Genomic DNA, 115,343 nt, shown 5'->3' with positions numbered 1-115,343 from the left:
GTTTGGTCCTCGGAGAAGAAGGTTTATCAACTGGCTGATGGTCAGGACCAATTGGTCGTAGACCTGAAGTTCAGCAAGGACGGCGTCAACTACATCAAGCGTTTCACTCTGAAACGTGGCAAGTACGATGTAGAGGTTTCCTACCTGATCGATAACGAAAGCGCCAAGCCCTGGTCGGGTGCGATGTTCGCCCAACTGAAGCGTGATGCCAGCTCCGATCCTTCTTCCAGCACTGCCACTGGCACCGCGACTTACTTGGGCGCAGCCCTGTGGACAAGTAACGAGCCGTACAAGAAAGTGTCGATGAAGGACATGGACAAGGCTCAGCTGAAAGAATCCGTCAACGGTGGTTGGGTTGCCTGGTTGCAACACTACTTCGTGACTGCGTGGATTCCGGCGAAGGGCGAAAACAATGTCGTCCAGACCCGTAAAGACAGCAAAGGCAACTACATCATCGGCTACACCGCCCCGGCAATTACTGTTGCGCCAGGTGCGAAAGGCGAAGTCAGCGCTGTTCTGTACGCCGGCCCGAAAAGCCAGGCAGTACTGAAAGAGTTGTCCCCAGGTCTGGAACTGACCGTCGACTACGGCATTCTGTGGTTCATTGCCCAGCCAATCTTCTGGCTGTTGCAGCACATCCACGCGCTGGTCGGTAACTGGGGCTGGTCGATCATCTTCCTGACCATGCTGATCAAAGGGATTTTCTTCCCTCTGTCGGCCGCCAGCTACAAATCCATGGCGCGCATGCGTGCAGTGGCACCGAAACTGGCCGCGCTGAAAGAGCAACATGGCGATGACCGGCAGAAAATGTCGCAAGCCATGATGGAGCTATACAAGAAAGAGAAGATCAATCCACTGGGGGGCTGCTTGCCAATCCTCGTGCAGATGCCTGTTTTCCTTTCGCTGTACTGGGTTCTGCTGGAAAGTGTTGAAATGCGCCAAGCGCCGTTCATGCTGTGGATTACTGACCTGTCGATCAAGGATCCGTTCTTCATTCTGCCGATCATCATGGGTGCAACCATGTTCATCCAGCAGCAGTTGAACCCGACACCTCCGGACCCGATGCAGGCCAAGGTGATGAAGCTGATGCCAATCATCTTCACCTTCTTCTTCCTGTGGTTCCCGGCTGGTCTGGTGCTGTACTGGGTTGTGAACAACTGCCTGTCCATCACTCAACAGTGGTACATCACTCGTAAAATCGAACGGGCTACCAAAGCAGCCGCTTGATTTACACTGTGGATAACCACTCAAAACGCCCCCTAGTGGGGCGTTTTGCTATCTGTCTCTTTTGTCTGGATACCGGTTTATGAGCGCTCCTCGTGAAACCATTGCAGCCGTGGCTACCGCTCAAGGTCGTGGCGGTGTGGGCATCGTCCGTATTTCCGGACCGTTGGCGAGCCTTGCGGCCAAGGCCATCAGCGGTCGGGACCTTAAACCCCGGTTTGCCCATTACGGACCGTTTCTCAGTGAAAACGAAGAGGTGCTGGACGAAGGCATCGCGTTATTTTTCCCGGAACCGAACTCCTTCACCGGCGAAGACGTACTTGAACTGCAGGGCCATGGCGGACCGATCGTTCTGGATATGTTGCTCAAGCGTTGCCTGGAACTGGGCTGTCGTCTCGCCCGTCCGGGTGAGTTCAGTGAGCGCGCCTTCCTCAATGACAAACTCGACCTGGCTCAGGCTGAAGCCATCGCCGATTTGATCGAGGCGAGTTCTGCACAAGCGGCACGAAACGCACTGCGCTCCTTGCAAGGCGCCTTTTCTCAGCGTGTGCATAACCTCACCGAGCAACTGATAGGCCTGCGTATCTATGTCGAGGCGGCCATCGACTTTCCAGAGGAAGAAATCGACTTCCTTGCCGATGGTCATGTATTGGCCATGCTCGACAAAGTACGCAATGAACTGTCCACAGTGCTGCGCGAAGCCGGGCAAGGTGCCTTGCTTCGGGACGGAATGACGGTGGTGATTGCCGGTCGGCCGAATGCCGGTAAATCCAGCTTGTTGAATGCCTTGGCAGGTCGGGAAGCTGCGATCGTGACCGAAATTGCCGGCACAACCCGGGACATTCTTCGCGAACATATCCACATTGATGGCATGCCGCTGCACGTGGTTGATACCGCTGGTCTGCGAGATACCGACGATCATGTGGAAAAAATCGGTGTCGAACGGGCATTAAAGGCCATCGGCGAAGCGGATCGCGTGTTGCTGGTCGTCGATGCGACGGCGCCTGAAGCGTTGGACCCCTTCGCATTGTGGCCGGAATTCCTCGAAATCCGCCCCGATCCTGCGAAAGTCACGCTGATTCGTAACAAGGCTGATCTGACGGGCGAAGCCATTGCCCTGGAAATCAGTGAGGATGGCCACGTCACCATCAGCTTGAGTGCCAAATCTGCTGGCGAAGGCCTGGAGTTACTGCGCGATCATCTCAAGGCCTGCATGGGTTACGATCAGACGTCGGAAAGCAGCTTCAGCGCACGCAGGCGTCACCTTGAGGCCCTGCGTCATGCTAGTGCATCCCTTGAGCATGGCCGCGCGCAATTGACCCTGGCAGGTGCCGGCGAGCTGTTGGCCGAGGATTTGCGTCAGGCGCAGCACTCGCTAGGTGAAATCACCGGTGCATTCAGCTCCGATGACCTGTTGGGACGAATCTTTTCCAGCTTCTGCATCGGTAAATAACTCTCCAGTTGTCCACAGACAGGCCATTCGCGCCTGTCTGTCCCCCTCTTTTTGAAAAATCTTCCCTCAGTGCCGAGCAGATAATTTCTGCTTGAGCGGTTTTCCCTCGCCCGGAATTAACCCGACGAGCGCTTTTCTGTGGATTAAGCCCTGTGAATAACTGCCACTGAGGGCGGTTGATAACAGGGCCTGAAATCTGAAGATAACCTCATCTGTGGATAACCATCGCTTTCATCCACAGGCTTAAACCGGTTATCCAAGGCCCTCGTTGGTACATGACCACAGGGTTTTGAATCTCTGTACACATTGAATATAAAGGCCTGTAGCAATCTATCCACAGAAAGGTGCCTCAGTAGAAATAAACATAAAAACAAAGATTTAATAAATTTCTCTCTTTTTAATTTCTATAACCCCGACTTCTCCACAGCTGGTTAAATTTTGTGCAAAGGGTTCTTTAGGAAGGACTAAGTCCCTATACTTGCCGACCAGGTCCAGAAACCTGAGCTCAAACTATTCCTGATTACCTAACTGAAGCAGGCACGAGGTGCGTGGTGGATTTCCCTTCCCGTTTTGAAGTGATCGTCATCGGCGGCGGTCATGCCGGTACCGAGGCAGCACTGGCCTCAGCACGTATGGGTGCAAAAACCCTGTTGCTGACGCATAACGTGGAAACCCTCGGAGCAATGAGTTGCAACCCCGCCATTGGTGGGATCGGTAAAAGTCATCTGGTAAAAGAAATCGACGCCCTTGGTGGCGCGATGGCCATGGCTACCGACAAAGGTGGTATTCAATTTCGCGTGTTGAACAGCCGCAAAGGCCCGGCCGTGCGTGCAACTCGCGCTCAGGCAGACCGTGTCCTCTACAAAGCCGCTGTCCGCGAAGCATTGGAAAACCAGCCGAACCTGTGGATATTTCAGCAGGCCGCTGACGACTTGATCGTCGAGCAGGAACAAGTGCGTGGTGTTGTCACCCAAATGGGCCTGCGTTTCTTCGCGGAATCCGTGGTGTTGACCACTGGCACCTTCCTCGGCGGACTTATCCACATCGGAATGCAAAATTACTCCGGCGGTCGTGCCGGTGATCCGCCTTCGATTGCCCTGGCTCACCGTCTGCGTGAATTGCCATTGCGTGTAGGTCGCCTGAAAACCGGTACGCCACCGCGGATCGACGGTCGTTCTGTGGATTTCTCGGTCATGACCGAGCAAGCAGGCGATACACCGATCCCGGTAATGTCGTTCATGGGGTCCAAAGAGCAGCATCCAAAACAGGTAAGCTGCTGGATTACCCACACGAACGCCCGGACTCACGAAATCATTGCCTCCAACCTTGATCGTTCGCCGATGTATTCCGGTGTGATCGAAGGTATTGGCCCGCGTTATTGCCCTTCGATCGAAGACAAGATCCACCGCTTTGCCGACAAGGAAAGCCACCAGGTCTTTATCGAGCCGGAAGGTTTGACCACTCACGAGCTGTACCCGAACGGGATATCCACCTCCTTGCCGTTCGACGTGCAATTGCAGATCGTGCAATCGATCCGTGGCATGGAAAACGCGCACATCGTTCGTCCTGGTTACGCCATCGAGTACGACTACTTCGATCCGCGTGACCTGAAGTACAGCCTGGAAACCAAAGTCATCGGCGGTCTGTTTTTCGCCGGACAAATCAATGGCACCACCGGTTACGAAGAAGCTGGCGCCCAAGGTTTGCTGGCCGGTGCCAACGCTGCACTGCGCGCGCAGGGCAAAGATGCCTGGTGCCCGCGTCGCGACGAGGCGTACATTGGCGTGTTGGTCGACGACCTGATTACGCTCGGTACTCAAGAGCCGTACCGGATGTTTACCTCCCGTGCCGAGTACCGCCTGATCCTGCGCGAAGACAACGCGGACCTGCGCTTGACCGAAAAAGGTCGCGAGCTGGGTCTGGTCGATGACGCGCGTTGGGCGGCGTTCTGCAAGAAACGCGAAAGCATCGACCTGGAAGAACAGCGTCTGAAAAGTACCTGGGTTCGCCCGGGCACCGAGCAGGGCGATGCGATTTCCGAGAAGTTTGGTACGCCGCTGACCCACGAATACAATTTGCTCAACCTGCTGAGCCGTCCGGAAATCGACTACGCCGGTCTGATCTCCGTGACTGGCGGGGGCGCGGAAGATCCACAGGTCGCGGAACAGGTCGAAATCAAGACCAAGTACGCTGGCTACATCGACCGTCAACAGGATGAAATCGCACGCCTGAGGGCCAGCGAAGATACAAAACTGCCTGTGGATATCGATTACACAAATATTTCCGGTCTCTCCAAAGAGATCCAGAGCAAGCTCGGCGCGACCCGTCCAGAAACTTTGGGCCAGGCGTCACGTATCCCGGGCGTAACCCCGGCAGCCATTTCGCTGTTGATGATTCATTTGAAAAAACGCGGCGCGGGCCGTCAGTTGGAGCAAAGCGCTTGAGTTCGTTGGTCACCTCGCAACACGCCGAAGAGTTATCCACAGGTGCTCGCCAGCTCGGTGTCACACTGACAGAAACCCAGCACACGCAGTTGCTGGGTTATCTGGCCCTGTTGATCAAATGGAACAAGGCCTACAACCTGACCGCCGTGCGCGATCCGGACGAAATGGTCTCTCGGCACCTGCTCGATAGTTTGAGCGTGATGTCGTTCATCGAAAACGGTCGCTGGCTGGATGTTGGCAGCGGCGGCGGCATGCCGGGCATTCCTTTGGCCATCCTGTTCCCAGAGTCCCAAGTGACCTGCCTGGACAGCAACGGCAAGAAAACCCGCTTCCTGACCCAGGTCAAACTCGAACTCAAACTGGATAACCTGCAAGTTATCCACAGTCGCGTCGAAGCTTTCCAGCCTGCACAGCCATTCAACGGGATCATTTCCCGGGCGTTCAGCAGCATGGAGAACTTCAGCAACTGGACTCGCCATCTCGGCGACGCCGATACACGCTGGCTGGCAATGAAGGGCGTTCATCCGGCCGATGAGCTGGTAGCATTGCCGGCAGACTTCCACCTCGATAGCGAACACGCCCTGGCCGTACCTGGTTGCCAAGGCCAACGCCATCTGCTGATACTGCGCCGCACGGCATGATTGGGAACACAAGCAAGAATGGCTAAGGTATTCGCGATTGCGAACCAAAAGGGTGGTGTGGGTAAAACCACCACCTGCATCAACCTCGCAGCTTCCCTCGTCGCTACCAAGCGTAGGGTGTTGCTGATCGATCTCGATCCACAGGGCAACGCCACCATGGGTAGCGGTGTGGATAAACACGGTCTGGAAAACTCGGTCTACGACTTGCTGATCGGTGAATGCGACCTGGCCCAGGCCATGCATTTCTCCGAACACGGTGGTTACCAGTTGTTGCCGGCAAACCGTGACCTGACAGCGGCTGAAGTGGTTCTGCTGGAAATGCAGATGAAGGAAAGTCGCCTGCGCAGTGCGTTGGCGCCGATCCGTGAAAACTACGATTACATTTTGATCGACTGCCCGCCGTCGTTGTCGATGCTCACGCTGAACGCACTGGTTGCTGCTGATGGGGTGATTATCCCCATGCAGTGCGAGTACTTCGCGTTGGAAGGTCTGAGCGACCTTGTGGATAACATCAAGCGCATCGCCGAACTGCTGAACCCGAATCTGAAAGTCGAAGGCTTGTTGCGGACTATGTACGACCCGCGCTTGAGCCTGATGAACGATGTATCGGCACAGCTCAAGGAACACTTCGGCGAGCAGCTCTACGACACCGTGATCCCGCGCAACATCCGCCTGGCCGAAGCGCCTAGTTACGGGATGCCGGCATTGGCGTACGACAAGTCATCACGGGGTGCCATTGCCTATCTGGCTTTGGCGGGCGAGATGGTTCGCCGTCAACGCAAAAACTCACGCACCGCCGCTGCTCAGGCAACTTAAGGAATCCCCATGGCCGTCAAGAAACGAGGTCTCGGACGTGGACTGGATGCACTGCTGAGTGGTCCGACTGTCAGCTCGCTGGAAGAACAAGCGGTGCAAGCTGACCAGCGTGAGCTGCAGCACCTGCCCCTGGACCTGATCCAGCGGGGCAAGTACCAACCCCGTCGGGATATGGATCCTCAAGCGCTGGAAGAATTGGCGCAGTCGATCAAGGCCCAAGGTGTGATGCAACCGATCGTGGTCCGCCCGATAGGAAGTGGTCGCTTCGAAATCATCGCCGGTGAACGCCGCTGGCGCGCGAGCCAACAGGCCGGTCAGGAAACCATCCCGGCGATGGTCCGCGATGTGCCGGATGAAACGGCCATCGCTATGGCGCTGATCGAGAACATCCAGCGTGAAGACCTCAATCCGATCGAAGAAGCGGTGGCATTGCAGCGTTTGCAGCAGGAATTCCAGCTGACTCAGCAACAGGTTGCTGAAGCGGTGGGCAAATCCCGCGTGACCGTGGCCAACCTGCTACGCTTGATCGCGTTGCCGGAAGTTATCAAAACCATGCTGTCGCACGGGGACCTGGAAATGGGTCATGCGCGTGCTTTGCTCGGTTTGCCGGAGAATCAACAGGTAGAAGGGGCGCGACACGTTGTCGCACGGGGGCTGACTGTTCGCCAGACTGAAGCACTGGTTCGCCAGTGGTTGAGTGGCAAACAGGAGCCTGCTGAACCGGTAAAGCCGGACCCGGATATAACCCGACTTGAGCAGCGTCTGGCCGAACGCCTAGGCTCTGCGGTGCAGATTCGCCACGGTAAGAAGGGGAAAGGGCAGTTGGTTATTGGTTACAACTCCCTCGACGAGTTGCAGGGTGTGCTTGCACACATTCGTTGAAACATTTCCTCATGTAGCGTGCAGTCGGAAATCACTACCTGACAGTTGAATAGGGGCGGAACCGCCCCTATACTCTGCGCGCATTTTGTCGGCACAAATTATGCCAAGTTATTGAATTCTGGCAGCCGATCATTGGGGAGCGAAAACGATGGAGAGCCGCATGCCAAACCGCTTGCCGTTCCATCGCCTGGCAGTTTTTCCGGTATTACTGGCTCAATTTGTCGTCTTGGTACTGGCCGCCTTGGCGCTCTGGTACTGGCATGGAGTCGTAGCCGGGTACTCAGGACTCTGCGGAGGCCTGATAGCCTTGCTTCCCAATGTTTATTTCGCTCACAGGGCATTTCGGTTTTCCGGCGCCCGAGCAGCTCAAGCCATCGTCCGGTCATTTTATGCCGGCGAGGCGGGCAAACTGATTTTGACGGCCGTGCTCTTTGCACTGACGTTTGCAGGTGTGAAGCCATTGGCGCCGCTAGCTGTATTCGGCGTCTTCGTGTTGACCCAACTGGTCAGCTGGTTCGCGCCCCTGCTGATGAGAACAAGACTTTCGAGACCTTAGGGCGTTTGAGGCAACCATGGCAGAAACAACCGCTTCGGGCTATATCCAGCACCACTTGCAGAACCTGACTTTCGGTCAGCATCCAACTGGCGGATGGGGTTTTGCCCACACCGCAGCAGAAGCCAAAGAAATGGGCTTCTGGGCTTTCCACGTCGATACCCTCGGCTGGTCGGTCGCGTTGGGTCTGATCTTCGTTCTTCTTTTCCGCATGGCGGCAAAGAAAGCGACTTCCGGTCAGCCTGGTGCTTTGCAGAACTTCGTTGAAGTAATGGTCGAATTCGTCGATGGCAGCGTGAAAGACAGCTTCCATGGCCGTAGCCCAGTGATTGCACCGCTGGCACTGACCATCTTCGTCTGGGTGTTCCTGATGAACGCCGTCGACCTGATTCCGGTCGACTGGATTCCTCAGCTGGCCATCCTGATTACCGGCGACCATCACATTCCGTTCCGTGCCGTATCGACCACTGACCCGAACGCTACCCTGGGCATGGCCCTGTCGGTGTTCGCGTTGATCATTTTCTACAGCATCAAGGTCAAGGGCATCGGCGGCTTCCTCGGCGAACTGACCCTGCACCCTTTCAGCAGCAAGAACATTGCCGTTCAAGCCCTGCTGATTCCGGTGAACTTCCTGCTGGAGTTCGTGACGCTGGTGGCCAAACCTATCTCCCTGGCACTGCGTCTGTTCGGCAACATGTATGCCGGCGAGCTGGTCTTCATTCTGATTGCTGTGATGTTCGGCAGCGGTCTGCTCTGGCTTAGCGGCCTGGGTATTGTTCTGCAGTGGGCGTGGGCTGTGTTCCACATCCTGATCATCACCCTGCAGGCGTTTATCTTCATGATGCTGACCATCGTTTACCTGTCGATGGCGCACGAAGAGAACCATTAAGACCAGTTTCGACTAGTCTGATGTCCCACTCGGTCAAACGGGTGGGTGCCCGAACAGGGCTATGAAACGATTTGTTTTACCGCTTTAAAATCTAAAAAACCTAAACCATACGACGTAAAAGTCGGGAGGAAAGATGGAAACTGTAGTTGGTCTAACCGCTATCGCTGTTGCACTGTTGATCGGCCTGGGCGCACTGGGTACCGCAATTGGTTTCGGCCTGTTGGGCGGCAAGTTCCTGGAAGGCGCAGCGCGTCAGCCAGAAATGGTTCCAATGCTCCAGGTTAAAATGTTCATCGTTGCCGGTCTGCTCGACGCCGTAACCATGATCGGTGTTGGTATCGCTCTGTTCTTCACCTTCGCGAACCCATTCGTTGGTCAACTCGCTGGCTAATTACTCGAACCTTCGAGTAGTTGGTGTGATGTGTAACGAACGAGCGAGGTGTTGGCGTGAACATTAATGCAACCCTGATTGGCCAGTCCGTTGCGTTCTTCATTTTTGTACTGTTTTGCATGAAGTTCGTGTGGCCTCCGGTCATCGCGGCTTTGCACGAACGTCAGAAGAAGATTGCGGATGGACTGGACGCTGCCGCCCGAGCAGCTCGCGACCTGGAATTGGCCCAAGATAAAGCGGGTCAACAACTGCGCGAAGCTAAAGCTCAGGCAGCCGAAATCATTGAGCAAGCCAAGAAACGCGGTAACCAGATTGTTGAAGAGGCTGTTGAAAAAGCCCGTATCGACGCTGACCGTGTGAAGGTTCAGGCTCAGGCCGAGATCGAACAGGAACTGAACAGTGTCAAAGACGCGCTGCGTGCCCAACTGGGTAGCCTGGCAGTCTCCGGCGCCGAGAAGATCCTGGGTTCCACAATCGATCAAAACGCGCACGCGGAGCTGGTAAACAAACTGGCTGCTGAAATTTAAGCGAGGGCGATCATGGCAGAATTGACCACGTTGGCCCGACCTTACGCTAAGGCAGCCTTCGAGCACGCCCAGGCCCACCAGCAACTGGCCTCTTGGTCAGCCATGCTCGGCCTGGCTGCAGCAGTGTCGCAAGACGACACCATGCAGCGCGTGCTCAAGGCCCCGCGACTGACGAGCGCAGACAAGGCCGCCACGTTTATTGACGTGTGCGGCGACAAGTTTGATGCCAAGGCACAGAACTTCATCAACGTCGTTGCCGAAAACGACCGTCTCCCGCTGTTGCCGGAGATATCCGCTCTGTTCGACCTGTACAAGGCCGAACAAGAGAAATCGGTAGACGTTGAAGTGACCAGTGCTTTTGCATTGAACCAAGAACAGCAAGACAAACTCGCCAAGGTTCTCAGTGCACGACTCAACCGGGAAGTGCGCCTGCAAGTCGAGGAAGACAAATCCCTTATTGGGGGCATTGTCATCCGCGCCGGCGACCTGGTTATCGATGGCTCGGTTCGCGGCAAACTCGCGAGCCTTGCCGAAGCATTGAAATCTTGAGTTTGAAGGGGCAGCAGAGCAATGCAGCAACTCAATCCTTCCGAAATAAGTGAAATTATCAAGGGCCGCATCGACAAGCTCGATGTGACCTCCCAAGCCCGTAACGAAGGCACTGTCGTCAGCGTATCTGACGGTATCGTGCGGATTCACGGTCTGGCCGACGTAATGTACGGCGAGATGATCGAGTTTCCGGGCGGCGTCTTCGGTATGGCTCTCAACCTGGAGCAAGACTCTGTAGGTGCCGTTGTATTGGGCGCATACCAGTCTCTGGCTGAAGGCATGAGCGCCAAGTGCACTGGCCGCATCCTCGAAGTTCCGGTTGGTAAGGAACTGCTGGGTCGCGTAGTCGACGCACTGGGTAACCCGATTGATGGCAAAGGCCCGCTGAACAACACCTTGACCGACGCGGTCGAGAAAGTTGCTCCAGGCGTGATCTGGCGTAAGTCGGTAGACCAGCCTGTACAGACTGGCTACAAGGCTGTCGATGCCATGATCCCTGTCGGCCGTGGCCAGCGTGAGCTGATCATCGGTGACCGTCAGATCGGTAAAACCGCTCTGGCGATCGACGCGATCATCAACCAGAAAAACAGCGGAATCTTCTGCGTCTATGTAGCCATCGGTCAGAAACAATCGACCATCGCTAACATTGTTCGCAAGCTGGAAGAAAACGGCGCACTGGCTAACACGATCATTGTGGCAGCGAGCGCTTCGGAATCTGCAGCACTGCAATACCTGGCACCTTACGCCGGTTGCACCATGGGTGAATTCTTCCGCGACCGCGGTGAAGACGCGCTGATCGTTTATGACGATCTGTCCAAGCAGGCTGTGGCTTATCGCCAGATTTCTCTGCTGCTGCGCCGTCCACCAGGCCGTGAAGCTTACCCAGGCGACGTGTTCTATCTCCACTCCCGTCTGCTGGAGCGCGCATCCCGCGTTTCGGAAGAGTACGTAGAGAAGTTCACCAACGGCGCAGTGACCGGCAAAACCGGTTCCCTGACCGCGCTGCCGATCATCGAAACCCAGGCTGGCGACGTTTCCGCGTTCGTTCCGACCAACGTGATTTCCATCACTGACGGTCAGATCTTCCTGGAATCGGCCATTTTCAACTCCGGGATCCGTCCTGCAGTGAACGCCGGTGTTTCGGTATCCCGTGTGGGTGGTGCTGCTCAGACCAAGATCATCAAGAAGCTCTCCGGTGGTATCCGTACCGCTCTGGCTCAGTACCGTGAACTGGCGGCATTCGCCCAGTTTGCATCTGACCTGGACGAAGCGACCCGTAAGCAACTTGACCATGGTCAGCGCGTTACCGAGCTGATGAAGCAGAAGCAATACGCACCAATGTCGATTGCTGACATGGCGCTGTCGCTGTATGCCGCTGAGCGTGGGTTCCTGACTGACGTCGCAATCGCCAAGATCGGTAGCTTTGAACAAGCGCTGATTTCCTTCTTCAACCGCGATCACGCCGATTTGATGGCGAAGATCAACGTGAAGGGCGACTTCAACGACGAAATCGATGCGGGCATGAAAGCCGGTATCGAGAAGTTCAAGGCGACCCAAACCTGGTAAGCCGCAGCGGGAGCCGCAAGGCTCCCGCTTGCTAACCTGATAGGTGTTACATGGCAGGCGCAAAAGAGATTCGCAGTAAGATTGCGAGCATCAAAAGCACGCAAAAGATTACCAGCGCCATGGAAAAAGTGGCGGTCAGTAAAATGCGCAGGGCACAAATGCGCATGGCTGCTAGCCGTCCTTACGCGGAGCGCATCCGCCAGGTTATTGGTCATTTGGCCAACGCCAACCCGGAATATCGCCACCCGTTCATGATCGAGCGTGAAGTAAAGCGCGTCGGTTACGTTGTGGTGAGCTCTGACCGTGGTTTGTGTGGTGGTTTGAACACCAACCTGTTCAAGGCCCTGGTCAAGGACATGGCGGTAAACCGCGAAAACGGCGTCGAGATTGATCTGTGTGTAGTGGGTAGCAAGGGTGCGGCTTTCTTCCGCAACTTCGGCGGCAACGTCGTAGCAGCTATCAGCCACCTGGGTGAAGAGCCGTCGATCAATGATCTGATCGGCAGCGTCAAGGTGATGCTGGATGCCTACCTGGACGGCCGTATTGACCGCCTGTCCGTGGTGTCCAACAAGTTCATCAACACCATGACGCAATCGCCTACCGTGGAGCAGTTGATTCCACTGGTGGCAACCCCGGATCAAGGACTCAAGCACCACTGGGACTATCTCTACGAACCGGACGCCAAAGAGCTGCTTGACGGCTTGATGGTTCGTTACGTGGAGTCGCAGGTCTACCAGTCGGTGGTCGAGAACAACGCGGCTGAACAAGCTGCGCGGATGATCGCGATGAAGAACGCTACCGACAACGCCGGTGATTTGATCAGCGATTTGCAGCTGATCTACAACAAGGCGCGTCAGGCTGCGATCACCCAAGAGATCTCGGAAATCGTCGGCGGCGCTGCCGCGGTTTAACGGTTCAAATATTCAGAGGATCCAGCTATGAGTAGCGGACGTATCGTTCAAATCATCGGCGCCGTTATCGACGTGGAATTCCCACGCGACAGCGTACCGAGCATCTACAACGCGCTGACTGTACAAAGCGCGGCCGCAACCACTCTGGAAGTTCAGCAACAGCTGGGCGACGGCGTGGTTCGTACCATTGCGATGGGCTCCACCGAGGGCTTGAAGCGTGGTCTGGACGTCATCGACTCCGGTTCCGCCATCTCCGTACCGGTCGGTAAAGCGACGCTGGGCCGGATCATGGACGTACTGGGCAACCCGATCGACGAAGCTGGCCCGATCGACACCGAAGAGCGCTGGGGCATTCACCGTCCTGCGCCAACCTTCGCTGAACAAGCGGGCGGCAACGACCTGCTGGAAACCGGTATCAAGGCTATTGACCTGGTTTGCCCGTTCACCAAGGGTGGTAAAGTTGGTCTGTTCGGTGGTGCCGGTGTAGGCAAAACCGTAAACATGATGGAACTGATCCGTAACATCGCCATCGAGCACAGCGGTTATTCCGTGTTCGCCGGTGTGGGTGAGCGTACTCGTGAGGGTAACGACTTCTACCACGAGATGAAGGACTCCAACGTTCTGGACAAAGTGGCACTGGTTTACGGTCAGATGAACGAGCCGCCGGGTAACCGTCTGCGCGTAGCACTGACCGGCCTGACCATGGCCGAGAAGTTCCGAGACGAAGGTAACGACGTTCTGCTGTTCGTCGACAACATCTATCGTTACACCCTGGCCGGTACTGAAGTATCCGCACTGCTGGGCCGTATGCCTTCCGCAGTAGGTTACCAGCCGACCCTGGCCGAAGAGATGGGTACTCTGCAAGAGCGTATCACTTCGACCAAGAATGGCTCGATCACCTCGATCCAGGCGGTATACGTACCTGCGGATGACTTGACCGACCCGTCGCCAGCGACCACTTTCGCCCACTTGGACGCCACCGTCGTTCTGTCCCGTGACATCGCTTCCCTGGGTATCTACCCAGCAATCGATCCACTCGACTCGACTTCGCGCCAGCTGGACCCGAACGTAATCGGCCAGGACCACTACGATACCGCTCGCGGTGTACAGTATGTTCTGCAGCGTTACAAAGAACTGAAGGACATCATTGCGATCCTGGGTATGGACGAGCTGTCTGAAGAAGACAAGCAGTTGGTAAACCGTGCTCGTAAGATCCAGCGTTTCTTGTCGCAGCCGTTCTTCGTGGCAGAAGTCTTCACCGGTTCTTCGGGTAAATATGTTTCCCTGAAAGACACCATTGCTGGCTTCAAAGGCATCCTCAACGGTGACTACGACCACCTGCCAGAACAAGCGTTCTACATGGTCGGCGGCATCGAAGAAGCGATCGAGAAAGCCAAGAAACTGTAATCCCGGCGCCCGGAAACGGGCGCTAATTTAGGTTGAGGCAATCAGATGGCTATGACAGTCCATTGCGATATCGTCAGCGCGGAAGGAGAAATCTTTTCCGGCCTGGTCGAGATGGTGATTGCGCACGGTGCACTGGGTGATCTTGGTATCGCCCTGGGTCACGCGCCGCTGATCACTAATCTCAAGCCGGGTCCGATCCGCCTGATCAAGCAGGGCGGGGAAGCTGAGGTGTTTTACATCTCGGGTGGTTTCCTCGAGGTTCAGCCGAACATGGTCAAGGTTCTTGCCGACACCGTGCAACGTGCTGCCGACCTGGATGAAGCCTCCGCTCAAGCAGCCGTTAAGGCTGCCGAGAAGGCCTTGCATGAACGCGGCGCAGAATTCGATTACGGTTCTGCTTCCGCACGTCTGGCCGAGGCTGCAGCTCAGCTGCGCACCGTCCAGCAGATCCGCAAAAAGTTCGGCGGTTAATCCGTCCTCGACTTGTTGTGCGATTGATTAAAAAGGGTAGCCTCGGCTACCCTTTTTTCTTTTCCGAATTTCATAATCTGGTCAGCCGTTGACCACCCAGGATTGGTAGCCAGTCATGTCTCTTGAAATCGTTATCCTCGCTGCTGGCCAAGGCACCCGCATGCGTTCGGCATTGCCGAAAGTTCTGCACCCGATTGCCGGCAACTCAATGCTTGGCCATGTTATCCACAGCGCCCGCCAACTTGATCCACAGCGCATCCATGTGGTGATCGGCCATGGCGCCGAAGCCGTACGTGAGCGCTTGGCGGCGGATGATCTGAATTTCGTCCTGCAGGACAAACAACTGGGTACCGGTCATGCAGTGGCTCAGGCCGTACCGTTCATTGAGTCCGATACCGTACTGATTCTCTACGGTGACGTGCCGCTTATTGAAGTCGAAACCCTGCAACGCCTGCTCAAGAAAGTGGCGGCGCAGCAGCTGGGCTTGCTGACTGTTGAACTGGACGACCCGACCGGTTACGGCCGCATCGTTCGCGATGCCGCTGGCAAGGTCACGGCCATCGTTGAGCAAAAAGATGCCAACGAAGACGAGCGTGCGATCACTGAAGGCAACACCGGCATTCTCGCCCTGCCTTTCGCACAACTGGGTGGCTGGATGAGTCGTCTCTCCAACAACAATGCCCAGGGCGAGTACTACCTGACCGACGTGATCGCCATGGCGGTCAGCGATGGACTGGTGGTGGCCACCGAGCAACCTCATGACGCCATGGAAGTCCAGGGCGCCAATGACCGCAAGCAACTTTCCGAACTTGAGCGTCACTATCAATTGCGCGCTGGCCGCCGGTTGATGGCTCAAGGCGTGACCCTGCGTGACCCGGCTCGTTTCGATGTGCGTGGTCAAGTCACTGTCGGCCGCGATGTGCTGATCGACATCAACGTGATCCTAGAAGGCAAAGTAGTCATCGAAGACGACGTGGTGATCGGCCCGAACTGTGTGATCAAGGACAGCACCCTGCGCAAAGGTGTAGTGATCAAGGCCAACAGCCATATCGAAGGCGCAATTCTGGGCGAGGGCAGCGATGCCGGTCCGTTCGCGCGTCTGCGTCCGGGTACCGTACTTGAGGCTCGCGCGCATGTGGGTAACTTTGTTGAGTTGAAGAACGCCCACCTGGGCGAAGGCGCGAAAGCCGGTCATCTGTCTTACCTTGGGGACGCCGAGATCGGTGCGCGCACCAACATTGGCGCGGGCACCATCACCTGCAACTATGACGGCGTCAACAAGTGGAAAACCATGGTGGGTGAAGATGTGTTCATCGGTTCCAACAACTCGTTGGTGGCGCCTGTGGATATCTCTGCCGGTGCAACCACGGCGGCCGGTTCGACCATTACGCAGAATGTGGATAACTTACAGTTGGCAGTGGGCCGGGCACGGCAGAAGAACATTGATGGCTGGAAGCGGCCGGAGAAAGTTAAGAAGAGTTGAGTTATCCACAGTGATATTCCAAGGCTAAGTTATTCACAGCCTGATCCGTCGTAATCGCGGGCAAGCCCGCTCCCACAGGAATTTCGGATGATGTGTGGGAGCGGGCTTGCCCGCGATGCTTTTATCCACAGACATTTTATCGCACCCTGCTTGACGAAGTTTCGCCGATAGGTTTTGATTGGTTCCGTTATCTTTCGAATCGAAACTTAAAAGCCCATGTCGAAGCGCAATACACCCCAACGCCGGCACAATATCCTTACCTTGCTCAATGAGCAGGGCGAAGTCAGTGTGGACGAGCTGGCAAAGCGCTTCGAAACGTCGGAAGTTACGATTCGCAAGGATCTGGCGGCGCTGGAGAGTAATGGCCTGCTGCTGCGTCGTTATGGCGGAGCGATCACCATGCCTCAGGAACTGGTCGCGGACATCGGCCAACCCGTCTCAAAGTACAAACAAGCCATTGCCCGCGCCGCTGTCACGCGGATTCGTGAGCATGCGCGGATCATCATCGACAGCGGCAGCACCACGGCCGCGATGATTCCGGAACTCGGTCAACAGCCGGGGCTGGTGGTGATGACTAACTCGTTGCACGTTGCCAATGCGTTGAGCGAGCTCGAGCACGAGCCGGTGCTGTTGATGACCGGTGGCACCTGGGACCCGCATTCCGAGTCCTTTCAGGGGCAGGTCGCCGAGCAGGTCCTGCGCTCTTACGATTTTGACCAACTTTTTATCGGTGCCGATGGCATCGATCTGGTCCGCGGTACCACCACTTTCAACGAATTGCTGGGGCTGAGCCGGGTCATGGCAGAAGTCGCCCGCGAAGTCGTCGTGATGGTGGAGGCCGACAAGATCGGCCGAAAAATCCCCAACCTGGAGCTGCCGTGGAGCAGCGTCCATACCCTTATTACCGATGATCGCCTTTCGCTTGCCGCACGCGATCAGATTCAGGCCCGCGGAATCAATTTGATTTGCGCGGCTGTCAGTCAGGAGAAATAGCATGTGTGGAATTGTCGGCGCAGTCGCAGAACGTAACATCACCGCCATCCTGCTCGAAGGCCTCAAACGCCTGGAATACCGTGGCTATGACAGCGCCGGCGTGGCGGTCTTCACCAACGATGAAAAACTCGAGCGCATGCGTCGTCCGGGCAAGGTCAGCGAGCTGGAACTGGCACTCAAGGCAGAGCCACTGGTCGGTCGCCTCGGCATCGCCCATACCCGCTGGGCCACGCACGGCGCGCCATGCGAGCGCAACGCCCACCCGCATTTCTCCGGCGACCTGGCCGTGGTGCATAACGGCATCATTGAAAACCACGAATCCCTGCGTGAGCAGCTGAAAGCCTTGGGTTATGTGTTCACCTCGGACACCGACACCGAAGTCATCGCTCACCTGCTGAACCACAAACTCAAGGATTTGCCCGACCTGACTGCGGCCCTCAAGGCGACTGTCAAAGAGCTGCACGGCGCCTATGGCCTGGCGGTCATCAGTGCCCGGCAACCGGATCGTCTGGTCGCCGCTCGCAGCGGCAGCCCGTTGGTGATTGGTCTGGGCTTGGGTGAAAACTTCCTCGCTTCCGACCAACTGGCCTTGCGTCAGGTCACTGACCGTTTCATGTACCTGGAAGAAGGCGATATCGCCGAAATTCGCCGCGACAGCGTGCATATCTGGGACGTTGATGGCAAAGCCGTCGAGCGCGAAACCGTGCAATACCGTGACGGTGCCGAAGCGGCGGACAAGGGCGAATTCCGCCACTTCATGCTCAAGGAAATCCACGAGCAACCCTCTGTAGTTCAGCGCACCCTCGAAGGTCGCCTGAGCCCCAACGGCGTGCTGGTACAAGCCTTCGGTCCACAGGCTGCCGAGCTGTTCGCCAAAGTGCGCAACGTACAGATCGTTGCCTGCGGCACCAGCTATCACGCCGGTATGGTTGCCCGTTACTGGCTTGAAGAGCTGGCCGGCATACCGTGCCAGGTCGAAGTGGCCAGCGAATTCCGCTACCGCAAAGTCGTGGTGCAGCCTGACACCCTGTTCGTGACCATTTCCCAGTCTGGTGAAACCGCCGACACCCTCGCCGCACTGCGCAACGCCAAGGAACTGGGTTTCCTCGCCAGCCTGGCAATCTGCAACGTCGGCATCAGTTCGCTGGTGCGTGAATCTGACTTGACCCTGCTGACCCAGGCCGGTCGCGAAATTGGCGTGGCGTCGACCAAAGCCTTCACCACTCAACTGGTCGGCCTGCTGCTACTGACCTTGTCGTTGGGTCAGGTTCGCGGCACATTGGCCAAAGGCGTCGAAGCCACTCTGGTTGAAGAATTGCGTCGTCTGCCAACTCGCTTGGGCGAAGCTTTGGCCATGGACAGCACCGTCGAGAAAATCGCCGAACTGTTCGCCGAGAAGAACCACACGCTGTTCCTCGGCCGTGGCGCGCAGTTCCCGGTAGCGATGGAAGGGGCCCTGAAACTCAAGGAAATCTCTTACATCCACGCTGAAGCCTACCCGGCTGGCGAGCTGAAACACGGCCCGTTGGCGCTTGTGGATAACGACATGCCCGTGGTGACCGTGGCGCCGAACAACGAGCTGCTGGAGAAGCTCAAATCCAACCTCCAGGAAGTCCGCGCCCGTGGTGGTCAATTGATCGTCTTCGCAGACGAGCAGGCCGGCATGACCAATGGTGAAGGCACGCACGTGGTGCACATGCCGCACATCCACGACATCCTGTCGCCGATCCTCTACACCATCCCGCTACAGTTGTTGTCGTACTACGTTGCTGTGTTGAAAGGCACGGACGTTGACCAGCCACGTAACTTGGCGAAGTCGGTGACGGTGGAATAAGTTATCCACAGGTTATCGAAACTGGATTTAGATGAAAAAGCTGTCGCTGAAGAATAAAACTGTTGCGGGTGGCTGGTTACCCCGGCCACGACCTGCTTCAGCTCAGCGGCAGCGTTACTCCTCTTCTCGTCTGCCAGGATGATCGTCGGCGGTGTCGTGTTGATGATTGTCGGGGCGACCATTCTTTCTGAATATCTTTCTGCGGTGTAGGCCGCCGAGCTTCGCTGCCTCATCGACGCTCAATGACGCGTTTCGGCCGGCCCCCAATGCAGTGACCCCCAAGCAAAAAGCTGCTCGACAGCTGGGTCGATTCGCCATCAGCGTCAATCTGCAAGCGCCAGGAAAATGGATCGGAAAGTCATTGGATACCTAAAAAGCATTTACTTATAAATGTAAATGATTACTATTAGCGCATTCCGACCTAAAGGACTGCGTTTGTGATAGGAACATCACCGGTATTTTCCCGGATACAAGAAGGGAAAAACGTCTACGGCCTGCTCAACTCCCTACCGTCACCGCTGCTCTGCGAAATGCTTGCGTTTGCGGGCTACGACTTTGTGATTCTCGACCTGGAACACTTACTGCGTTCCGAAGAAGACATCATGCATTGCGTTCGCGCTTGTGAAGCCGCTGGCATTTCGGCTTGGCTGCGCATACCGCAAGTGGACGAAAAACTGATCGGTCGAGCACTGGACGCCGGTATCGAGGCCATTGTCCTGTCACGCGCCGAAAGTGCGGCGCAAGTTCAGCGCGCCATCGATGCAGCCCGGTTTCCACCCTTGGGAAAACGCGGGATAACCGGTGGACGCATCACCGGATTTGGTCGCCTTCCTTTACCCGAATACATCGAACTGGCCAATCGTCAGACCCCCATTATTCCCATGATCGAAAGCAGGGCAGGGGTCGCCGCTCTCGGCGAAATCCTGCGACTGCCGGGGGTCGGCATGATCATGGAGGGCGCACTGGATCTGTCGCTCGATCTTGGTCTGGGACCCGACCCGCTCAACCCTCAAGTCTGGCAACTGCTGCAATACATGGCCGATGCCTGCCTCGAAGCCTCAATACCTTTCTGCGCTAACCCCCGCACTGCCGAACAGAACACGCTATGGCGAGCTCGTGGGATCAGAAGCTATCTGGCCGGTGAAGACCGGGGCTTGCTGCATAACGCATTAAAAGCCCACCTGCATTCTCTCCAACAGAAAAAATGAGCCAACGTAGTCCAGATGAAAACAACAAAACACCTGCTCTTTTCACTCAGCCTTATCACACTGGGCATCTGCCACGGTGCCATCGCTGCCGATCAACCCACCACATCGTCTACCGAACCTGCCGATAGCCTGGATCTGGCACCTACGGTCATTCAAGGTGACGTTCTCGGAACGGCTAGCGATCAGGAAGTGCGCACCTATGCTGGCAGCCGAAGCGTTGTCGACTCCAGCGAACTGAGTAAAGCCAGCGTCCGCGGTGTGGACGACGCGCTGCAACGGGTACCGGGCATCAAGATCTTCGACGAAACCGGCACCGGTGTCTTGCCACAGATCTCGGTACGCGGGCTGTACGAGAGTCGCAGCGGCCGGATTCAAGCATTGTCGGATGGCATTCCCCTGGCACTGGCACCGTACGGCCAAACGGGGCTGTCACTGTTCCCGGTGACCATGGCCACTGTCGATCGAATTGACGTCGTGCGTGGGGGCGCAGCGGTGCAATACGGTCCGAACAACGTGGGCGGAGTGATTAACTTCATCAGCAAGCCGATTCCGCGTGAATGGGAAACCACTCTGCAGGAGAAGTTGACATTCAACCCTGGCGGCCGCCAGTTGTGGGACAACTATGTAGGCACCGGCGGCTACCTGACGGACAACTTCGGCCTGCAACTGGACCTCAATACGCTGGGTGGCGAATACGGTCGTGAGCACTCCGATACGGATGTGCAGAACTACCGTCTGCGCGGCCAGTGGAACATCGGCGACGATCGCGATCTGTCCTTCGGTATTCAGCGCTACAAGGCCGACATGGAACTGGCCGGCGCGCTCAGCGTGAAGGATTACAAGGATGATCCGCGGCAATCGACGCGTCCGCTGGACCGTTTCGAGGGCGATACCAATCGCGTCTGGGGCACCTATACCCAGCGCCTGGGTGCCATGGGGCCGTTCGATTCAGTAGAGTTCAGCTGGACCAACTTCGCCCACGACAGCTACCGTAACTTCGTGGTCGGTCTGCCGTTCACCCCCGACGGTACGCCGGTGACCAAACAGGACGGCCCACGCGATTTTAAAGTCTGGGGCACGGAGCCGCGCATCAGCGGCACCATTGATGGCGATACGGTCGGCCAGACCTGGTTGATGGGCGCCCGTTATGTCAGCGAAGACATCGATTACAAGGTCAACCGCCAGAGCCTCGCTACCGGCGTGACGGCGCCGTTCCGCGACTGGAAGTTCGACGATGACGCCCGCGCGTTCTACATCAACAACGCCATCAGCCTGCTCGATCATCGCCTGACCATCACCCCCGGCGTGCGCTACGAAAACGCCCGCATGGATTACAGTGACGGCATCACCGGGTTCCAGCACGAGAACAAGTCCGAAGAATGGTTGCCGGGCCTGACTGCAGGTTATCAAGTCTCCGACGCCTGGTTCGTCTACGCCGATGCCCAGAAGTCCCTTCGTCCGCCGCAAGTCACACAGATCGTCAAGGAAGGCGATGTAGGTGCTGAACTGGCATGGAACTACGAAACCGGTGTGCGCTATACCCCGTGGGACGGCCTGCGCGCCGACTTCGATGTGTTCCGCATCGATTTCGACGACCAGATTGCCTACAACGCCACGACCGACCGTTTTGAAAACCTCGGCAGCACGCGTCATCAGGGGATCGAGACCGAGATTTTCTGGACGCCTGAAGCCATGCGTAATCTGGACCTGCATGCCAGCTACACCTACCTCGATGCCAAACAACGCAACGGCCAGTTCAAGGACAACGAGGTTCCTTTCGCTTCACGCAATCTGTTCACGGTTGACGGTCGTTATCGTTTCGCCGAGCACTGGACCTACAACCTCGACGGTTTGTACGTCAGCAGCGCCTACACCGATGCCGCCAACTCGGGTGATGAAGACGCTACGGCCAGCGTGGGCAAACTGCCTGCTTACTGGCTCTGGAACACGGCCATCGAGCGTGAGTTCAAGCTTGAGGACAAGAGCGTCCTGACGACGTCCGCGGGCATCAGCAACCTGTTCAACCGCGAGTACTACTTCCGCGGTATCGACACCAGTCCTTGGGGTCGTCAACCCGCTCCAGAGCGCTCGCTCACCGTCGGCGTCAATTACCGCTTCTAAACCGCGCAGTAGCGCCTTTGTAAACCAGTTGCCCAATCCTCAGGGACGGGCAACTGCTGCCTTCAGGAAACTGCTATGCAACGTCCATTCGTTATCCTTGCTCATGTCGCCCACCCTGCCATTCTCGAGGGCTTCCTGCCTGCCGCGCACAAACGCGGGTTCCCGATCGTGATCATCACCGACCATGCGCAGGAACACCGGCGTCTGCTCGCTGCTTCGCCCATTTCGCCGGATCATCTGCATGTCATCGAATGTGATGTGTTCAATCCCCTGGCGGTCATCGAGGCGCTCAACGGTCAGGGTTTGCGCCCCGTCGCCGTGTTCTCCAACAGTGATCACCTGCAGACCACGACGGCGATGGTGGCCGAGGCCTTCGAATGCCCCGGCAAGGATTGGCGGCTGTGTTATGCAGCAAAAAACAAGGCCGCCATGCGCGAGCGTATGCAACGTCTCGGTCTGCCTGGGCCATGGTTCCAGGTGCTCACATCGAACTCCAAGCTGCCAATCGATGCGCCGTGGCCAATAGTCGCCAAGCCCCGTGAAGGGGTCGCCAGCCTGGACGTCAGACTCTGTCACAACGCCGCCGAGCTGAGCACTTACTGCGAGGTATTCTGGCAGCAGCAACCGGACCGGGCATTGCTGCTGGAGGCGTACATGGAAGGTCCGTTGTTCACCCTCGAAACCTTGGGTGACGGGCGTCATCTGCAAGCCATCGGTGGCTTCGACGTCACCCTTTCATCACCGCCGCATTTCGTGGAGCTCGCCGCGCGCTGGAATGGAAAACTCAGCAGTACCCAGCGTGCCGCCGCGCTGGCTCAAGTAGCAGCATTCGGGGTCAACTTCGGTGTTTGCCACAGCGAATTCATTCTGACCTCTCAAGGTCCGGTGCTGGTGGAGATCAACTATCGCAGCATCGGTGATGGTCGCGAATTCCTGCTGGATCGGTTGCTGCCACAGGGGTGGTTCGACCGCATCATCGCCTTGCACCTGGGAGACACGCTGATCGACGCACAACCGGCGCAGGCCGAGGCGGCCGTTCACTACCTGGTTGCCGATCGGTCGGGGCGTCTGGATCAGGCCAGCACCAGTTTTAACATCGAAAGCGAAGGCCATTGGTGCGATTACCGTGCACTTCACAACAACGGCGACACCCTGACCATCAGCCACTCCAACAAGGACTACGTCGGCGTACTCAGACTGATCGCACCCGATGACGCAAGCCTGCGGACGCAACTGAATTCGACCCTGAACGACTTGAAATGGGTGGTGGCATGAGCCTGCATCCAGAGGACGCGGACCAGGCGTTCATTACCAGACGTATCATCGATTGCTGCCTGCGTGAGGACATCCGGGGAATTGTCAGCAAAGGGCAGATTGCTCCGTTGCCGCCAGCACTTGGCCAACACTTGCAACATTGGCCCGAGGCCAGCTGGCTGCGCATAACCCATTTGGGCGCCGACGAGCTATGGCTGCCGGTGGTCAAGGCCTATCCGTTGCAGGACTGGATCGGTACGGGCAACGCCTGGATCAAGGTGTCGCCACAAAGCCACGGCGAGGTTGAACGCGATTACCGGTTATGGCTGGGTCATCTGAGCCAAGGTCTGGACGAAGAAAGTCTGACGCTGTTTGCGGCGTATCTAAAGGAAGCGGATTGTGCGGCAGAACACCGGACCCTGTGCCACCAGGCGTATCGCCAACATGCGCCTGCGCTGAGCGACGTGACGGAGCTGAAGGACTGGTCACAGAGGTTGCTGAAAATCGACCAACTGGCGAGCTACCTGGATCATCCGTTCTATCCCACGGCACGGGCCAAAAGCGGCTTCGATGCAGCCGCACTCAAAGGCTATGCGCCGGAGTTTGCGCCGCGCTTCGAACTCAACTGGTTGGCGATTCCCAATGACGCCCTGACCCTGACCAGCCCGCAACCGCCGCACTGGCCGGATTTCGAGGAAGTCGGCCTGCCACCGACCTTGCAAAACAGCCATTCATTACTGCCGGTACATCCGCTGACCTGGAGCGAACTGGAGCACTACGGACTGCCTGAAGGCACGCTAAAGGCTCCACGTTCTGCCCTGCAAGTCGAGCCTACGCTGTCCGTGCGCACGGTGGCGTGTATCCATCAGCCGCAGTGGCATATCAAACTGCCGTTGTTGGTCAGCACACTCGGTGCGCGCAATTTGCGCTTGATCAAACCCAGCACCCTGTACGACGGTCACTGGTTCCAGACCACCCTGTTGGCCTTGACCGACCGCGATCCGGCGCTGGCGTCACGTTATCTGCACGTCGATGAAAAACACGGTGGTCATGCTGCCGACAGTCGACACCTGGCCTATATCGTGCGCCGTTACCCAACGGGGCTGGAGAACGTCACCCTGGTACCTGTCGCCGCGTTAGGTAGCCCGCTGGCCGATGGGCGCCTGTTCCTCGAGCAACTGGCCGAGCGCTTTTACGCGGGTTCATGGCACCACTGGCTGGACGTTTATCTCGATCTGCTGCTGCAGGTCCATCTGCGATTGTGGCTTCAGTACGGCATCGCGCTGGAGGCCAATCAGCAAAACGCAGTATTGATGTTCGAACAGGGACAACCATTGCGCTTGCTGATGAAAGACAACGACGCCGCTCGTCTGTGGCCTCAACGCTTCGCTGCTGCCTGCCCGGATCTCGCGCACCTGCCAGCAGCCTTGCAGGATGAGCGCATTCGCGTCGACAGCAGCCAACCACTGGCCGAGATGTTCTGCACCATCACCTTGCAGCTCAATATCGTGGCGATTCTGGAAGCGATAGCAACCGCCGGGCTGGCCCCTCGATCGAGCCTTTACGGCGCACTGCGTCAACGCCTCATGACCTGTCTGCAACAACTCGAAGCTGAAGGTATCGACTGTCACGATGCCCATCGATGGCTGCTCGACACTCCGAAACTGCCGGTGAAATACCTGCTCAGTGCCGGCAGCCTGTTCAGCAAGGCGCATTCCGGCGCGAGTGACATCAACAAGTTCTATGGCTACAGCGCGGTGAACTTTCTGCTGGAGGACGCACCATGCAACGACGTCTGATCACCAGCGTCTTGCTGGGGCATTACCTGTCGGCATTCACGGCGCTGGGTATCCCGTTGTACCTGCCGCGCATCCTCGCCGACCTCGCACCTGACACACCCGGTTGGGCCATCGGCGTGCTGTTCGTACTGCCGACACTCTGCACCGCACTGGCGGCGCCGATCTGGGGGCGCTGGGCCGATCGAAACGGTTGTCGCTTGTCGTTGCTACGCGCTCATGCCGGGCTATTCGCGGGCTTTCTGCTGGCCGGCTTCAGCCCCAATCTGCCGGTGTTCGTCCTGGCTTTGATCATCCAGGGCACTTTTGGCGGAGCAATGGCGGCGTCCAATGCCTATCTGTCGACCCAATTCAAGGAGGGCAATCTGTCTCGCGCCCTGAACTGGACGCAGTATTCAGCCCGTCTGGCGATGATCAGTGGGCCGATCCTGCTGGGGCTGCTGACCTCACAAGGCTTGGGATTGAGTCTGTATCGCTATCTGGCCTGGTTACCGTTGTTGGCCTTTGTGCTCATCCTGCCGCTCCCCAACGATGCCCCCAAACACGCCTTGGGCAGCAAGAAAGCCGAGGCATTGGGCGAACTGCCGGTTGACCTGCCGCGTCTGCTGGCAGTGCAGTTCCTGTTCAGCTTCGCAATGGTCGTCACCTTTCCGTATTTCGTGCCCTTCGGCGAGCAACTTGGAATTGGCAGCGATGCCTTGATCGGCGTGCTCTACAGCCTGCCGCATGTGGTTTATCTGCTGGCTCTGCCCTGGGTTCAGAAGCATCAGGGCAATCTGCTGTTGCCGGGCCTCGCGCTGCTGGCAATCAGTAACGCGTTGCAATTCTGGAGTGTGCACGCCGAGCCGCTGTTCGCTCTGCGCTTGCTCAGCGGAGCCGGCATGTTGCTCGGTTTTGTCGGGCTGCATCGCTGCCTGAGCCAACGCAGCCGCAAGGGCAGCGCCGGGCGCTTGTTCGGCTGGTTCGACTCCAGTGGCAAATGGGCCGGCACCGCCGCCGGTGTCACCGCCGCGCTGATTAGTCAGACCTGCGGCATCGCGTCCCCCTTTCTTGTGGCGTGCCTGGCGGCCGTGGCGGCCATGGTGCTCGCGTACCCTCTATTGATGACTTCCCGGGAGATTCCGGCATGACACTCGCGATGAATACCGTATCCCTGAATGACCATGCTCTCGACGGCGAAGCCCAGCGACATGCCATCGAGTGCCTGCTTAATTGTTATTTGCGCGAATATGCATTGCCGCGCAACGAAGCAAACCTGAACTACCAGGCACAGGATCTGCCCATGAGCCTGCGCCAGGCCAATGGCCGTTGCATCAGTCTTCGCCTGCCCCGTGGCCGATTGGTCGTACGCATCGACCGAGCCAGCCTTCTGGGCCGTTGCCACTACATCAGCGCGCCCTATTTCAAAGGTAACAACCAGAGCTGGAGGCCGTTGAACGTCGCCGAACTGGCGAGCCTGCTCTGTACCCCACTCAGTGGTGCCGACCGTGTTGGCGAGATGCTGCAACAGGTCGCCAACAGCCTGCAGATCACCCGCACCTTTCTGCGGCATTCACGCCCGGCCAACGAATCAACCGATAGCCTGCTGGCGTCCGAACAACATCAACTATGGGGCCACGCCCTGCATCCAACCCCCAAAAGTCGCGAGGGTATTTCCCATGACGATTTGCTGGCCTGCTCGCCGGAAGTCGGGGCACGCTTCCTGTTGCACTGGTTCAAGGTCGATCCGACGCTGATCCGTCATCAGGGCGAGGATCCGCGCAGTACCCTGCGTCAACTGTCGGGTCGCGACGACGCCTATCCGTGCCACCCCTGGGAAGTCGCCCGCGTGCTTGCAGACCCGTTGGTGCGGCGTGCGCAGCAACAGGGCTTGATCGAATACCTCGGCCCCTTGGGTCAGGCCATGTACCCGACGTCGTCGGTGCGCACGCTCTACCATCCGCAGTTGCCCTATTTCATGAAGTTCTCGATGCATGTGCGCTTGACCAACTGTGTGCGCAAGAACGCTTGGTATGAACTCGATAGCGCCGTCGCCCTCACTCGCCTGCTCGGTCCGATCATGAGCGAGTTGGCGACGCAACAACCGGGCTTCATCCTGATGCCTGAACCCTGCGCCACCAGCCTGGACCTCAGCGCCCTGGGCACGCTGGAGGAAGCCCGTGAAGTCACCGAATGCTTCGGTATCGTTTACCGGGAAAACCTGGCCGTCGCTGACCGCGAGCGGTATCAACCGCAAGTGGCAATGGCGCTGTTCACTTGGGATCAACAAGATCGCAGTGTCTGCCGCCAACAGGTACAGCGCTACGCCGACAACAACGGTTTGACCATTGAGCAAGCCACGCTGAACTGGCTGGATGCCTACGCCGGTCAGCTACTCGGCGGCGTGCTGTATTGCCTGTTCCGCCAGGGCGTGGTGCTTGAGCCGCATTTGCAGAACACAGTCATCGGCTTCGCTGAAGACGGGTTGCCCACTCAGGTCTGGATTCGAGATTTGGAAGGCACCAAGCTGGTCCCTGAAATCTGGCCCGCCGAACGTCTGAGTGCGCTGGATGAGCGTACCCGCATTTCGGTGTACTACAGCGCACAGAAGGCCTGGCAACGAGTGGCCTACTGCGCATTGGTGAACAATCTCGGCGAAGCGATCTTCCATCTGGCCAACGGCAGCGGCTCGCTGGAACAACAGCTGTGGTCGCGCATCAGTGACCTGCTGCACGTGCAATCCACGCGCCTGGAGCATCCCGTAGAACTGCGTGAGTTGTGTGCCGGCGCGCCCTTCCCAAGCAAGGAAAACTTCATGACGCGCCTGATGATGCGCGCTGACCGCGAGGCCGGATACACCTCGTTACAGAGCCCGCTTGCGATCATTGAAAAGAGGAAGCGCGCATGAGTCTCCCCGTCTCCGTCACCCGACGTATTGAGCAACTCAAGACTGAACACGACGCGCCCTTGTGCGCCTACGTCTACGACCTGCCTGCTCTTGAGCAGCACGTAAAGGCGATGCGTCAGGTACTGCCAGAAAACTGCGAATTGTTCTACGCCGCCAAAGCCAACCCAGAGGCCGCTGTGCTGAAAACCCTGGCGCCGTGGGTGGACGGTTTTGAGGCGGCCTCGGGGGGCGAACTGACGTGGCTGCATGAACAGTGCCCCGACCAGCCGTTGATATTTGGTGGCCCCGGCAAGCTCGATCGCGAACTGGACATTGCCATGCAATACCGGATTTCGGCGTTTCACGTGGAAAGCGTGACCGAACTACGCAGTTTGGCACGCATCGCCCGCGAACGCGCAATGCGCGCTCCGGTGATGCTGCGGCTGAATCTAAAGCTGGCCCGGAACCCGCAGAGCCGATTGGTCATGGGCGGCAAACCCACGCCGTTCGGTCTCGATGAAGAGGGGCTCGCAAGCGCCCTGCAATTGCTGCAAGAAGAACCGTCACTGGAGCTCAAGGGACTGCACTTTCATCTGCTGTCGCATCAGTTGGATGTCGATGCGCACCTTGAATTGATTCGCAGCTACTTCCTGACGTTCCGCCGGCTGTGCACTGACCACCACCTGCAACTGCCACTACTGAATGTTGGCGGAGGGATGGGCATCAACTATCAGGATGCAGCGCAGTCGTTCGACTGGCCACGGTTTTGTCAGGGCCTGAAGGTGTTGATCGATGAGTACGACATGACCACGATCCGCGTGCGTTTCGAAATTGGCCGTTTCATCAGCGCGGCCTGTGGCTACTACGTAATGCAGGTGCTGGACATCAAAAGCAGCCACGGCGAATTTTTTGCCATCGGACGGGGCGGCACTCATCACTTTCGAACACCAGCGGCTCAAGGCCATGATCATCCATTCACGGTGCTGCGAGGCACTCAGGCGCCACAGATAAATGATCAACCCGTCACGCTGGTAGGTCAGTTGTGTACGCCAAAGGACATTCTGGCCAGACAACAACGGGTGAAGCAGTTGGCCATTGGTGACCTGTTAGTGTTCACCTTGGCGGGCGCCTATGCCTGGAACATATCGCACCAGAACTTCTTGATGCACGAACCACCCTTGAAGGTTTTTATCGAGGGCTGATCCCACGCTATTGACCTTCTCAAGCAACACAAAGCTATTCGCGCCGGCTTTTATTCTCTAAATTCAAAACACAAAAAAACGCAGCTCAGGTTGCGTTTTTTTATCTGAATACAGAGGACATGCCCCATGGACCGATTCCAGGAAATGCAGGTCTTCGCCGCCGTCGCCCAGGAACAAAGTTTCTCGGCGGCAGCGCGGCGTTTGGGCATGTCGGCGGCCAGTGTCACCCGGGCGGTCGCGGCGCTGGAGAAGCGAATCGGCACCTTGTTGCTCACGCGCACCACCCGAAGCGTGCATTTGAGCGAGGCGGGGCTGCGTTATCTGGAGGATTGTCGGAGGATTCTTGCCGAGGTGCAGGAAGCGGAGGATTCGGCGGCCGGCAGTCACGCCCAGCCCCGTGGGCAACTGACCATCACAGCGCCGGTGTTGTTCGGTGAATTGTTCGTCACGCCGATCATGGTCGGTTATCTCACGCAATTCCCGGAAGTCAGCATCAATGCCTTGTTGCTCGACCGGGTGGTGAGCATGGTCGAAGAAGGGATTGATGTCGCGGTACGTATTGGTGAACTGCCTGACAGCAATCAACACGCTATTCGCGTGGGCGAGGTGCGACGGGTGATCTGCGCATCTCCGGCGTTTTTGCAGGCCCGTGGCAGGCCTCGGCGCCCGGATGAGCTCAGTGGCGCGCCGATTATTGCCACGTCGTCCATTGGGCAGCTCAGGACCTGGCCATTCCTTGACACGGGCGAACCGCTGAGCGTTCGCCCGGAACCGCGTCTTGTGGTCACCGCCAATCAGGCGGCCATCACGGCGGCATCCCTGGGCCTGGGGTTCACCCGGGTCTTGTCTTATCAAGTGGCGAGCAAAGTGGCCGCCGGTGAACTGGAAATCGTTCTGGCGGACTTCGAGTTACCTCCTTTACCCATTCATGTGGTCTACCAGGGGGGCCGCAAGGCGCCAGTGCGAGTGCGCAGTTTTGTCGACTTCGTGGTGAAGACATTAAGAGAGCACCCAGCCCTGCGCGGTTAATCGGTTATTTCGTTGGGTGAAATAATGGATTGCGTTTGCTGGTTATTCTGTTGATTTGGTTGTGGGTGGAAGATAGCGTCCATCGGTGCTGATCCATCCTGAACGGCGCCACCACCCAGCGGAGTCGACCATGCAAGCGATCAAACTCTACAACTTCCCACGCTCTGGCCATGCTCACCGTGTGGAGCTGATGCTGTCCCTGCTGCAATTGCCGACCGAGCTGATCTTTGTCGATCTGGCCAAGGGGGCGCACAAGCAACCGGATTACCTGGCGATCAACCCGTTTGGTCAGGTACCTGCCATCGATGACCAAGGCGTCGTGTTGGCTGATTCCAATGCGATCCTGGTGTATCTGGCGCAGAAGTATGGCAACGGTCGCTGGCTACCGACTGATCCTGTCGGCGCCGCCAAGGTCCAGCGCTGGTTATCGATTGCTGCCGGGCCGATTGCCTTTGGTGTCGCCAGAGCCAGGCTGATCACCGTGTTCGGCGCGTCCTACAACGCTGAAGAGGTGATCGGCAGCTCCCACGCCTTGCTCAAAATCATTGATCAGGCACTGTCTGCCACGCCGTATCTGGTCGGAACCGAGCCGACCATCGCCGACGTCTCGGCCTACAGTTACATCGCCCACGCGCCGGAGGGCAATGTCTCGCTCGACGACTACGCCAACATCCGCGCCTGGCTGGCGCGCATTGAGGCCTTGCCAGGGTTTGTCGGCATGCCGCGCACGGTGGCCGGTTTGCAAAAAACTGCCTGATGCTCACGGCCCGCTCCGTTCGGGCCGTTCACGATGCGCAATGGGCGCAGGGGAGAAGCCGTTATGGAACATTCACCTTGGCACGCTGGCGAGAAGCAGTTGCAGGCTCATGTGGGTGTTGCCGAGCGAATGGAGGCGTTCGGACGTAAGGTGATTCGCAGTCAGATGCCAGATCAGCACCGCACGTTCTATCAGCAACTGCCGTTCATGCTGTACGGTGCCGTTGATGCCGATGGCAACCCCTGGGCCAGCATTCTGGAAGGGGATCCGGGCTTCGCTCATTCCCCCGACCCATCGCTGTTGCAGTTCGACCGCCTGCCGGGTGCCGATGACCCCGCACGACTGCAAGACGGTGCTGCCATCGGTCTGCTCGGTATTGAGTTGCACACTCGGCGTCGCAACCGCCTCAATGGCCGAGTCAGCGCGGTGACAGCCAGCGGATTCGGCGTGACGGTGGAGCAATCGTTCGGCAACTGCCCGCAATACATCCAATTGCGCCAGTTTCGCTCGGAGCCCTTGGCGGACCCTGCGAGTCGCGTTGCGCAACACCTGACTGAACTGGATGACGCGGCCAGGGCCATGATCATCGAGGCCGACACGTTCTTTGTTGCCAGCTACGTGGACGTCGATGGCCAGCGTTCGGTGGATGTTTCTCACCGGGGCGGGCAGGCCGGTTTCGTACAGGTAGAAGGTAATCGCCTGACGATCCCTGACTTCGCCGGCAACCTGCATTTCAATACGCTGGGCAATCTGTTGATCAATCCACGCGCCGGTTTGTTGTTCATCGATTTCAACTCAGGCGACCTGCTGCACCTCAGCGGGCGCACTGAAATCATCCTCGACGGCCCGCTGATCGAAGCCTTTCAAGGTGCCGAGCGGCTGTGGACCTTCGAGGTTGAGCACGTGGTGCGCCGGCCTGCAGCGCTGGCCTTGCGCTGGCGCTTTGACGGCGTGTCGCCCACCAGTTTGCTGACCGGCACCTGGGCGCAGGCCAATGCACGCCTGCAAGCCAAGGCCTTGGGCGATCACTGGCGGTCGCTGCGGGTGGCGCGCATCGAACAGGAAAGCCACAACATCCGTTCGATCTACCTGGAGCCTGCCGATGGCGCCGGGTTGCCGGTGTTCCAGGCCGGGCAGCATTTGCCTTTGCGATTCAACATTGCCGGTGACGTGCATATCCGCACGTACAGCCTGTCGAGTGCGCCGTCTGATGATTTTTTCCGGATCAGTGTGAAGCGTGACGGGTTGGTGTCATCGCACCTGCATGAGCGAATTCGTGTCGGAGATGTATTGGAGGCACGCGCGCCTCAAGGGCATTTCACGGTGGCACCGCATGACCGGCGACCGTTGGTCTTGCTGGCCGCTGGAGTGGGGATTACGCCGCTGCTGTCGATGGTGCGCGAAGTGGTTTATCAAGGCCTGCGTACGCGGAGTATCCGCCCAACCTGGTTCTTCCAGAGTTCGCGAACCTTGGCCGATCAACCGTTTCGCCCGGAACTGAATCGCTTGCTCGACGGGCTCGGCGACGCGGTGCGCGTCCTGCGTTTGCTCAGCCAGCCAGAGCCCGATGCGCGCGAAGGCGAAGATTATGACCTGACCGGGCGGATCGACGCCGACCTGCTCAAGACCACGCTTGAGGTGGAAGACTACGATCAGCTGGATTTTGTCCTCTGCGGTCCAGGCAGTTTTACCCAGGCGATGTACGACAGCCTGCGTGATATGGATGTCCGTGATTCGAGGATTCACGCCGAGACTTTTGGCCCGTCGACGTTGCGCCGGATACCCGACCCGGATGCAGCGGTCATCGAACAACCGCCCGCCGCCACGACATCAGTACCGGTCGTGTTCGAGCGCTCGGCCAAAGAAGCGCGCTGGAAGCCTGATAGCGGGAGTTTGCTGGAATTGGCCGAAAGCCGTGGTTTACGCCCGGAGTTCAGTTGTCGCGGCGGATCCTGCGGGACCTGCAGAACCCGACTGATCAGCGGTGCGGTGAGTTATCCACAGGTACCGGCGGAGGTGCCCGGCATTGGAGAGGTGCTGATTTGTTGTGCGGTGCCGGCGCAGGGTTCGCAGCCGTTGGTGCTGGATCTGTAACCACGCGAGAAGCACACATCAATCCCCCGTGGGAGCGAGCTTGCTCGCGATGGCGGCCTGACATCCACATTGATGTCGACTGTGATACCGCTATCGCGAGCAAGCTCGCTCCCACAGGAAAGCAGTCAGGCGTAGGACAGGGACTTTTCTTCCAGCAGCTCTTCGTACAGCTCGGTCCACTTGCGGCCCATTTCATCCGCTGTGAATAACTGCCGATAACGCGCCTCAGCCTTCACGCCCATTTGCGCCGCACGCGTCGGGTTTTCCCACAGCGTGCGCATAGCTTCACGGAAAGCCTGTGGATGACTTGGAGGAACCACCAGCCCGGTTTCGTTGTGAATGTTGATGTAACTGGTGCCGGTGCCGATCTCGCTGGAGATCATCGGTTTGCCATACATCGCGCCTTCCAGCAGCGAAATACCGAACGCTTCTGAGCGCAGGTGCGACGGGAACACGATGGCGTAGCTCAATTGCAGCAGCGCCACTTTGTCTTCGTCGCCCAGACGTCCGAGGAAGTGGATATTGCGCAAACCCAATGCTGCCGCCTGGGCGTGAAGTTCCGCTTCCAGTGGGCCGGCACCGACAATCACTGTGGGGTAATCCAGGTCCTTCAAGGCGTCGAGCAGGATGTGCAAACCTTTGTAGTAACGCATCACCCCTACAAACAGAAAAAACTTATCCCCAAGCTTCTGCCGCCAGTGGGCCATGCGCTCGCTGTCGGGCTGTGGATAACCATCTTTGTTCAGGCCGTAGGGAATCACGCGGGTCTTATGCTGAAACTGCTGCAGCACATCGCTGGTGTGCAAGTAGTTGGGGGACGCTGCGACGATCCGGTCGGCGCTGGCCAGAAAGCGGTTCATCAGCGGCCGGTAGAGTTTGAGCAGGTGTTTCTGGCGAATGATGTCCGAGTGGTAGGTCACCACGCTCGGTTTTTTCATGCCGCTGGTGAAATGCACCAGGTCCATGAACGGCCATGGGAAGTGATAATTGACCACGTCGGCTTCGGCCGCCAACTCGCGAAACTGTTTGAAGACGCTCCAGGAAAATCCCGTGGAGGCGAACTGAATGTCGAGTCGGGCCCGATGAACTTCGTGATGACCGAGCTGAACCACTGGCGGGGTCGGATCGGCACTGAGTGTCAGCACCTGGCCTTCAACGCCGTGCTGGGCGCCGCTTTCGCACAACTGGAAAATCACTTGCTCGATCCCGCCGACCGAGTCTGGCAGGTACGTCTTGAAAAAATGAAGAACTCGCATTCAACCTCCCATAGCCTGGCGGTAGGCGCGGGCCGTAACCTGCGCACAGCGCTCCCAGGTAAAAAGCCTTGCTTGATGTAATCCGGCTTCTCGGCATACCTGCCAATGCGCTTGATCATCGATCAGACGGCTCATTGCATCGCGTAAGCCGTCGGGTTCGTCCGGTTCAACATAGTTGCCCGCAACGCCTGCCACTTCGGGCATGGCCGAACGTCGAGTCAGAATGACCGGCGTGCCGCTGGCCATAGCCTCCAGCACCGGCAGGCCAAAGCCTTCATAGAGCGACGGAAAAATAAGCGCCCGAGCGCCGGCCAACAGGTGTGCCACTTGCTCGTCAGGCAGATAGCCCAGCAAACAGACGTGACCGCAAGCCAACGCCTGATGCAGTTCTTCACTGAACTGCTCGCGTTGCCAGCCGGCCATACCGACGATCAGCAGAGGAAAACGTTGGCGGACCGATTCCGGCAACAGCGCGTGGGCGCGCAGGGCAAGGGTCAGGTTCTTGCGCGGCTCCAGAGTGCCGACGCAGAGGAAGTATTCCCGCGGCTCTACGCCATGGGCCTTGAGTACGGCGTCGATGGCCTCAGGAGCCCGTGGGTGAAAACGCGCGGCTACGCCCAGTGGCGTGACGACAAACCGTTCGGCCGGTAGCCCGAAATGCGCCTGGGCTTCGTCAGCAATGTACTGCGAGTCGGTGAGAATCAGGCTTGCCTGGCGCACGCCGTCGGCCAGCCGCCGTTCGATTTCTCGCAAGCGCGCGGGCGGTTGCGTTTCGGGGTAGTGCAAGTGAGTCAGGTCATGCAGGGTGATGACCGTCGGACCATCGAACGACAGCGGCCACAAGCTCGGTTCGTGGTAGACATCGATGGTTTGCGCGCGACCTTGATCGAAGCGTTTCTGCTCCAGCCAGCGCCGGGCCTGATAGGCACCCGGAATTTGCCGCAGCAGCGGTGTCAGTCGGGAATAACCGGGCATGGCCGCTTCAGGCAGCACCGAGCTCCAACCCCAGCCATGAAACAGCGCCAGTTCAACATCGGGCTCACTCGCAAGGGCGTTCGCCAGTTCGGCGACATAGTGACCGATGCCGGTACGCGGCGCCTGGAGGATGCGGGCGTTAAGGGCAATTCGCATGTTGCCTCTCTGGGATGGCCGGCGCTTCTACAAGATTGCGCAGGGTTCTTTCGGCCAATTGCGCACTGGCTTCACCCCAGCCGATCCAGTGCCAATCGGCTACGTCACGGGTGGCCGGGAATTGACCGCTGCGCTCGAAACGCACGACCAGGTCGGCGAGGCTTTGTGGCTCGGTCAGATCGAAGTACGCCATGAACTCGCTGCCAATTTCGCGAAACACCGGAATATCGCTGCCCATGGCCGGCAGTCCGCGCTGCATGGCTTCCACCAGCGGCAGGCCGAAGCCTTCGACATAGGACGGAAACACTAGCGAGCTAGCGTGGCTGTAGGCATGTTCAAGGCTGGTGTCGCTCAGGTCGTTGAACATGAATAGACGTTGGTTCAGTTGCGGGTGATTGCGTACCCGGGCGAGCAGTGCGTCACATTTCCAGCCGATTCGACCGGCAATGCACAGTCGAGCGTTGGAGCCCGCCGCCCAGGCCAGTTCAAAGGCGTCCAGCAGGTAGGCGTGGTTCTTGCGCGGCTCGATGGTACTGACCATCAAAAACACCGGTTGTGGCGCCTCGAACAGCTTTGCAAGGCTAGGTTCCACGGCGGCGGTGGCTTCGCTCAGGTCGAGCTCGGAGCCGAGGTGGAAATAATCGAACCACAACTCATTGGCCCTGGCAGGACCGAGGCGACGCTGCAATTCCTCACGAACCTGATCGCGTACCGTGGCAGAAATCGCCACGTAACCATCGGCGGTTTTGGTGATCCAGTCGAACCATTCGTTGAAAACCTGCACCAGCCGGGTGTCGTAGAACTGCGGGTGAGTCAGGGGAATGAGGTCGTAGATGACGGCAACGATGCCCACGCCTTCACGTTTGAGCCGTTCGGCAAACGGGAAAAAATCGGTATGCCAGGACGAGTCCAGCAGCACCAATTGATCCCCGGGTTGGTGCTGTAACGGCGAGCAACGTTTGGGCAGGTGATACTGATTGACTTGGTCGATCAGACGCAGCGGAACACTGAAGCAGGCCAGTGTTGTCAAGCGGTAAGCCACATACAGCGTGCGCTTCGCCAATTTTGACGTGCAGCGTTTTTCTACTCGCAGGTGCATTTGAAAGAAACGATGGGCCAGCCTTTCCAGTCGCCCGGCGAAGGTCATCAGGCCTTCGAAAAACGGAATGTTCAACGAGCCCAGTTTCAGTACGCGATAAAGTTTGCCCTTGAGCATCACTACCGGGATGCATTCAACCCCGTCCACACTTTCCGGCAGCTGATTGATGACGTTGCGCACCACCCGCTGAATGCCCGAATTGACCTTGGGGTGTTGAAACACGTGGGTGCATTCCACCAGAAGACGCGTCATGGAGTGCTCTCCGAGGTGATCGACGTGTTCGCGCGAGTGATGGTGGTTTTTGCTCCTAGCCATGAGCATCCGACAAAGTCTTCCTGCCGATTATTAATTACATGGAACACTAACCCGTAATCGCGCCACTCATAATTGCGGTCCAAGTGTGAGTCCAGCCGCGACAGGCTCAACGCCACGGAATAGTTGCCCTTGCCCAGACCCATGATAAAAGCGAAGCGGTAGGTTATGCGCTCGCCGGCCTGCAAGTCGGTCAGTGCTTTGTCTTGACGATGGGTATTGATGCCGTACATGGCTTGACCCAGGCGATCCTTGATCATGAATCCCAGCACCAGCCGTTCGATGTCCTGGCGGACTTCAACCTTTACCTCCAGCACCACTGGCTGACCGACTTCGGCAGCGTCGATGGATCGGTCGTTCTCGTCCAGCAGGCGCACGCTGAGAATGCCGGCTTCGCCGGTGCCGGAAACGGTTTGCACCTCTCCGCCGGTGAGCATTTCCTGACGAACGACCTGGCCTTCACGTTCGGCCATCAGGGCGTTGTAATAGTCCAGGACCGCTTCGGGTTTGCCGTGCATGGCCATTCGGCCGTCTTTGAGCAGGATCGCCGAATCGCAGATCGACTGGATCGCCGAGCGGTCGTGGGACACGATCAGCAAGGTTGTGCCGGCTTTGCGGAAGCTGCGTATCCGTTCGAAGCTCTTGTGTTGAAAGTAGGCATCGCCCACCGACAGCGCTTCATCGACGATCAGGATATCCGGGCGTCGGGCGGTGGCTACGCTGAAAGCCAGGCGCATCTGCATGCCGCTGGAATAGGTGCGAACGGGGTGATCGATGGCGTCGCCGATTTCCGCGAAATGCTCGATCTCGGGCATCAGTGCTTCAATCTCATCGACCTGCATACCCAGCAGCTGCCCGGCCATGATTGCATTCTGACGGCCGGTAAAGTCCGGGTGAAACCCCATGCCAAGTTCCAGCAGTGCCGCCACGCGACCTTGGAGTTCTATCTTGCCGCACGTTGGCTGGGTGGTGCCGGTGATCATCTTCAACAAGGTGCTTTTGCCAGCACCGTTGACTCCGACGATCCCTACCGCTTCACCGGGGGCAATCTCGAACTCGACGTCTTGCAGCACCCAATGCGGATGGTGGCGCATCGGGGAAAAGGGGATCAGCCACTCGGCCAGTCGGCTCCAGCGGGTCGGGTATTGCTTATAGGCCTTGCCCAGGCCAGTGACGCGAATATGCCCCATCAGAGTTCATCCACCATTTCGCCGCCCCGCTTGCGAAACAGCCGCAGTCCGATCAAACAGAACACCAGGCCGGTGATGGAAATAGGCAGCAGCGAACTCCACACAGGCCATTGCCCATAAACAAACAGGTTTTGATAACTGACGAACAGATTGGTCAGGGGGTTGAGTTGTAGCAGGCGCTGAACCCAGTCCGGCAGGATGCTCATCGGGTAGACAATGGGCGTCATCCAGAACCAGAATTGCAGGCAGATGCCGAAGAGCTGTCCAACATCACGGAAGAACACATTCAGCACGCCTAGCACCATCCCCAACCCGGCGCAGAACATCATTTGCATTGCCATCAGCGGTATCAGCGCCAGCATCGCCGTGCCCGGCCAACGCCCGGTGATCAGCAGAAAGCCCAGGAAAAGGCCGATGATGATCGCGAAATTGATGCCCGCGTTGAGCAGCACAATGATAGGCAGGCAGATCCGAGGGAAGCTGATTTTCTTCAGCAGGTTGGCGTTTTCCAGAAACATGTTCTGGCTACGCAGTGTGATTTCCGCAAACAGTCCCCAGGCGAGCAGGCCGGCACACAGGTAAATGCTGTAGGCCATGCTGTCATCTACGCCCGGCAGGCGTGCGCGCATGATGTGGGAAAAAATCACGGTGTAGACGATGATCATCGACAGGGGATTGAGCACCGGCCACAACGCACCGAACAGCGAATTGCGATAACGCGCCTGAAACTCACGCTGGACGCTACCGAGGATGAACCCTCGATAGCTGCACATCGTGCGGTATAGGGAAAGCAGCATTCAAACCGTCCTGCCATATTGGTCTTCGAAGCGAACGATATCGTCCTCTCCCATGTATTCACCGCTTTGCACTTCGATGATCACCAGGTCGATCACGCCCGGGTTTTCCAGGCGATGTTTGTGACCGGCGGCAATGAACGTCGATTCGTTCTTGGCCACCAGCTGGGTGCCGGTACCGTTGTTGGTCACCTTGGCCATGCCTTCGACGACCACCCAATGCTCGTTGCGATGGTGGTGCATTTGCAGCGACAACTTGCCCCCGGGTTTGACCACGATGCGCTTGATTTTGAAGCGCGGGCCTTCTTCGAGCACGGTGTAGGTGCCCCAAGGTCGGCTGACCGTACGGTGCAGGCGATAGGCTTCGTGCTGTTTGTCCTTGAGCTGTTTGGCCACCCGGCGAACATCTTGGGCGCGATCAGCGTGGGCCACCAATACCGCATCGGCGGTGTCGATGATGATCAGGTTATCCACACCCACAGCCGCCACCAGACGGTCTTCGCTCTGGACAAAGTTGTTGTGACTGTCGATGAACACCGCGTCACCGCTGGCACGGTTGTTTTGTGCATCTGCCGGCACCAGCGCAGCCACCGCGCCCCACGAGCCGATGTCACTCCAGTCGAAAGCGGCGGGCACCACAACCACCTTGTCGGAGCGCTCCATCAGGGCGTAGTCGATGGAAATGTCAGTCATTTCGGCGAATAGCGCCGGAGACAATTCCTGTTGCAGGTACCCGACGGTTTCCACCGGGTTACTGGCCGCCATGCAGGTTTTCGCCTGCTCGAGTAACTCGGGGGCGTGTCTCTCCAACTCGGCCAGCACGGCGGCGATCGAGAAACAGAACATCCCGGAGTTCCACAGGAAGTTGCCGCTCTCCAGATAATGCGTCGCGGTTTGCAGGTCGGGTTTTTCGACGAAGCGCTGCACCTTGGTCGCACCTTTATGGTCCAGCGCAGCGCCGGTTTCGATGTAGCCGAATCCGGTTTCCGGAGCGGTCGGCACCACGCCAAACGTCACCAGAAAACCATCTTTGGCCAGATTCACGGCGTGTTCCACGGCGCTCTTCAAGGCATCTACATTGAGAATCAAATGGTCGGCAGGCATTACCACCATGATCGCTTCGTCGCCGTGCAGGGCTTTCAGCGACAGCGCAGCCGCCGCGATGGCCGGGGCCGTATTGCGACCGGTCGGCTCAAGCAGAAAGTGCCCGCGATGGCGACCGAGGTGCGCTTCCTGATAGTGATCCTTGCTCTGGAAGTAGTAGTCGCGGTTGGTCACCGTGACGATATCGCCCCAGCCATCGAGCAAACCAGCGGCACGGCGGTAGGTTTTGCCCAGCAGCGACTGACCATCGGGCAAATTCATGAAGGGTTTGGGATGGCCTTCGCGGGACACCGGCCACAAGCGAGTACCGGCACCGCCGGAGAGAATCACGGGAATCAGCATGGCCTACTCCTTGGCGATACGTTTCATGTCCGCATCCATCATCATGCGGATCAAGGTTTCCAGATCGGTCTTTGGCTTCCAGCCCAATACACGTTGGGCTTTGGCCGGATTACCGAGCAATACATCCACTTCGGCCGGGCGGAAAAACGCCGGGTCGATTTTTACAAAGTCGCGATAGTTCAGGTCGACGTGTTCGAAGGCAATCCGGCACATGTCGCGCACAGTGGTGGTCACGCCGGTGGCGACCACAAAGTCATCGGGCTTGTCCTGTTGCAGCATCAGCCACATGGCTTCGACGTAGTCACCGGCAAATCCCCAGTCGCGTTTCGCATCGATGTTGCCTAGGAGCAGTTCCTGCTGTTTGCCTTGCTTGATGCGGGCGGCGGCGTCGGTGACTTTGCGGGTCACGAACTCGATGCCACGCAAAGGGGATTCGTGGTTGAACAGGATCCCGCTGCTGGCGTGCAGGTTGAAACTTTCGCGGTAATTCACGGTGATCCAGTGGCCATATAGCTTGGCCACGCCGTACGGGCTGCGCGGGTAGAACGGGGTGTTTTCGTCCTGCTGCTCGGCCTGGATCAGGCCAAACATTTCGCTGGTGGAGGCTTGATAAAAGCGCGTATGCGGACTGAATTGACGAATGGCTTCGAGCAGATGAGTCACGCCCAGGCCGTCAACGATGCCGGTGGTGACCGGTTGGTCCCAGGAGGCGGCGACGAAGCTTTGCGCGGCCAGGTTATAGACCTCGTCCGGGGCCGACTTGATGACCGCACGCTGCACCGAGCAGGCATCGGCCATGTCGCCGTCCAGGTAAACGATATCGTTCTCGACGCCCATCTCCCGCAGGCGCCAGCGCGAATCGCTGCTGCGCCGCGCCACCAACCCGTGGACTTTATAACCCTTGTCGAGCAGCAGTTTGGCCAGATAAGCGCCGTCCTGGCCGGTGATCCCTGTGATCAGTGCACTTTTTGTCATTCTTGTCGTACTCGTGTCTCCCAGTCGGACAGGATCGCCCGCAGGGATTGTTGTGTTGTGATTTCAGGCGTCCATCCAGTGGACTGTGCAAGCTTGGCGTGGCTGCCACAAACGCGACGCTGATCTGCGCGGCGAAGGCGTGTGGGGTCTTGAATCAATTGCATGTCGACTTGGGCGAGGTCCCCCAGTTGTTCAATCAAACTGCGAATGCTCTGCTCGTGCCCCGAGCAGATGTTGTACACCTGTCCCGGCACGCCCTTTCCCAGCAGCGCCAGGTAGGCCGAAATTACGTCGTTTACATCCAGGAAGTCGCGCGTGACGTCGATGTCACCGACCTCCAGTTGTGGCGCTTGCAAGCCTTGTTTGATTCGGCTGATCTGCCGCGCAGCGCTGGCGATGACGAAGCTTTCGCTCTGGCCGGTGCCAATGTGGTTGAAGGGGCGGGCGACCATGACTGGCCAGCCTTCACTCAGCCCCCATTGCAGGCAAAGGAATTCTGCCGACAGTTTGCTCACAGCATAGGGATTGCGCGGGCAGGGTGGCTGGTGTTCGGTGATGGGCAGATCGGTTTCGCTGACTTGGCCGTAAACGTCGCCAGAGCTAATGTAGAGAAAAGTACCGGTGAAGCCGCGGGCCTTCAGGGCTTGAAGCAGGTTAAGGGTGCCGAGCAGGTTGATATTGAGCGTGTGCGCCGGATCGCGGAAGGCTTCAGGAACGAAGGTCTGGCCGGCCAGGTGAATGACCGCGTCGGGCATCTCGGGCCACAAGCCTTCTAGGCTGCCTGGCTCAGCGAGATCGTAACGGGAAGGGGCAGGCAGAAGCGCCCATTCCGAGGCATCAGCGTTCAGGCGGGATTGGAGGTGTTGCCCGACGAATCCACTGAGACCCGTCACGAACAGATGCTTTTTCAAACAGCAGCCCCTTGGTCATTCATTTCGTCCATTCCTTACAGCTTTTAAGGAGAGGTCTGACAGAACGGTTGGATTACCGGGTCGAAAGACAGGCGAAATATTTTTGTTGTAGTTGTTTGGTTGCCAATCTGTGCCAATTGCTCGGCAATTTCAACAGGTCCATCCGTGACCCGTCAGTTCTCATTAGAGCCACCCGCTTTATTCTCGCCGGGCGGTTCACGAATCCTCAATGGATGTGTTTAGAATGCCCCTCGTCACGATCAATCGGTGTTTGTTTGGGATCTTCCGAGACTCCGCGAATCCGACCATTAAAACAAGAACGTAGACGCGCAAAAAGACGATGGGCGATGACTGGCAAATGCCGGCTCGATCCATGGCTTTGCCGTCATAGAGTGGGGCCGCCGGGATGGCGGTCTCATTGTGGGATGCCATGAATTTCATTCTTTACTCAGCAGTGAACGATGGCCTGACTCGACAAACAGTCGGTCGTTCTCAATACGATTACGCGTTTATCCTCCAGGCTTACCGACGGGTGCTCGAAAGCTTTGGACGAGTTCATACCGTGGCGTCGTTCGCAGAGGTCGATCCCCTTGTTCGGCGGCTGTCGCAAGAGTGTCAGGAAAGTGTTTTCCTCTCCTTCGCCGCGCCCCATGACACTCCCACGGACCTGAGCTGCCCGACCGCTTGTGTGGTGGCCTGGGAGTTCGACTCGATCCCCACAGGACAAGAGAGCAGCGACCCACAGCAAGACTGGAGTCGCATCCTTGGTGCCCACGGTCGAGTCATCACGCTTTCGAGCCATGCTGCGCGGGCGATTCGTAAAGCGTTGGGCGAGGACTTCCCTGTGCTGGTCCTGCCTGTGCCGCTTTGGCAAGATTTCGCCATCTCTCGCGAATCAGTGCAGCCGGTGTCGATAAACCCCGGGACCACCATTGATATCACCGGCTGTATTCTTGATACGCGGGTGCTTGGGCTGCGTGCCGACGATCTGCTTCCTGCAGTGCCTACCGCTGAAGAGCTGGCGCGCATCGAGGCGCTGAAACCCCCACCCCTGACGCCGTATCGACGCTTCATCATCGCCAAGCATTATCTGCGCGCGTGGGTCCGGGACATTGTTCGAGGCCCGTCCCTGCCGGAGTCTGGCCATCGAATACAGTATCTGAATCAGTGGTACTGGGAAGGCGTTCAAGATCTATTGCCGGACACCTTGCGTTCGTGGCTGGCCAAGTACCTCCCGGGCGTGGCGGGCCCGTTACCCTTACCAGCAGCGCCAGTACTCGAATTACCGGATCAAGGCCTGCGGGCAGAAACCCGGGTCGATGGCGTCGTGTATGTCAGCGTGTTCGACACCCAGGATGGCCGCAGTAATTGGCCACGACTGATCTCGGCGTTTTGTTGGGCATTTCGTGACACGTCCGATGCCACTCTGGTGTTGAGAATCACCCAGGCCGATCTTGCGGCTTATTACGTCGAAGTGCTCACCGTGCTCAGACAGCTCTCACCGTTTGCTTGTCGAGTGGTGGTGTTGCATGGCGAACTGGATGAGTCGCAATCGGCAAGGCTTTACCAGGCTGCGAGCTTCTACGTGAATGCTTCACACAGCGAGGGATTGTGTCTTGCGTTGATGGAGTTCATGGCTCGCGGCACGCCGGCCATCGCGCCGGATCACAGCGCCATGGAGGACTACATCGATGAAACTGTGGCGTTTGTGGTCAAGTCTAGTGCCGAGCCAGCGGCCTGGCCTCAGGATACCCGCACGCTTTATCGCACCCGGCAATATCGGCCGGACTGGGGCTCGCTGAAAAACGCATTCCAGCAAAGTTACAGGATGGCCAAGGAACACCCGCAGGCCTACGAGGTGATGTCGGGCGCGGCCACCGCGCGCATGCACGATTACTGCTCGGTCACTTCCTGGCAGCCGCGCCTGCTGGCGCTTTTCGGACAGCCGGTGGCAGGCAAGTTGAAAACGGCCGCGGCCGTCAACGTGGCGGATAACGCATCATGCTGATCCTTATTTATTCGGAAACCAATCAGAGCACCATCAAGCAGAATCTTGGTCGTGCCGAATACAGTTACTACTTCGTACTCAAGGAATTTCGCCCGGTACTCGAGCGACTGGGTACGGTGCTGGAAGTCGTCAACCCCGATGAGGAAGTCGACCGCCTTTACGGTGAGTGCCTGGCCCGGAATGAAGAATGCGTGTTTCTATCGTTCTCGCCTCCCCACCGCACTTCCACTCACTATGCGTGCCCGACCGTTCCGGTGTTTGCATGGGAGTTCAGCACCATTCCAGACGAAAGCTGGTACGACGATCCGCGCAACGATTGGCGCAATGTTCTGGCTTCGACAGGAGCGGCGATTACCCATTCCAGCTACACGGTTAATGCGGTGCGCAATGCTATGGGCGCCGATTATCCCATCACCGCAATACCTTCTCCGGTGTGGGACAGATTCCGTTCACGGGGGCGGCAATTGGAATGTCAGCCGCTGGCACACCAGGTCAAACTCAAGCTCAAGGGGCTGTTGGTCGATAGCCGGGCAGTCGACCTTCGGGCTTATGCTCCAGAGCCGTTGCGTACAGGTAAAGGCATTGACTTCAAGGCACCGGCGCAAGAGCTAGAGCTTATGCTCGACGGCGTTGTCTACACGTCGGTGTTCAACCCCTGCGATGGCCGTAAAAACTGGGAGGATATGCTCAGCGCATTTTGCTCCACGTTCCGTGATGTGGAAGACGCGACGCTGGTTTTGAAGTTGACCCATTTCGATGCCCGGCAGGCGCTAAGCGATCTGCTGCCCAAGCTCTACCAGAATCAGCCCTATCGTTGCCGGATTGTGTTGATCTACGGGTATCTGGCGGACCCGGATTACGAGCTGTTGGTGCAGGCCACCACCTACGTGGTGAACACGTCCCACGGTGAAGGTCAGTGTCTGCCGCTGATGGAGTTCATGTCTTGCGGCAAACCTGCGGTGGCACCATCGAACACGGCGATGGGCGACTACGTCGATGCCGATAACACCTTCATCATCGAGTCGACAGAAGAGCTGACCACCTGGCCTCATGATCCACGCAATGCGTACCGCACGTTGCGCTACACCGCCAATTGGGAGTCGCTGTGCCAGGCCTATCAGGCCAGTTATGACGTGGCCCGAGACGAGGGCGATCGCTACGCAACCATGTCGGCCCATGCCATAGATCGCCTGGAAGCATTCTGCAGCCAGGACCGTACCTTCACGCGCTTGAAAGTGTTCATCGCCGATGTGCTGGAACAACACAAAACCCACGGGAAACCGGTTGATCGCGTGACTACCCAGCTCCAGCCCAAGGATGAGACAGTCGTGCAAGCGGCGAATGTTTTCGAAGGAGCTATCTCGCCCCGCGACTGCGGCCTGCGCGATGCCGTACTGGATGGCTGGTTTCTCAACGACAGCGGTGAGTTACTCAAGGGCTTCGCGATCACCGCCGACGACACGTTCCTGGATGTGGGATGCGGTGAGGGCGGTTCAACGCTGTTTGCCGTACGCCAGGGCGCATCAGTGATATTCACCGACAGCGAGTTGGACAAGGTTCAGGATCTTGCCCGACGCGTGGTGGCGGAATCTGGCGTAGCCGGCCTCGGATTGGTCAGCAACAGCCTGCCGCTACCGTTGCGCGATGGCTGCGCGAGCAAGATTGTTTGCACTGAAGTGCTTGAGCATGTCGATGAGCCGGAGCAGTTCATGGCTGAACTGGTGCGCATGGGGCGCCCGGGGGCGCAATATTTGATCAGCGTGCCGGACCCGGTGGGTGAGCATTTGCAAAAAGGCATCGCGCCGCCGAGTTACTACCAGTCTCCCAACCATATCCAGATATTTTCCCGTGAACGCTTTACCGAGCTTGTCGAAAACGCTGGCCTGGTGATCGAAAAGCGTCAATCCAGTGGCTTTTTCTGGGTCATGGGGATGATTTTTTTCTGGGCTAGCGAACGCGCAGGGGGCAACGATCTCAGCGGTGCGGTTCGCGACCGGATTCATGCGCCATACCCCCCGCTGATGGAGAGCTGGGCCAGAACCTGGCAAGACCTGCTGGAGCAACCTAACGGTCTGGCGATCAAGCAGATGCTTGATCAGTTCATGCCCAAGAGTCAGGTGATCATTGCGCGCAAACCTCTGGATGCCAGAGGCACGTCATGAGCGGCAAACGGATCATGGACATAGAAGTACTGCGCGCTGTCGCTGTGCTGTGCGTTCTGTTCCATCACTTGCGGGGAAACCTGTTCACCGACTCTGTACCATTGCTGGAAAAAGCCAATGCTTGGGCGCAGCTGTGGTGGGGCGTCGATCTGTTTTTTGCGATCTCCGGATTCGTCATCGCGCGCAGCCTGATACCCGCGCTGCAGGGTTGCGCGACTCGTCAGGAGTACTGGGAGCAGACGCGTAATTTCTGGCTGCGACGTGCGTTTCGCATATTGCCATCGGCCTGGTTGTGGTTAGTGCTGATGCTGCTGGCGTGCGTATTTCTCAACCGCTCGGGGGCGTTCGGCACGCTGGACGCCAACCTGCAAGCCACGCTGGCGGGGGTGTTGCAGTACGGTAATTTCCGGTTAGCCAATAGCTTCTTTCATTACGAGTACGGCACCAGTTTTGTGTACTGGAGCCTCTCGCTGGAGGAGCAGTTTTATCTGTTATTCCCGTTGTTGATTTTGCTGTGCCGCAAACATTTAGTGTGGGCGTTACTGGCGTTAGTCGCAGTGCAAATATTTACCATGCGTTCAACGTTCCTGATGTTCATTCGAACCGATGCGTTGGCCCTCGGGGTGTTGCTGGCGATTTGGAGCGTTCGGCCGGCCTACCGGCGCTGGCGGCCGACGTTTCTGCGTCGACCGTGGGCTGGGGTTTCGTTACTGATCGTTATCGGATTGTTGTTGAGCTTTATGGCGACCGACCGTTTCACCTTTGCCAATTTCCGGGTCGGCTCAATAGCACTACTCAGTACGACTCTGGTTTGGGTCGCCTCCTATAACCGCGATTACCTCTTGCCCGCTGGCGGTGTGCAACGCCTGATGGCTTGGGTTGGAAGTCGCTCTTACGGCATCTACCTGATCCACATTCCGGCCTATCTGTTGGTGCGTGAACTGATCTTCCGCTTGCAGAGCGCGGGCCTGCCGAGCCCGGCCGGACACCCAATCCTCACGTTGTTGATCGCTTTCGCGCTAATCGTTCTGCTCAGTGAACTGAATTACCGTTTCATTGAAATGCCCATGCGCAACCGCGGCGTCGCACTGCTACAACGCCTCGGTACATCCCGAACCGCCGTCTCATCCTCTGGAGCCACACCATGCTGAGCCTTTTAAAGAAACTCACGGCGACGACGCCTGCACCGGCTCCGACGCAGCCTGCCGCACCGATCTCCGAAAAGGTCGACCCGTACATGCTCGGCCTGCACGATGCGACACTTAGTGGCTGGTTCAATCAGCAAACCGGCGAGCTGTTCACCGGTTTCCCGGTGAGCGCCGATGACACGCTGCTGGATGTGGGCTGTGGTGACGGCGGTAACGTGCATTTCTGCGGCATGCGCGGAGCGAAAATCATCATCGCCGACATCGACGCCGCCAAGGTCGAAGGCACCCGCCAGCGCCTGAGTGACACCCCGGCCCGCGACGTTGAATTTCATGTCACCGACTGCAATCCGCTGCCGATTGCCGACGCCACGGCCACCCGTGTGGTGTCCACCGAAGTCATCGAGCATGTGGACGACCCGGCGCAGTTTCTCGCCGAACTGGTACGCGTTGGCAAGCCGGGTGCGCTGTATTTGCTCAGCGTTCCACACCCCAGCTCCGAAGACCTGCAAAAAGACATCGCCGCGCCGGAGTATTTCCAGAAGCCCAACCACATTCGCATCATCAGCGAAGAGCAGTTCAAGGCAATGGTCAGCGACGCCGGCCTGGAAGTCATCAGCCACAGTCAGTACGGGTTCTACTGGTCGATGTGGATGCTGTTGTTCTGGGAAGCCAAGGTCGGTTTCAGCAATCCCGACCATCCAATGCTCAACCATTGGGCCCAGACCTGGAAGGCCGTTCTGGATTCACCTCGTGGCGCGCAGATCAAACAGGCGCTGGACGCGGTCGTGGCGAAAAGTCAGGTGATCATTGCCCGCAAGCCGATGGTGTAGACGGCCATGTAGCTGCTGCCGGACGCAGCCTTCGGCAGCTGCTACAAAGGTTAGCTTTTGGCTCAAGGGTTTTTTCATGTTGTTTTTGACGCGTTTGATTGTGTCGCTGTCGGCTCTGGTGCTGCTCACCGGCTGCGAGCAACACGACGCGCCACCGCTCGATCAGCAGCTCTACGTCTGGCAACGACAATGGACGCCCGCCCATGACGCTGCCCTGCGCGACAGTCGAGCGGACTTCTCGACGCTACGGGTGCTGGCCTTGCAGGCGTTTCCTCAAGCCGGCTGGCGTCGGGCGCGGATCGATCCGGGGCTGCTCAAACGCGATGGTCGGCCGCTGATTGCGGTAATTCGTCTGGATGCTCAGCTCAAGTCGTTGGACCAGGAAGAAGTCACGGCGCAGATCCAGCAGGTGCTTAGCGACTGGCAAGGGCAGGGGTTGACGCTTTCCGGCGTGGAAATTGATCACGATGCGGGCAACGCTCGGTTACCGAGCTATCGAGCTTTTCTGGCACACCTGCGGGGCGTTTTACCGGCGAATTTACCGCTGAGTATTACGGCGTTACCGGCGTGGCTGGACAGTCCCGAGTTGCCGGCTCTTCTATCGACCGTCGACAGCAGCGTGTTGCAAGTGCACGCGGTGAGCGATCCACGGCGCGGGTTGTTCGACCCGGATCAGGCGCGACAATGGGCCAAGGCCTGGAGTGAACTCACGACGAAGCCTTTCTATCTGGCGCTCCCAGCCTACGGCGTGGCCCTGTTGCCAGGTGCCAGTGGCGCACCGGTTGTGGAAAGCGAAGTGCCGGTGGGCCGAGGAGGTGAGCGCCGGGAACTGCTGGCTGATCCGCGGCAACTGAGCTCACTCGCTGCTGAATTACGCGCTGATCCTCCCGCTCATCTGGCCGGCCTGATCTGGTTTCGCCTGCCGCTGGCGGGCGACCGCCGAGCCTGGAGCCCGACAACGCTGGGCGCGGTGGCACGTGGTGACACGCTCGACAGCCGCTTGAGTGTGAAACTTAGTGCGCAAGACGGCCTCTATGACATCAGCGTCAACAACCAAGGCAACCTCGACACTGCTTGGCCTGAACGCGTGACTCTGGCCGTCGAGGGCTGTGATGGCGCCGATGCGCTGGCCGGTTATGCGTTGCAACAAAGCCCGGATCTGCTTACCTTCACCCGCCTTAGCGCCGGCCGGATTGCGGCCGGTGGGCAGCGGGCGATCGGTTGGGCGCGCTGCACGAAAATTGATCAAGGAGGTTCGAATGTTCACCCGTAATTGGCCCCGCCATCTGCTCTGTTTGAGCCTCAGCTTGCCGCTGGGTTCGGCACTGGCTTGCGGCCCGGACTTCCCGATGCGCTTGCTGGACAACCGTGGCCAGTCGCTGGCGGAGCTGCCCGAAGGCAACTTCCAGTTTGAGATCAATCGTCTCGGGCATGCGATCACAGGGCTCAAACATATTGCACAGTCCCGGAATGGCATGGAGGCGGCTGACTACATAGAACAGCGAGACACCGCCGAGCAGGCAGGACTGACGGCAGAACAGCAAGTGCTGGTGAAACAATTACGCAGCCTGACCGATGCGCATCAGGTCGAAGCGCAAGGCTCGAGCTTGCCAGCCGAGCTCAAGCTGTATCTGGCGGGTGCTGCAGCATTCAGTGCGGGCGATCATCGGTTGGCCGCCGAATACTTCGAAAAAGTGCTGGCGCTGCCGGCCGACCAACGCGCTTTGCGCAGCACCTGGGCCGCGTATTCGCTGGGTCGGGCGCTGTTTGCCATGAGCGCTGATGCGGACGCTTCGCCCGACCTGCTGATGCAGTCGCGCAAAGCGTTCGAGCAAACCCGTTCGCTGAGCATCGACGGCTTCAGCGATCCACTGGAACTGGGTGTCGCCAGCCTCGGCGAAGAAGCGCGCGTGGCCCGGACCGCCGGTGACTGGGACAGGGCCATCGAACTCTACGCCGCGCAAAACCTCCACGGTTCAGCAGTCGGTTACACCTCGTTGAAGCTATTGATGGCTGATCTTCTGGCGATGCCGGACGATCAATTGAGCGCGCTGCTCAAGGAAAAACCGGTGCAACAACTGGCGACCGCGTCGTTGATCAGCCGCCTCGGCTGGTCATTCGGTGAACAGCCACCGAACGAATTGAAACTGATCAAACTGCTGCAAAACAGCACGCGCGGCAGCCTGGATAACGCGGATCGATTGGCCGCGATGAACTATCAACAAGGCGATTACGCCAGCGCCAAGGCCTTCCTTGAACACGCTGGCGACGGCGGTCTGGCGTGGTGGTTACGGGCGAAACTGGCGTTGCGCGAGGGTGATAAAAACGCAGCGGCTGCGGCGTATGCCAAAGCGGCTCAGGCGTTCCCGCAGAATGAATCGTGGGGTGATCGCCGCACGCCGGACTTTGATTACGAGACGCTTCAACCCAAGTGCCGGGTCGAGGGTGAAAGTGCGATTCTGGCGCTGCAACGTGGGGATTATCTGCAAGCATTCGATCAGCTGTATCGCAGCCAAAGTATCTATTGGCTCGATGCCGCGACAGTGGCCGAACGGGTGCTGACCGTCGATGAACTCAAGCATTACGTTGACACCCAGGTGCCTGCGCCACCGCCATTGAGCCAGCAGGATCGCGACAATTACGTACCGCTTCCGGTGGCAGCCAAATTGCGCAATCTGCTTGGGCGCCGATTGCTGCGCGAAGAGCGTTATGACGAAGCGCTGGTGTACTTCGACAATACCGATCTACAGAAAAAAGCCCGGTTGTATGCGCAACAGCGTCAGCTGGCGGACGCCGCGTGGTGGCCAACCAAACGCGCCGCCGCCCTATTCAATGCCGCCTGGACAGCGCGTGAGTGGGGGATGGACATTCTCGGCTACGAAATGGCCCCGGACTACGCCACGTTTGGTGGCAATTTCAGCCTCGAAACCATTGAACTGAAAGTCGGACCGCTAGTCGCCGAAGGTGAGGTCAAGCGTCAGCAAGCCAGTGCCGCCAAACCCGATGAGCGCTATCACTATCGCTTTTTGGCCACAGCATTGGCCAGTCGCGCCGCCGATAATTTGCCTCACACCAGCCAGGCGTTTGCGGCGGTACTGTGCGCGGCGGCGGGTTGGAACAGCAGCCTTGAAGAGCAAAGTGCTCTGTATCAACGTTACGTCAATGAAGGGCCTTACGTGGATTGGGCGGTGAATTTCGGTTACCAGTGCCCTTATCCCGAGTTTCAGAATGCCAGCAAACGCTATGTCACCCAGGCAACCGACGCGACGCGTTCGGTACTGCGTCCTTACAAGCGGCCATTGCAGTACGGAACGGTTATCGCTGTGACGGCAGTGGTGTTGCTGTTGATCAACCGTCGCCGCCGTCGGACGCGGTAAGGCTTACGCCTGTTGCACAAAGGTCAGCCGCACTGCGAAGCCGATCAACAGGCTGCCAAACAGCCATTGTTGGAGCCGCTGGGCCGAAGGACTGCGTTGCAGCCAACGGCCCAGCGCCGCGCCGACCAATGCATAGGCGCTGTCGAAGAGGAAGCCGACACTGACCAGCATCATGCCCAGGATCGCGAATTGCCTGAGGACTGATCCGGCGTGTGGATCGATGAACTGTGGCAGCAGCACCGAGCAAAACAGCAACGCCTTGGGATTGAGCAGATTGGTCAGTAACCCGCGCTGTATTGAGTCGCGCCAGCGCGGTTTCGCTGCTGTGGTGTCAGTGCCGTTCAGGTTCGGCAGCATCGTGGTGCGCAGGCATTGAATACCGATCCACAACAGGTACGCGGCCCCGGCCAGACGCACCACATCGAAGGTCCAGGGCGCGGCTTTGAACAACGCCGCCAGCCCCAGCGCGGCCAACGCCACATGGCAACCGCGAGCAATACCCAGGCCTATCGCGGTGGCCAATGCCGCCCCTTTTCCCTGACGGGCGCCGGTTTGCAGCAGCAGGATCATGTCCGGCCCTGGCAACAAATACACCACTGCCAACGCCATGAAAAACAGTCCGAGTCCCGCCATGTTGCGCCCCTTTCGTTGTCGATTCGGTAGGGCCAGTCTAGGGCGCAAGGGCAGGGCAGGTGGTTGCGTAGTCAGCTTCTAAAGCAGAAGAAATTGGCATAACCTGCCGCATTAAGACGATCAACTATCAGGATCTGCCAATTCATGAAACTGGACGCCTACGACCGCAAGATCCTCGCGGCCCTGCAACGGGACGGTCGATTGAGCAATGTGCAACTGGCCGACGAAATTGGTTTGTCCGCCTCGCCCTGTTTGCGTCGGGTGCGGATGCTGGAAGAGGCGGGGGTGATTCGCGGCTATCAGGCCAATTTGGATCGCGACGAAGTGGGGCTGGGGCTGACGGTGTTTGTCGGGGTCAAAGTCGAGCGCCACAACGACGAGCAAGCCGAAGCCTTTCGCGTGGCCGTGACGGCACTGCCGGAAGTGATTTCGGCGTTTTTGGTATCCGGGGAATCGGATTTTCTACTGCAAGTAGTGGTTCCGGACTTGCGCGGCTATGACCGTTTTCTCACGGAGCGGCTGCTGAAGTTGCCGGGTGTGAGCGATATTCGCAGTAATTTTGCGATTCACACGGTGAAGACGCCGGGGGCGTTGCCGTTGGGGCATCTTCCGCTATAGACCGAGTCGCTTCTATCGCGAGCAGGCTCGCTCCCACAGGGATTTGCGGTGTAGTACAAATCGCGTGTCCACCAAAGAACCTGTGGGAGCGAGCTTGCTCGCGATAGCGGCAGACCAAACAACAAGAATTTTAAGTCTTACATCTGCGTCGCCATCCCCTCCACATTCATCGCCGCCTGACGCAATGCCTCGGACCGTGTCGGGTGTGGATGGCAAGTCAGCGCAATGTCCTCGGCCGAGGCGCTGAACTCCATCGCCACGCAGTACTCGCCAATCATTTCACTGACGCTCGGGCCCACCAGGTGGACGCCGAGAATTTCGTCGGTGCGTTCATCGGCCAGCACTTTGGCGAAGCCCTCGGTTTCGTGGTTGATCTTGGCCCGGCTGTTGGCAGTGAAGGGAAATTTACCGACCTTGTACGCGCGACCTTCGGCCTTGAGCTGCTCTTCGGTCTTGCCGACGCTGGCCAGCTCCGGTTTGGTGTAGACCACGCTGGGAATCAGGTTGTAATTCACTTCACCCGCTTTGCCGACGATCTGTTCCACGCAGGCCATGGCTTCGTCCTCTGCCTTGTGGGCGAGCATCGGCCCGGACGTGACGTCGCCGATCACCCACACGCCCGCCGCTTCGGTGCGGTGTCCTTTATTGGTGAGCATGCCGCGCTTGTCCGTGGCGAGGCCGACGTTTTCCAGCCCGAGACCTTGGGTGTATGGGCGACGGCCGATCGACACCAGCACATAATCGGCCTCCAGCAACTCGGCGGTGCCCCCCGCCGCCGGTTCAACGCTGAGCTGGACACCCGTTGGCGATGACGTGGCGTGGGTGACTTTCGAACTCAACTTGAAGGTGATGCCTTGTTTGTTCAATGAACGCTGAAGTGTTTTGCCCGCTTCAATGTCCACACCCGGACAGATGCGATCGAGAAATTCGACTACCGTGACTTGAGCACCCAGGCGCCGCCACACGGAGCCCAGTTCCAGACCGATGACACCGGCCCCGATCACCACCAGATGTTTTGGCACTTCGCTCAGCGACAGCGCGCCGGTGGAGTCGAGGATGCGTTGATTATCGATGTCGACGCCCGGCAGGGGAGTCGGTTCGGAGCCGGTGGCGATGATGATGTCCTTGGCACTCAGCTCGGTCTTGCCGCCTCCACTGTCGGTAACCGTGACTTTGCCTGGTCCGTCGATGTGGCCCCAGCCCTTGATCCAGTCGACTTTGTTTTTGCGAAACAGATACTCGATGCCTTTGGTCAGCCCGGTAACGCTTTCATCTTTTTGTTTCATCATCTGGGCGAGGTTGAGGGTGGGTTTGACCTCGATCCCCAGGTTGGCGAATTCCGCGCCCATGGCCGCGTCGTAGAGTTCGGAAGCGTGCAACAGCGCCTTGGACGGCATGCAGCCGACGTTCAGGCAGGTGCCGCCGAGGGTCGCGCGACCTTCGACGCATGCTGCTTTCAAACCCAGCTGGCCTGCACGGATCGCTGCGTTATAACCGCCGGGGCCACCGCCCAGAATCACGACGTCGTAGCTGCTCATGGATGGACTCCTGAAGTGAGGGATCGGGCTGGTTAAAAGTAGTAGTTGACAAAAATTACGAACGTAATATGTGTGTTTCGCGCTGTTTTGGTCAAGGCTTCAGCCAAGCGACAGGTTCAGCGTTTTTAGATAGAGGGATTTAGAACAGAAATTTCACCGCTTTCGTTATACGGTAACGAAATGCGGTGTCCGCGTTGAATAAACACTGGGGTGGTATGCAAGTCGATCTCGAAGTCGATGGTGCGCAAGTAGCAGGGTTGCCGCGCTTTCAACAGGCTGTCTTTCAGGGACGACGATTGCGTCAGTTCGCCATGGGCCTGAGCGCTTTGGCAGGGGGCGGGCTGGTGTTGGCGTTATTTGTCGGATTGTTTGCGCCACAGTCGCTTTGGGGCGCATTGCTGGTAAATCAGAGCGCCGCTTTGCTGGTGCTGGTTGCCGGTCTGCAATCCGCTTGGTGGGTTACGCGATGGCGTGCACAGACAATGAACCCGACGCCGCCCGTGGTCGCCGTTGACGAAATTGTTGCGCCTGAAGGTCGATATGAGCGACTGCTGGATGGGCTCAGCCAGCGCTCGGTACGCCTGATTGGCCACATCGGCGTGCCGACGCTCTGGCTCGGCGGTTGGGCGCTGTTGACCTTGTTCAGCATCGATCAGTTCTGGAACCTAGCGTTACCGCCAGCAGCGCTGGGGGTATCGGCCAGTGTCGGCGCAGCGCTGGCGTTGCTGCTGGCGTTCGGTCTGTTGGTCGTCGAGCGGCAACTGGCTCAGGAAAACGTCGCCCAATGGCCAGAGGCCGGTGCACTGGCGCAATTGACTCGGGTGGCAATCATTTGCCTGGTGCTTGGCGCATTGTGTTTGTTGTTCGCCAGTGAAACATCGGTGTGGCCGGTGCGATTGGCGGTGCTGATCGGTTTGCTTCCGGGGTTGGTCGCAGTCGAGTTACTGCTGCGTGCGGTGTTGTCGCTGTTCAGCCCGCAGCGCGAACAACTCGAGCCAGCATTGTTGGCACGCAGTTTTGTCGCCGACATGCTGCGTTGGCCGCCGCAACCGCTGCTCGCTTTGCAGCACGAATTGCACAATCGGTTCGGCATCGACTTGCGGCAAATCTGGGCCTTCACTTACATGCGTCGGGCGTTTTTGCCGGTGCTGGCGGTGGTTGCCGTCGTCGGCTGGTCACTCACCGGCATTCACGAAATACCGTTGCAGGGGCGGGGTATCTACGAGCGTTTCGGCAAACCGGTGGAGGTGTTCGGTCCTGGTTTGCACGCCGGTCTGCCGTGGCCTTTGGGTCGAGTGCTGAAGGTTGAAAACGGCGTGGTTCACGAGTTGGCCACCAGCGTTGGCGAAGCTTCGGCACCGGTTGTGCCCGAGCCCGCCGAAGGCCCGGCACCGGCGATTGCCAATCGGTTATGGGACGCCAGTCATGTGAACGACAAATCCCAGGTCATCGCCAGCAGCCGTGCCGACAAGCAGAGCTTCCAGATCGTCAACATGGACGTGCGTTTTGTCTATCGCATCGGCCTGACCGATCAAGCGGCGTTGGCGGCGACCTACAACAGTGCCGATGTACCGACGCTGATTCGCAGCACCGCCAGCCGGATTCTGGTGCATGACTTTGCCTCGCGAACCCTTGACGGATTGCTTGGCGAGGACCGGGTAGGGCTCGCTGAAGAGATCGGTCGGGCGGTACAGGCGGACTTGCAGAAACTCGACAGCGGTGTGGAAATTCTCGCCACGGTGGTAGAGGCGATTCATCCACCGGCCGGCGCCGCCAATGCCTATCACGGTGTGCAGGCAGCGCAGATCGGCGCTCAAGCATTGATCTCGCGGGAGCGTGGCGCCGCCGCTGAATCGACCAATTTGGCGCAACTGCAAGCGAGCATTGCACGCGACCAAGCGACCGCCAGCGCTCATGAAATCAACGCCGCGGCCCAGGCGGCGGAGCTGAAATTCAACGCGGAGCAGAAAGCCTACGCCAGTGCCGGTCAGGCTTTTGTGCTGGAACAATACCTCAGCCAACTGAGCCAGGGCCTGACCAACGCCAAGCTGCTGATTCTTGATCATCGTCTGGGTGGCAGCAGTAATGCGCCGACCATCGACCTCCGTACATTCACGCTGCCGGCTGATCCTGCGTCGCCGCGTACGAGCGCCCAGCCAGGAGCTACCCATTGAGCCAGTCGCACACACACGATCACGATGACCACGCCGGCCACGATCACGGTCATGGCGGGCATCACCACGGTCACCACCATCATCACCACGGCGATCCACAAGAAGCCGGCCCGTTTCCCTGGCGGCGCATGGGCTGGGCAGGGTTGCTCGTGGCGTTTGCCATCGCTGCCGCTAGCCTTGTTCAAGTGCGTTCGGGGGAAGCCACCGTGATCACGCGCTTTGGAAATCCATCGCGGGTTTTGCTGGAGCCGGGTCTAGGCTGGCGTTGGCCTGCGCCGTTTGAAGCCGCTATCCCTGTCGACTTGCGTCTGCGCACCACCTCCAGTGGGTTGCAGGATGTCGGTACTCGCGATGGTTTGCGCATCATCGTTCAGGCTTACGTGGCGTGGCAGGTGCAGGGCGATCCGGAGAACGTGCAGCGCTTTATGCGCGCGGTGCAGAATCAGCCAGATGAAGCGGCGCGGCAGATTCGCACTTTTGTGGGTTCTGCGCTGGAAACCACGGCTGCCAGTTTTGACTTGGCTAACCTGGTTAACACCGACGCCAACCAAGTTCACATTGCCGAATTTGAGGCGCAACTTCGTCATCAGATCGATCAGCAGTTGCTTACTACCTATGGCGTGCGTGTGCTGCAAGTCGGCATCGAGCGACTGACCTTACCTTCAGTAACCTTGACCGCCACCGTGGATCGCATGCGCGCCGAGCGTGAAACAATCGCCACCGAACGCACTGCAATCGGCAAGCGTGAAGCTGCACAAATCCGTTCCGCCGCCGAGCGGGACGCACGAATCGTGCAGGCGGATGCAACGGTCAAAGCCGCTGACATCGAAGCTCAATCGCGGGTTGAAGCGGCACAGATTTACGGCCGCGCCTATGCCGGCTCTCCGCAGCTGTACAACTTGCTGCGCTCACTCGATACCCTGGGCACCATCGTTTCGCCGGGGGCCAAACTGATATTGCGCACGGATGCGGCACCATTCCGGGTATTGGTTGACGGGCCGCCGACCCTCGAAAACAAGTCCGGGTCACAGCCATGAATTTAGTTCCACGTGGAACACATGTGTTGAGCAGCCCTTGGATTCAGGCCGGGCGCTTGGCTTTTCTCGCGCTTTACGCGGTGACCGTTCTCGCCGCGTTAGCTTGGGCGTTCTCCAATGTGCGGCAAATTGATCCACAGAATCGCGCGGTCGTACTGCATTTCGGTGCGCTGGATCGCATCCAGAACGCAGGGTTGTTGTTGGCATGGCCGCGACCTTTTGAGCAGGTGGTTTTATTGCCTGCGGCAGACCGCATTATTGAGCGTCGTGTAGAAAACCTGTTGCGCAGTGATGTTGCCTTGCAGGCTGATCGAGCTGCCACGTTTGCCACGCCGCTCAGTGATGCACTCGCCGGTTCCGGCTATTTGCTGACGGGGGATGCCGGTGTGGTGCAACTCGATGTGCGGGTGTTCTACAAAGTCACCGAGCCGTATGCCTTCGTGCTGCAAGGCGAACATGTACTGCCGGCGCTGGATCGACTGGTCACTCGCAGCGCTGTGGCCCTCACCGCGGCGCGAGATCTGGACACCATTCTAGTGGCGCGTCCGGAACTGATCGGTGCCGACAATCAGGCTGCTGAACGCCGTGAACGTTTGCGCGGTGACCTGGTGCAAGGCATCAATCATCGGTTGGCCGAGCTGACAGCAGCAGGGCAGGGGTTGGGTATTGAAGTCGCCCGAGTCGATGTGCAATCGAGCCTGCCTGGTCCGGCGGTGAACGCCTTCAACGCAGTATTGACAGCGAGTCAGCAGGCCGACAAAGCCGTGGCAAACGCGCGTACTGAAGCTGAGAAGGCAACCCAGGCCGCCAACGAACAAGCTGATCGAACGCTACAAGTGGCTCATGCCCAAGCCAGCGAGCGGTTGGCAAAAGCGTCTGCCGACACCGCTACCGTACTGAGCCTGGCCGCGGCGCAACAGCAGGGCACCGACCCACAAATGCTTCTGCGCATTTACCGTGAACGGATGCCGAAGATTCTTGGCCAGGCCGGTTCCGTGACCACGGTTGATCCAAAAGACGATTCCCGCCTGATCATTCAGGGAGCTGCCCAATGACCGCGCATACCGCCGCCGCACCAAGCATGTTGTCCTCGGCCGAACAACGCAGCGCCGCCCGCCAATTGACGCTGGCCATGCTCGCGCTGGGCCTGCTCGGGCTCGGTCTGATCTGGCGTTGGCTGTCACCGGAGCAGACCGGCGTCAGTCAATTGCTGCTCGGGATTGCTTCGTTATTGGTGGCCGTGCCGGTGATGCGTTCGGCGTGGTACAGCCTGCGTTACCCAAGCTTGCACGGAATCACCGACCAGTTGATCGCGCTCGCCATGCTCGGCGCCTGGGCTACCGGTGATTTGCTGACCGCCGCGTTGTTGCCGATCATCATGATCTTCGGCCACGTACTGGAAGAGCGCAGCGTAATCGGTTCTCAGGAAGCGATTCACGCACTCGGCAAACTCACCCGCAGCCATGCGCGAAAGGTTCAGGCGGACGGCTCGATTATCGAAGTCGACAACAGCACCCTCGTGGCTGGTGATCGGGTCGAAGTGCGTGCCGGTGATCGCGTACCGGCGGATGGCCGGGTGTTGTCCGGTCAGGCGAGCCTCGATACAGCCTCCATAACCGGTGAGTCGGTGCCGATGGAAGCCGGCGTTGGGATGCCAGTGTTCGGCGGGGCGATCAACCTCGACGGTCTGCTGCGTATTGAAGTGACCCGCACCGGCAACGAATCGACCTTGGGCAAAGTCATCGCGCTGATGCAAAGCGCTGAACGCTCCAAGCCACCGATTACTCGTTTGCTAGAGCGTTATGCCGGCAGCTACATGGTGTTGGTTTTACTGCTGGCGGCAGTGACCTGGTTCGTCACCAATGATGCTCAAGCGATGCTCGCCGTGTTGGTCGCGGCGTGTCCTTGTGCGCTGGTGTTGTCGGCACCGGCGACGGCCATTGCCGGGGTGGCGGTGGCGGCGCGACACGGCATTCTGATCCGCAGTTCGGCGTTTCTTGAAGAGCTGGCAGACCTGACGTCGTTGGTGGTGGATAAAACCGGCACGCTGACGTTTGGCACCTTGCGCTTGCAGTCCATCGACAGTCCGCTGGAAGACCGCAGTCACGTCCTGAAACTGGCCGCCAGCCTGGGTTCGGCCAGCAGTCATCCGGTCAGTCGAGCACTCGCCGGGCTGGTCACGCAGGAGCATTTTCTGCTGCTTTCGGACATCCACGAGCGCCAGGGCTTGGGCGTGGTGGCCATGACCGAGCAGGGCGAGGCCGCACTCGGTCGCCCGGAGTTGTTCGCGCAATTGGGTATTGCTACGTCGGCGGTTCCTGAACATGACGGTCCGATTGCCGGCCTGGCGCTTGATGGAGAGTTTCTCGCTTGGTTATTGCTGGCCGACAGTGTCAAACCCGAGGCGCGATTTGCCTTGAGTGAGTTGCGAGAACTGGGCTTGGGTCGGCAATTGCTGCTAACCGGGGATCGGCAGAGCGTCGCGCAGACGCTGGCGCGCGATGTTGGCATCAGCGATGTCGAGGCGCAGGCGTTGCCTGAGGACAAGCTCAATCGCGTGCTTAATGAAATTGGCAGCGGCTTCCGGCCTATGGTGGTCGGGGACGGGATCAACGACTCCCTGGCGCTCAAGGCCGGTGTCGTGGGGGTCGCAATGGGGGCGGGCGGGGCAGACATCGCATTGGCCTCGGCCGACATCGTGTTGATCGGCAGCGACCTGCGTCGGCTCGGAACCTGTGTGCGCTTGAGTCGCCAATGCCGCCAGACTTTGCAAGTCAACGTGATCATCGGTTTGGGCTGGACACTGGCGATTGTTGCCTTCGCCGCTTTTGGCTGGCTCGGTGCGGCAGGGGCGATGATTGCGGCGTTGCTGCATAACTTGAGCACGTTGCTGGTGCTGGGCAACGCCGGACGTTTGCTGCGATTTCAGGAGCCTCTGCTCAAGCTCAAAGAAGACAGTTGAGCGCATCGAAAATTTTTTTGCCTGCCTCTGTAACGTCGTTGGGGGTAGCACGCTCTAGTGCTGTGTCGGGACTGAACAACGTTCCAGCCGACAAACCTGACGATTACCGAGGATACAAAAATATGAACTTCAAATCCGCTACCGCTGGTGCCGCTTTCGCTTTCGCCGCTGCCTCCCTGTTTGTTGGTGTTGCGACTCAGGCTCAGGCGGCCGACGCTGCTCAAGTTCATTGCTACGGCGTGACTTCGTGCAAAGGCATGAACGATTGCAAAACTGCAGAAAACGCATGTAAGGGTCAAGCGGTTTGCAAGGGTCACGGTTTCAAGGCAATGACTCAATCCGAATGCATGAAAGCCGGTGGCAAGGTCGGCGAATAATCGGCCACCGCTTGGCGCCGCAGTGGTTTCCCCCTTGCTACTGCGGCCATTTTGCGAGGAGTCCGCAAATGTCTGCATCCCTTCCGTTTCTGGGCTATGGCCTGGGTTTGCGCAGTGCTTACTACCAACAGATACTCGAACAGTCGCCAGCCGTGGACTGGTTCGAAGTCGTCTCCGAAAATTTCATGGTGCAGGGCGGCAAAGCCCTTTATTACCTTGATGCCATCTCCGAGCGTTATCCGCTGGTGATGCATGGCGTGTCGTTGTCCATCGGCGGGCCGCATGCGCTGGATCCGGGCTATCTGCAACAACTCAAACTGTTGGCTGATCGAGTAAAACCGGCGTGGATTTCCGATCACTTGTGCTGGAGCCGTGGCAACGCCCATCAGCTTCATGATTTGCTGCCATTACCGTACACCGAAGAAAGCCTTCATTACGTCGCGGATCGAGTGCGGCAGGTGCAAGACATTTTGCAGCGTCCACTGGTGTTGGAGAATGTCTCCAGTTATGTGCGCAGCGCTGGTGATGATTTCAGCGAGTGGGAGTTTCTTCACGCCCTGAGTCGGCTGAGCGATTGCGAGTTGTTGCTGGACGTCAACAACGTCTATGTCAGCTCACGTAATCATGGCTTCGATCCGTGGACATTCATTCAAGGTTTACCGGCGAACAAGGTTCGCCAGCTCCACTTGGCAGGCCATAGCGATTATGGGGATTATGTCATCGACACCCATGACCACCCCGTCAGCGATCCTGTCTGGGCGCTTTACCAACGAACACTCGGCTACCTAGGCCCGGTCGCTACGCTGCTGGAGCGCGATGACCATCTCCCACCGTTTGACGATCTGCTCACTGAGCTGCAAAAAGCCCGAGAGCTGGGCGAGGGCGAGCTGGCCCGGAGACAGAAATGCGCCTGAACGACTGGCAACAGGCCTTTGAATGTTTTCTGTTGGGAGAGCCGTCGGCGGCTGATGTCGAGCTCGGTTCAAGCCTGATCGGCGGTCCGACGCTGGATGTCAGCACCGGGCTGGCGATTTATCACAATGCTTATCAAGCGCGGCTCCAGGAAGTGCTGCGCGGCGACTATCCGGCGATCCTTAATTGGCTGGGTGACGAAGAGTTTGAACAGATTGCGGCGGCTTATTTGCGCCATAACCCTTCGGCTCATTACAGCCTTCGTTGGCTTGGGGAAGGCTTCGAGGCGTTCATTCGCCAACATTTGGTGCCGGAACAAAGTGCGCCATTGGCCGAATTGGCGACTTTGGAGTGGGCTTTCACGCTGGCATTCGATGCGCCAGCAGGAACGCCGTTGACGATGCAGGACATGGCGATTCTGGCACCACAAGACTGGCCGACGCTGCAAGTCAGCCCCAGTCCATCACTGCAATGGCTGGAGTGTGCCTTCAACAGTGTGGCGCTTTGGCGATCGGCAAAGGATCAAACTACGTTTCCCGGCAGTACGTCGCTCGACGATCCCCACGTGGTGGTGATTTGTCGAAATGATCTTGTTTGCCAGTATCGGAGCCTGGAGCCTCTAGAGGCCATCGCTCTAAAAGGCATGCTTGAGCGGGACTGGAATTTTGCTGAACTGTGCTCTGAATTGACAGTCATCTATGGAGAGGGCGCACCACTTCAAGCTGTGACCTGGCTTAAGCAGTGGATTTACGATGGCTGGTTGCAGCTTCGCTGATTATGGAAAACGGCTATTAATTCGATAGCCAGCTAATTTTCAGAGATGGTCTACCCTCACATCAGACGTCTGAAACAAGGGGATTGTCCATGCTCGCGCACCTTCCACCGGCATTACAGAATCTGCAGTTACCACTACGCCTGCGACTCTGGGACGGCCATGAACTCAATCTGGGGCCGGCGCCCAGCGTCACGATTGTGGTCAAGGATCCACAAATGGTCAGCCAGTTCACCCATCCAAGCCTGGACGCGCTCGGAGCGGCGTTTGTCGAAGGCAAACTTGAGCTGGAAGGTTCCATCAGCGACGTTATTCGCGTCTGCGATGAATGGAGCCAGGCGATGTTGGACGAGAACGACGACAATCAACCCGTTCGTGTCTTTCATGATAAGGAAGGCGACGCCAAAGCCATCTCCTACCATTACGACCTTTCCAACGCGTTTTATCAGCTATGGCTCGACAGCGACATGGCCTATTCCTGCGCGTATTTCGAGACCGGCAGTGAAACCCTGGAGCAGGCCCAGCAGGCCAAATTCCGTCACCTGTGTCGCAAATTGCGGTTGCAACCGGGGGAATACCTGCTGGACGTCGGTTGCGGTTGGGGCGGACTGGCAAGATTTGCAGCGCGGGAGTTCGGCGCGAAGGTATTCGGCATTACGCTCAGCAAAGAGCAACTCGCCTTGGCTCGTGAGCGCGTGAAAGAGGAAGGACTGGAAGATCTGGTCGAACTGCAATTGCTCGACTACCGCGACCTGCCTCAGGACGGACGCTTCGACAAAGTGGTCAGTGTCGGCATGTTCGAACACGTGGGCCACGCCAATCTGGCGGAGTACTGCAAAACCTTGTTCGGCGCGGTGAAGGAAGGCGGCCTGGTAATGAACCATGGGATCACCGCCAAACACATTGACGGCCGGCCGGTTGGACGTGGTGCTGGCGACTTCATTGGGCAATATGTATTCCCCAACGGCGAACTGCCGCACCTGTCGATGATTGCTGCCGAGATCAGTGACGCGGGGCTGGAGATCGTCGACGTCGAGAGTTTGCGCCTCCATTATGCGCGCACGTTGGACCACTGGAGCGAACGCCTGGAGGACAATCTGGAAGCGGCGTCCAGGCAAGTCCCGGAGCAAACCTTGCGGATCTGGCGGCTGTACCTGGCGGGATGCGCTTATGCATTTGCCAGGGGCTGGATCAACCTGCACCAGATCCTCGCGGTTAAAGCCCACCCCGATGGCAGTCATGAGTTGCCATGGACGCGCGACGACATCTACAACCCTTAAAGAATCGGTGAAATAAGCCGGGCGACCCGCATGCCGAATTGCTGCACGCGGCGGGTTTCCCGGCCTTCTTCTTTGGCGATTTCATGCGCCTGAGCGAAGTCATCGTTGAGCATTTGTTCCACCTGCGCGGCGAATACGCTGTCGACCGTCAACAGCATCACCTCGAAGTTGAGCCGGAACGAGCGGTTGTCCATGTTGGCACTGCCGATGGCGCTGATTTCACTGTCGATCAACACCACTTTCTGGTGCAGGAAACCGGGTTCATAACGGAATACTCGAACACCAGCGCTGACAGCTTCAAAGGCGTATAGGCTGGAGGCAGCGTAGACGATCCGGTGGTCTGGACGAGAAGGCAGCAACAGTCGCACATCTACACCCCGCAACGCCGCCAACCTGAGTGCCGCGAATACCGCTTCGTCAGGGATAAAATAGGGCGTGGTGATCCACACGCGCTCAGCTGCGGCATGGATGGCTTCGACGAAGAACAACGAACAAGTTTCGTAGGAATCCGCCGGACCGCTCGCCAAAAATTGGCAAAGCACGCCGTCGTCGGGATACACGTCCGGCAGGATCAATGGCGGCAACGATCGTGCAGCCCAGAACCAGTCTTCTGCAAACGATTCCTGCATACAGGCCACCACCGGTCCGCGCACTCGAACATGGGTATCTCGCCATGGCGCCAGCGGTGGTTTCTCGCCCATGTATTCATCGCCCACGTTATGCCCGCCGACGAAGCCCAGCACACCATCGACCACCACGATCTTGCGATGGTTGCGGAAGTTGACCTGGAAGCGGTTGAGCCAACCACTGCGGGTGGCGAACGCTTTGACTTCAACGCCGGCATCGCGCAACGGTTGAACGTAACTTTTGGGCAGGGCGTGGCTACCAATGCGGTCGTAAAGCAGATAAACCGCGACGCCTTCGGCGGCTTTTTTTAGTAGCAAGTTGTGCAGACGCTGGCCAAGGCGATCGTCGTGGATGATAAAAAACTGAATCAGTACGGCTTCTTTCGCACCGCTTATGGCTTCGAAAATAGAATCAAACGTGGCCTGGCCATTGATCAACAGGTGCACTTCGTTGTTCGCCAGGCACGGCATTCGGCCCAACTTGGGCATTGCCCGTAACGACGCGTAAGCATTGGATGCGCGAGCAGTCAGCGCCTCCTCGACCCAAGGGCGCCAGTTGAGTTCAGAGACGGCTTTGCGCATCTCATCGTTGGCCTGGCGCCGAGCCTTGATGTAGCCATCGAAAGTGCTGCTGCCGAAGATCAGGTATGGGATGAGTGTGAGGTACGGCATAAAAACCAACGAAAGCGCCCAGGCGATCGATCCCTGAGCGGTGCGCACGTTGAGTACGGCGTGGATGGCCGCTATCGAGCCCAGCGAGTGAAGCAGTGCAATGGTGTAGCCGAAAATGTGTGGTCCGAAGTAATCCATGGGGGCAGCCCTGCTCCTGAAGATTCAGTGCTTAACAGACCATGTTCCGTGCAAAATGTCGCTATTTAATTGGCCCATGAACCGAAACCGAAGGTTGGCGTCTAACGGCCACTACTGAACAGGAGTTACTCGATGAACGTTCGTCTGCTGGGTTTGGCCATGGCTATTGGTTTGTCACTTCCTGTGGCGGCTCATGCACAGATGCTGCAACCCGGGTTGTGGGAATTGACCACAAGCAATATGAAGGTTGATGACCAGAACCTGCCGGACTTACAGCTGATCCTCGGTCAGTTGCAGAGCCAGATGACCCCGCAACAACGCGCGCAATTGGAGAAGCAGGGCATCACCATGGGCGGCAAAGGGATTCGGGCTTGTCTGACGCCGGAGCAGGTGAAGACTGATGACATTCCACTGACTGACCCGCAATCGGGCTGCAAGCAGGAAGTCACCGACCGCACCGGCAACCAGTGGAAGTTCCGTTTCAGCTGTCCCAAAGCGCAAGGCGCGGGAGTAGCCACGTTCCTCAGTGACCGCGAGTTCACGACCAAGGTCAACGGCACCTTCAATGCCACCGGCATCCAGCAAAAGGGCAGTCTCGAAAGTCGCGCCGTGTGGCTGGGGCAGGATTGCGGAACGGTCAAGCCAAGAGCCTAAGACCTTCCTTCGCCGTATACCCGCTTCCTACATGATCGTGTGGGGGGCGGATTTGATTCAGCTACTGACACTCCGCCTCCCAGTTCCACCGGCTTTCGGCGACGGCATCGTGAGCGTGAAGACTCTCAGCATGGACCACGCGAATGTGGAAGGCGCTGATATCGGGGGAGCGTTTCAGGGCCACGTTCAGACGTCGCGCAGCGTCTTCGCAGAACATCAGGTTTTGACCATTGGCCAAAGCGAAAGCCTGCTCATCGGCACGCTTTACCGCTGTTTGTACGGCGGTGCCGAGTGCTGCTTCGGCCTCGTTGATGAGCGCAATCAGCGGCAGGTCATCAAGTTGATTGTCCAGCCGCAAACACAAATGCGCGGTGCTGCGTTGGCTATGGGGCGTCGCAATGATGCCTTTTGTGGAACCGAGCCATGCCCAAACTTCCTCGTGTTGCAGTAACGTGTTGGCAAAGTCATCGACGAATTTCTGCTGAATCAACTGGCGGGACAGTGCCGCTGAGCAAGGGCAGGTCGAGGAATAAGCAACATCGATTTGTAGTTCCACGTGGAACATCGCATTTTTCAGACGCGCTTCGATGCTCACCGGATAGGTTTTCCAGCCGGCCAATGGGCTGACTAACGCAGGCCGTTTGAGCAATAAATCGGTGTGGATTTTTATGTAGGAGCAGGTGGAGAGTCCCTGGTGAGTGTCGAGAAAACGTTGCAAGACTCGTCTCAACAGAGTGGGGCTCAGGTTTTCCGGCTCTAGCAATTCCAGCGCTAGATATAACCGTGACATATGAATTCCGCGTGACTCTCCATCATCCAGGCTCACTCCGACGTCAGCCCTTGCGCTCATTCGTTGACCATCGAATAAAACAGGAAGAGCAATTCCGCACATGCCCACCCAGTCGAGTGGTAGGGTTTGGCGAGAGGCTTGCGCAGCGATATCCGGCAGAGTCAGCGCGTTCATGGGCAGGTCCATCGTAAAGAGGTGACTTGATTGTGTTGTTATACTATAACATCAATTCAAGCCTGACTCTGCGAGCGGGCATCCCTGTGAGGAATACCTGATGCCTAATCGTCTCCCGGTGACTGTCCTGTCGGGCTTTCTCGGTGCCGGAAAAAGCACGCTTCTTAACTACGTTTTGCGTAACCGCGACAATCTGCGGGTCGCTGTCATCGTCAACGATATGAGTGAGATCAACATTGATGGCAGCGAAGTCCAGCGTGATGTCAGCCTGAGCCGCGCAGAAGAAAAGCTCATTGAAATGAGCAATGGCTGCATTTGCTGCACCTTGCGTGAAGACCTGCTCGAAGAAGTTAGCAAACTTGCCAGGGATGGTCGTTTTGATTACTTGTTGATCGAGTCCACTGGCATCTCCGAACCGCTGCCCGTGGCGGAAACCTTCACCTTCCGTGATGAAAAAGGGCAAAGCCTGGCTGACATCGCGCGGCTCGACACCATGGTCACCGTGGTGGATAGCGTGAACTTTTTGCTCGACTATCAGGCCGCCGAAAGCCTCGCCTCCCATGGCGAAACGCTGGGTGAGGAAGACGATCGCTCGATCACGGACCTGTTGATCGAGCAGATCGAATTCGCCGACGTCATCCTGATCAGCAAGATCGACTTGATCAGCAGCCGCGAACGCGAGGAGCTGATCGCGATTCTTCAACGCCTCAACGTGCAAGCAGACATCATCCCGATGGTCATGGGTGAAGTGTCCCTGGAAAAGATCCTCAATACCGGGCGTTTTGACTTTGAAAGGGCTGCTCAGTCCCCAGGCTGGTTGCAGGAAATGCGTGGTGAGCATGTGCCGGAAACCGAGGAATATGGCATTGCCTCGACTGCTTACCGAGCCCGCCGACCCTTTCATCCGCAACGCTTTTTCAGCTTTATTGATCGCCCTTGGGTGAATGGAAAACTACTGCGTTCCAAAGGTTTTTTCTGGTTGGCCAGCAAACCCATGGACGCTGGTAGCTGGTCCCAGGCGGGTGGCTTGATGCGTCATGGCTTCGCTGGGCGTTGGTGGCGTTTTGTACCGAAAAACCAGTGGCCGCAGGATGAAGAAAGCACGGCCGGAATCATGGAGAACTGGACCGCCGCCACCGGTGATTGCCGCCAGGAACTGGTCTTCATTGGCCAGAACATCGATTTCGCAACACTCATCGACGAACTCAACCAATGCCTGCTGACAGATGCAGAAATGGCATTGGGTGCCGAGGGCTGGCGGGTGCTGCCAGATCCGTTTGGGCCTTGGCACGATGAGGAGGCGGCCTGATCCACCGCTCGCCGCAACCTGTGTCGGGTGGCCGTCGTTTAATCCTGAACGTGGATTGGCTCGGCTAACGCCTCAAGGCTTGAGCCAGTTACCCTGGCTCTGCGCTTCGCAAAACGGCTTCAAATAGGCAGCATCGGTGGCAACGCCGTAATAGTGAATGTCCTGCCGGTAAGGCATATTGGCGACTTGAGCGTTACTGCACACCCCAAATGCGCCGGTTGGGCATAGGTCAACGTACTGTACGTCGACTGTCTGCCCGGCCAGATTGGGCTGGCAGAAGCCGTCGGCGAAGAGCTTTTCCGGGATGTTGCGGTTTTGCTGGCAAACTTTTACGTCCAATCTGGCGGCTGTGGTATGTACCACGCAAGCCTGGGCGAAAACTTCGCCGGAGCACAGCGCCAGCATTATCGACAATCCCATCAACCGCATCTTTAACCTCCTCAGAAAATGCCGACCATGTTGCAGAACATTCCAACTCACGTCATTGCGGGCCCTTTGGGGGCCGGCAAAACCAGCCTGATCAAGCACCTGTTGACGCAGCGGCCAGTCGGCGAGCGCTGGGCGGTGCTGCTCAACGAATTCGGTCAGATCGGCCTCGATGCTGCGCTGCTGACCTCGGACGCTGATGGTATCGCGCTGGGCGAAGTGGCCGGCGGCTGTTTGTGTTGCGTCAATGGTGCGCCGTTTCAGATTGGGCTCGGGCGGTTGCTGCGTAAGGCGAAACCGGATCGGCTGTTCATCGAGCCCTCCGGCCTCGGACATCCGACCCGGTTGCTTGAACAGTTGAGTGAGCCTCCATGGGTCGGTGTACTGGCGGTACAACCCTGCATACTAGTGCTGGATGCCCAAGCTCTCGCTGCTGGCAAACCGCTGCCTGCGGCGCAACAGGAGACGTTGAATAGCGCCGGCTTGTTGGTGTTGAACAAGGCAGAAAATCTCGACGTTGATGATCGCCAGCGAATCACCGCGCAGTTACTTCCTCGTCCTCTGTTCTGGACGCAGCAAGCTCAGTTGCCGTTGACCCAATTGCCTGGACTCAATGCACGGGCCGTAGCGGGTGTGGATAACTTGCTCGTGCCCAAGGGATGGGCGCAGATGCCGGCCGTCTGGACCGATCCGGCACTGCCAATTTGCTTGAGTCAGGATCAAGATGGGGGGTGGAGCATCGGTTGGCGTTGGCATCCGAGCCAGACGTTCGATGCGGCGCTCATCGGCCAATGGCTCGAAAGCGTTTCCTGGCGGCGGGCGAAGTTGGTTATCCACAGTGTCGACGGTTGGGTTTCGGCCAATGCGTTGGATAACTCGGGACTGGAATGGAAGCCCAGCGAATGGCGCCAGGATTCGCGGATAGAGCTGATCTTCAGCGAGCCGCAAGTTGGTGCTTCACTGCAGAGCGTTCTGGCTGACTGTCGGTCGGGTTAAGGGCGCCACTTGGTGTGTTCTTGCCGCCACTGGTTCAACTCGATCACCTCAGCGCGGGGCTTCGTCACATCAGCGACCGCAGGCGTGTCGTCAAACGGCATCGGGTAGGGGGCCAGTTCGATCTGCGCGCTGTGGGCGCCAAATTGGGTGATGGTGCCGTTGTGGCGGGTTTCGCCGGTGACGGTGAATTCAAAGTTGTATACGCGGGCAAGGCGCCGCCGGCCGTTGGCGTCTTTGATGAACGCAATCTTTTTGAGGGCCACATTGCCGTCCAGCAACTCGATGCCGAGCTTGGCGCAATGCTGCTTGACCCGCTCCAGCGCGCGCTCGCGCAAGCCGTGGTTGTGCCACAACCACGCGCCACCGGTGGCGAGTAGCATCAGCACGAAGATATTTCCGAGGGTCAGCATCAACAGGTTGCTCCAACTAGATGGTGTCAGCTTAACTGCGTCGCCGGTCTGTCGTACAGGCTGCGTTTCGTCGCATACTGAGCGGCTTGAATTTCAATCGTTTTACGGAAAACTCACCGCATGAAACGTACGCCCCATCTGCTCGCCATTCAGTCCCACGTGGTGTTCGGCCACGCTGGCAACAGCGCCGCGGTTTTCCCGATGCAGCGGGTCGGGGTGAATGTCTGGCCGCTCAACACCGTGCAGTTCTCCAACCACACGCAGTACGGCCAGTGGACGGGTGAAGTGCTGTCACCGCATCAGATCCCTGAGTTGGTCGAAGGGATTGCGGCGATTGGCGAGCTGGGCAACTGCGATGCGGTGCTGTCGGGTTACCTCGGCAGTGCCGCCCAGGGCCGGGCGATCCTGACGGGCGTGGCGCGGATCAAGTCGATGAACCCCAAGGCGCTGTATTTGTGCGACCCGGTGATGGGGCATCCCGAGAAAGGCTGTAGCGTTCCGGCTGAAGTCAGCGATTTCCTGTTGGAAGAAGCGGCGTCGGTGGCGGACTTCATGTGCCCGAACCAGTTGGAACTGGACAGCTTCTCCGGGCGCAAACCACGGTCGTTGTTCGATTGCCTGGCCATGGCGCGAGCGCTGTTGGCACGCGGGCCGAAGGCGGTATTGGTCAAACATCTGGACTATCCCGGCAAACCGGCAGATGGCTTCGAGATGTTGCTGGTGACCGCTGAAGGCAACTGGCACCTGCGTCGTCCGCTGTTGGCGTTTCCGCGTCAGCCGGTGGGCGTGGGCGATCTGACCTCCGGGTTGTTCCTGGCGCGTGTGCTGTTGGGCGATAGCCTGGTCGCTGCGTTCGAGTTTACGGCGTCGGCGGTGCATGAAGTGCTTCTGGAGACTCAGGCCTGTGCCAGCTATGAGCTGGAACTGGTGCGGGCACAGGACCGAATTGCCCATCCGCGGGTGCGGTTTGAGGCGACGGCAATCAGTCTCTGATTCCGCGTTGCCCCAATCGCGAGCAGGCTATCTAATGTGCGCCACTGACCTCAGGCATCACCCTTGATTTCCTGATACCGCTTTTCCAATTCCTGACGAATCTGCCGACGCTGCTGTGCCTGAATGAAGCGGCGTTTGCCTTCGCTGTTATGCGGTTGCAGCGGCGGGACGACAGCAGGTTTGCGGTCGTCATCCACCGCGACCATGGTGAAAAAGCAGCTATTGGTGTGGCGCACCGAGCGCTCGCGGATGTTCTCGGTCACCACCTTGATGCCCACCTCCATGGAGGTGTTGCCGGTGTAGTTGACCGAAGCCAGAAAGGTCACCAGTTCGCCGACATGAATCGGCTCGCGGAAAATCACCTGGTCCACCGACAGGGTCACTACATAGCGACCGGCATAACGGCTGGCGCATGCATACGCGACTTCGTCGAGGTACTTAAGCAAGGTGCCGCCGTGAACATTGCCAGAGAAGTTGGCCATGTCAGGGGTCATCAATACCGTCATCGACAGTTGTGCGTTTCCGGGTTCCATAGCGTTCTCACGGTTCAAGGCGCAATTTCAGGGGTGCACCTCTGCGGGTGCCTTGTCAGCTTTTTCAAACCAACAGTATCGGGACGCCGCGCAGGTGGCTGCCGTCACGCCCGGATCGATCTGTTTCCATATATTGCACCGCCTTTGCGGCGCAAGTCGTGGTGTTAACCTCCAAAAGTCCCCCTTGAGGAGCCCACGTCATGCATGCCATCAGTTTCATTCAGGATTTGGCAGTGATCATGTTAATCGCGGGCGTGGTGACGGTACTGTTTCATCGCTTTAAACAGCCCGTGGTACTGGGCTACATCGTCGCCGGTTTCATCATCGGTCCGCATACGCCACCGTTCGGCCTGATCCACGACGAAGAAACCATCAAGACCCTCGCGGAGCTCGGGGTGATCTTCCTGATGTTCTGCCTCGGTCTGGAATTCAGCCTGCGCAAGTTGTTCAAGGTCGGCGCTACAGCGTTTATCGCGGCGTTCCTGGAAATCGTGCTGATGATCTGGATCGGCTACGAGATCGGTCGCTGGTTTGACTGGAACACCATGGACTCACTGTTCCTCGGTGCGATCCTGGCGATTTCCTCAACCACCATCATCGTCAAGGCGCTCAACGACCTGAAGATGAAAAACGAGCGCTTTGCCCAACTGATCTTCGGTGTGCTGATCGTCGAGGACATCCTCGGTATCGGCATCATCGCGTTGCTGTCGAGCATCGCGGTCAGCGGCACGGTGAGCTCCGGCGAAGTGTTTTCCACGGTCGGCAAGCTCTCGCTGTTCATGATTGTCGCGCTGGTTATCGGGATTTTGCTGGTGCCACGGTTGCTGGCCTATGTGGCCAAATTCGAAAGCAACGAGATGCTGCTGATCACCGTGCTGGGGCTGTGTTTCGGTTTCTGTCTGTTGGTGGTGAAGCTGGAGTACAGCATGGTGCTCGGCGCGTTCTTGATTGGCGCGATTATGGCTGAATCTCGGCAGTTGGTGAAAATAGAGCGCTTGATCGAGCCGGTTCGCGACTTGTTCAGCGCCATCTTCTTCGTTGCCATCGGCCTGATGCTGGATCCGATGATCCTGCTGCAATACGCCTGGCCGATCGCCGTGATCACCGTGACTGTGGTGCTCGGCAAGATGCTCTCCTGCGGCCTCGGGGCGTTTATCGCCGGCAATGACGGACGCACTTCACTACGCGTAGGGATGGGGCTTTCGCAGATTGGCGAATTTTCTTTCATCATCGCCGCGTTGGGCATGACGCTGCAGGTCACCAGCAACTTCCTCTACCCGGTCGCCGTGGCTGTTTCGGTGATCACTACGCTGCTGACGCCGTACCTGATCCGCGCGGCCGATCCGTTGTCGATCAAGCTCGCCGCCGTGATGCCGCAAAGGCTGGGCAGGGTGTTGGGGATGTACGGCGAATGGCTGCGTAGCATTCAGCCGCAAGGCGAGGGCGCGCTGTTGGCGTCGATGATTCGGCGGATTTTGTTGCAGGTGGGAGTCAATCTGGCGTTGGTGATTGCGATTTTTATCTCGGGCGCGTATTTCGCCGAGCGCATGTCCGCCTGGCTTCAAGACTGGATCATCGACCCGAGTTGGCAGAAAGCTTTGATTTGGGGCGGGGCACTTTTGTTGTCGCTACCGTTCCTTATCGCCGCCTATCGCAAGCTCAAGGCGCTGTCGCTGCTGTTGGCAGAGATGGGGGTGAAGCCGGAGATGGCAGGCCGTCACACGCAGCGAGTGCGTCGGGTGATCGCCGAAGTGATCCCGATCCTTTCGCTACTGGTGATATTCCTGCTACTGGCAGCCTTGTCGGCCAGTATTCTGCCGACCAACAAGTTGCTGGTATTGATCATCGTAGTCGCTGCCGCCGTGGCGGCACTGCTCTGGCGCTGGTTCATCCGCGTACACACGCGGATGCAGGTGGCCTTGCTCGAAACCCTGGACAACCACAAGGAATCGTCCGGGCGTTGACCACGCGAAGCAGCGGGCGTCTCAGCTTTCCAGCCAGACGTCCCGCGCCCAGTGCCACACCGATTCCCAGGTTTCTTCGGCGAGCAGTTCTTCCTCGGCCAACCACAACACCACGGTGCCGTCTTCTTCGACGAGGTAGTAGTTGTCACCGTCCTGGCAGATCGGAATCATGCTGCGATCGACGCCGGCGTCCCAGGCGTTGGCGGCAACGTCTGGCAGGTAGGTGTGGGATTGCGGGTCGGTGACAGTCACCGGCTCCAGGCTGCCGTAGACCACGTCGCTGACGGTCAGCAAAAATTCTCTGAAGACGAACGGAATGTCGATGAACAGTTGTTCTTCGATTTCCACGATCTGATCTTCGTCAGGCAGCTCCAAGGGGACCGGTACCGGTTCGTTGGCTTCACGCAGTTGTTCAATGATTTCTTCCACGTCCGGGATCCTCTTGCTTGATGGCGCGGTTTAGTTGGGGCGGTTTATACAGTAGCTCGCTATAGATGCAACCGCGAAATAGAAAACCCCAGCCTAGGCTGGGGTTTTTTACTACAGCATGCTTAACGCAAGAGGGATCAGCCGTTCTGGCGGATACCGGCCACCAGCCACGGCTGGTTTTCGCCCTGTGGGCGCTCCATGTTCCAGCTTTCGCTGAACACTTCGCCCTGGTCGAAACGCGAGGTCTTCGACACACCGCTGAAGGTCAGGGTGGCAATGGTCTTGTCGGCACGATCATCCACGCCATCCAGTTGAACATTGAGGTTATCAATGTAGGTGGACTGGAAGCCGTCGCCCAGGTCAGCGCGTTCGCGCTTGAGGAACTCGAGCATTTGCGGGGTCACGAACTCGGCGATCTTGTCCATTTCGTTAGCGTCCCAGTGCTGCTGCAGGGACTGGAAGTGGTTACGGGCCGCTTCAATGAAGTTCTTTTCGTTGAACCAGGCCGGCGCGTTGATTACCGGACGAGCGGCAACCGGTGCAGCCGAACCACCGAAGATCGAACCGCCAGCAGGCTGCTGTTGGAACACCTCACGTTGCATCGGTGCGTGACCCGCTGGAGCCATGTGCTCCTGTTGCTTGCGACGACGAGCGGCGATGAAGCGGAAGACCAGGAAGGCGATGACTGCCATGATCAGGATGTCGAAGATCTGCATACCCTGGAAACCGCCACCCATGAACATGGAGGCCAGCAGGCCGCCAGCCGCGATGCCGGCCAGAGGGCCGAGCCAGCGCGAAGCACCGCCAGCCTTGGCCGCAACGCCAGCGGCACCCGCAGCACCGGGGGTCGCCGCAGCGCCGCCGATGCCTGGAGAAGAAGGCGCCATTTGGCTGGTCTGGTGGGTCGGCGCAGCGCCGACGCTTTTGCCGCCACCAAAGCGCTTGGCGTTGGCGTCGAGGCTCATCGTCAGGCCGATGCACAACGCCATGGCGATGCTAAGAAAACGTTTCATAAAGGGTAATCCCATTTTGTGGATGCACGCGCGCCATGTTGCACAGCTGAAGTGTTACTGACTAGCGGCAGAGTGTTTCGGGCTTTTGCCTGACAGGTTGCGTTCAGCTTCAGTCAGCGCAATAAGGCCTTTTACTTTGGTCCGTAGGACAAGTGGTTAGTTCTGTAGGAAAGATGCTTAACGTCGCAGCGCCAACAAGACCACACCGGCCGTGATCAGACCGATTCCGCCCCATTGGCGCAAGTCGAGTTTTTCGCCCAGCAGGACCACACCGAGCACCGCCACCAACACCACGCTGAGTTTGTCCACCGGAGCGACCAACGAAGCCGGCCCCAGTTTCAGCGCGCGGAAGTAGCAGATCCACGAGGCACCGGTGGCCAGTCCCGACAGCAGCAAGAATAAGTAGCTCTTCGCCGAGATCGATCCTAATGACTGATATTGGCCCGTGGCGTACAAAATCAAGGCCAGGCTGACCAATACCACCACGGTGCGCAGGAGGGTGGCGAAGTCGGAATTGACGTTTTCGATGCCGATTTTGGCGAAAATCGCCGTCATGGCGGCAAACGCCGCCGACAACAGGGCCCAGAATGTCCAGGAAGAAAAGAAGCCTGAGCCCATTATTTCGCGCCTTATAGATCAACCTGCTGAGATATGGATCAACAAAAAGACCCCTGTGGGAGCGAGCCTGCTCGCGATAGCCACACCCCGATTTAAGAGATACACCGCAGCGATCCCGATCGCGAGCAGGCTCACTCCAACAGAAAAGCTGTCAGGTAGCTTTAAATAGCTTCCAGCTTCGCGTATCCGAGCATCAGCCACTTGCTGCCTTCGCTGAAGTTCACCTGCACCCGCGCCTGAGCCCCGGCACCTTCGAAATTCAGGATCACGCCGTCACCAAAGATCGAGTGCCTTACAGTCTGACCCAGGCTGAAGCCGGTTTCCGGAATCTCGCTGCCGCTGAACAGGTTGCTGCCGCTCATCGATTGATTGCCACCGAACGGACGGCTGACGCTGTTGGACAGCCGCACTTCCTGGATCAGACCTTTCGGCACTTCCCGTACGAAACGCGACACTTTGTTGTAGGTTTCGCTGCCGTACAGGCGTCGGGTCTCAGCATAGGTCATCACCAGATTTTGCATGGCACGGGTGATGCCGACGTAGGCCAGGCGGCGTTCTTCCTCAAGACGGCCGGGCTCTTCCAGGCTCATCTTGTGCGGGAACAAACCTTCTTCCATACCCACCAGGAACACGTAGGGGAATTCCAGGCCCTTGGCGCTGTGCAAGGTCATCAGCTGAATGCTGTCTTCGTGCTCCTCGGCCTGAGTATCGCCGGCTTCCAGTGACGCATGACCAAGGAACGCAGCCAGCGGCGTCAGGTCTTCGTCTTCTTCAGCGTTTTCGAAGTTGCGCGCGGCACTGACCAGCTCCTCAAGGTTTTCTACCCGAGCCTGGCCTTTCTCGCCTTTTTCCGCTTGGTGATAGGCGATCAGCCCAGATTGCTCGATAACCGTCTGGGTCATCAGGTGCAGAGGCATCTCCATGCACTTGGCAGCCAGGTTCTCGATCAACTCGATAAAGGCGCCGAGCGCACCAGCGGCACGCCCCGTCAGACCCTTATTAGCCACCAGCAGACGCATGGCTTCCCACATCGATACATCGCTGTGTCGCGCATGGTCACGGATGGCTTCGACGGTTTTCTCGCCGATGCCACGGGCCGGAACGTTGATCACCCGCTCCAGCGCCGCATCATTGCCACGGCCTTCCAGCAAGCGCAGGTAAGCCATGGCGTTCTTGATTTCTGCCCGCTCGAAGAAGCGCTGACCGCCATAAATGCGGTACGGAATGCGCTCGCGCAGCAAGGCTTCTTCCAAAACGCGCGATTGGGCGTTAGAGCGGTACAAAATCGCGATATCGCTACGGGCCAAGCCGGTTTTCAGCGCACTTTCGATGGTTTCCACCACGTAGCGTGCTTCGTCGTGTTCGTTGAACGCGGCGTACAGGTTGATCGCTTCGCCTTCGCCGCCATCGGTCCACAGCTCTTTGCCCATGCGCCCGGTGTTGTTGGCAATCAGGGCGTTGGCCGCTTTGAGGATTCCGGCGGTGGAGCGGTAGTTCTGCTCCAGACGAATGGTCTCGGCATCCGGGAAGTCGTCGGAGTACTGATAGATGTTCTCGATTTTCGCGCCACGCCAGCCATAGATCGACTGATCGTCGTCGCCCACCACCATCAGGCTGTCGCCGCCCTTGGCCAGCAGACGCAACCAGGCGTACTGCACGGCGTTGGTGTCCTGGAATTCGTCTACCAGGATGTGGCGGAAGCGTTTCTGATAATGAGCCAGCAAGCCCGGGTGATCGCGCCACAAGTCGAGGGCGCGCAGCAGCAATTCAGAGAAGTCGATCACGCCTGCGCGCAGGCAAGCCGCCTCGTAAGCCTCATAAATGCTGCGCATGGTCGCCAGGTACAGGTCGCCGCTGGCTTGAATATGTTGCGGGCGCAGACCTTCGTCTTTTTGCCCGTTGATGAACCACTGGGCCTGCCGGGCCGGCCAGCGTTGTTCGTCCAGACCCAGCTCGCGGATCACCCGCTTGACCAGCCGTTGCTGGTCATCGCTGTCGAGGATCTGGAAGGTCTGGCTCAGTCCGGCTTCCTGCCAGTGCGCCCGCAACAAGCGGTGCGCCAGGCCGTGGAAGGTGCCGACCCACATGCCGGCCGGGTTGAGCCCCATCAGTTGCTCGATGCGCTGACGCATCTCGGCCGCGGCCTTGTTGGTGAAGGTCACCGACAGGATTGAGTGCGGCGAGGCGTTTTCGACCTGGATCAACCAGGCGATACGGTGCACCAGCACTCGGGTTTTACCGGAACCAGCACCGGCCAGGACCAACTGACGACCCACGCGGGCAGCTACGGCCTGGCGTTGGGCATCGTTGAGTGAGTTCAGCAGAAGGGAGAGATCATCGCGCATCGGGGCATTCTAGGGTGCGCCGACACACCGGGCAAACCGAGCTTTGCATTAGCCGATGAAAGATCACGAAGGACGACCGGTCAGTCACTGGCTGCAGGCGTTGGCGGGCCGCGCTCCCACGATTTTCGAGGCGTGACGGGGGTCTGAATTATTAGCGAATTTATGATCCGGGGCAGTTTGGTAAGGGCATTGGCTTGTGTATGCTCCGTCGACGTTTCGGGCTCATGCTCATCATTATAAGAACAAGAACATTGCCTATGACCCTCAGCACCGACCTGTCGGGCCCCACGGCGGAGCCTCGGGTTATCCGCAAACAGTACGCCATGGAAATGGCTGTTGAACGCACGCGCCTGCTTTATCAGGGCTCGCTACTGCCGACGTTGTTCATGTTGATCAATGGGCTGGTCTGCGCCGGTTTGCTCTGGAGCCCGCAGCGCCATTTCCTGGTCAGCGTCTGGCTGGTGTGGCTGTTGTCGCTGGTGGCGTTGCGGGTGATTCAAGTCGCGGCTTTTGATTCGGCGATTCCTAATCGTCAGGCGCATCCAATCTGGCGTCGTATGTTTTTGCTCGGCTCTGGCCTCACTGGCCTGACGCTGGCCGGTGCCGGTATTGCGTTGGTGCCCGCCGACAATTTCATGCAGCAAGCGTGGGTGTTCGGCCTGATCGGCGCCGCTGCCCTATCTGCCAGCGTTGCTTACGCGGTCAGCCTGCCGGCGTTTCTGTCTTTTACCTTGCCCTGCCTGTTACCGGCCATCATCTATTTATTCTGGGACGGCGATGCGCAGGGTCAAGGCTGGGGCTGGTTCGGATTGATTTTGTTGGGGGCGCTGAGTGTGATCGCCTGGCAGATCAATCGCCTGATCGACCGCGGACTGCTGCGGCGTTTCCAGAATCAGGCATTGATCGAGCACTTGCAGCAAGCGCAAAACCGTAGCGATCAACTCAATCACGAACTGGCCAAGGAAATCGACCAGCGTCGCTGCGCCGAAGACCAACTGCGTGAAGCCCAGGTCGAACTGGAACGCCGCGTTGCCCAGCGCAGCCTGGAACTGGACGCCGCGAACCAGGCCCTGAGCAAGAGTGAAGCGCGGCTGGCGTTGGCGTTGAATGCCAGCGAACTCGGGCTATGGGACTGGAACCTGCAAACTGATGAGGTCCATCACACGCAGATCCAGGAATTGTTCGGCCTGGCACCGGAGTGCGTGACGGCCATGCTTCGTCACCTCAAACCTCGTCTACACCCCGAAGACGTGTCAGTGCTGAAGCGAACGCTGGTCGAGCATTTGAAAGGCCGTAGCGAGGACTACCAGGTCGAGTATCGCGTGCGGCATGTCGACGGCCACTGGGTCTGGATTGAGGATCGCGGCCGGGCCGTTGAGCGCAGCCAAAATGGTCGGGTGATCCGCATGGTCGGCACCCGTCGCGATATCAGCGCAACCAAAGGGCAGGAAGAACAACGCCAACTGGCGGCGACCGTGTTTGAAGCCGCCAGTGAAGGCATCGTGATTTTCGACCCCGATTACGCGTTGATCGCGGTCAATCAGGCCTTCAGTCGAGTCACTGGCTATGACATCGACGACATGCTGGGCCGTAACGTCGTCGAGTTACCGTGCAGTCGCGATGCGCGCCGACACTATGGGGCCATTCATCATGCGCTGGAGCAGCACGGGACCTGGCAAGGCGAGTTGGTGGAGACCCGTAAAAACGGTGAACTCTATCCGCAATGGCTGCAATTGAATGCGGTGCGCGATACGAGGGGAAATGTCAGCCATATTGTCGGCTTTTTCGCCGATCTGTCGGCGCGGCGCGAATCCGAAGAGCGCATGCGTTATCTGACCCATTACGACGATCTGACGGGCCTGGCGAACCGTTCGTTGTTCCGGGAACGGCTGCGCGAGGCCCATCAACGGGTGCGCCAGGGCGGGCGTAGCCTGGCATTGCTGCACATCAATCTGGACCGCTTCAAATTACTCAATGACAGCCTGGGTCATGACGTCGCCGACCAACTGCTGCAGAAAATGTCCCGACGCCTGGTCAACGCACTGCCAGAAGCCGACACGATCGCAAGGCTTTCCGGGGATGAGTTTGCGGTGCTGTTCGATGCCTACGGCAACCTGTCGAGCCTGGCGCGAGTGGCGACACGTTTGTCGAGCAAGCTGCGTTTGCCAGTCACTGTTGATGGTCATGAATTGGTGGTCAGTGCGTCCATGGGCATCAGTATGTTGCCGGACAACGCGCGGGAAATTACCGCGCTGGTCAGTCAGTCGAACATAGCCATGCAACACGCCAAACACTTGGGAGGCGATAACTTCCAGTTTTATACCGAAAGCCTGCAAGCCAGCACGCTTGAGCGTTTGCAGCTGGAAAACCAGCTGCGCAAAGCCATCGAAGAACAGCAGCTGAAAGTTTTTTACCAACCCAAACTCTGCCTCGCCACGGGCCGACTGAACGCCGCCGAAGCGCTGGTGCGCTGGGATCACCCGACCATGGGCCGGGTGCCGCCGGGGGACTTTATCGGTCTGGCCGAGGAAACCGGGCTGATCGGCCCCATCGGCGAGTTCGTCTTGCGCCAAGCCTGTTGGCAAGCCTGCGAATGGCAGCGCCAGGGGCTTGAACCGATCCGGGTGTCGGTCAATTTGTCGGTGCATCAATTGCGTCAGGGCAAACTGGTCAGCCTGGTGCGTCAGGTGCTGGAAGAAACCGGCCTGGCGCCGCACTACCTGGAGTTGGAACTCACCGAAAGCCAGTTGCTGGACAGCGTCGAGCACATCATTGCGACTTTCCAGCAGCTGCGAGATCTGGGGGTGAAGCTGGCGATTGACGATTTCGGCACGGGGTATTCGTCCCTGAGCTATCTCAAACGTATCCCGGTGGACTACGTGAAGATCGATCAGGCGTTTATCCGAGGGCTGGGGGAGGGCACTGTGGATGCGGCAATTACCCGGGCGATCATTGCAATGGCGCATGGTTTGTCGCTGAAAGTGGTGGCCGAAGGCGTGGAGCGGCAAGAGCAGTTGGAGTTTTTGAAAGTCGAGCGCTGCGATGAAGTGCAGGGTTATTTGATCAGTCGTCCGGTCGAAGCCGATGAACTGGCCAAGCTGTTACATAAGGACGCGAACGCCTCGTAGGTGCTACATGGAGCGCACGTCGCCTGAAATGGGGACATCGAGTTACGCATTGAGCAGGCAAAAAGCCAATTCTTGTAGTATAACTACAAGCTTGCTACATCCCCGGCTACTGCCAATAACAAAGAGTCCAGCCCTTTGAATCTGCTGCAACACATCGCCCAGTCACGCCACCTCTTACGCAAGTCGGAGCTCAAGGTCGCCGACCACGTGCTGCTTGATCCTGCGGCGGTGATGCACAGCTCCATGGCCGACCTGGCCCACAGCGTCGGCATCAGCGAGCCGACCATCGTGCGCTTTTGCCGCGCCATTGGTTGCTCCGGTTTTCAGGATTTGAAACTGAAGCTGGCGCAGAGCCTGGCGGCCGGCGCGAGCTTCGGCCAGTTTGCGATCCATGAAGACGATTCCGTTGCCGACTACAGCCTGAAAATCTTCGACACCACCCTGCATACCTTGATGGAGGTTCGCGAGAAGCTCGATCCGGTGGAGTTGCAGCGGGCGGTCACGCTTATGTCTCAGGCCCAGCGCGTCGAGTTCTATGGCTTTGGCGCATCGGGTGCCGTGGCGGCCGATGCCCAGCACAAGTTCTTCCGTTTGCTGCTGACCGCGGCGGCGTATTCCGACCCGCACATGCAAGCGATGTCGGCAGTGACGTTGAAACCGTCTGACGTGGCGATCTGTATTTCACAGTCCGGGCGTTCCAAGGACCTGCTGATCACGGCCAACCTGGTGCGTGAGAGCGGTGCCTCGCTGATCACCTTGTGTCCGAGCCAGACGCCGCTGGCTGAGTTGTCGACCGTCAATCTGGCGATCGATGTGCATGAAGACACCGAAATCTACACCCCGCTGACCTCGCGTATCGCTCACCTGGTGGTGATCGACGTGTTGGCGATGGGCGTGGCCATGGCGCGCGGGCCGAGCCTGGTCAACCACCTCAAGAGCGTCAAACGCAGCCTTCGCAGCCTGCGGCTGTCGCCCAAATCGGTGAAAGCGCTGGACGACTGACGTCGTCGTAAGGTCGTTCCGACCTTAATCGCGAGCAGGCTCGCTCCCACATTTGATCGCGTTCTCCTGTGGGAGCGAGCCTGCTCGCGAAGGCGCCCTCAAACATGACAACTTTCATCTGCCTGTAACCCGTCTGCCGCCAAACCGTCATCCCCCGCGCCTATCTTGAAACTCCCGTAATCGCCTTGGGAGACTCGAAATGGCCCAGCCCTACGAAGAACGCAACAGCGCCGCCAAAACCCGTCGTCAGCAAGAAGATCAGCGCCGCATGGAATTTCGCCGCGCTATCGAAGATCGTTGTGAACGCCGCCAGCTGCTGGCCGAGATTGGTGATTTGCCTGATCTGGAGCTTAATTACTGGCACGCAGCGCCGGCAACTTCGCGTCGAAACGCTCAACCAGCGCACTGATCTGCACCCGCTCACTGCGGATAAACGCAAGGAACGCGTGGGCCACCGGTGACAGCCGCTTGGCTTTGGCCTGCACCAGGCACCAGCTGCGGTAGAGCGGCAGTTCTTCGACCGGCAACTCAATCAAGCCGCCGGTCGCCAACTCAAGGTTCAGGGCGTGACGCGTCAACAGCGCTACTCCCAGACCTGCCAGCACACATTCTCGCTGAGCTTCGGCTGACGAGACCTCCTGGGTCTGGTTGAAGTGCACGCGCTTTTCCTTGAAGTACTCTTCGCACGCCATTCGCGTCCCGGAGCCAGGTTCGCGCAGCAGGAGGGTGTAGGGCTCAAGGTCCTGCAAGCGCAGAGGCCCCATGTGGCACAACGGATGATCCGGTGGCGCCACCGCAACAATCGGGTTATTGAGGAAGGGCAGGAACTCCAGCCCCATGTCCTGCGGCACCATTGACATGATCACCAGGTCATCACGGTTGTCTGACAGGCGTCGAATCACTTGCCCCCGATTGACGACCGTCAGTTGCAGGTTTACTTCCGGATGCTGACGTTTGAACGCGGCAAACAGGTGCGGGACGAAATACTTGGCGCTGGATTCCACCGCCAGTTTCAGCTGGCCTTGCAGCGATCCTTGCATATCCGAAAGCTGCATATCGAGGTTTTCCAGGCGCCCGAAAATATCCCGGCTGGCGCGTTGGAGTGCTTCTGCGGCCTCAGTCATGTAGAGTTTTTTGCCGACGTAGTCGAACAAGGGCTGGCCAATCAGCTCCTCAAGTTGACGAATCTGTAGGCTGACGGCCGGTTGTGTGAGTGACATTTCGTCGGCTGCTCGGCTGTAGGATCTTAAATCACAGACTTCATTGAAAATCTGCAATTGACGCAATGTCATACGCATCAATGACTTACGCATATTGTGACGCTCCCGCCGCAGGCTGATGCATCAACTATAAGTCTTTACTTATGCATGACCCAATTATTATTCATTTTTGTTAATCCCTTGTGGGAGCTAGTGTGGCCCTGCGACTGAATTGAAACATTTGGTCACGCGTCGACCTGGTCTAGCAGGTCGTGGGTACCACCGGCTCAAGGGAACCTCCAAAAGTGATAAAAAAGATCCTGATCGCCAACCGTGGTGAGATTGCCGTACGAATCGTACGTGCCTGCGCCGAGATGGGCATTCGCTCGGTCGCGATCTATTCCGATGCTGACCGTCATGCGCTGCATGTGAAGCGTGCAGACGAGGCCCACAGCATTGGTGCCGAGCCACTGGCCGGTTACCTGAATGCGCGAAAACTGGTGAACCTGGCCGTGGAAACCGGTTGTGATGCATTGCATCCCGGCTACGGATTCCTCTCGGAAAACGCTGAACTGGCAGATATCTGTGCCGAGCGCGGCATCAAGTTCATTGGTCCATCGGCTGAAGTCATACGCCGCATGGGCGACAAGACCGAAGCCCGCCGCAGCATGATCAAGGCCGGCGTGCCGGTCACGCCGGGCACCGAAGGCAACGTCGCGGACATCGCCGAAGCCTTGGTCGAAGGCGACCGTATTGGTTATCCGGTGATGCTCAAGGCAACCTCCGGTGGTGGTGGTCGTGGTATCCGTCGCTGCGACAGCCGCGAAGAACTTGAACAAGCATTCCCTCGCGTGATCTCGGAAGCCACCAAGGCGTTCGGTTCGGCGGAGGTGTTCCTGGAAAAATGCATCGTCAATCCAAAGCACATCGAAGCGCAGATTCTCGGCGACAGCTTTGGCAACGTAGTGCACCTGTTCGAGCGCGATTGCTCGATCCAGCGTCGTAACCAGAAACTGATCGAGATCGCCCCGAGCCCGCAACTGACCCCGGAACAGCGCGCCTACATCGGCGACCTGTCTGTGCGTGCAGCCAAGGCCGTGGGTTACGAGAACGCCGGTACCGTGGAGTTCCTGCTCGCTGAGGGCGAGGTGTACTTCATGGAGATGAACACCCGGGTGCAGGTGGAACACACCATCACCGAAGAAATCACCGGCATCGACATCGTGCGTGAGCAGATCCGCATCGCGTCCGGCCTGCCGCTCTCGGTGAAACAGGAAGACATCCAGCACCGCGGTTTCGCGCTGCAGTTCCGGATCAACGCCGAAGACCCGAAAAACAACTTCCTGCCGAGCTTCGGCAAGATCACCCGTTATTACGCGCCCGGCGGTCCCGGCGTGCGGACCGACACGGCGATCTACACCGGTTACACCATTCCACCGTTCTACGATTCGATGTGCCTGAAACTGGTGGTGTGGGCGCTGACCTGGGAAGAGGCGATGGACCGTGGCTTGCGTGCCCTCGACGACATGCGTCTGCAAGGGGTCAAGACCACCGCCGCGTACTACCAGGAAATCCTGCGTAACCCGGAATTCCGTAGCGGCCAGTTCAATACCAGCTTCGTTGAAAGCCACCCTGAACTGACCAACTACTCGATCAAGCGCAAACCCGAAGAGCTGGCCCTGGCCATCGCCGCCGCCATCGCCGCCCACGCAGGCCTGTGAGGAATATAACAATGAGCAAACAAATCCACGTTACTGACACAATCCTGCGCGACGCCCACCAATCGCTGCTCGCTACCCGCATGCGCACCGAAGACATGCTGCCGATCTGCGACAAGCTCGACAAAGTCGGCTACTGGTCGCTTGAGTGCTGGGGCGGCGCGACGTTCGACGCCTGTGTACGCTTCCTCAAAGAAGATCCGTGGGAGCGTCTGCGCCAACTGCGCGCGGCGCTGCCTAACACGCGCCTGCAAATGCTCCTGCGTGGCCAGAACTTGCTGGGCTACCGCCATTACAGCGACGACGTGGTCAAAGCCTTCGTCGCCAAGGCCGCGGTCAACGGCATCGACGTGTTCCGCATCTTCGACGCGATGAACGACGTGCGTAACCTGCGCACGGCCATCGAGGCAGTAAAAGCAGCCGGCAAACACGCTCAGGGCACCATCGCTTACACCACCAGCCCGGTGCACACCATCGACGCTTTCGTGGCGCAAGCCAGACAAATGGAAGCCATGGGTTGCGACTCCGTGGCGATCAAGGACATGGCTGGCCTGCTGACGCCATACGCCACGGGCGAACTGGTCAAGGCGTTGAAATCCGAGCAGTCGCTGCCAGTGTTCATTCACTCGCACGATACCTCTGGCATGGCCACCATGTGCCAACTCAAGGCTATCGAAAACGGCGCCGATCACATCGACACCGCGATCTCCAGCTTTGCTTCAGGCACAAGCCACCCAGGCACAGAATCGATGGTCGCGGCCCTTAAAGGCACCGAATTCGACACCGGTCTGAACCTGGAACTGCTGCAAGAGATCGGCCTGTACTTCTACGCCGTACGCAAGAAGTACCACCAGTTTGAAAGCGAATTCACCGCGGTCGATACGCGCGTTCAAGTCAATCAGGTGCCGGGCGGGATGATTTCCAACCTGGCCAACCAGTTGAAAGAGCAGGGCGCACTGAACCGCATGAGCGAAGTGCTGGCCGAAATCCCGCGCGTTCGCGAAGACCTTGGCTTCCCGCCGCTGGTCACGCCGACTTCGCAAATCGTCGGCACCCAGGCGTTCTTCAACGTGCTGGCTGGCGAGCGCTACAAGACCATCACCAACGAAGTGAAGCTCTACCTGCAAGGCGGCTACGGCAAGGCGCCGGGCACCGTGAACGAGCAACTGCGTCGCCAGGCAATCGGCAGCGAAGAAGTGATCGACGTTCGCCCTGCTGATCTGCTCAAACCGGAAATGGCCAAGCTGCGTGCTGACATCGGCGCCGTGGCCAAGTCCGAAGAAGACGTGCTGACCTATGCGATGTTCCCGGACATCGGTCGCAAGTTCCTCGAAGAACGTGCTGCCGGTACCCTGACACCTGAAGTGCTGCTGCCAATTCCTGAAGCCGGTCGCGTGGCCTCGGCCGGTGGCGAAGGCGTGCCGACCGAGTTCGTCATCGACGTCCACGGTGAAACCTACCGCGTCGACATCACCGGTGTCGGCGTCAAGGCTGAAGGCAAGCGTCACTTCTACCTGTCCATCGACGGCATGCCGGAAGAAGTGGTGTTCGAACCGCTCAACGAATTCGTCAGCGGCGGCACCAGCAAGCGCAAGCAAGCCACCGCGCCGGGCCACGTCAGCACCACCATGCCGGGCAACATCGTCGATGTGCTGGTCAAGGAAGGCGACACAGTGAAAGCAGGGCAAGCCGTGCTGATCACCGAAGCGATGAAGATGGAAACCGAAGTCCAATCGGCCATCGCCGGCAAAGTCACCGCCATCCACGTGGCCAAGGGCGACCGGGTGAATCCGGGCGAAATCCTGATCGAGATCGAAGGCTGATTTAACAGCCTCGATACAACGCTTTAAACCTCGGGGGGGCATGTGCTCCCCTTTTTTTTTGCCCGGAATTTAAGGGTTAGAAGCTCATTCGCCACTGACCTGTTACGCCGTGGTTGCGGCTGTCGGTGCCGAATTCACTGTTAAGGCTGACGCCCAACGTGTGTTTGGCTGACACACCGAGATCCAGACCTGCATCGACCAGCAAGCTGTCGCGATCCAGCGGCGCACCGGAAACACTGAAGTCTTTCCCGCCTGTTACCAGTCGTTGGCGGGTATCGCTGTCGACATCGCCAAACGTGTGTTTCCAGCCGGCTGTGAATCTCGGTGTGAGTTGCATGCCGTTATCCAGCGTGTTGAGCTTCGCCAGTCGCAGGCCGATGGTGCTGTTGAAGTTGTTCTGGGATCGGCTGTGGACTTTTAGCGCAGCCGCGCCACCTTTCTCCGTATAGCCGTCCCGCTGATAGCGTTGATAGCCAATACCGGCGAACGGTTCAATGCTGACATTGGCGCGCCCTAGGTTGTAACCGGCTTCCGCAAAGGCCTGCTGAGTGTTGGCGTCGTAGCGGCCTTCGGGGCGGTCGCTGAAACCTCTGAAGGCAACCCGACGTTTCGTGTGTCCGTCGTGATTGCTGTAGGTCGCACCAAGGCGCAGCGACACAGGACCGTCCTTGCGCAGGGCATAGGCGCCCACGTGCCAGCTATCGAGATCGCCGTCCAGGCCGCGGCTGTCCAGTCGCGTTTCGGATTTGCCACCCAGCACACCCATGCGCCATTGCTCATCGATGCCCCAATCTGCGCCCAGAACCAGACCTTGTGTCGAGAATTTAAGGGCGTCGTTATCGCTATCCAGTGTTCCGCCGAGGCCTAGCGTCTGCAGCCAGACTCTGCCGTTGTTTTCACCGCCGGCGGCTACACGCGGTGCATTCCTCTGATTGCCAAATACGGCGGCGCTGTCGAGCTGGCGCATGGCCGAGAGCATGGTTGCGCTGATGGGGCTGTCGATGTTTAGCGTCGCCTTCGCAAGATTGGCGTTATTGCCTGCGGCCAGCTGTTCAATTGCATGAGACGCGGTGGTTTTGTCGCTACCGAGCAGGGCAGCGACAGCGGCGTTTGTAGGGCTGGATGGTTTTGGGGCGGGAGTGACGGGTTGGGCAGCGGCGGGTGGGGTTGCTGTCGTGACGGGGTTGTCGGTGGTGAGTGGGGTTTCGGCTGTCGTTGGCAGTTGCGCAGCATTTGTCGGCGCCGGCGCTTGCGGTATTTCCATCGGCTCTACGATGTTCTTAGCGACTTCTTGCTCGTTAGTGATGGGGTTGGTAGCCGCTGGTGGAGTTTGCGCCGTAACGGGTTGGTCGGTGGTCAGAGGGGGGGCGGCTGACGCTGGAAGCTCAGCAGTAAATGTCGGCGCAGAGGCGGGGAGGGAAGTATCGATGATTAAAGGTGTATTCAGTGTTTGCGTGACGGTTAATGCAATGTCAGATGGCGCCGGTGCTGGTGGCATTTCCATCGGCTCAAAGATGCTCCGTGCGACTTCTTGTCCGTTTTCGGTGTTTGCGACACTCTCGATCGGCACACCGTTTCGAGCGTAGGTCAGGCCAACGGTCTTCGCGTCGTAATGGGGAGTAGCGGTCATGAAAGCCAGTTCGTTGACGATTTTGCCAAACTCCCCCTTCACCTTTTTTGCTTCGATGATCGTGTACTGACTGCTTTGCGGATGATCACCCGGTACCGCAACAATTTTCAGTGTCGCCTCGCCTAGGCTGGCGGTGCCGTCGACTTTGATAGTTTCTCCACGGCCATCGGGGGAGACCTCGTACGCAAGTACGCCAGAGCTGGAAAGGTTCAAATCGCCTTTGACCGATGGGGCGCCTTGCACTCTATCGATGTTGAGCTGACCCAGAACCTCCAAACCACCGACAGTACCTTTGCCAGCAAACTGACCGCCATTCTCAACCGTCACGATTCCCTTTATCTCGCCATTGTTGAAGAGCTGCCCGGCCGCACTGGCCTTGCCTTTGATTTTTCCATTATTGGTCAGAATGCCCTTATCAAGCACCGCAACTTCGTCTTTGAAATCTCCTGAACTGGTCAGCGTCCACGATCCCGCCGAAACGTACAGGCTGTTGAAGTTACGAGTGTTCCCAAGCTGCCCGCCATCAGTGCCGATGAGCTGGATGACGTTGGTACCTTTACCTCCCTCGACGCGGCCTTCGAAGCTGCCACCGTTCTTGACGATGATGAGGTCATCCCGGTCTTGCGGCTTCACGGACACACCCCGAAGTGCGGGTTGAGGCGAATCAATCTCAGACGTGAATGTGCCGGCCGCGCCTGTAAAGGCTTGAAGCCGGGCAAGCGGGTCCGCCGGCGTAGCCTCTGGAAGCTGGGTTACCTCAACGAAGCTTGTCGACTCTGCTTGTTCTGGCAGTTGTTGAGCGTTTGTAAACTCAGTGCAACCCAACGCAAGCGCAATGGCCAATGCCAGGTTTTGTGGGCGAAATGTGTGCTGAATGGACATCGGGTTCGACCTCATTTGAGTGGAGGTCAAACTCTAAATTTCGGCCTTGGATACCGATGTCAGGCGGTTCCGGAGGGTTTGCGGGCGGTGTCAGATAGCTCGATGTAGAAAATCGTCCATTGTTGGGGCGCAGTGATTTTTAACGCGTCGAACCAACGACCTTTTCTTACAAAAAAACGAGTCGCCGGCAGCGGCACCAGGCTGCCTCGACCAGAGAACTGCCATCCACACTGAGCACTGCGACCCGAGCGCAAACACGTGGCGCGTTAACTCTGCATTATTTTGCATTTTTGATCGTTAATAACCTTTTCATATGCATTTAAATGCAGGTGGTGGCGGCGTGTATAACCTGACTTTACAGATCTACACGAAAGGAAAATGGCTCGACGCCATGGTCTTCAGCTTCGACAGCCCCGAAAAAGGTTTCGAAAGCCGATGCAACTTCGGCTACGAAACCCGGTTTCTCGAGTGTGCCTACGAGCAGGGTGCCGCAATTGGTGGGGCAACGGGAGCAGGTGGCGAGGCGCCAAAACTCTTGTTGGCTCAGGGTAAGGACGGGGATTTTTATCCTGATGCGGTACTCGGTGATGCAGACGTCATCCAGCACTGGTTCGTCAAGTTTTCTCGCAATAAAGGAACGCACAATGATCAGGACATTCTCAGAGGCGAATACCACTACTACAAAGCACTACAAAAACTAGGCATCGAAACGGTCGCAGAACAGGGATTGGCCTTGGAAGAGGCGACCAAGCCCAGCCTGTGGATGCGGCGTTTTGATAGGCAAGTGACCCCTCATGGTGTCGAGCGTTTTTCCGTGGAGTCGATCTACTCACTGGCACAAATAACCACGCAAGGTAGTTCGATGGATCACATGGAAGTCATCCGGTTACTTGCGGGATTTTGGTGTGATGCGGGGCAGGCGGACCAAATCCCGAACCTTGTAGCTGACTATTTGCGTCGGGAGCTGATCAATAAAATCCTCGGCAACTCAGATAACCATGGTCGCAACACCGCAATCATCCGTGATACAGCCTCTTTTCGTCTGGCACCCATCTATGATTTGGCACCTATGGTGATGGACGATGAAGGTGTAACGCGTACAACCAAATGGCCAAAAGACCTGGAACGAGCGGGGGATGTTGATTGGCGTGGGGTGTGTCGTGCTTTGGCCGATATTGCTGATCCGGATGATCCGCTGGCAGCGTTAAATGAAGCGCAGGATTCCTTTGAGCGACTGCGGGGGGATGCCAAGCATCTCATGGCACTCCCCGATATTCTCGCTGCTAGCGGCTTGCCAGAGGTGACTATGAATCACCCGCAAATTGCATTGAGAAATCTCGAGCAGCGTTTGAAAGAGTGGGGCCTGAAATGAGCATGACTGTTGCCGAACGCACTGTGCTTATAGAAAACATCCAGGAAGCGCTGGCTCAAGGTACTCTCGAAATAAGCGAAGCAGTTCGCCGGCTACGAGTCGAGGTTACCGGTCTGCACCAGACCCAATTCGCAAAAATGTGCAAAATCTCAGTACGCACGCTGGTGCATATCGAACATGGAGAAGGGAATCAAACATTGAAATCGCTGAATGCAGTCTTCAGACCGTTTGGCCTGAAGATGGGGGTAGTGCGGATTCGGCGCGACTTGAACTGACCCAAGAGCAAAAAATGTGTGGCGAGGGAGTCCTCGCCACAGGTACGACTAAAAACCGTAGGCGCTTACCCGCGACACTCCACCAACGTTTTCACCTGCCCCGATCCCGTCTGGTTCTCATCGCTCAACCACCGCTCAAACCCTGCGCCAATCGGTGGCCATTCAGAGTCCAGAATCGAATACCACGCGGTATCGCGGTTCTGCCCCTTGACCACCATGTGCTGGCGGAAAACCCCTTCAAAACTGAACCCCAATCGCTCGGCCGCGTATTTGGAGCGGGCGTTGTCGTTGTTGCACTTCCACTCCAGGCGTCGATATCCCAGCGCAAACGACTCCTTGGCCAGCAGATAAATCGCCTCGGTACTTTTCGGTGAGCGCTGCATCGGTGCGCCGAAAGTGACATGGCCGATTTCGATGCGGCCTTGCGTCGGTACGATCGACATCAGGCTGAGAATGCCCTGCACCTCACCGCTGACACGGTCGATCACGCTGAAGAAATACGGGTCAATGTTGGCCGCATGGTTGTTCAGCCAGTCATTGAATGCACTGCGTTCCGGGAAAGGCCCATAAGGCAAATAGTCCCAGAGTTTCGGATCGCCACCCGGGCCCTGCAAGGCCTTGAACAACCCCTCGCCATGACGCGCCGGGTCGAGTTTTTCCAGGCGAATGAAACGCCCTTCGATCGTTTCAACAGTGGGTGCCGGGGCACCTTTCCAGTCCGCGAGTGAAATCGACATGGTGTTCTCCTTGAACCTTAAAGGGCTTTACGAAACTGGATGAAACCGGGGCGTTCGGCGATGCGCTCGTAGAGCTGGATCGCAGTGGCGTTGGTTTCGTGGGTCAGCCAGTGGACTTTGCCGCAACCGTCCGCTTTCGCGGTGGCGTAGACGAATTCGATGAGCTTGCGGCCGATGCCGGTGCCGCGGGTTTCTGGTGTTACCAGCAGGTCTTGAAGGTAGCAGGAATTTTCGATGCTCCAGTTCGAGCGATGGTAGATGAAGTTCACCATGCCGACGGCTTTGCCATCGATCCACGCCAACGCTGAGTGCGTCGGTTCAGTCGGGTCGAGCATGCGTTGCCAGGTGCTGTCAGTGACCGCCTCGGGCAACTCGGTGTTGTAAAAGCGCAGGTAGGCGTGCCACAGCGGCAGCCAGGCGGCGTGGTCGTCGGCGCTGACCTGGCGGATTTCAATCTGACTCATGTTCATTCCTTAACGCATCAAGTGGGCGAGGGCCTGATCGTGCACATCGGGGCTGGCGGCGAGCCCCTCGCGCACACCAGCGATGTCTTCGGCGCTGCGGTTCTGGCTGAGTTTGCGTTTGCCTTCCAGGCGCTGGATCGGCAGGGCAAACCCGACAATCGCTTTGAGCATGCCGTCGATGTAGTCAGCGGGCGCGTCGGCGACCTTCCACGGCTGGGCGCGGCCGGCTTCGTGGCGATCAGTCAACGCGCTGACCAGGTTGAGCAGGCGTTCGGCATCGGTGAATACGTCGGCGGTGCCGTAGGCGTGTACCGCGACGTAGTTCCAGGTTGGCACGACTTTGCCGTGCTCGGCTTTGCTCGGATAAAAACCGGGACTGACGTAGGCGTCGGCTCCGGCAAAGATCACCAGCGCTTCAGCGCCGTTCTGCAATTCCTTCCACTGAGGATTGGCCCGGGCGAAGTGGCCGTAGAGGGTGCCATTCGGACCTTCGTCAGGTTTGAACAACAGCGGCAGATGACTGGCTTGCAGGCCTTGCTCGCCGTGGGTAACCACCATGGCGAGGCGGGTGCCGAGGATCTGCTGGCGCAGTTCATCCAAATCTTTGATGGCAAAGCTGCTGGGGTTGTACATGGAAATATCCCTTGGCGAATGCCTCCATCCTAGGCAGGCTATTGGTCTGTTGTAAGAGCCATTAATGACCAATTTCATAGGTCCATTGCCATGACCGATGCGCCGCTTTCCTTATCGTTCAACCCTGCCGGTATCGAACTTGATCGCCGTCAGGGCCTGAGTCGTCAGCTCTACCAAGCCTTGCGTCTGCGAGTGCTGGACGGGCGATTGGCCAGCGGCACACGTTTACCGGCCAGCCGGGATCTGGCGGCGGCGCTGGCGATTTCTCGCAACAGTGTCGTGCGAGCCTACGATCAGCTCTATGCCGAAGGCTTTATCGAAGGGCGTGTGGGTGACGGGACTTACATTGCTCAACTGCCCCAAACCGCGATCCCTGCCAAAAAATTATCCACAAAAGTATCCACAGGGTTGTCAACAGGGTTACCCACAGCCTTACCCACAAATTGGCTCGGTTTACCTGTGATTTCATCCAGTAAAGTTATCCACAGCAGCGCTTTGGGACGCGTTGAAAAGAACCATTTAGCCCTGCCACCGAGTGGCCCGCCGCGTGCATTTCGGGTCGGCGTTCCGGCATTTGATCTGTTTCCATTCGAGGTCTGGGCCAAGCTGAATGCGGCTTTCTGGCGTAAACCGGATTTGCAGCAACTGTGTTATGGCGATCCGGCGGGCGATGAACGCCTGCGTGGAATGATTGCTGCCTATTTGCGCAGTTCACGCGGCATGCAGTGTTCGGCTGAGCAAATAGTGATCACCAGTGGCGCGCAGCAGGGGATTAGCCTTTGTGCACAGCTGTTGGTGGAGCCCGGCGATGGGGTGGCGATTGAGAATCCGGGGTACCGGGCGGCGGGTCATGCGTTCGCCGTGGCGGGTGCGCGACTGCACGGTGTGGCGGTGGACAGCGAGGGTGTCGACTGTCGCGAATTGGCTGCGCTCGAGGACTGTCGTCTGGCGTATGTCACGCCGTCGCATCAATACCCGACCGGGGTGGTGATGAGTCTGGCACGGCGCCTCGAATTGCTGGCCTGGGCCGAACGCACCCAAGGCTGGATTGTCGAGGACGACTACGATGGCGAATACCGTTACAGCGGCGCGCCACTGGCGCCGTTGGCGGCACTCGATCGACAAGGACGGGTTTTGTACGTCGGGACCTTTGGCAAAGTCGCCTTCCCGGCGCTGCGCCTGGGGTATCTGGTGTTGCCGCCGGCGTTGGTGCAGGCGTTCTCTCAGCGGCGGGCGGTGGACGTCCGGCATTCCGAAGTGAGTACTCAAGCGGTGATGGCCGAGTTCATGGCCTCCGGGCATTTTCAGCGGCATATCCGCCGCATGCGTCGTGCCGCCCTGAGTCGGCGAAATACGTTGCTGGCTGGTTGGCCGAAGGACATCCCCGGCATTGGCAGCCTGCCGAGTGTCGCGGCAGGACTGCATTTGACGGTCGCAGTCGACTCTCAAGCCCGTGAGCGCGAACTGGTGGAAAAAGCCGCCAGTGTCGATGTCGAAATCAATGCGCTTAGCAGCTACTGGTTGCCGGACTCACAGACACCGGTGGACGAGCGTGCCGGGCTGGTCCTGGGTTTTGCGGCTGTACCCGAGGCGGCGATCAGTGCTGCGCTCGGGCGTCTGAAAAAGGTCTGGCGCTGATCTACCTACAAGAAGAAGATCGCACCGGCCAGGCGATGGTTGATTTCAGCGCGATAAATGGCAATGGCTTGAAGTGCATTCAAGTGGGTGTGCTTTTCATAGGCCCCGCCTGATCCGCGTTGTTCGACGGTCTTCAAATGCGCTGCAGTGAAGGCGGGTCTTGGGCTATCCGAGGTCGGGTAATGAAAGTGCGCATACCAAAGGACTTCGCGGGTTTGGTGATCACGAATCTCGTACTCATCCAGAAAGTCTTTGCGCGGTCCCTTCAAGCGTCGATGCTCCGGCAGTGGTTTGCCGATCCTGTGGATGGTTACCTCGCCCTTGCTGTGCAGCCATTCAACACGCCCAGCAGTGGGCAGCTGTCGCTTGGTCATGCTGATACGGATATCGGTGCCTTTTTTGTAAAGCGCGACCGCTCCATCGATCAGTTGTTTGCTGACGGTGACCGCCGATCCCGGACCGCTTTCGGTGGAATTGCTGTTAGTCAGGGCTTTCTCGATAGCGTCCGCCGCTGCCTCCATTCGGTGGGCCTGCTGATGAAACATTTCCTCAATTTCCAGCGGAATACGTCGATCACCTTTTGAGTGCGCCTCGGTACGTCGGATGAATGATTCCTGCTGTGCCAGCAATGCTTCACCGATTTGCAGGCTGACTGTCAGCGTTGGTGGAATGGCGGTGGGCACGGCCGTTTTGACAGGCACATGCTCGACCCAGACGCCGGGGGTTTTCTCATGGAACGTCGCGATCACCTTCCCCGTGAGAGGGGAGGTCACGTCGACCAGATCGGTGTCGGTGGGGTTCGCGCGCGTTCGCGGCTTGCCGACGACGGAGCCTTTGAACCGCGTTTTGATGAGGCGATGCGGTGCCATTACCGGTCGCGATGGTCCCGGAACCGGTTCGAGGGTCTTTCGCTCATGCAGCAACCCCGACAGGTGTTTCACGGCGCGCTCATTGAACACTTCGATACGCTGACGCATCAGGTCCAGTGACGGTTGCAGCAACTGCCCGGGGTACTCGTCGGGCAAGTCGAGAATACGTTGGTCGATGGTGGTGAACTGTTCCACCAGGTCGCTGAAACCTTCAATCCGTTCGGGTAGCGACAGGGGATTATCCTTGGTGAGGTCCAGTGTCGACTGGATGGTGAGGCCCGCGTCTTCGACAAGGGTTACCAGGGACTGACGGGCAGCCTCAGTGGCGACCGTGCCGGTGTCGTTAAGGCAGAGCTCTTGAGCGAGGCTGATCTGAAACAGCTTCAGGTCGTGCAGGTCAAAGACAGGCAGTCCTTTCGTGTACTCCCTGGCGGCTTCGGCACCTTCTCTGCCCAAGCGTTTCAACTCGTCGATCCGGGCCTGGGCAAACTCGATTTTGTCGATAAAGCCCTGGGTCATGTCGCTGGTCTGTTGATGAACCTGGCGTCGTGTCTGGGTGGCTTCGTTCGGCTCTCCGTCAAACAGAGCCAACGAGCGACGCATGCATGTGCCAAACACAGCGTTTTGTCGGTTGAACCACATCTCCGTCAGCAATAGCTGTTGATCCAGACAACTGACCAGGACAGCGCGGTAGTTGATGATGGACTCAAGCACGTTGAATGCTTTGAGCTGTTCAATGTAGACGTCATAAACGGCCAGCTGTTTTTCCAGCGTTTCGATCAGTCTGCGACCATTGGGATCATCAACGCCTGATGCGGATGGGGCGGCCGCTTTCTCGGCGGATTCAAGTGCGCTCTTCAGCGCCATCTTGGTCGTATCGAAGGTCTCCAGTTGCTTTCGCAGCTCCTCTTTACGCCGTGCATTTTCCCGCACCAATTCTTTTCGGCTACGGCCACCCCCGCGCAACCTCAAGCGTGTGTCGACGACCCATTGTCCGTTTGCGGAATGGGTCAGCAGGGGGCCAGTCCCGGGTGGGGACTGACGGCTATCGACGATTTGCACGAATTCGTTGTCGTTGACCATGACTTCGAACCAGCGTTGGCCAACCTGGGCGTACCATTTATTGTTGAGCGGGCTCAAAAAACGGTGGGGACCGACTTCGGTCGAGGGGCTCGCCAGGCCTGCAGGTCTTGTGATGGCCAGCCCGTCCAGCAGCGTCCCCAGGCTTGTTCGAGCGAGGGCACCATGGGTGTACAAGTGGTTCGTGTGATTCGCTGGCAACTGTTGAGCGGTGATATCGGGTAAGCGGGTCACGGTGGTTATCGGCGTCGGTGTCGGCTGCTGCTCCAGCGTCAAAGCCTCCTTCTCAACCACGCGGCTGGCGGTGTGGCGCGTCGCTGCGTAATGGGCCAGGACCATGCCCAGTGACAGGAACAGGTCGGTCAATGCCGCCCATGCATCGTCACTGTCACCTTTCTCGCTGGCTTCATTCGCATCCTCCAGGTCGCTCATGATTTGCCAGACCCAGGCCGCACTGGCAGCCGGTTTGCCCAGGAATGGCAGTGCAATGTTGAATAGCGCCCATGCCCCATGCTTGAGGGTCTGCCAACGACTTTCGGCATTGGAGACCGACTGCCGGTCCGCCAGGGTGATCATCGCGTTGGCATTGGCGGTGAACAGCGTCGACAGTGCAGGTTGCGCCAGAGGTGTTGCCACTAGCGTCACGGCGCCCATCATGCCGAGTGCCGACGTTGGATCGACCAGCCACTGCAAGATCGTCCAGACCGACGGCAACTGGCCGGGAAACACGTACTGTGAGTAGTTGAAACGCACATCGTCCGGCAACCAGGCCAGCACGGATTGACGAAGCGTCTGGTGATGTTTGATCGCATAGAGCAGGTTGGTTTCGCGGGGATATTGCAACAGCGGGGGATCGAGCAGTGGGCGAAAGAGCAGGCAGGGACCCTTGTCGGCGAAACGTGGCCCGATGACGAACATGTTGGCAACCTCGTCGGCCTTGTTGCTTATACGGCCCCCGGGAATGAACGCCAGCGGACGAATAATGATTTCCTGGCCGTCCACAAAACGCTCGGTAGGCTTTTCCTGCATCGCCGCGACCACGTACCGGTAACCCTGATCGTCGATACCGGCCTCGCCACGAATTTTGTGCTGCAGCGTCTGGAGTGGCAGCTGGATGCGCAGGTGGCTGGCGAACAGGTTTTGCCGACGTTGTATTTCCTTCGCGTCGCCGAGCAGTTTCTGCTTGATCAGCATGGGATAGGCTTCACCGATGTTGACCTCGGTGACCAGCTTTTCCAGGTAGGCCGGTGTCATCCAGGTCTCAACGGCGCTGCCGTCGGTGCGGGAAACGGTCTTGTTGCCCAACGGAACGGCAATCAGATTCTGCAAGGCCAGGTCGATCAGCGACAGTGTGACGGTTTCGGTTTTACCCGGTATGGCAATGGCGCCCAGGATCACCGGGCTGGTGATGCTGAGTTCAATCGTTTCGAGTCTGGCGTGCGTTGCCTCCGGGTGATCCTTCAGCACTTGGTCCTTCAGTGCTTGCAGCGTAAATGCCGGGAGCGGTGGAATGTCATCCAGAAAGGATTTACCTGCCTGTTGCTCCCGAAGCTGCGCCAGGTCCATCAAGTGTCGGCTGTAGCAGGTCAGGTCCGCCGGTTGAGCGCTGAGCAGCCAGTCGGGCAGCAAGTGCTCGATCCGGTTGATGCGCCCTTCGTCAAAGTTCTTGCGATTTCTGATCGCCGTAGGGGCTCGATGCGCAGGTCGCCCTTTCCAAATGGTGTCTTGAAGCTGGCCGATGGCAGCGATTTCAAGCGCGATCAGAGCACTGGCTTGATGGTCGAAAAAGTGGCCGGTGGGCTCATACAAACGCCATCGCAACGCGCGTGAGTCCGTCGTGGATGTAACGCGTGCTGGCAGTGTTTCACCGAATGATTCCAGCGAATCGTAACGCTTGAAGCCCTCCGTGATCGAGTGGCTGATCACCAGCGTGCGCTTGCCCAGCGTGCCCACCAGTACGGCCACATCCAGCAGCCACAGATGCTTGTCCGGTTCATCGACGTCGATCAGACAGGCCCTTGATGTGTAGGGGTCGTTGCGCTGTCGGGTGGCTTTATCCGGGTGGTTGAACAAGGCCAGTGCCATGGCTTTTTGATCCGCATCCCAGCCTGAAACCTGCTCGATGTTCCAGAGATTGTGCAGTGAGCTCGAGAGTTGGTGCCAGCGGGCTGTTTCGTCTTCTGTCTGCTGGTTCCAGTAATCCAGTTGCTGCTCTTGCCAGGACACGAACAGCAGCGGGATCAGTTGATTGATCAACCGGCCGATGCCGTCGATCTTGACCGGTAACTGGATCGCAGGCTCTACCCCCGGTTGCAGAGTCAGGAAGTGTTCCCCGTCAATATAGGTCGCAGTCTCTGCTGCCAGCGTGAGCCGCACCAACACATCGGTCAACGATTCGATCCGGCGCGGGCCGGGCGTGACCTGGCTTTCGGTGACGGTCCAGGTCGGTGTCACGACCATGGCCTTGGCCGGATCGATACCCAGGCTCGGGTAGGCGGTGTCGAGCGCCGCGCGCAGCGCGTTCGACGCCACTTCCCAGAGCGAGGGGCCAGTGACCAGTTGGGTCAATACATCTTCGGAGCGGGTGGACGAGGTGTCGGGCATGGCCGTTTCCTTTGTGCCGATGAGGACGCGGACCACTGGGCCGCGCTGTATCGGGGCAAGGTAGAGGGCTGTCGAAGGTGAGAGGTGGTAGATAGTTATCGCGGGCAAAAAAAGACCCGCTCTGGGGCGGGTCTTCCATTTTCAACAATGTGTCAGGTGCCTGACTTGATCTTGGTCCAGGCCCGGGTCCGCGCACGTTCGGCATCGCGCGGCAGTGGTTGCAGGGTGTAAAGCGTACTCATCGCAGTTTCGGTCGGGTACAGGTTCGGGTTGTTGCGGATCGCCGGGTCGACCATTTCCGTGGCGTCCTTGTTCGGGTTCGGGTAACCGACGAAGTCGCTGACCGGTGCAATCACTTGAGGTTGCAGCAAGTAGTTGATGAAGGTGTAGGCGTCTTCCGGGTTCTTCGCGCCTTTGGGAATCGCGAGCATGTCGAACCAGATCGGAGCGCCTTCTTTGGGCAGGCGCATGTCGACGATCACACCATTCTTGGCTTCCTTGGCGCGGTTGGCGGCCTGGGAGAAACTGCCGGAATAACCGACCGCGACGCAGATGTCACCGTTGGCGATATCGGCCATGTACTTCGAAGAGTGGAAGTAGGTGATGTACGGGCGGATCTTCATCAACAGGGCTTCAGCCTTGTCATAGTCCGCCGGCTTCTTGCTGTTGGGGTCCAGGCCGAGGTGTTGCAGGGCCAGCGGCAGGATCTCCGATGGCGAGTCGAGCAGGGCGACGCCGCACTGCTTGAGCTTGCTGATGTTTTCTTCCTTGAAGATCAGATCCCAGCTGTCCACCGGCGCGTTCTCCCCCAACGCGGCTTTGACCTTGTCCGGGTTGAAGCCGATCAGGATGGTGCCGTACATATACGGTACGGCAAATTTGTTGCCCGGGTCGTTGGCTTCGATCAGCTTCATCAGCTTCGGATCGAGGTGGTTCCAGTTCGGCAGTTTGCTGCGGTCCAGCGGCTGGAACACGCCGGCTTCGATCTGCTTGGCAAGGAACACGTTGGACGGCACCACCGCGTCGTAACCGGAGTTGCCGGTCAGGAGTTTGGCCTCCAGCGCTTCGTTAGTGTCGAAAATGTCGTAGACCAGTTTGGTCTGGGGGTTCTGAGCCTTGAAGTCTTCCAGCGCTTTGGGGGTGATGTAGTCGAACCAGTTGTAGACGCGCAACGTTCGTTCTTCAGCATGAACCGCACCACTGAGCACCGTGGCGCACAGGGTGGGAATGATAAAACGCTTGAGTCTGTTCATTGTTCTAATTCCTCATTGGGCGCTTTCAAAACCTTCGAGTACGTTCACGGCATTGATGCCGATTTCTTCTACCGCGTAACCGCCTTCCATCACGAACAGCGTCGGCTTGCCGAGACGCGCGATGCGCTCGCCCATGGCCAGGTAATCGGGGCTGTCGAGTTTGAATTGGGAGATGGGGTCGTCCTTGAATGTATCGACGCCAAGGGAGACGACGACAATGTCGGCGCCGTATTTTTCGATCTCTTGGCAAGCCTGATCCAGGGCAGCACTCCACGTTTCCCAGCCGCTACCTGCGGGCAACGGGTAGTTGAAGTTGAACCCTTCGCCCGGGCCTTCACCCAGCTCGTCTTCATAGCCGAGGAAGAACGGGAATTCGGCTTCCGGGTGGCCGTGGATCGAGGTGAACATTACGTCGCTGCGCTCATAGAAAATCGATTGGGTGCCATTGCCGTGGTGGTAGTCGACGTCGAGGATCGCGATCTTTTTATGGCCCTGATCGAGGAAGGCCTGAGCGGCGATGGCGGCGTTGTTGAGGTAGCAATAACCGCCCATCAAATCGCTGGCGGCGTGGTGTCCCGGTGGACGACACAGGGCGAAGGCACTGCGCGCGCCGCGCTGGATCTGCGCTTGGGCGGTCAGCGCCACTTGCGCCGCGCTGTATGCCGCTTGCCACGTACCGGCGGTGATCGGTGCGCCGGCGTCAAAGCTGTAGTAGCCGAGCTGGCCGTGCAGGCTGGTGGGTTTAATGGAGCGCAGGGTTCGGGTCGGCCAAGTGTAGGGCAGCAAGTCGCCGTCAGTATCGAATTCGGTCCAGCGTGCCCAAGCGCCCTTGAAGAAGTCGAGGTAGTCGCGGCTGTGGATGCGTGCGATCGGGTCAAGGCCGAAATCCTGCGGTGCTTCGACCGGGCCGAGATTTTGGTTTTGCACGCGTTGCAACACATGGTCGGCGCGCGACGGCATTTCGAAGCAGGGCTTGAGTTGCCCGTCTATCAATTCGCATCGGCCGTGGTGCAGGTGGTGATCGTCCGAGTAGATCGTCAGCATTTTCTTGTTCTCCGCAGGCTGGTTCGGTTGAACACAGTCTTGCGGCAGGCGGGGTTTGAGAGAACGGCAGGAAAGGCCAAAAGGGGATTGATATGGCCAAAAGGTTTGACCGAAATTCGCCCCCCCCCCTTCCTGTGAGAGCGGTGTTCCAACCAATGGAGATGTGTTGGATGTACTGACCTCTTCGCGGGCAAGCCCGCTCCCACAGGGTTTATCGGTGTGGCCGGAACTGACTCGGCGCCACACCACTCCAGCGCACAAACGCATGACGGAAGCTCGCCGTCTCGCTGAAGCCCAGCGTCTCGGCGATCTGGTAGATCGGCAGTTTGTCTTCACAGAGCATTTGCTTGGCCTGCTCGAAGCGCAGCTCATCGAGCAATTCCTGATAGCTGCAACCCGAATCCTTGAGGTGTCGACGCAACGTACGCGCCGAGCAATTCATCTGCTCAGCCAACCCTTCAAGTCCCGGCGCTGCATTCAATTGCGTGCTGAGCAACTGCCGAATCCGCCCCAGCCAGGCCTGGCGACCGGTGAACTCGGTGTTCTGTTTGCGGCAGCGTTCGGCCATGGCCTGATGGGTGATGACGTCGGCGAGCGGCAAGGGCTGGTTGAGCCTGCAGCGGTCGAAAGCAAACGCGTTGTTCCGTGCTTCGAAGTTCAGCGAGCAATCGAAGTGGTCGGCGTAGGTCGCCTGGTAATCCGGCGCCGAGTGTTCGAAGCGCGCGGCCAACAGCGGCAGTGGGTGACTGAGCAGGTCGTCGCAGATCACTTTCAACGACACCAGACAGAACTCGGCATTGAACACTGCCATCGCCGGGCTTTCCCGGTAATCCGCCGCCACGAACCAGACACGCTCGCCGTCGTCTTCCAGGCTCAGCTCGAAAAGTGTTCCCAACAACGCCGGATAGCGAATCGCCAAACGCAAAGCGTCACCGAAAGTGGCACTGGTGAGCAGGGCATAACCGAGCATGCCGTAGGACGAAACGTGCATTCGCCGGCCGAGTTCCAGACCGATATCACGCTTGAGGGCGACCGCGTTGGCGCAGACCTGCATCTCCTGATTGGTGGTGATGCGCGTGTCCGCCCGGTTCAAATCCGCCGCGCTGATGCCGCTTCCGGCGAGCAAGTCCTCGCTGGACAGACCTTGATCCTTGAAGGTGTTGAGCACTAGGGAGACGGCATTGAGGGTGGTGAGGTGGGAGTGGAGCATGGGTGGCTTCCAGCCTTGGGATGACTGTAACGCAGCAAGTTATATGCCGCGCGACGAACCTGAGTCCTGCTCGCGATGGCGGTGTGTCAGTCAGCACCCATGTTGGATGGACGACCGCTATCGCGAGCAGGCTCACTCCTACAATGGGTTGTGTGGTGTCAGCTCAGTTCGCCGCAGAGGTCGAGTTCTACAAGCTGCCGAACTTCGGCGGTGTTGAGTCCGGCACCCAACAGCGCATGCAACTTGCCGAACGCGGCCTCACGGGTCATGCCGCCACCCGACAGCACGCCAACGCCACGCAAACGGCTGCCGGCCTCGTACACGTCCAGCTCAACGCCACCTTCATGGCACTGCGTCACCGCGACCACCGCCACGCCCTTGTCCCGCGCCCGTTCCAGGCTGGCGAGAAACTCGGGGTTGTCGCTCGGCCCGGTGCCGCTGCCGTAACACTCCAGCACCAGCCCCTGAATGCCGCTGGCGAGCAGACCATCCAGAATCTCGGCGCCGATACCAGGGAACAACGGCAGTATCGCGACCTTCGCCAGTGTCTTGTTCTGGTTGTAGTTCAGTTGCGTCGGAATCGAAGAAGCCTTCACTCCTGCACCCTGACGCGCCAGCCGCTTGAACGGATGACGACCGAAACTGCGCACTTTCGCGCAACGAGTCGGGTCCAGCAGTTCGCTGTGGAAGTACAAATGGACGCCTGGTGCCAGGCCATGGCCGAGGGCAACCAACGCGCCACTGAGGTTTTCCCAGGCATCGCTATCGGTCACGCCCGCTGGCAGCATGGATCCGGTGAAACACACGCGGGCATGCAGGCCGAGTAACTGAAAACTCATGGCCGCCGCGCTGTAGGCCAGGGTGTCGGTGCCGTGCAGGATCAGCACGCTGTCGCAGCCCTGCACATCAACCGCATCAACCACGGCTTCGCGCAGTTGCTGCCAGTACGCCGGGGTCATGTTGGCGCTGTCGATCAGTGGCGACATCTCGCGAAAGCGCCACTGCGGCACCACCAACTCAGGCTGGCTGTGCAGGTATTCACGCATCCGCGCTTCGAAACCGGACGCCGGGGCCAGGCCGTGAGCGCTGGCTTGCATACCGATGGTGCCACCGGTGTAAAGCACCATGACGTGCTGGGCGGCAGGGTAGGTCGAGGCATTCATGGAAGTTCTCCGAGAACAATGAGTTCCTGTGGGAGCGAGCCTGCTCGCGAAAGCGGTGTGTCAGTCGACATCAATATTGAATGTCAGTCCGCATTCGCGAGCAGGCTCGCTCCCACATGGGATAACGCACTTTAACCGATCAGCGTTGCGCTGCGGGTACGCCTTGCGACTCGGTTGTTGCTGTCGGGGCTGGCGCTGGCGGGTTGGCCGGCCAGGCTTTCAGATCAAGGTCCAGGTCGGCGAATTGGCTCGAATCGAACACCGGGGTCTTGATCCCGGCCGCACGCTGGTCATCGTAGTCACGCAGGATGCGCATGCCGACCTTGAACAGCAGGAACAGCGCGATCAGGTTCACAAACGCCAGCATGGTCATGGTGATGTCGGCGAAGGCGAACACGGTGCTCAGGTTTTCGATGGCCCCCCAGAAGATCAACACCAACACCAGTGCGCGGTAACCGATCAGCGCCTTGCGGTTTTCACCGATCAGGAAACGCAGGTTGCTCTCGCCCAGGTAGTAGTTGTAGAGAATCGAGGTGAACACGAACAACGACAGGGCCACGGAAATGAACATCCGGCCCCAGTCACCGACCACGGCGGCCAGGGAGTTCTGGGTCAGGGCAATGCCGTCGCCTTCGAAGCCCGGGGTGTAGAAGCCCGAGAGCAGGATCAACAACGCGGTGCAGGTGCAGATCACGAAGGTGTCGAGGAACACGCTGAACGCTTGAACTACACCCTGAGCAACCGGGTGCTCGACTGAGGCCACGGCGGCTACGTTAGGCGCACTGCCCAGGCCCGCTTCGTTGGCGAACACGCCACGCTTCACGCCCATGACAATCGCGCTGCCGATCAGACCGCCAAACGCCTGGTCGAGACCGAAAGCGCTTTTGACGATGGTCATCAGCATGCCGGGTACGTGATCGAATTGCAGCACGATCACGTAGATGGTCACGCCGATGTACACCAGGGTTTTCACCGGCACCAACAGGTCGGCGACCTTGGCGATGCGCTTGATCCCGCCGATAAACACCAGGCCCAGCAATACCGCCAGCGCGATGCCGGTGTAAGTGGTGTCGAGGCCGAAGGCGTTGTTCAGCGAGTGAGTCACGGCGTGGGATTGCAGGCCGTTGAAGGCGAACCCGAAGGTCACCAGCAACAGGAACGCCATGATCATGCCCAACCAGCGTTTCTGCAGGCCATGCTGAATATAGTAGGACGGGCCGCCGCGGTAGGTGCCGTCGGAATCGCAGCGCTTGTAGAGCTGGCCGAGGGAGCATTCGAAGAAGCTGCTGGACATGCCGACCAGCGCGGTCACCCACATCCAGAACACCGCGCCAGGACCGCCCAGGGTCACGGCAATACCGACACCCGCGATGTTGCCTGCACCGACACGACCGGCAAGACTGAGCATCAGGGCCTGGAACGAACTGAGTTGCCCGGCGCTGCTTTTGAGGCTGTCGCCGAATACCGAGAACATGTGGAAGAAGTGACGCAATTGAACGAAACGCGAGCGGATCGTGAAGTAGCTACCGAGCCCGACAATGAGCACGATCAGTACTTTCCCTGAGAGGAAGTCGTTAATGACTTCGAGCATGGATTATTCCTCGCTGTTTTTTGTGTAGACAAATGTTGGGCAGGCAGAAACATCGCGTTAACCGCTGTGCGCGTGGCACAAGAGGTGAGGCGCGTGTTCGTCCCGGTCCCTTATTGCAGGTTTGTTATTAGTTCGGGTTTCGCATGGGTTTGGGCCTCGTTACCGACGACCGCTCATGCGAAGAGGGGCGGCACTATACCCATGAGTGTGCCGTCCGTCTGCCCGATTTTGGTGCAAGTGGTAAAACGAGGTGGCTTTACTGTAGGAGCACGGCTTGCCGGCGATGGCGATAGTGAGGGCGCCATCGCCGGCAAGTCGTGCTCCTACAGAAGTGACGCATCCGAAAAAAAATCAAAAAAAAGGGCCTGGGGATTAAATCCCCAAGCCCTCAAAAGGTGAGAGGTGTCTAGTCCCTCGACCTGGTGAGCGTTGTGGCTCTCGGTGCTCTTCGTTAAAAGAGCAAGAGCCTGCGTTCGGTTAAGCCTTCAGAGGCACCAGACGCGGAGCAATCATGTTTTCCGGGCGCAGGATGTCGGCGAGCATGGCGTCGTCGAGCAGGCCTTCTTCGCGCACCAGTTCCAGCACGCCACGGCCGCTTTCGAGGGCGATACGGGCGATGCGGGTGGCGTTTTCATAGCCGATGTACGGGTTCAGTGCGGTCACCAGGCCGATCGAGTGCTCGACCAGTTCGCGGCAACGTTCTTCGTTGGCCGTGATGCCGGTGATGCAGTGCTCGCGCAGCATGTCCATGGCGCGTTGCAGCAGACGGATAGAGTCGAAGATCTTGAAGGCGATCAGTGGCTCCATCACGTTCAGTTGCAGTTGGCCACCTTCGGCCGCGATGGTCAGGGCCAGGTCGTTGCCGATGATCTGGAATGCCACTTGGTTGACGGCTTCCGGGATAACCGGGTTGACCTTGCCTGGCATGATCGAGCTGCCTGGCTGACGCGCCGGCAGGTTGATTTCGTTGATGCCGGTGCGTGGGCCGCTGGACAGCAGACGCAGGTCGTTGCAGATCTTCGACAGTTTGACCGCGGTACGCTTGAGCATGCCGGAGAACAATACGAAGGCGCCCATGTCGGACGTGGCTTCGATCAGGTCGGCAGCCGGGACCAGCGGTTGGCCGCTGATCAGTGCCAGGCGCTGAACGGCCAGGTGCTGGTAACGCGGGTCGGCGTTAATGCCGGTACCGATCGCAGTACCGCCCAGGTTCACTTCGGTCAGCAGTTCAGGTGCCAATGTTTTCAGACGCGCCAGGTCTTCGCCCAGGGTCGTGGCAAATGCACGGAATTCCTGGCCCAGGGTCATCGGAACGGCGTCTTGCAGTTGGGTACGACCCATTTTCAGGACGTGGCTGAACTCTTCACCTTTGGCAGCAAACGACTGGATCAGGCTGTCGAGGCTGGCCAGCAGTGCGTCGTGACCCAACAGCAGACCCAGGCGGATCGCGGTCGGGTAGGCGTCGTTGGTCGACTGCGCCATGTTCACGTCGTTGTTCGGGTGCAGGTATTGGTATTCGCCTTTCTGGTGACCCATGGCCTCCAGCGCAATGTTGGCGATGACTTCGTTGGCATTCATGTTGGTTGAAGTGCCAGCGCCGCCTTGAATCATGTCCACCACGAATTCTTCGTGGAAATCGCCGCGGATCAGACGGGCACAGGCTTCGCTGATGGCAGCGTGCTTGGCTTCGCTCAGGTGACCCAGTTCGCGGTTGGCGTCAGCGGCGGCCTGTTTGACCATCGCCAGGCCGACAACCAGCTTTGGGTAATGCGAAATCGGAACGCCCGAGAGGCGGAAGTTATTCACCGCTCGCAGGGTCTGGATGCCGTAATACGCTTGAGCCGGTACTTCGAGTACGCCAAGCAGGTCTTTTTCTGTGCGGAAAGATGCAGCGGAGGACATGATAGAAATCATCTCGATATGGACCCGGTCTGTGCCGGAACACTGCAAATGCTAGGCTTTTGGATGATTTTCGGCCAATGCTGTTAAACACTGGCCTATGCACATTCGGCATAATGCCCGTGTGACGCCGCGTGCGCGGCGAGCGTGTGACCTAAATTGGTGCGTGTCCGGGAGGACGTGATGAATCTGGAAAGTAAATGGCTTGAGGACTTCAGCGCCCTGGCCGCCACCCGCAGCTTCTCCCAGGCTGCGGAACGACGCTTCGTGACGCAGCCGGCCTTCAGCCGGCGGATCCGCAGCCTTGAAGCCGCGCTGGGGCTGCAACTGGTCAATCGCTCGCGCACGCCCGTCGAGCTGACGGCGGCGGGGCAATTGTTTCTGGTGACGGCGCGGACCGTGGTCGAACAGCTGGGTGAAGTGTTACGCCATCTTCATCACCTGGAAGGCGGGCAGGGCGAAGTGATGCAAGTCGCCGCCGCTCACTCTTTGGCGCTGGGTTTCTTTCCGCGCTGGATCGCGCAGTTGCGCAATGAAGGCCTGAATATCGCGACGCGTTTGGTGGCAACCAACGTCGGTGACGCGGTGCATGCCTTGCGCGAGGGCGGTTGCGATTTGATGTTGGCGTTTTACGATCCCGATGCTGCGTTGCAGATGGACCCGGAAATTTTTCCGTCTCTGCATCTTGGCCACACCGAGATGCTGCCAGTTTGCGCCGCTGATGCCGAAGGTAAGCCGCTATTTGATCTGGAAGGCGAAGCCAGCGTGCCTTTGCTCGCCTACAGCGCCGGCGCGTTTCTCGGGCGTTCAGTGAACATGCTGCTGCGCCAGCGTGCGCTGCGCTTTACCACCATTTACGAAACCGCCATGGCCGATAGCCTGAAAAGCATGGCGCTGGAAGGATTGGGCATTGCCTGGGTGCCACAACTGAGCGTGCGTGCCGAGTTGGCTCGTGGTGAGCTGGTGGTTTGCGGCGGCCCGCAATGGCATGTGCCGCTGGAGATCCGCCTGTATCGCTGTGCGCTGGTGCGCAAGGCCAACGTGCGCCTACTGTGGCGCAAGCTTGAAGGCGGTGCCGCGCAGAATTCATGAGCCTTATGATGAACCCTGTGGGAGCGAGCCTGCTCGCGATGAGGCCCTGACATCCAGCATCATTGTTGACAGTGACACCGCCATCGCGAGCAGGCTCGCTCCCACAAGGGAATTGTGGTGCATTTGGCTGACTCGCAAGTCAATAAAACCGGGACTCTGCGCCGTATGACAGATGGTCGCAACGGGGGCTGTTTATCTGCGTCATTACGGTATACTGCGCGGCCTTCGGCCGGTTCGCCCGGCCATAATTCGTACAATCAAGCCACGCATCCTGCGTGGCTTGTTGTTTTTTGACGCGCCTGCGGGCGCCCAGAGAGAAGAGGCACGACGATGAGTGCACTGGTTGGCGTGATCATGGGCTCCAAGTCCGATTGGTCCACCCTTAGCCACACCGCCGATATGCTGGAAAAGCTCGGCATCCCTTACGAGGTGAAAGTGGTCTCTGCCCACCGCACCCCGGACCTGCTGTTCCAGTACGCCGAAGAGGCTGAGGCCCGTGGCATTGAGGTGATTATCGCCGGTGCCGGTGGCGCAGCCCACTTGCCAGGCATGTGTGCGGCCAAGACCCACCTGCCGGTGCTGGGCGTGCCGGTGCAGTCGGCGATGCTTTCGGGCGTCGATTCGCTGCTGTCCATCGTGCAAATGCCTGCAGGCATCCCGGTTGCGACCCTGGCCATCGGCAAAGCTGGCGCGATCAACGCTGCGCTGCTGTCGGCGAGTATCCTTGGCGCCAAGCACCCGCAGTTCCACGAAGTGCTGAAAACTTTCCGTGCTGAGCAGACAGACAGCGTCCTGGACAATCCAGACCCACGCATCGCCTGAGGTTGTTGACGATGAAGATCGGTGTAATCGGTGGCGGCCAGTTGGGTCGCATGTTGGCGCTGGCGGGCACCCCGCTGGGTATGAGTTTCGCTTTTCTGGACCCCGCGCCGGATGCTTGCGCAGCCGCGTTGGGCGAACACCTGCGTGCCGATTACGGCGATCAGGATCACCTGCGTCAGCTCGCCGATGAAGTCGATCTGGTGACCTTCGAATTCGAAAGCGTCCCGGCTGAAACCGTGGCGTTCCTCTCGCAATTCGTGCCGGTTTACCCGAGCGCCGAAGCCCTGCGCATCGCTCGTGATCGCTGGTTCGAGAAAAGCATGTTCAAGGACCTGGGGATTCCGACCCCGGCGTTTGCCGACATTCAGTCGCAAGCCCACCTGGACGCCGCAGTGGCCTCCATCGGTCTGCCGGCCGTGCTGAAAACCCGCACCTTGGGTTACGACGGCAAGGGCCAGAAAGTCCTGCGCAAACCTGAAGACGTTGTCGGCACGTTCGCGGAACTTGGCAGCGTTGCCTGCCTTCTGGAAGGCTTCGTGCCGTTCACCGGTGAAGTGTCGTTGATCGCCGTGCGTGCCCGCGATGGTGAAACCCGCTTCTACCCGCTGGTTCACAACACCCACGACAGCGGCATCCTCAAGCTGTCCGTGGCCAGCACCGACCACCCGTTGCAAGCGTTGGCTGAAGACTATTCCAGCCGCGTGCTCAAGCAGCTGGATTATGTCGGCGTGATGGCGTTCGAATTCTTTGAAGTCGACGGTGGCCTCAAAGCCAACGAAATCGCCCCGCGCGTGCACAACTCCGGGCACTGGACCACCGAAGGCGCCGAGTGCAGCCAATTCGAAAACCACCTGCGGGCCGTTGCCGGTCTGCCGCTGGGGTCGACGGCCAAGGTCGGCGAAAGCGCGATGCTCAACTTCATCGGCGTTGTACCGCCGGTTGAGAAGGTGATCGCGATTGCCGATTGCCATCTGCACCACTACGGCAAGGCGTTCAAGACCGGTCGCAAGGTCGGTCACGCCAACCTGCGCTGTGTGGACCGCGAGACGCTGGCGGCACAGATCCTCAAGGTCGAAGCGCTCATCGCCGAATAAATAGTTTCATGTGGCAGCGGCGGAACCATTCAGGGGCCGCCGTTCTCTCATGGCAGGATGCCAAAGTCTGACTAGGCTTTGGGCTAGGTGTCCTGTCTCACCAATACTGTTCCTTTTTGACGGCGTCTGTTGTCGCCATGCTGCGTTGCCGCTCCTCGCCATAGCCAGGTATGACTCGTCGCGGCGCCTTGCCTGGCAACAACAGCCACTCGTCAAAAGAGAAACATTATTGGTGAGACAGGACACGCCAAATCATTCAGAGGGAAATGCCATGGGAATTATCGGAACCATCTTTATCGGCTTGATCGTCGGCCTGCTGGCTCGGTTCCTGAAACCGGGCGATGACAGCATGGGCTGGATCATGACCATCCTGCTCGGTATCGGCGGTTCGCTGGCAGCCACTTATGGCGGCCAGGCTCTGGGTATTTACCAGGCCGGCCAAGGCGCAGGTTTCATCGGTGCACTGGTCGGCGCCGTTGTATTGCTGGTGATCTACGGCTTGATCAAAAAGAACTGATCCAAAGCGACAAAGTCCCCTCTGCGTCTCGCGCAGAGAGGGCTAGAATGCTCGGCGATTTATCGCCCTTCCTTTTCCGAGCACCTCAATGCGCCGTCTTCTGTTGACTCTCCTTTTACTGGGCAGTGGTTTGGCCCATGCCGGCGAACTGCCGGAAACCGACTGGCTCGAACTGATGCCCAAGTCGGACCAAAAAGCCCTCGAAGCCATGCCCGAAATCGACCACAACACACCCGAAGGCGATGGCACCTTTACCGCAAAGGGTGGCATGAAGCAGAGCAAGGGCTTGCCGGCGGTGATGTACTCGACCAAAACCGTGCCGTCGATGAACGACAAGAACATCCGCATCGGTGGTTACCCGGTGCCGCTGGAGTCCGACGCCAAGGGCCGTAGTACGCTGTTCTTCCTTGTGCCGTATCCCGGCGCGTGCATCCACGTGCCGCCACCGCCGCCCAATCAGTTGGTGCTGGTGCGCTATCCCAAGGGGTTGAAGCTGGATGATATCTACACGCCGCTGTGGGTGACTGGCACGTTGAAGATCGAGACGGTCAATAACGACCTGGCCGATGCGGCGTATGCGCTGGATGCCGCGAAAGTGCGGGTGGTGCAGGAATCAGATCTGTAGGTGATCAAAATGTGGGAGCGAGCCTGCTCGCGATAGCGGTGTAACAGCCAACATTGATGTTGGATGTTATGGCCTCATCGCGAGCAGGCTCGCTCCCACAGTGGTTCTGCAGTGTTAGAGGGATTTGCTGGCGATGCTCACGGCCAAGGTATGGCTCGCACCCGGCGCCAGTGTCACCACATCACCCATCACATTCGCCGTCTCGATGCACAACATCCGCTGCCAACCACCGTCAGCCATATCGCTGAACGCCGCCGCACGCTCGATCCACGGGTTCCAGATCACCGCCGTGCGCGATCCACTGCTGGTCAGCTCAATGCACCGCTCCCACGCCGGGTCGACGATACTCAGCGTCGTCGGAGTATTGAGGTAGATGCGATCGGTCTCGCCGGTAAACTGCAGATCACCGGTCTGAGTGACGGTTTTCCAGTCATCCAGCGTCTCGATGTAGCTCAAGCCATCCAGCCCTTCAACGTGCACATTGCGCACATCGCTGACCGCGAAATAACTGTGCAGCGCCTGGCTGAGGGTGACGGTGTCAGTGCCCTGGTTATGGCTGGTCAGGCTGATATGCAGTTGATCATCCAGGCGAATGCTCAGCTTCAAATCCACCTGATGCGGCCAGCCTGGAAAACCACCTACGGGGTAGGGCAGGATGAACTCCACCTTCAGGCTTTCGCCCTCGGCTTCGATGCTGCCCAGCTCCCAATCCATTGCTCGGACAAAGCCGTGGGCACTTGGCGCTTCGTCGCTGACACGCATCGCCTGAACGCTCTTCGGGTTGCGTGCCAGGTTGCCGAACCACGGCCAGCACACCGGAATGCCAGCGCGGATGCTCTTGCCGGCCTTGAATACCGCCTCGTCGTTGAGCCAGATCAGCGGCGGTTGGCCGGCCAATTGATAACTGAGAATGTGCGCGCCTTGCTGGGCGACCAGCAATTCGGCCTGACCGTGGCGGATGCGCCAGCAGTTCAGTTCATCCAGTTTCACGGCTTCAACGTTGGGCGTGTTCATGGGACAACTCTCGATCGGGAACAATGACTGCAATGGACCGTAAAACGACCGCTGCGTTTAACGTGCGCGCGGCGGAACCGAACGGGTGCGACCGCTGCCGTCGATGGCAACGAACACAAATACGGCTTCAGTCACTTTACGCCACTCGCTGGACAGCGGATCGTCGCTCCAGACCTCAACCATCATCTTGATCGAGCTACGGCCGATTTCCAGGGCCTGGGTATAAAACGAGAGCTGTGCGCCTACCGCGACTGGAACCAGGAACGCCATACGGTCGATCGCAACGGTGGCAACACGCCCGCCAGCGACTTTGCTGGCCATGGCGGTGCCAGCCAAATCCATCTGCGCCACCAGCCAGCCGCCGAAAATATCGCCAAAGCCGTTGGTTTCGCGAGGGAGCGCGGTGATTTGCAGGGCCAGGTCGCCTTGCGGGATTGGATCTTCTTGTTCGAGCTCTATCATGCCGGGGGTGCCTCTGACCCGTGACTCTTCATTGGTACTTCAGGTGAATAGCCGCTTTCAAGAAAAACGATTCAGCCCGAACATACTACGTTCGTCACGTTTCTCGTAAGGCGCCTAAAGGAAAACTCTGCGAAATCGACTGGTAGAGCCAGCAGCGTCTTCGCACAGCAATCCTTTCAAAGTGTTGCAAGATCGCCAGTATATCGGTCGGTAGACTCCGAGACGACCGTCCGGTTCTCATTTTGACCGTCAAAAACGCACCTCTATGTGCTTTTTCGAACAATTTGCTATCGTGCCGGACCTGCCCAAGCCTCCGCCAGCGTTGTTGAGGTTGCAGATTCGACTATAAGAGAAGCCCTTGCCATGACCACAGCGCCCTCGAGCATCGCGCAACCGACCCAACCCGCACGTCCGTTGACCCGAAACGACTACAAGACTTTATCGCTGTCTGCCCTGGGCGGTGCGCTGGAGTTCTACGACTTCATCATCTTTGTGTTCTTTGCCACGGTGGTCGGCAAACTGTTCTTCCCGGCGGATATGCCCGAGTGGCTGCGCCTCATGCAGACCTTCGGCATTTTTGCCGCCGGCTACCTGGCGCGGCCGTTGGGCGGCATCGTCATGGCGCACTTCGGTGACCTGTTGGGGCGCAAGAAGATGTTCACCCTGAGCATTTTCATGATGGCGGTGCCGACCCTGATCATGGGTTTGCTGCCGACTTACGCGCAGATCGGCATGTGGGCACCGATTCTGTTGCTGCTGATGCGGGTGATTCAGGGCGCGGCGATTGGAGGTGAAGTGCCGGGTGCGTGGGTCTTCGTTTCCGAACACGTCCCGCAACGGCATATCGGCTACGCTTGCGGCACCCTGACCAGTGGTTTGACGGCAGGCATTCTGCTGGGCTCATTGGTGGCCACGGCGATTAACAGCATCTATACCCCGGTGGAAGTGTCCGATTACGCCTGGCGGATCCCCTTCCTGCTGGGCGGCGTGTTTGGCCTGTTCTCGGTCTACCTGCGCCGCTGGCTGCACGAAACCCCGGTGTTCGCCGAGCTGCAACTGCGCAAAGCCCTGGCCGAAGAAGTGCCGCTGCGCGCCGTACTGCGTGACCATCGCGGCGCGATCCTGATTTCCATGCTGCTGACCTGGCTGCTGTCCGCCGGCATCATCGTGGTCATCCTGATGACCCCGACCGTGTTGCAGACCGTTTACCATTTCGCGCCGACCACAGCGTTGCAGGCCAACAGCGTGGCGATTGTGTTCCTGAGCCTTGGGTGCGTGGCGTCGGGCGCTCTGGCCGACCGTTTTGGTGCGGGGCGGGTGTTTGTGTTTGGCAGTGCCGCGTTGCTGCTGAGTTCCTGGACGTTCTATCACAGCCTGTTCAATCATCCGGAGTGGCTGTTTCCGATGTACGCCTTGACCGGTTTGCTGGTGGGCACTATCGGCGCGGTGCCGTATGTCATGGTCAAAGCCTTTCCAGCGGTGGTGCGCTTTAGCGGGCTGTCGTTCTCCTACAACCTGGCCTATGCGATTTTCGGTGGTTTGACGCCGATGGTGGTGACGCTGCTGCTGAAGGAGAGCCCGATGGGGCCTGCCTACTATGTGGCGATCATTTGTGGGGTCGGGATTGTGGTGGGTGGTTATCTCTGGAAGAAGGGGCGCTAACCATCTCCATCAAGGCTTTCGCCAGCGCGAAAGCCTTGCCTCACACTCACCTGACGGTAATCGTGCTCCGCGCATGAGCATGTCCTCTAAAGCATCCGCAGCCTGCAGCAATCCAACAACCTGATGGTCAACCATCAGGTCCAGCAACCAGAGTGCGCCGTGTACCTGTAGCCCATCTTTTTGTGCCTGCCGTCTAAGTTTGCCGTCCCCCGTTAATAACGGTCGACCTGTTTGTTGAGCAAGTAGATAGCAGGACACGTCTGCCAGAGAACTGTTGTTATGTTCGACTTTGAGACTGAACAGCCGTGCCACTTCCGGACCATCGAATGATTCGACAATTAACCCGTGGGCAAGCAATTCGTCATGCGGGAAATCTTCGAGTTCGTGCAGTACGAAATCTGTACAGCAAAGCGTGAACGGCAGTCTGAACATCTGTTCCAGCAGTCCA

At 58.5% G+C, this 115,343-nt stretch carries 96 protein-coding genes and 1 pseudogene (2 of these 97 running past the window's edge); 63 read left to right on the top strand and 34 right to left on the bottom strand.

Annotated features, from left to right (window positions below; translation table 11 throughout):
* The 28 genes from yidC to AC3ISI_RS29060 form a co-directional block, all read left to right on the top strand.
* Window positions 1-1,227, top strand: partial view of a membrane protein insertase YidC gene (gene yidC, locus AC3ISI_RS29195; RefSeq protein WP_489334901.1) — the 3' portion only. 459 nt of this gene lie to the left of the window's left edge; only the last 1,227 of its 1,686 coding nucleotides appear in the window; its start codon lies off the left edge, out of view; the stop codon is at window positions 1,225-1,227.
* Between the two features lie 79 nt (window positions 1,228-1,306).
* Window positions 1,307-2,677 (top strand): tRNA uridine-5-carboxymethylaminomethyl(34) synthesis GTPase MnmE, encoded by a 1,371-nt coding sequence (gene mnmE, locus AC3ISI_RS29190; RefSeq protein ID WP_489334900.1) that lies wholly within the window; start codon window positions 1,307-1,309, stop codon window positions 2,675-2,677.
* Between the two features lie 551 nt (window positions 2,678-3,228).
* Window positions 3,229-5,121, top strand: a complete 1,893-nt coding sequence (gene mnmG / locus AC3ISI_RS29185) for a tRNA uridine-5-carboxymethylaminomethyl(34) synthesis enzyme MnmG (RefSeq protein ID WP_489334899.1) — start codon at window positions 3,229-3,231, stop codon at window positions 5,119-5,121.
* Entirely contained in the window at window positions 5,118-5,762 is a 645-nt protein-coding gene (rsmG, locus tag AC3ISI_RS29180) for a 16S rRNA (guanine(527)-N(7))-methyltransferase RsmG (RefSeq protein ID WP_489334898.1), read from the top strand. Before mnmG ends, rsmG begins: the two co-directional genes overlap by 4 nt.
* Window positions 5,763-5,780: 18 nt before the next feature.
* On the top strand, window positions 5,781-6,578 hold the full coding sequence (locus AC3ISI_RS29175; protein ID WP_007948095.1) for a ParA family protein: 798 nt from the start codon (window positions 5,781-5,783) through the stop codon (window positions 6,576-6,578).
* Between the two features lie 9 nt (window positions 6,579-6,587).
* Complete coding sequence (locus AC3ISI_RS29170) at window positions 6,588-7,460, top strand: ParB/RepB/Spo0J family partition protein (RefSeq protein ID WP_480418920.1); 873 nt, start codon at window positions 6,588-6,590, stop codon at window positions 7,458-7,460.
* Window positions 7,461-7,608: 148 nt separating this feature from the next.
* Window positions 7,609-8,016: a F0F1 ATP synthase subunit I gene (locus AC3ISI_RS29165; protein WP_489334897.1), complete on the top strand. Its 408-nt coding sequence runs from the start codon at window positions 7,609-7,611 to the stop codon at window positions 8,014-8,016.
* A gap of 16 nt (window positions 8,017-8,032) precedes the next feature.
* On the top strand, window positions 8,033-8,902 hold the full coding sequence (gene atpB, locus AC3ISI_RS29160; RefSeq protein WP_489334896.1) for a F0F1 ATP synthase subunit A: 870 nt from the start codon (window positions 8,033-8,035) through the stop codon (window positions 8,900-8,902).
* 133 nt (window positions 8,903-9,035) lie between these two features.
* Window positions 9,036-9,293 (top strand): F0F1 ATP synthase subunit C, encoded by a 258-nt coding sequence (gene atpE, locus AC3ISI_RS29155; RefSeq protein WP_002555987.1) that lies wholly within the window; start codon window positions 9,036-9,038, stop codon window positions 9,291-9,293.
* Window positions 9,294-9,349: 56 nt separating this feature from the next.
* Window positions 9,350-9,820, top strand: a complete 471-nt coding sequence (locus AC3ISI_RS29150; RefSeq protein ID WP_007948090.1) for a F0F1 ATP synthase subunit B — start codon at window positions 9,350-9,352, stop codon at window positions 9,818-9,820.
* A 12-nt stretch (window positions 9,821-9,832) separates the two neighbouring features.
* Window positions 9,833-10,369 (top strand): F0F1 ATP synthase subunit delta, encoded by a 537-nt coding sequence (locus AC3ISI_RS29145; protein ID WP_008027533.1) that lies wholly within the window; start codon window positions 9,833-9,835, stop codon window positions 10,367-10,369.
* 21 nt (window positions 10,370-10,390) lie between these two features.
* The gene (gene atpA, locus AC3ISI_RS29140; protein WP_007948088.1) at window positions 10,391-11,935 is read left to right on the top strand and encodes a F0F1 ATP synthase subunit alpha; all 1,545 of its coding nucleotides are present in this window, start codon (window positions 10,391-10,393) and stop codon (window positions 11,933-11,935) included.
* A 50-nt stretch (window positions 11,936-11,985) separates the two neighbouring features.
* Window positions 11,986-12,846 carry a F0F1 ATP synthase subunit gamma gene (gene atpG, locus AC3ISI_RS29135; RefSeq protein WP_046030892.1) on the top strand — a complete coding sequence of 287 codons (861 nt, stop codon included), beginning with the start codon at window positions 11,986-11,988 and terminating at the stop codon, window positions 12,844-12,846.
* A 27-nt stretch (window positions 12,847-12,873) separates the two neighbouring features.
* Window positions 12,874-14,253, top strand: coding sequence for a F0F1 ATP synthase subunit beta (gene atpD, locus AC3ISI_RS29130; protein WP_007948086.1), 1,380 nt, complete (start codon window positions 12,874-12,876; stop codon window positions 14,251-14,253).
* Window positions 14,254-14,298: 45 nt separating this feature from the next.
* The gene (locus AC3ISI_RS29125; RefSeq protein WP_489334895.1) at window positions 14,299-14,724 is read left to right on the top strand and encodes a F0F1 ATP synthase subunit epsilon; all 426 of its coding nucleotides are present in this window, start codon (window positions 14,299-14,301) and stop codon (window positions 14,722-14,724) included.
* A 115-nt stretch (window positions 14,725-14,839) separates the two neighbouring features.
* Window positions 14,840-16,207 carry a bifunctional UDP-N-acetylglucosamine diphosphorylase/glucosamine-1-phosphate N-acetyltransferase GlmU gene (gene glmU, locus AC3ISI_RS29120; protein WP_489334894.1) on the top strand — a complete coding sequence of 456 codons (1,368 nt, stop codon included), beginning with the start codon at window positions 14,840-14,842 and terminating at the stop codon, window positions 16,205-16,207.
* Between the two features lie 216 nt (window positions 16,208-16,423).
* Window positions 16,424-17,200 carry a DeoR/GlpR family DNA-binding transcription regulator gene (locus tag AC3ISI_RS29115; RefSeq protein ID WP_477804282.1) on the top strand — a complete coding sequence of 259 codons (777 nt, stop codon included), beginning with the start codon at window positions 16,424-16,426 and terminating at the stop codon, window positions 17,198-17,200.
* Window position 17,201: 1 nt separating this feature from the next.
* Complete coding sequence (gene glmS, locus AC3ISI_RS29110) at window positions 17,202-19,034, top strand: glutamine--fructose-6-phosphate transaminase (isomerizing) (RefSeq protein WP_489334893.1); 1,833 nt, start codon at window positions 17,202-17,204, stop codon at window positions 19,032-19,034.
* Between the two features lie 437 nt (window positions 19,035-19,471).
* The gene (locus AC3ISI_RS29105) at window positions 19,472-20,242 is read left to right on the top strand and encodes an HpcH/HpaI aldolase family protein (protein WP_489334892.1); all 771 of its coding nucleotides are present in this window, start codon (window positions 19,472-19,474) and stop codon (window positions 20,240-20,242) included.
* A gap of 15 nt (window positions 20,243-20,257) precedes the next feature.
* The gene (locus AC3ISI_RS29100) at window positions 20,258-22,363 is read left to right on the top strand and encodes a TonB-dependent receptor family protein (RefSeq protein ID WP_489334890.1); all 2,106 of its coding nucleotides are present in this window, start codon (window positions 20,258-20,260) and stop codon (window positions 22,361-22,363) included.
* A 75-nt stretch (window positions 22,364-22,438) separates the two neighbouring features.
* Window positions 22,439-23,638 carry an ATP-grasp domain-containing protein gene (locus tag AC3ISI_RS29095; RefSeq protein WP_489334889.1) on the top strand — a complete coding sequence of 400 codons (1,200 nt, stop codon included), beginning with the start codon at window positions 22,439-22,441 and terminating at the stop codon, window positions 23,636-23,638.
* A complete protein-coding gene (locus AC3ISI_RS29090; protein ID WP_489334888.1) occupies window positions 23,635-25,416 on the top strand; it encodes an IucA/IucC family protein in 1,782 nt (593 codons plus the stop codon). Before AC3ISI_RS29095 ends, AC3ISI_RS29090 begins: the two co-directional genes overlap by 4 nt.
* Window positions 25,401-26,543 carry an MFS transporter gene (locus tag AC3ISI_RS29085; RefSeq protein WP_489334887.1) on the top strand — a complete coding sequence of 381 codons (1,143 nt, stop codon included), beginning with the start codon at window positions 25,401-25,403 and terminating at the stop codon, window positions 26,541-26,543. The genes AC3ISI_RS29090 and AC3ISI_RS29085 overlap by 16 nt, the downstream gene beginning before the upstream one ends.
* A gap of 8 nt (window positions 26,544-26,551) precedes the next feature.
* Entirely contained in the window at window positions 26,552-28,300 is a 1,749-nt protein-coding gene (locus AC3ISI_RS29080) for an IucA/IucC family protein (protein ID WP_489334886.1), read from the top strand.
* Window positions 28,297-29,481: a type III PLP-dependent enzyme gene (locus AC3ISI_RS29075; RefSeq protein ID WP_489334885.1), complete on the top strand. Its 1,185-nt coding sequence runs from the start codon at window positions 28,297-28,299 to the stop codon at window positions 29,479-29,481. Before AC3ISI_RS29080 ends, AC3ISI_RS29075 begins: the two co-directional genes overlap by 4 nt.
* Window positions 29,482-29,607: 126 nt before the next feature.
* Window positions 29,608-30,510: a LysR family transcriptional regulator gene (locus tag AC3ISI_RS29070; RefSeq protein WP_489334884.1), complete on the top strand. Its 903-nt coding sequence runs from the start codon at window positions 29,608-29,610 to the stop codon at window positions 30,508-30,510.
* Window positions 30,511-30,640: 130 nt separating this feature from the next.
* Window positions 30,641-31,267 carry a glutathione S-transferase family protein gene (locus AC3ISI_RS29065; RefSeq protein ID WP_489334883.1) on the top strand — a complete coding sequence of 209 codons (627 nt, stop codon included), beginning with the start codon at window positions 30,641-30,643 and terminating at the stop codon, window positions 31,265-31,267.
* Between the two features lie 63 nt (window positions 31,268-31,330).
* Window positions 31,331-33,361: a 2Fe-2S iron-sulfur cluster-binding protein gene (locus AC3ISI_RS29060; RefSeq protein WP_489334882.1), complete on the top strand. Its 2,031-nt coding sequence runs from the start codon at window positions 31,331-31,333 to the stop codon at window positions 33,359-33,361.
* 125 nt (window positions 33,362-33,486) lie between these two features.
* Here AC3ISI_RS29060 and AC3ISI_RS29055 read toward each other — a convergent pair whose 3' ends face one another.
* Genes AC3ISI_RS29055 through AC3ISI_RS29020 form a run of 8 tightly spaced genes read right to left on the bottom strand, consistent with a single transcriptional unit; the run spans window position 33,487 to window position 42,475 of the window.
* Window positions 33,487-34,617: a glycosyltransferase family 4 protein gene (locus AC3ISI_RS29055; RefSeq protein WP_489334881.1), complete on the bottom strand. Its 1,131-nt coding sequence runs from the start codon at window positions 34,615-34,617 to the stop codon at window positions 33,487-33,489.
* Window positions 34,618-35,748 carry a glycosyltransferase family 4 protein gene (locus AC3ISI_RS29050; protein ID WP_489334880.1) on the bottom strand — a complete coding sequence of 377 codons (1,131 nt, stop codon included), beginning with the start codon at window positions 35,746-35,748 and terminating at the stop codon, window positions 34,618-34,620.
* A complete protein-coding gene (locus AC3ISI_RS29045) occupies window positions 35,732-37,099 on the bottom strand; it encodes a glycosyltransferase family 4 protein (RefSeq protein ID WP_489334879.1) in 1,368 nt (455 codons plus the stop codon). Before AC3ISI_RS29045 ends, AC3ISI_RS29050 begins: the two co-directional genes overlap by 17 nt.
* Window positions 37,096-38,349 carry an ABC transporter ATP-binding protein gene (locus AC3ISI_RS29040; RefSeq protein WP_489334878.1) on the bottom strand — a complete coding sequence of 418 codons (1,254 nt, stop codon included), beginning with the start codon at window positions 38,347-38,349 and terminating at the stop codon, window positions 37,096-37,098. Before AC3ISI_RS29040 ends, AC3ISI_RS29045 begins: the two co-directional genes overlap by 4 nt.
* Window positions 38,349-39,146 (bottom strand): ABC transporter permease, encoded by a 798-nt coding sequence (locus tag AC3ISI_RS29035; protein WP_489334877.1) that lies wholly within the window; start codon window positions 39,144-39,146, stop codon window positions 38,349-38,351. Before AC3ISI_RS29035 ends, AC3ISI_RS29040 begins: the two co-directional genes overlap by 1 nt.
* Entirely contained in the window at window positions 39,147-40,589 is a 1,443-nt protein-coding gene (locus AC3ISI_RS29030) for a mannose-1-phosphate guanylyltransferase/mannose-6-phosphate isomerase (protein ID WP_489334876.1), read from the bottom strand.
* 3 nt (window positions 40,590-40,592) lie between these two features.
* The gene (gene gmd / locus AC3ISI_RS29025) at window positions 40,593-41,564 is read right to left on the bottom strand and encodes a GDP-mannose 4,6-dehydratase (protein ID WP_489334875.1); all 972 of its coding nucleotides are present in this window, start codon (window positions 41,562-41,564) and stop codon (window positions 40,593-40,595) included.
* Window positions 41,561-42,475 carry a GDP-mannose 4,6-dehydratase gene (locus AC3ISI_RS29020; protein ID WP_489334874.1) on the bottom strand — a complete coding sequence of 305 codons (915 nt, stop codon included), beginning with the start codon at window positions 42,473-42,475 and terminating at the stop codon, window positions 41,561-41,563. The genes gmd and AC3ISI_RS29020 overlap by 4 nt, the downstream gene beginning before the upstream one ends.
* A 430-nt stretch (window positions 42,476-42,905) precedes the next feature.
* Here AC3ISI_RS29020 and AC3ISI_RS29015 point away from each other — a divergent pair, with 430 nt between their 5' ends.
* From AC3ISI_RS29015 to AC3ISI_RS28985, 7 genes and pseudogenes are all read left to right on the top strand, one after another.
* A complete protein-coding gene (locus tag AC3ISI_RS29015) occupies window positions 42,906-44,483 on the top strand; it encodes a glycosyltransferase (protein ID WP_489334873.1) in 1,578 nt (525 codons plus the stop codon).
* Window positions 44,477-45,742, top strand: a pseudogene (locus tag AC3ISI_RS29010) (glycosyltransferase); the annotation flags it as partial. The gene AC3ISI_RS29015 and the pseudogene AC3ISI_RS29010, both read left to right, overlap by 7 nt.
* Window positions 45,743-45,811: 69 nt before the next feature.
* Window positions 45,812-46,645, top strand: a complete 834-nt coding sequence (locus tag AC3ISI_RS29005) for a class I SAM-dependent methyltransferase (RefSeq protein WP_489337805.1) — start codon at window positions 45,812-45,814, stop codon at window positions 46,643-46,645.
* On the top strand, window positions 46,642-47,796 hold the full coding sequence (locus AC3ISI_RS29000) for an acyltransferase family protein (RefSeq protein WP_489334872.1): 1,155 nt from the start codon (window positions 46,642-46,644) through the stop codon (window positions 47,794-47,796). Before AC3ISI_RS29005 ends, AC3ISI_RS29000 begins: the two co-directional genes overlap by 4 nt.
* The gene (locus AC3ISI_RS28995) at window positions 47,790-48,623 is read left to right on the top strand and encodes a class I SAM-dependent methyltransferase (RefSeq protein WP_489334870.1); all 834 of its coding nucleotides are present in this window, start codon (window positions 47,790-47,792) and stop codon (window positions 48,621-48,623) included. The genes AC3ISI_RS29000 and AC3ISI_RS28995 overlap by 7 nt, the downstream gene beginning before the upstream one ends.
* Before the next feature lie 76 nt (window positions 48,624-48,699).
* Window positions 48,700-49,896, top strand: coding sequence for a DUF3142 domain-containing protein (locus AC3ISI_RS28990; RefSeq protein WP_489334869.1), 1,197 nt, complete (start codon window positions 48,700-48,702; stop codon window positions 49,894-49,896).
* Window positions 49,883-52,000, top strand: coding sequence for a hypothetical protein (locus AC3ISI_RS28985; RefSeq protein ID WP_489334868.1), 2,118 nt, complete (start codon window positions 49,883-49,885; stop codon window positions 51,998-52,000). The genes AC3ISI_RS28990 and AC3ISI_RS28985 overlap by 14 nt, the downstream gene beginning before the upstream one ends.
* Before the next feature lie 3 nt (window positions 52,001-52,003).
* Here AC3ISI_RS28985 and AC3ISI_RS28980 read toward each other — a convergent pair whose 3' ends face one another.
* Window positions 52,004-52,633, bottom strand: a complete 630-nt coding sequence (locus AC3ISI_RS28980; protein ID WP_489334867.1) for a LysE family translocator — start codon at window positions 52,631-52,633, stop codon at window positions 52,004-52,006.
* A gap of 144 nt (window positions 52,634-52,777) precedes the next feature.
* Between AC3ISI_RS28980 and AC3ISI_RS28975 the strand changes: the two genes are divergently transcribed.
* The gene (locus AC3ISI_RS28975) at window positions 52,778-53,251 is read left to right on the top strand and encodes an Lrp/AsnC family transcriptional regulator (protein WP_027926238.1); all 474 of its coding nucleotides are present in this window, start codon (window positions 52,778-52,780) and stop codon (window positions 53,249-53,251) included.
* Between the two features lie 137 nt (window positions 53,252-53,388).
* Here AC3ISI_RS28975 and lpdA read toward each other — a convergent pair whose 3' ends face one another.
* The gene (gene lpdA, locus AC3ISI_RS28970; protein WP_489334866.1) at window positions 53,389-54,789 is read right to left on the bottom strand and encodes a dihydrolipoyl dehydrogenase; all 1,401 of its coding nucleotides are present in this window, start codon (window positions 54,787-54,789) and stop codon (window positions 53,389-53,391) included.
* Window positions 54,790-55,004: 215 nt separating this feature from the next.
* Between lpdA and hflK (AC3ISI_RS28965) the strand changes: the two genes are divergently transcribed.
* The 8 genes from hflK (AC3ISI_RS28965) to cfaB all read left to right on the top strand — a co-directional run bounded on the left by hflK (AC3ISI_RS28965) (window position 55,005) and on the right by cfaB (window position 64,303).
* Complete coding sequence (gene hflK / locus AC3ISI_RS28965) at window positions 55,005-56,963, top strand: protease modulator HflK (RefSeq protein ID WP_489334865.1); 1,959 nt, start codon at window positions 55,005-55,007, stop codon at window positions 56,961-56,963.
* Window positions 56,960-58,000 (top strand): protease modulator HflC, encoded by a 1,041-nt coding sequence (gene hflC, locus AC3ISI_RS28960; protein WP_489334864.1) that lies wholly within the window; start codon window positions 56,960-56,962, stop codon window positions 57,998-58,000. The genes hflK (AC3ISI_RS28965) and hflC overlap by 4 nt, the downstream gene beginning before the upstream one ends.
* Window positions 57,997-59,055 carry a protease modulator HflK gene (gene hflK, locus AC3ISI_RS28955; RefSeq protein WP_489334863.1) on the top strand — a complete coding sequence of 353 codons (1,059 nt, stop codon included), beginning with the start codon at window positions 57,997-57,999 and terminating at the stop codon, window positions 59,053-59,055. Before hflC ends, hflK (AC3ISI_RS28955) begins: the two co-directional genes overlap by 4 nt.
* Window positions 59,052-60,962 carry a cation-translocating P-type ATPase gene (locus AC3ISI_RS28950; RefSeq protein ID WP_489334862.1) on the top strand — a complete coding sequence of 637 codons (1,911 nt, stop codon included), beginning with the start codon at window positions 59,052-59,054 and terminating at the stop codon, window positions 60,960-60,962. The genes hflK (AC3ISI_RS28955) and AC3ISI_RS28950 overlap by 4 nt, the downstream gene beginning before the upstream one ends.
* A gap of 122 nt (window positions 60,963-61,084) precedes the next feature.
* Window positions 61,085-61,339: a BufA2 family periplasmic bufferin-type metallophore gene (gene bufA2 / locus AC3ISI_RS28945; RefSeq protein WP_489334861.1), complete on the top strand. Its 255-nt coding sequence runs from the start codon at window positions 61,085-61,087 to the stop codon at window positions 61,337-61,339.
* A 68-nt stretch (window positions 61,340-61,407) separates the two neighbouring features.
* The gene (gene bufB, locus AC3ISI_RS28940; protein ID WP_489334860.1) at window positions 61,408-62,253 is read left to right on the top strand and encodes an MNIO family bufferin maturase; all 846 of its coding nucleotides are present in this window, start codon (window positions 61,408-61,410) and stop codon (window positions 62,251-62,253) included.
* Window positions 62,244-63,026 (top strand): HvfC/BufC family peptide modification chaperone, encoded by a 783-nt coding sequence (locus AC3ISI_RS28935; RefSeq protein WP_489334859.1) that lies wholly within the window; start codon window positions 62,244-62,246, stop codon window positions 63,024-63,026. The genes bufB and AC3ISI_RS28935 overlap by 10 nt, the downstream gene beginning before the upstream one ends.
* Before the next feature lie 89 nt (window positions 63,027-63,115).
* The gene (gene cfaB, locus AC3ISI_RS28930) at window positions 63,116-64,303 is read left to right on the top strand and encodes a C17 cyclopropane fatty acid synthase CfaB (RefSeq protein WP_489334858.1); all 1,188 of its coding nucleotides are present in this window, start codon (window positions 63,116-63,118) and stop codon (window positions 64,301-64,303) included.
* Here cfaB and cls read toward each other — a convergent pair.
* Complete coding sequence (gene cls, locus AC3ISI_RS28925; protein ID WP_489334857.1) at window positions 64,300-65,739, bottom strand: cardiolipin synthase; 1,440 nt, start codon at window positions 65,737-65,739, stop codon at window positions 64,300-64,302. The two genes, cfaB and cls, sit on opposite strands and share 4 nt — an antisense overlap.
* 132 nt (window positions 65,740-65,871) lie before the next feature.
* Here cls and AC3ISI_RS28920 point away from each other — a divergent pair, with 132 nt between their 5' ends.
* Window positions 65,872-66,393 carry a DUF3617 domain-containing protein gene (locus tag AC3ISI_RS28920; protein ID WP_489334856.1) on the top strand — a complete coding sequence of 174 codons (522 nt, stop codon included), beginning with the start codon at window positions 65,872-65,874 and terminating at the stop codon, window positions 66,391-66,393.
* 61 nt (window positions 66,394-66,454) lie between these two features.
* On the opposite strand, the gene folE2 is transcribed toward AC3ISI_RS28920, so the two are convergent.
* Window positions 66,455-67,357 (bottom strand): GTP cyclohydrolase FolE2, encoded by a 903-nt coding sequence (gene folE2, locus AC3ISI_RS28915; RefSeq protein ID WP_489334855.1) that lies wholly within the window; start codon window positions 67,355-67,357, stop codon window positions 66,455-66,457.
* Between the two features lie 100 nt (window positions 67,358-67,457).
* Here folE2 and zigA point away from each other — a divergent pair, with 100 nt between their 5' ends.
* Window positions 67,458-68,666 carry a zinc metallochaperone GTPase ZigA gene (gene zigA / locus AC3ISI_RS28910; RefSeq protein ID WP_489334854.1) on the top strand — a complete coding sequence of 403 codons (1,209 nt, stop codon included), beginning with the start codon at window positions 67,458-67,460 and terminating at the stop codon, window positions 68,664-68,666.
* Between the two features lie 72 nt (window positions 68,667-68,738).
* Here zigA and AC3ISI_RS28905 read toward each other — a convergent pair whose 3' ends face one another.
* On the bottom strand, window positions 68,739-69,095 hold the full coding sequence (locus AC3ISI_RS28905) for an NADH:ubiquinone oxidoreductase (RefSeq protein WP_489334853.1): 357 nt from the start codon (window positions 69,093-69,095) through the stop codon (window positions 68,739-68,741).
* A gap of 27 nt (window positions 69,096-69,122) precedes the next feature.
* On the opposite strand from AC3ISI_RS28905, the gene AC3ISI_RS28900 reads away from it, so the two are divergent.
* Window positions 69,123-70,088 carry a CobW family GTP-binding protein gene (locus AC3ISI_RS28900; protein WP_489334852.1) on the top strand — a complete coding sequence of 322 codons (966 nt, stop codon included), beginning with the start codon at window positions 69,123-69,125 and terminating at the stop codon, window positions 70,086-70,088.
* On the opposite strand, the gene AC3ISI_RS28895 is transcribed toward AC3ISI_RS28900, so the two are convergent.
* Entirely contained in the window at window positions 70,085-70,498 is a 414-nt protein-coding gene (locus AC3ISI_RS28895; RefSeq protein WP_489334851.1) for a DUF3301 domain-containing protein, read from the bottom strand. The two genes, AC3ISI_RS28900 and AC3ISI_RS28895, sit on opposite strands and share 4 nt — an antisense overlap.
* A gap of 120 nt (window positions 70,499-70,618) precedes the next feature.
* Here AC3ISI_RS28895 and pdxY point away from each other — a divergent pair, with 120 nt between their 5' ends.
* Window positions 70,619-71,491 carry a pyridoxal kinase PdxY gene (gene pdxY, locus AC3ISI_RS28890; protein WP_489334850.1) on the top strand — a complete coding sequence of 291 codons (873 nt, stop codon included), beginning with the start codon at window positions 70,619-70,621 and terminating at the stop codon, window positions 71,489-71,491.
* Window positions 71,492-71,541: 50 nt separating this feature from the next.
* On the opposite strand, the gene AC3ISI_RS28885 is transcribed toward pdxY, so the two are convergent.
* Window positions 71,542-72,024 (bottom strand): acyl-CoA thioesterase, encoded by a 483-nt coding sequence (locus AC3ISI_RS28885; protein WP_489334849.1) that lies wholly within the window; start codon window positions 72,022-72,024, stop codon window positions 71,542-71,544.
* A 200-nt stretch (window positions 72,025-72,224) separates the two neighbouring features.
* Here AC3ISI_RS28885 and AC3ISI_RS28880 point away from each other — a divergent pair, with 200 nt between their 5' ends.
* Window positions 72,225-73,988, top strand: a complete 1,764-nt coding sequence (locus AC3ISI_RS28880; protein ID WP_489334848.1) for a cation:proton antiporter — start codon at window positions 72,225-72,227, stop codon at window positions 73,986-73,988.
* A gap of 21 nt (window positions 73,989-74,009) precedes the next feature.
* On the opposite strand, the gene AC3ISI_RS28875 is transcribed toward AC3ISI_RS28880, so the two are convergent.
* From AC3ISI_RS28875 to uvrD, 4 genes are all read right to left on the bottom strand, one after another.
* Window positions 74,010-74,417: an SMI1/KNR4 family protein gene (locus AC3ISI_RS28875; RefSeq protein WP_008073570.1), complete on the bottom strand. Its 408-nt coding sequence runs from the start codon at window positions 74,415-74,417 to the stop codon at window positions 74,010-74,012.
* Window positions 74,418-74,554: 137 nt separating this feature from the next.
* The gene (locus tag AC3ISI_RS28870; protein WP_489334847.1) at window positions 74,555-75,430 is read right to left on the bottom strand and encodes a Tim44 domain-containing protein; all 876 of its coding nucleotides are present in this window, start codon (window positions 75,428-75,430) and stop codon (window positions 74,555-74,557) included.
* A gap of 177 nt (window positions 75,431-75,607) precedes the next feature.
* Window positions 75,608-76,048, bottom strand: a complete 441-nt coding sequence (locus AC3ISI_RS28865) for an EamA family transporter (RefSeq protein WP_489334846.1) — start codon at window positions 76,046-76,048, stop codon at window positions 75,608-75,610.
* A gap of 161 nt (window positions 76,049-76,209) precedes the next feature.
* A complete protein-coding gene (gene uvrD / locus AC3ISI_RS28860) occupies window positions 76,210-78,393 on the bottom strand; it encodes a DNA helicase II (protein ID WP_489334845.1) in 2,184 nt (727 codons plus the stop codon).
* 257 nt (window positions 78,394-78,650) lie between these two features.
* Between uvrD and AC3ISI_RS28855 the strand changes: the two genes are divergently transcribed.
* From AC3ISI_RS28855 to AC3ISI_RS28845, 3 genes are all read left to right on the top strand, one after another.
* Complete coding sequence (locus AC3ISI_RS28855) at window positions 78,651-81,521, top strand: EAL domain-containing protein (RefSeq protein ID WP_489334844.1); 2,871 nt, start codon at window positions 78,651-78,653, stop codon at window positions 81,519-81,521.
* A 135-nt stretch (window positions 81,522-81,656) separates the two neighbouring features.
* Window positions 81,657-82,523 (top strand): transcriptional regulator HexR, encoded by an 867-nt coding sequence (hexR, locus tag AC3ISI_RS28850; protein WP_025131545.1) that lies wholly within the window; start codon window positions 81,657-81,659, stop codon window positions 82,521-82,523.
* A gap of 199 nt (window positions 82,524-82,722) precedes the next feature.
* Window positions 82,723-82,932, top strand: coding sequence for a PA3496 family putative envelope integrity protein (locus AC3ISI_RS28845; protein ID WP_489334843.1), 210 nt, complete (start codon window positions 82,723-82,725; stop codon window positions 82,930-82,932).
* On the opposite strand, the gene AC3ISI_RS28840 is transcribed toward AC3ISI_RS28845, so the two are convergent.
* Window positions 82,874-83,836: a LysR family transcriptional regulator gene (locus AC3ISI_RS28840; protein ID WP_452628726.1), complete on the bottom strand. Its 963-nt coding sequence runs from the start codon at window positions 83,834-83,836 to the stop codon at window positions 82,874-82,876. The two genes, AC3ISI_RS28845 and AC3ISI_RS28840, sit on opposite strands and share 59 nt — an antisense overlap.
* A gap of 191 nt (window positions 83,837-84,027) precedes the next feature.
* Between AC3ISI_RS28840 and AC3ISI_RS28835 the strand changes: the two genes are divergently transcribed.
* Window positions 84,028-85,443: an acetyl-CoA carboxylase biotin carboxylase subunit gene (locus AC3ISI_RS28835; protein ID WP_046030798.1), complete on the top strand. Its 1,416-nt coding sequence runs from the start codon at window positions 84,028-84,030 to the stop codon at window positions 85,441-85,443.
* 11 nt (window positions 85,444-85,454) lie between these two features.
* Window positions 85,455-87,263, top strand: a complete 1,809-nt coding sequence (oadA, locus tag AC3ISI_RS28830) for a sodium-extruding oxaloacetate decarboxylase subunit alpha (protein WP_489334841.1) — start codon at window positions 85,455-85,457, stop codon at window positions 87,261-87,263.
* A gap of 76 nt (window positions 87,264-87,339) precedes the next feature.
* Here oadA and AC3ISI_RS28825 read toward each other — a convergent pair whose 3' ends face one another.
* On the bottom strand, window positions 87,340-89,775 hold the full coding sequence (locus tag AC3ISI_RS28825; protein WP_489334840.1) for an autotransporter outer membrane beta-barrel domain-containing protein: 2,436 nt from the start codon (window positions 89,773-89,775) through the stop codon (window positions 87,340-87,342).
* Window positions 89,776-90,115: 340 nt separating this feature from the next.
* Between AC3ISI_RS28825 and AC3ISI_RS28820 the strand changes: the two genes are divergently transcribed.
* Both AC3ISI_RS28820 and AC3ISI_RS28815 read left to right on the top strand, forming a co-directional pair.
* Window positions 90,116-91,147, top strand: a complete 1,032-nt coding sequence (locus tag AC3ISI_RS28820) for a HipA domain-containing protein (protein ID WP_489334838.1) — start codon at window positions 90,116-90,118, stop codon at window positions 91,145-91,147.
* On the top strand, window positions 91,144-91,422 hold the full coding sequence (locus tag AC3ISI_RS28815) for a helix-turn-helix domain-containing protein (RefSeq protein WP_489334837.1): 279 nt from the start codon (window positions 91,144-91,146) through the stop codon (window positions 91,420-91,422). The genes AC3ISI_RS28820 and AC3ISI_RS28815 overlap by 4 nt, the downstream gene beginning before the upstream one ends.
* A 65-nt stretch (window positions 91,423-91,487) precedes the next feature.
* Here AC3ISI_RS28815 and AC3ISI_RS28810 read toward each other — a convergent pair whose 3' ends face one another.
* Genes AC3ISI_RS28810 through AC3ISI_RS28800 form a run of 3 tightly spaced genes read right to left on the bottom strand, consistent with a single transcriptional unit; the run spans window position 91,488 to window position 93,256 of the window.
* Window positions 91,488-92,159: a GNAT family N-acetyltransferase gene (locus AC3ISI_RS28810; protein ID WP_489334836.1), complete on the bottom strand. Its 672-nt coding sequence runs from the start codon at window positions 92,157-92,159 to the stop codon at window positions 91,488-91,490.
* Window positions 92,160-92,176: 17 nt separating this feature from the next.
* Complete coding sequence (locus AC3ISI_RS28805; protein ID WP_489334835.1) at window positions 92,177-92,623, bottom strand: GNAT family N-acetyltransferase; 447 nt, start codon at window positions 92,621-92,623, stop codon at window positions 92,177-92,179.
* Window positions 92,624-92,632: 9 nt separating this feature from the next.
* Window positions 92,633-93,256 carry an FMN-binding negative transcriptional regulator gene (locus AC3ISI_RS28800; protein WP_489334834.1) on the bottom strand — a complete coding sequence of 208 codons (624 nt, stop codon included), beginning with the start codon at window positions 93,254-93,256 and terminating at the stop codon, window positions 92,633-92,635.
* A 90-nt stretch (window positions 93,257-93,346) separates the two neighbouring features.
* On the opposite strand from AC3ISI_RS28800, the gene pdxR reads away from it, so the two are divergent.
* Entirely contained in the window at window positions 93,347-94,894 is a 1,548-nt protein-coding gene (gene pdxR / locus AC3ISI_RS28795) for a MocR-like pyridoxine biosynthesis transcription factor PdxR (protein ID WP_489334833.1), read from the top strand.
* Window positions 94,895-94,899: 5 nt separating this feature from the next.
* Here the strand turns inward: pdxR and AC3ISI_RS28790 are convergent, their stop codons facing one another.
* The 7 genes from AC3ISI_RS28790 to aspA all read right to left on the bottom strand — a co-directional run bounded on the left by AC3ISI_RS28790 (window position 94,900) and on the right by aspA (window position 107,610).
* Window positions 94,900-99,447 (bottom strand): hypothetical protein, encoded by a 4,548-nt coding sequence (locus tag AC3ISI_RS28790; RefSeq protein WP_489334832.1) that lies wholly within the window; start codon window positions 99,445-99,447, stop codon window positions 94,900-94,902.
* Window positions 99,448-99,599: 152 nt separating this feature from the next.
* On the bottom strand, window positions 99,600-100,700 hold the full coding sequence (locus AC3ISI_RS28785) for a polyamine ABC transporter substrate-binding protein (protein WP_489334830.1): 1,101 nt from the start codon (window positions 100,698-100,700) through the stop codon (window positions 99,600-99,602).
* A gap of 12 nt (window positions 100,701-100,712) precedes the next feature.
* Window positions 100,713-101,744, bottom strand: a complete 1,032-nt coding sequence (locus AC3ISI_RS28780) for a histone deacetylase family protein (protein WP_489334829.1) — start codon at window positions 101,742-101,744, stop codon at window positions 100,713-100,715.
* A 211-nt stretch (window positions 101,745-101,955) separates the two neighbouring features.
* The gene (locus tag AC3ISI_RS28775; protein WP_489334828.1) at window positions 101,956-102,954 is read right to left on the bottom strand and encodes an AraC family transcriptional regulator; all 999 of its coding nucleotides are present in this window, start codon (window positions 102,952-102,954) and stop codon (window positions 101,956-101,958) included.
* A gap of 158 nt (window positions 102,955-103,112) precedes the next feature.
* The gene (locus tag AC3ISI_RS28770; protein ID WP_489334827.1) at window positions 103,113-104,117 is read right to left on the bottom strand and encodes an asparaginase; all 1,005 of its coding nucleotides are present in this window, start codon (window positions 104,115-104,117) and stop codon (window positions 103,113-103,115) included.
* 139 nt (window positions 104,118-104,256) lie between these two features.
* Window positions 104,257-105,708 (bottom strand): alanine/glycine:cation symporter family protein, encoded by a 1,452-nt coding sequence (locus AC3ISI_RS28765; RefSeq protein ID WP_489334826.1) that lies wholly within the window; start codon window positions 105,706-105,708, stop codon window positions 104,257-104,259.
* A 477-nt stretch (window positions 105,709-106,185) separates the two neighbouring features.
* The gene (gene aspA, locus AC3ISI_RS28760; RefSeq protein ID WP_027926288.1) at window positions 106,186-107,610 is read right to left on the bottom strand and encodes an aspartate ammonia-lyase; all 1,425 of its coding nucleotides are present in this window, start codon (window positions 107,608-107,610) and stop codon (window positions 106,186-106,188) included.
* Between the two features lie 180 nt (window positions 107,611-107,790).
* Between aspA and AC3ISI_RS28755 the strand changes: the two genes are divergently transcribed.
* From AC3ISI_RS28755 to AC3ISI_RS28735, 5 genes are all read left to right on the top strand, one after another.
* Window positions 107,791-108,699: a LysR substrate-binding domain-containing protein gene (locus AC3ISI_RS28755; protein ID WP_489334825.1), complete on the top strand. Its 909-nt coding sequence runs from the start codon at window positions 107,791-107,793 to the stop codon at window positions 108,697-108,699.
* 330 nt (window positions 108,700-109,029) lie between these two features.
* Window positions 109,030-109,521, top strand: coding sequence for a 5-(carboxyamino)imidazole ribonucleotide mutase (purE, locus tag AC3ISI_RS28750; RefSeq protein WP_008030713.1), 492 nt, complete (start codon window positions 109,030-109,032; stop codon window positions 109,519-109,521).
* Window positions 109,522-109,532: 11 nt separating this feature from the next.
* The gene (locus AC3ISI_RS28745) at window positions 109,533-110,615 is read left to right on the top strand and encodes a 5-(carboxyamino)imidazole ribonucleotide synthase (RefSeq protein ID WP_489334824.1); all 1,083 of its coding nucleotides are present in this window, start codon (window positions 109,533-109,535) and stop codon (window positions 110,613-110,615) included.
* A gap of 271 nt (window positions 110,616-110,886) precedes the next feature.
* Window positions 110,887-111,132, top strand: a complete 246-nt coding sequence (locus AC3ISI_RS28740; RefSeq protein ID WP_008030708.1) for a GlsB/YeaQ/YmgE family stress response membrane protein — start codon at window positions 110,887-110,889, stop codon at window positions 111,130-111,132.
* Window positions 111,133-111,220: 88 nt separating this feature from the next.
* Window positions 111,221-111,757, top strand: a complete 537-nt coding sequence (locus AC3ISI_RS28735; protein ID WP_489334823.1) for a DUF3299 domain-containing protein — start codon at window positions 111,221-111,223, stop codon at window positions 111,755-111,757.
* Window positions 111,758-111,871: 114 nt separating this feature from the next.
* Here AC3ISI_RS28735 and AC3ISI_RS28730 read toward each other — a convergent pair whose 3' ends face one another.
* Complete coding sequence (locus AC3ISI_RS28730) at window positions 111,872-112,771, bottom strand: D-hexose-6-phosphate mutarotase (protein WP_489334822.1); 900 nt, start codon at window positions 112,769-112,771, stop codon at window positions 111,872-111,874.
* A 57-nt stretch (window positions 112,772-112,828) separates the two neighbouring features.
* Window positions 112,829-113,233 (bottom strand): acyl-CoA thioesterase, encoded by a 405-nt coding sequence (locus AC3ISI_RS28725; RefSeq protein ID WP_007942704.1) that lies wholly within the window; start codon window positions 113,231-113,233, stop codon window positions 112,829-112,831.
* A 363-nt stretch (window positions 113,234-113,596) separates the two neighbouring features.
* On the opposite strand from AC3ISI_RS28725, the gene AC3ISI_RS28720 reads away from it, so the two are divergent.
* On the top strand, window positions 113,597-114,895 hold the full coding sequence (locus AC3ISI_RS28720) for an MFS transporter (RefSeq protein WP_489334821.1): 1,299 nt from the start codon (window positions 113,597-113,599) through the stop codon (window positions 114,893-114,895).
* A gap of 9 nt (window positions 114,896-114,904) precedes the next feature.
* Here AC3ISI_RS28720 and AC3ISI_RS28715 read toward each other — a convergent pair whose 3' ends face one another.
* Window positions 114,905-115,343, bottom strand: partial view of a PIN domain-containing protein gene (locus tag AC3ISI_RS28715; RefSeq protein ID WP_489334820.1) — the 3' portion only. It continues 77 nt past the right edge of the window; 439 of the gene's 516 nt are visible here — the last part of the coding sequence; its start codon lies off the right edge, out of view; it ends in the stop codon at window positions 114,905-114,907.

Source organism: Pseudomonas sp. GL_139_B (assembly GCF_057834475.1).
The sequence above is the reverse complement of the archived record's forward strand: the minus strand, read 5'-3'. Positions and strand labels throughout refer to the sequence as shown.

Coding starts and splice junctions, on each gene's coding strand:
- atpG (WP_046030892.1), top strand. CDS start 11,986: ATGGCAGGCGCAAAAGAGATTCGCAGTAAGATTGCGAGCATCAAAAGC.
- lpdA (WP_489334866.1), bottom strand. CDS start 54,789: ATGAGCAGCTACGACGTCGTGATTCTGGGCGGTGGCCCCGGCGGTTAT.
- hflK (WP_489334865.1), top strand. CDS start 55,005: ATGCAAGTCGATCTCGAAGTCGATGGTGCGCAAGTAGCAGGGTTGCCG.
- AC3ISI_RS28805 (WP_489334835.1), bottom strand. CDS start 92,623: ATGAGTCAGATTGAAATCCGCCAGGTCAGCGCCGACGACCACGCCGCC.
- AC3ISI_RS29115 (WP_477804282.1), top strand. CDS start 16,424: ATGTCGAAGCGCAATACACCCCAACGCCGGCACAATATCCTTACCTTG.
- AC3ISI_RS29175 (WP_007948095.1), top strand. CDS start 5,781: ATGGCTAAGGTATTCGCGATTGCGAACCAAAAGGGTGGTGTGGGTAAA.
- purE (WP_008030713.1), top strand. CDS start 109,030: ATGAGTGCACTGGTTGGCGTGATCATGGGCTCCAAGTCCGATTGGTCC.
- AC3ISI_RS29095 (WP_489334889.1), top strand. CDS start 22,439: ATGCAACGTCCATTCGTTATCCTTGCTCATGTCGCCCACCCTGCCATT.
- AC3ISI_RS28880 (WP_489334848.1), top strand. CDS start 72,225: ATGCATGCCATCAGTTTCATTCAGGATTTGGCAGTGATCATGTTAATC.
- AC3ISI_RS29070 (WP_489334884.1), top strand. CDS start 29,608: ATGGACCGATTCCAGGAAATGCAGGTCTTCGCCGCCGTCGCCCAGGAA.
- AC3ISI_RS28755 (WP_489334825.1), top strand. CDS start 107,791: ATGAATCTGGAAAGTAAATGGCTTGAGGACTTCAGCGCCCTGGCCGCC.
- zigA (WP_489334854.1), top strand. CDS start 67,458: ATGCCTAATCGTCTCCCGGTGACTGTCCTGTCGGGCTTTCTCGGTGCC.
- cfaB (WP_489334858.1), top strand. CDS start 63,116: ATGCTCGCGCACCTTCCACCGGCATTACAGAATCTGCAGTTACCACTA.
- AC3ISI_RS28800 (WP_489334834.1), bottom strand. CDS start 93,256: ATGTACAACCCCAGCAGCTTTGCCATCAAAGATTTGGATGAACTGCGC.
- AC3ISI_RS28765 (WP_489334826.1), bottom strand. CDS start 105,708: ATGCTCGAAGTCATTAACGACTTCCTCTCAGGGAAAGTACTGATCGTG.
- atpD (WP_007948086.1), top strand. CDS start 12,874: ATGAGTAGCGGACGTATCGTTCAAATCATCGGCGCCGTTATCGACGTG.
- AC3ISI_RS28775 (WP_489334828.1), bottom strand. CDS start 102,954: ATGCTCCACTCCCACCTCACCACCCTCAATGCCGTCTCCCTAGTGCTC.
- AC3ISI_RS28865 (WP_489334846.1), bottom strand. CDS start 76,048: ATGGGCTCAGGCTTCTTTTCTTCCTGGACATTCTGGGCCCTGTTGTCG.
- AC3ISI_RS29035 (WP_489334877.1), bottom strand. CDS start 39,146: ATGCTGCTTTCCCTATACCGCACGATGTGCAGCTATCGAGGGTTCATC.
- AC3ISI_RS28720 (WP_489334821.1), top strand. CDS start 113,597: ATGACCACAGCGCCCTCGAGCATCGCGCAACCGACCCAACCCGCACGT.
- hflK (WP_489334863.1), top strand. CDS start 57,997: ATGAATTTAGTTCCACGTGGAACACATGTGTTGAGCAGCCCTTGGATT.
- AC3ISI_RS28825 (WP_489334840.1), bottom strand. CDS start 89,775: ATGTCCATTCAGCACACATTTCGCCCACAAAACCTGGCATTGGCCATT.
- AC3ISI_RS28840 (WP_452628726.1), bottom strand. CDS start 83,836: ATGCGTAAGTCATTGATGCGTATGACATTGCGTCAATTGCAGATTTTC.
- glmS (WP_489334893.1), top strand. CDS start 17,202: ATGTGTGGAATTGTCGGCGCAGTCGCAGAACGTAACATCACCGCCATC.
- AC3ISI_RS28905 (WP_489334853.1), bottom strand. CDS start 69,095: ATGCGGTTGATGGGATTGTCGATAATGCTGGCGCTGTGCTCCGGCGAA.
- AC3ISI_RS29040 (WP_489334878.1), bottom strand. CDS start 38,349: ATGGGGCATATTCGCGTCACTGGCCTGGGCAAGGCCTATAAGCAATAC.
- cls (WP_489334857.1), bottom strand. CDS start 65,739: ATGGATTACTTCGGACCACACATTTTCGGCTACACCATTGCACTGCTT.
- atpA (WP_007948088.1), top strand. CDS start 10,391: ATGCAGCAACTCAATCCTTCCGAAATAAGTGAAATTATCAAGGGCCGC.
- AC3ISI_RS28870 (WP_489334847.1), bottom strand. CDS start 75,430: ATGAAACGTTTTCTTAGCATCGCCATGGCGTTGTGCATCGGCCTGACG.
- AC3ISI_RS28790 (WP_489334832.1), bottom strand. CDS start 99,447: ATGCCCGACACCTCGTCCACCCGCTCCGAAGATGTATTGACCCAACTG.
- folE2 (WP_489334855.1), bottom strand. CDS start 67,357: ATGAACGCGCTGACTCTGCCGGATATCGCTGCGCAAGCCTCTCGCCAA.
- AC3ISI_RS29015 (WP_489334873.1), top strand. CDS start 42,906: ATGAATTTCATTCTTTACTCAGCAGTGAACGATGGCCTGACTCGACAA.
- AC3ISI_RS28770 (WP_489334827.1), bottom strand. CDS start 104,117: ATGAATGCCTCGACCTACCCTGCCGCCCAGCACGTCATGGTGCTTTAC.
- AC3ISI_RS28995 (WP_489334870.1), top strand. CDS start 47,790: ATGCTGAGCCTTTTAAAGAAACTCACGGCGACGACGCCTGCACCGGCT.
- AC3ISI_RS29125 (WP_489334895.1), top strand. CDS start 14,299: ATGGCTATGACAGTCCATTGCGATATCGTCAGCGCGGAAGGAGAAATC.
- AC3ISI_RS28725 (WP_007942704.1), bottom strand. CDS start 113,233: ATGATAGAGCTCGAACAAGAAGATCCAATCCCGCAAGGCGACCTGGCC.
- AC3ISI_RS28780 (WP_489334829.1), bottom strand. CDS start 101,744: ATGCTGACGATCTACTCGGACGATCACCACCTGCACCACGGCCGATGC.
- AC3ISI_RS29050 (WP_489334880.1), bottom strand. CDS start 35,748: ATGCGAATTGCCCTTAACGCCCGCATCCTCCAGGCGCCGCGTACCGGC.
- glmU (WP_489334894.1), top strand. CDS start 14,840: ATGTCTCTTGAAATCGTTATCCTCGCTGCTGGCCAAGGCACCCGCATG.
- bufA2 (WP_489334861.1), top strand. CDS start 61,085: ATGAACTTCAAATCCGCTACCGCTGGTGCCGCTTTCGCTTTCGCCGCT.
- AC3ISI_RS28885 (WP_489334849.1), bottom strand. CDS start 72,024: ATGGAACCCGGAAACGCACAACTGTCGATGACGGTATTGATGACCCCT.
- uvrD (WP_489334845.1), bottom strand. CDS start 78,393: ATGCGCGATGATCTCTCCCTTCTGCTGAACTCACTCAACGATGCCCAA.
- AC3ISI_RS29000 (WP_489334872.1), top strand. CDS start 46,642: ATGAGCGGCAAACGGATCATGGACATAGAAGTACTGCGCGCTGTCGCT.
- AC3ISI_RS29145 (WP_008027533.1), top strand. CDS start 9,833: ATGGCAGAATTGACCACGTTGGCCCGACCTTACGCTAAGGCAGCCTTC.
- AC3ISI_RS29165 (WP_489334897.1), top strand. CDS start 7,609: ATGGAGAGCCGCATGCCAAACCGCTTGCCGTTCCATCGCCTGGCAGTT.
- AC3ISI_RS28845 (WP_489334843.1), top strand. CDS start 82,723: ATGGCCCAGCCCTACGAAGAACGCAACAGCGCCGCCAAAACCCGTCGT.
- pdxY (WP_489334850.1), top strand. CDS start 70,619: ATGAAACGTACGCCCCATCTGCTCGCCATTCAGTCCCACGTGGTGTTC.
- pdxR (WP_489334833.1), top strand. CDS start 93,347: ATGACCGATGCGCCGCTTTCCTTATCGTTCAACCCTGCCGGTATCGAA.
- oadA (WP_489334841.1), top strand. CDS start 85,455: ATGAGCAAACAAATCCACGTTACTGACACAATCCTGCGCGACGCCCAC.
- AC3ISI_RS29085 (WP_489334887.1), top strand. CDS start 25,401: ATGCAACGACGTCTGATCACCAGCGTCTTGCTGGGGCATTACCTGTCG.
- AC3ISI_RS29045 (WP_489334879.1), bottom strand. CDS start 37,099: ATGACGCGTCTTCTGGTGGAATGCACCCACGTGTTTCAACACCCCAAG.
- AC3ISI_RS28735 (WP_489334823.1), top strand. CDS start 111,221: ATGCGCCGTCTTCTGTTGACTCTCCTTTTACTGGGCAGTGGTTTGGCC.
- AC3ISI_RS28815 (WP_489334837.1), top strand. CDS start 91,144: ATGAGCATGACTGTTGCCGAACGCACTGTGCTTATAGAAAACATCCAG.
- AC3ISI_RS28920 (WP_489334856.1), top strand. CDS start 65,872: ATGAACGTTCGTCTGCTGGGTTTGGCCATGGCTATTGGTTTGTCACTT.
- AC3ISI_RS28990 (WP_489334869.1), top strand. CDS start 48,700: ATGTTGTTTTTGACGCGTTTGATTGTGTCGCTGTCGGCTCTGGTGCTG.
- AC3ISI_RS28745 (WP_489334824.1), top strand. CDS start 109,533: ATGAAGATCGGTGTAATCGGTGGCGGCCAGTTGGGTCGCATGTTGGCG.
- AC3ISI_RS29075 (WP_489334885.1), top strand. CDS start 28,297: ATGAGTCTCCCCGTCTCCGTCACCCGACGTATTGAGCAACTCAAGACT.
- AC3ISI_RS28935 (WP_489334859.1), top strand. CDS start 62,244: ATGCGCCTGAACGACTGGCAACAGGCCTTTGAATGTTTTCTGTTGGGA.
- AC3ISI_RS28985 (WP_489334868.1), top strand. CDS start 49,883: ATGTTCACCCGTAATTGGCCCCGCCATCTGCTCTGTTTGAGCCTCAGC.
- AC3ISI_RS29030 (WP_489334876.1), bottom strand. CDS start 40,589: ATGCTGATTCCCGTGATTCTCTCCGGCGGTGCCGGTACTCGCTTGTGG.
- AC3ISI_RS29090 (WP_489334888.1), top strand. CDS start 23,635: ATGAGCCTGCATCCAGAGGACGCGGACCAGGCGTTCATTACCAGACGT.
- AC3ISI_RS29055 (WP_489334881.1), bottom strand. CDS start 34,617: ATGCGAGTTCTTCATTTTTTCAAGACGTACCTGCCAGACTCGGTCGGC.
- aspA (WP_027926288.1), bottom strand. CDS start 107,610: ATGTCCTCCGCTGCATCTTTCCGCACAGAAAAAGACCTGCTTGGCGTA.
- AC3ISI_RS28980 (WP_489334867.1), bottom strand. CDS start 52,633: ATGGCGGGACTCGGACTGTTTTTCATGGCGTTGGCAGTGGTGTATTTG.
- atpE (WP_002555987.1), top strand. CDS start 9,036: ATGGAAACTGTAGTTGGTCTAACCGCTATCGCTGTTGCACTGTTGATC.
- AC3ISI_RS29170 (WP_480418920.1), top strand. CDS start 6,588: ATGGCCGTCAAGAAACGAGGTCTCGGACGTGGACTGGATGCACTGCTG.
- AC3ISI_RS28855 (WP_489334844.1), top strand. CDS start 78,651: ATGACCCTCAGCACCGACCTGTCGGGCCCCACGGCGGAGCCTCGGGTT.
- AC3ISI_RS29060 (WP_489334882.1), top strand. CDS start 31,331: ATGGAACATTCACCTTGGCACGCTGGCGAGAAGCAGTTGCAGGCTCAT.
- AC3ISI_RS28975 (WP_027926238.1), top strand. CDS start 52,778: ATGAAACTGGACGCCTACGACCGCAAGATCCTCGCGGCCCTGCAACGG.
- bufB (WP_489334860.1), top strand. CDS start 61,408: ATGTCTGCATCCCTTCCGTTTCTGGGCTATGGCCTGGGTTTGCGCAGT.
- AC3ISI_RS29080 (WP_489334886.1), top strand. CDS start 26,552: ATGAATACCGTATCCCTGAATGACCATGCTCTCGACGGCGAAGCCCAG.
- AC3ISI_RS28900 (WP_489334852.1), top strand. CDS start 69,123: ATGTTGCAGAACATTCCAACTCACGTCATTGCGGGCCCTTTGGGGGCC.
- AC3ISI_RS28730 (WP_489334822.1), bottom strand. CDS start 112,771: ATGAACACGCCCAACGTTGAAGCCGTGAAACTGGATGAACTGAACTGC.
- gmd (WP_489334875.1), bottom strand. CDS start 41,564: ATGACAAAAAGTGCACTGATCACAGGGATCACCGGCCAGGACGGCGCT.
- AC3ISI_RS29065 (WP_489334883.1), top strand. CDS start 30,641: ATGCAAGCGATCAAACTCTACAACTTCCCACGCTCTGGCCATGCTCAC.
- atpB (WP_489334896.1), top strand. CDS start 8,033: ATGGCAGAAACAACCGCTTCGGGCTATATCCAGCACCACTTGCAGAAC.
- AC3ISI_RS29100 (WP_489334890.1), top strand. CDS start 20,258: ATGAAAACAACAAAACACCTGCTCTTTTCACTCAGCCTTATCACACTG.
- AC3ISI_RS28785 (WP_489334830.1), bottom strand. CDS start 100,700: ATGAACAGACTCAAGCGTTTTATCATTCCCACCCTGTGCGCCACGGTG.
- AC3ISI_RS28810 (WP_489334836.1), bottom strand. CDS start 92,159: ATGTCGATTTCACTCGCGGACTGGAAAGGTGCCCCGGCACCCACTGTT.
- AC3ISI_RS28740 (WP_008030708.1), top strand. CDS start 110,887: ATGGGAATTATCGGAACCATCTTTATCGGCTTGATCGTCGGCCTGCTG.
- AC3ISI_RS28950 (WP_489334862.1), top strand. CDS start 59,052: ATGACCGCGCATACCGCCGCCGCACCAAGCATGTTGTCCTCGGCCGAA.
- mnmE (WP_489334900.1), top strand. CDS start 1,307: ATGAGCGCTCCTCGTGAAACCATTGCAGCCGTGGCTACCGCTCAAGGT.
- AC3ISI_RS28895 (WP_489334851.1), bottom strand. CDS start 70,498: ATGCTGACCCTCGGAAATATCTTCGTGCTGATGCTACTCGCCACCGGT.